The 113362-nt window shown below is 64.4% G+C and carries 104 protein-coding genes, 3 tRNA genes and 2 pseudogenes (2 of these 109 only partly in view); 68 read left to right on the top strand and 41 right to left on the bottom strand.

Annotated features, from left to right (window positions below; genetic code table 11):
- Window positions 1–662, bottom strand: partial view of an FAD-dependent monooxygenase gene (locus tag I6F12_RS18155; RefSeq protein ID WP_225156952.1) — the 5' portion only. The gene continues 535 nt to the left of window position 1, outside the view; the window shows 662 of its 1197 coding nt (coding positions 1–662); it begins with the start codon at window positions 660–662; its stop codon lies beyond the left edge, outside the window.
- A gap of 147 nt (window positions 663–809) precedes the next feature.
- Between I6F12_RS18155 and I6F12_RS18150 the strand changes: the two genes are divergently transcribed.
- Window positions 810–1286 carry a MarR family transcriptional regulator gene (locus I6F12_RS18150; protein WP_050995948.1) on the top strand — a complete coding sequence of 159 codons (477 nt, stop codon included), beginning with the start codon at window positions 810–812 and terminating at the stop codon, window positions 1284–1286.
- Here the strand turns inward: I6F12_RS18150 and I6F12_RS18145 are convergent.
- The 3 genes from I6F12_RS18145 to I6F12_RS18135 all read right to left on the bottom strand — a co-directional run bounded on the left by I6F12_RS18145 (window position 1255) and on the right by I6F12_RS18135 (window position 5469).
- Entirely contained in the window at window positions 1255–2511 is a 1257-nt protein-coding gene (locus I6F12_RS18145) for an O-antigen ligase family protein (RefSeq protein ID WP_225156951.1), read from the bottom strand. The genes I6F12_RS18150 and I6F12_RS18145 overlap by 32 nt on opposite strands.
- Window positions 2512–2666: 155 nt before the next feature.
- Window positions 2667–4217 (bottom strand): undecaprenyl-phosphate glucose phosphotransferase, encoded by a 1551-nt coding sequence (locus I6F12_RS18140; RefSeq protein ID WP_225156950.1) that lies wholly within the window; start codon window positions 4215–4217, stop codon window positions 2667–2669.
- Window positions 4218–4335: 118 nt separating this feature from the next.
- A complete protein-coding gene (locus I6F12_RS18135) occupies window positions 4336–5469 on the bottom strand; it encodes a glycosyltransferase family 4 protein (RefSeq protein WP_036025444.1) in 1134 nt (377 codons plus the stop codon).
- A gap of 201 nt (window positions 5470–5670) precedes the next feature.
- Here I6F12_RS18135 and I6F12_RS18130 point away from each other — a divergent pair, with 201 nt between their 5' ends.
- The gene (locus I6F12_RS18130; protein ID WP_225156949.1) at window positions 5671–8004 is read left to right on the top strand and encodes an exopolysaccharide transport family protein; all 2334 of its coding nucleotides are present in this window, start codon (window positions 5671–5673) and stop codon (window positions 8002–8004) included.
- Between the two features lie 186 nt (window positions 8005–8190).
- On the opposite strand, the gene I6F12_RS18125 is transcribed toward I6F12_RS18130, so the two are convergent.
- Window positions 8191–9372 carry a GNAT family N-acetyltransferase gene (locus I6F12_RS18125; protein WP_225156948.1) on the bottom strand — a complete coding sequence of 394 codons (1182 nt, stop codon included), beginning with the start codon at window positions 9370–9372 and terminating at the stop codon, window positions 8191–8193.
- Between the two features lie 128 nt (window positions 9373–9500).
- Between I6F12_RS18125 and I6F12_RS18120 the strand changes: the two genes are divergently transcribed.
- Window positions 9501–10547, top strand: coding sequence for a polysaccharide deacetylase family protein (locus tag I6F12_RS18120; protein ID WP_225156947.1), 1047 nt, complete (start codon window positions 9501–9503; stop codon window positions 10545–10547).
- Here the strand turns inward: I6F12_RS18120 and I6F12_RS18115 are convergent.
- A complete protein-coding gene (locus I6F12_RS18115; protein WP_225156946.1) occupies window positions 10531–10752 on the bottom strand; it encodes a DUF2842 domain-containing protein in 222 nt (73 codons plus the stop codon). The genes I6F12_RS18120 and I6F12_RS18115 overlap by 17 nt on opposite strands.
- 110 nt (window positions 10753–10862) lie before the next feature.
- Between I6F12_RS18115 and I6F12_RS18110 the strand changes: the two genes are divergently transcribed.
- Entirely contained in the window at window positions 10863–11945 is a 1083-nt protein-coding gene (locus tag I6F12_RS18110; RefSeq protein ID WP_109143558.1) for a COX15/CtaA family protein, read from the top strand.
- A 19-nt stretch (window positions 11946–11964) separates the two neighbouring features.
- On the opposite strand, the gene I6F12_RS18105 is transcribed toward I6F12_RS18110, so the two are convergent.
- The 4 genes from I6F12_RS18105 to I6F12_RS18090 form a co-directional block, all read right to left on the bottom strand.
- A complete protein-coding gene (locus I6F12_RS18105) occupies window positions 11965–12309 on the bottom strand; it encodes a hypothetical protein (protein ID WP_036025406.1) in 345 nt (114 codons plus the stop codon).
- Window positions 12310–12415: 106 nt separating this feature from the next.
- The gene (locus I6F12_RS18100) at window positions 12416–13696 is read right to left on the bottom strand and encodes an O-acetylhomoserine aminocarboxypropyltransferase (RefSeq protein ID WP_225125144.1); all 1281 of its coding nucleotides are present in this window, start codon (window positions 13694–13696) and stop codon (window positions 12416–12418) included.
- Window positions 13697–13846: 150 nt separating this feature from the next.
- Window positions 13847–14431, bottom strand: a complete 585-nt coding sequence (locus I6F12_RS18095) for a CoA-binding protein (protein WP_036010322.1) — start codon at window positions 14429–14431, stop codon at window positions 13847–13849.
- A 26-nt stretch (window positions 14432–14457) separates the two neighbouring features.
- Window positions 14458–15282, bottom strand: coding sequence for an enoyl-CoA hydratase (locus I6F12_RS18090; RefSeq protein WP_036010319.1), 825 nt, complete (start codon window positions 15280–15282; stop codon window positions 14458–14460).
- An 85-nt stretch (window positions 15283–15367) separates the two neighbouring features.
- Here I6F12_RS18090 and I6F12_RS18085 point away from each other — a divergent pair, with 85 nt between their 5' ends.
- The 6 genes from I6F12_RS18085 to I6F12_RS18060 all read left to right on the top strand — a co-directional run bounded on the left by I6F12_RS18085 (window position 15368) and on the right by I6F12_RS18060 (window position 19045).
- On the top strand, window positions 15368–15796 hold the full coding sequence (locus I6F12_RS18085) for a PaaI family thioesterase (protein ID WP_024341189.1): 429 nt from the start codon (window positions 15368–15370) through the stop codon (window positions 15794–15796).
- A gap of 158 nt (window positions 15797–15954) precedes the next feature.
- The gene (gene rplM / locus I6F12_RS18080; protein WP_018642440.1) at window positions 15955–16419 is read left to right on the top strand and encodes a 50S ribosomal protein L13; all 465 of its coding nucleotides are present in this window, start codon (window positions 15955–15957) and stop codon (window positions 16417–16419) included.
- A gap of 1 nt (window position 16420) precedes the next feature.
- Window positions 16421–16900 (top strand): 30S ribosomal protein S9, encoded by a 480-nt coding sequence (rpsI, locus tag I6F12_RS18075; protein ID WP_018642439.1) that lies wholly within the window; start codon window positions 16421–16423, stop codon window positions 16898–16900.
- Window positions 16901–17129: 229 nt separating this feature from the next.
- The gene (locus tag I6F12_RS18070) at window positions 17130–18350 is read left to right on the top strand and encodes a GGDEF domain-containing protein (RefSeq protein WP_036010314.1); all 1221 of its coding nucleotides are present in this window, start codon (window positions 17130–17132) and stop codon (window positions 18348–18350) included.
- Between the two features lie 60 nt (window positions 18351–18410).
- Window positions 18411–18647, top strand: coding sequence for a hypothetical protein (locus tag I6F12_RS18065; protein ID WP_225156945.1), 237 nt, complete (start codon window positions 18411–18413; stop codon window positions 18645–18647).
- Window positions 18648–18748: 101 nt separating this feature from the next.
- Window positions 18749–19045 (top strand): antibiotic biosynthesis monooxygenase family protein, encoded by a 297-nt coding sequence (locus tag I6F12_RS18060; protein ID WP_025036647.1) that lies wholly within the window; start codon window positions 18749–18751, stop codon window positions 19043–19045.
- Window positions 19046–19127: 82 nt separating this feature from the next.
- Here the strand turns inward: I6F12_RS18060 and I6F12_RS18055 are convergent, their stop codons facing one another.
- Window positions 19128–20279 carry an AI-2E family transporter gene (locus I6F12_RS18055; protein ID WP_225143271.1) on the bottom strand — a complete coding sequence of 384 codons (1152 nt, stop codon included), beginning with the start codon at window positions 20277–20279 and terminating at the stop codon, window positions 19128–19130.
- Window positions 20280–20629: 350 nt separating this feature from the next.
- Here I6F12_RS18055 and I6F12_RS18050 point away from each other — a divergent pair, with 350 nt between their 5' ends.
- The 3 genes and pseudogenes from I6F12_RS18050 to I6F12_RS18040 all read left to right on the top strand — a co-directional run bounded on the left by I6F12_RS18050 (window position 20630) and on the right by I6F12_RS18040 (window position 22884).
- Window positions 20630–21334 carry a hypothetical protein gene (locus tag I6F12_RS18050; RefSeq protein ID WP_225156944.1) on the top strand — a complete coding sequence of 235 codons (705 nt, stop codon included), beginning with the start codon at window positions 20630–20632 and terminating at the stop codon, window positions 21332–21334.
- A 90-nt stretch (window positions 21335–21424) separates the two neighbouring features.
- Window positions 21425–22198: a gamma-glutamyl-gamma-aminobutyrate hydrolase family protein gene (locus I6F12_RS18045; RefSeq protein ID WP_036025392.1), complete on the top strand. Its 774-nt coding sequence runs from the start codon at window positions 21425–21427 to the stop codon at window positions 22196–22198.
- Window positions 22199–22350: 152 nt separating this feature from the next.
- A pseudogene (locus tag I6F12_RS18040) lies at window positions 22351–22884 on the top strand (transposase).
- 234 nt (window positions 22885–23118) lie between these two features.
- Here I6F12_RS18040 and I6F12_RS18035 read toward each other — a convergent pair.
- Window positions 23119–23349: a hypothetical protein gene (locus tag I6F12_RS18035; protein ID WP_249786998.1), complete on the bottom strand. Its 231-nt coding sequence runs from the start codon at window positions 23347–23349 to the stop codon at window positions 23119–23121.
- A 191-nt stretch (window positions 23350–23540) separates the two neighbouring features.
- Between I6F12_RS18035 and I6F12_RS18030 the strand changes: the two genes are divergently transcribed.
- Both I6F12_RS18030 and I6F12_RS18025 read left to right on the top strand, forming a co-directional pair.
- The gene (locus I6F12_RS18030) at window positions 23541–24923 is read left to right on the top strand and encodes a nodulation protein NfeD (protein WP_225156943.1); all 1383 of its coding nucleotides are present in this window, start codon (window positions 23541–23543) and stop codon (window positions 24921–24923) included.
- Window positions 24920–25681, top strand: a complete 762-nt coding sequence (locus I6F12_RS18025) for a slipin family protein (RefSeq protein WP_225156942.1) — start codon at window positions 24920–24922, stop codon at window positions 25679–25681. Before I6F12_RS18030 ends, I6F12_RS18025 begins: the two co-directional genes overlap by 4 nt.
- A gap of 156 nt (window positions 25682–25837) precedes the next feature.
- On the opposite strand, the gene glnA is transcribed toward I6F12_RS18025, so the two are convergent.
- Window positions 25838–27247, bottom strand: coding sequence for a type I glutamate--ammonia ligase (glnA, locus tag I6F12_RS18020; protein ID WP_036010292.1), 1410 nt, complete (start codon window positions 27245–27247; stop codon window positions 25838–25840).
- 153 nt (window positions 27248–27400) lie between these two features.
- The gene (locus I6F12_RS18015; protein ID WP_007603495.1) at window positions 27401–27739 is read right to left on the bottom strand and encodes a P-II family nitrogen regulator; all 339 of its coding nucleotides are present in this window, start codon (window positions 27737–27739) and stop codon (window positions 27401–27403) included.
- Window positions 27740–28120: 381 nt separating this feature from the next.
- Here I6F12_RS18015 and I6F12_RS18010 point away from each other — a divergent pair, with 381 nt between their 5' ends.
- Window positions 28121–29620 carry an NAD(P)H-hydrate dehydratase gene (locus tag I6F12_RS18010; RefSeq protein WP_225156941.1) on the top strand — a complete coding sequence of 500 codons (1500 nt, stop codon included), beginning with the start codon at window positions 28121–28123 and terminating at the stop codon, window positions 29618–29620.
- 4 nt (window positions 29621–29624) lie between these two features.
- On the opposite strand, the gene I6F12_RS18005 is transcribed toward I6F12_RS18010, so the two are convergent.
- Window positions 29625–30926, bottom strand: coding sequence for a multicopper oxidase domain-containing protein (locus I6F12_RS18005; RefSeq protein WP_225156940.1), 1302 nt, complete (start codon window positions 30924–30926; stop codon window positions 29625–29627).
- 154 nt (window positions 30927–31080) lie between these two features.
- Here I6F12_RS18005 and I6F12_RS18000 point away from each other — a divergent pair.
- The 3 genes from I6F12_RS18000 (at window position 31081) to I6F12_RS17990 (ending at window position 33619) form a co-directional block, all read left to right on the top strand.
- Window positions 31081–31165: transfer RNA gene (locus tag I6F12_RS18000), tRNA-Leu, on the top strand.
- A 175-nt stretch (window positions 31166–31340) separates the two neighbouring features.
- Window positions 31341–32702 (top strand): trigger factor, encoded by a 1362-nt coding sequence (gene tig, locus I6F12_RS17995; RefSeq protein WP_036025380.1) that lies wholly within the window; start codon window positions 31341–31343, stop codon window positions 32700–32702.
- A 281-nt stretch (window positions 32703–32983) separates the two neighbouring features.
- Window positions 32984–33619, top strand: a complete 636-nt coding sequence (locus tag I6F12_RS17990) for an ATP-dependent Clp protease proteolytic subunit (RefSeq protein WP_025036638.1) — start codon at window positions 32984–32986, stop codon at window positions 33617–33619.
- A gap of 62 nt (window positions 33620–33681) precedes the next feature.
- On the opposite strand, the gene I6F12_RS17985 is transcribed toward I6F12_RS17990, so the two are convergent.
- The gene (locus I6F12_RS17985; RefSeq protein ID WP_128265601.1) at window positions 33682–33888 is read right to left on the bottom strand and encodes a hypothetical protein; all 207 of its coding nucleotides are present in this window, start codon (window positions 33886–33888) and stop codon (window positions 33682–33684) included.
- Window positions 33889–34070: 182 nt separating this feature from the next.
- Between I6F12_RS17985 and clpX the strand changes: the two genes are divergently transcribed.
- The 3 genes from clpX (at window position 34071) to I6F12_RS17970 (ending at window position 38563) form a co-directional block, all read left to right on the top strand.
- Entirely contained in the window at window positions 34071–35342 is a 1272-nt protein-coding gene (gene clpX, locus I6F12_RS17980; RefSeq protein WP_008547851.1) for an ATP-dependent Clp protease ATP-binding subunit ClpX, read from the top strand.
- Between the two features lie 320 nt (window positions 35343–35662).
- On the top strand, window positions 35663–38086 hold the full coding sequence (gene lon / locus I6F12_RS17975) for an endopeptidase La (RefSeq protein WP_036010279.1): 2424 nt from the start codon (window positions 35663–35665) through the stop codon (window positions 38084–38086).
- Window positions 38087–38158: 72 nt separating this feature from the next.
- Complete coding sequence (locus tag I6F12_RS17970; RefSeq protein ID WP_225156939.1) at window positions 38159–38563, top strand: GFA family protein; 405 nt, start codon at window positions 38159–38161, stop codon at window positions 38561–38563.
- Between the two features lie 120 nt (window positions 38564–38683).
- Here I6F12_RS17970 and I6F12_RS17965 read toward each other — a convergent pair.
- From I6F12_RS17965 to I6F12_RS17955, 3 genes are all read right to left on the bottom strand, one after another.
- Window positions 38684–38760, bottom strand: a tRNA-Val gene (locus I6F12_RS17965).
- Between the two features lie 193 nt (window positions 38761–38953).
- Complete coding sequence (locus I6F12_RS17960) at window positions 38954–39316, bottom strand: hypothetical protein (protein WP_225156938.1); 363 nt, start codon at window positions 39314–39316, stop codon at window positions 38954–38956.
- A 234-nt stretch (window positions 39317–39550) separates the two neighbouring features.
- Window positions 39551–41065, bottom strand: coding sequence for an autotransporter domain-containing protein (locus I6F12_RS17955; RefSeq protein WP_225156937.1), 1515 nt, complete (start codon window positions 41063–41065; stop codon window positions 39551–39553).
- Between the two features lie 494 nt (window positions 41066–41559).
- Here I6F12_RS17955 and I6F12_RS17950 point away from each other — a divergent pair, with 494 nt between their 5' ends.
- Complete coding sequence (locus tag I6F12_RS17950; protein WP_225125153.1) at window positions 41560–42420, top strand: methyltransferase domain-containing protein; 861 nt, start codon at window positions 41560–41562, stop codon at window positions 42418–42420.
- 123 nt (window positions 42421–42543) lie between these two features.
- Here I6F12_RS17950 and I6F12_RS17945 read toward each other — a convergent pair whose 3' ends face one another.
- The 6 genes from I6F12_RS17945 to I6F12_RS17920 all read right to left on the bottom strand — a co-directional run bounded on the left by I6F12_RS17945 (window position 42544) and on the right by I6F12_RS17920 (window position 49764).
- Entirely contained in the window at window positions 42544–43524 is a 981-nt protein-coding gene (locus I6F12_RS17945; protein WP_225156936.1) for a cation diffusion facilitator family transporter, read from the bottom strand.
- 2 nt (window positions 43525–43526) lie between these two features.
- Window positions 43527–46745 carry a CusA/CzcA family heavy metal efflux RND transporter gene (locus I6F12_RS17940; protein ID WP_225156935.1) on the bottom strand — a complete coding sequence of 1073 codons (3219 nt, stop codon included), beginning with the start codon at window positions 46743–46745 and terminating at the stop codon, window positions 43527–43529.
- Window positions 46738–47724 carry a divalent metal ion exporter adaptor subunit IhpB gene (gene ihpB, locus I6F12_RS17935; protein ID WP_225156934.1) on the bottom strand — a complete coding sequence of 329 codons (987 nt, stop codon included), beginning with the start codon at window positions 47722–47724 and terminating at the stop codon, window positions 46738–46740. The genes I6F12_RS17940 and ihpB overlap by 8 nt, the downstream gene beginning before the upstream one ends.
- Window positions 47721–48995 carry a divalent metal ion exporter subunit IhpA gene (gene ihpA, locus I6F12_RS17930; RefSeq protein ID WP_036010223.1) on the bottom strand — a complete coding sequence of 425 codons (1275 nt, stop codon included), beginning with the start codon at window positions 48993–48995 and terminating at the stop codon, window positions 47721–47723. The genes ihpB and ihpA overlap by 4 nt, the downstream gene beginning before the upstream one ends.
- A gap of 55 nt (window positions 48996–49050) precedes the next feature.
- Window positions 49051–49413, bottom strand: coding sequence for a hypothetical protein (locus tag I6F12_RS17925; protein ID WP_225156933.1), 363 nt, complete (start codon window positions 49411–49413; stop codon window positions 49051–49053).
- Between the two features lie 120 nt (window positions 49414–49533).
- Window positions 49534–49764, bottom strand: a complete 231-nt coding sequence (locus tag I6F12_RS17920) for a hypothetical protein (protein WP_225156932.1) — start codon at window positions 49762–49764, stop codon at window positions 49534–49536.
- Between the two features lie 359 nt (window positions 49765–50123).
- Here I6F12_RS17920 and I6F12_RS17915 point away from each other — a divergent pair, with 359 nt between their 5' ends.
- A complete protein-coding gene (locus I6F12_RS17915; RefSeq protein ID WP_036010217.1) occupies window positions 50124–51014 on the top strand; it encodes a hypothetical protein in 891 nt (296 codons plus the stop codon).
- A gap of 64 nt (window positions 51015–51078) precedes the next feature.
- On the opposite strand, the gene pepT is transcribed toward I6F12_RS17915, so the two are convergent.
- Both pepT and I6F12_RS17905 read right to left on the bottom strand, forming a co-directional pair.
- A complete protein-coding gene (pepT, locus tag I6F12_RS17910) occupies window positions 51079–52329 on the bottom strand; it encodes a peptidase T (RefSeq protein ID WP_225156931.1) in 1251 nt (416 codons plus the stop codon).
- 97 nt (window positions 52330–52426) lie between these two features.
- Window positions 52427–52756, bottom strand: coding sequence for an HU family DNA-binding protein (locus I6F12_RS17905; protein WP_036010212.1), 330 nt, complete (start codon window positions 52754–52756; stop codon window positions 52427–52429).
- Window positions 52757–52990: 234 nt separating this feature from the next.
- Between I6F12_RS17905 and I6F12_RS17900 the strand changes: the two genes are divergently transcribed.
- A tRNA-Asp gene (locus I6F12_RS17900) sits at window positions 52991–53067 on the top strand.
- Between the two features lie 95 nt (window positions 53068–53162).
- Here the strand turns inward: I6F12_RS17900 and I6F12_RS17895 are convergent.
- Window positions 53163–54662 carry a caspase family protein gene (locus tag I6F12_RS17895; RefSeq protein WP_225156930.1) on the bottom strand — a complete coding sequence of 500 codons (1500 nt, stop codon included), beginning with the start codon at window positions 54660–54662 and terminating at the stop codon, window positions 53163–53165.
- Window positions 54663–54678: 16 nt separating this feature from the next.
- Complete coding sequence (locus I6F12_RS17890; RefSeq protein WP_225156929.1) at window positions 54679–56769, bottom strand: caspase family protein; 2091 nt, start codon at window positions 56767–56769, stop codon at window positions 54679–54681.
- A gap of 343 nt (window positions 56770–57112) precedes the next feature.
- On the opposite strand from I6F12_RS17890, the gene I6F12_RS17885 reads away from it, so the two are divergent.
- Window positions 57113–57364 carry a hypothetical protein gene (locus I6F12_RS17885; protein WP_225113098.1) on the top strand — a complete coding sequence of 84 codons (252 nt, stop codon included), beginning with the start codon at window positions 57113–57115 and terminating at the stop codon, window positions 57362–57364.
- Window positions 57365–57616: 252 nt separating this feature from the next.
- Window positions 57617–58723, top strand: coding sequence for an autotransporter outer membrane beta-barrel domain-containing protein (locus tag I6F12_RS17880; RefSeq protein WP_225156928.1), 1107 nt, complete (start codon window positions 57617–57619; stop codon window positions 58721–58723).
- Window positions 58724–58889: 166 nt separating this feature from the next.
- On the opposite strand, the gene I6F12_RS17875 is transcribed toward I6F12_RS17880, so the two are convergent.
- Window positions 58890–59093: a hypothetical protein gene (locus I6F12_RS17875; protein WP_036010204.1), complete on the bottom strand. Its 204-nt coding sequence runs from the start codon at window positions 59091–59093 to the stop codon at window positions 58890–58892.
- 379 nt (window positions 59094–59472) lie between these two features.
- On the opposite strand from I6F12_RS17875, the gene I6F12_RS17870 reads away from it, so the two are divergent.
- The 22 genes from I6F12_RS17870 to I6F12_RS17765 all read left to right on the top strand — a co-directional run bounded on the left by I6F12_RS17870 (window position 59473) and on the right by I6F12_RS17765 (window position 81630).
- Window positions 59473–61728, top strand: a complete 2256-nt coding sequence (locus I6F12_RS17870; protein WP_225157013.1) for a TonB-dependent siderophore receptor — start codon at window positions 59473–59475, stop codon at window positions 61726–61728.
- Between the two features lie 666 nt (window positions 61729–62394).
- Window positions 62395–62760 carry an NADH-quinone oxidoreductase subunit A gene (locus I6F12_RS17865; protein WP_225156927.1) on the top strand — a complete coding sequence of 122 codons (366 nt, stop codon included), beginning with the start codon at window positions 62395–62397 and terminating at the stop codon, window positions 62758–62760.
- The gene (locus I6F12_RS17860) at window positions 62757–63341 is read left to right on the top strand and encodes an NADH-quinone oxidoreductase subunit B (RefSeq protein ID WP_225157012.1); all 585 of its coding nucleotides are present in this window, start codon (window positions 62757–62759) and stop codon (window positions 63339–63341) included. The genes I6F12_RS17865 and I6F12_RS17860 overlap by 4 nt, the downstream gene beginning before the upstream one ends.
- An 11-nt stretch (window positions 63342–63352) precedes the next feature.
- Window positions 63353–63967, top strand: a complete 615-nt coding sequence (locus tag I6F12_RS17855; protein WP_109143579.1) for an NADH-quinone oxidoreductase subunit C — start codon at window positions 63353–63355, stop codon at window positions 63965–63967.
- 2 nt (window positions 63968–63969) lie between these two features.
- Window positions 63970–65166 carry an NADH-quinone oxidoreductase subunit D gene (locus I6F12_RS17850; protein ID WP_225156926.1) on the top strand — a complete coding sequence of 399 codons (1197 nt, stop codon included), beginning with the start codon at window positions 63970–63972 and terminating at the stop codon, window positions 65164–65166.
- Window positions 65166–66158 carry an FkbM family methyltransferase gene (locus tag I6F12_RS17845; RefSeq protein WP_225157011.1) on the top strand — a complete coding sequence of 331 codons (993 nt, stop codon included), beginning with the start codon at window positions 65166–65168 and terminating at the stop codon, window positions 66156–66158. Before I6F12_RS17850 ends, I6F12_RS17845 begins: the two co-directional genes overlap by 1 nt.
- Before the next feature lie 12 nt (window positions 66159–66170).
- On the top strand, window positions 66171–66782 hold the full coding sequence (gene nuoE / locus I6F12_RS17840) for an NADH-quinone oxidoreductase subunit NuoE (RefSeq protein ID WP_035704001.1): 612 nt from the start codon (window positions 66171–66173) through the stop codon (window positions 66780–66782).
- Window positions 66782–66982: a hypothetical protein gene (locus I6F12_RS17835; protein WP_050991808.1), complete on the top strand. Its 201-nt coding sequence runs from the start codon at window positions 66782–66784 to the stop codon at window positions 66980–66982. Before nuoE ends, I6F12_RS17835 begins: the two co-directional genes overlap by 1 nt.
- Before the next feature lie 15 nt (window positions 66983–66997).
- On the top strand, window positions 66998–68323 hold the full coding sequence (nuoF, locus tag I6F12_RS17830; protein WP_225156925.1) for an NADH-quinone oxidoreductase subunit NuoF: 1326 nt from the start codon (window positions 66998–67000) through the stop codon (window positions 68321–68323).
- 5 nt (window positions 68324–68328) lie between these two features.
- On the top strand, window positions 68329–70404 hold the full coding sequence (nuoG, locus tag I6F12_RS17825; RefSeq protein WP_036025342.1) for an NADH-quinone oxidoreductase subunit NuoG: 2076 nt from the start codon (window positions 68329–68331) through the stop codon (window positions 70402–70404).
- 10 nt (window positions 70405–70414) lie between these two features.
- A complete protein-coding gene (gene nuoH / locus I6F12_RS17820) occupies window positions 70415–71482 on the top strand; it encodes an NADH-quinone oxidoreductase subunit NuoH (protein WP_085969087.1) in 1068 nt (355 codons plus the stop codon).
- Between the two features lie 14 nt (window positions 71483–71496).
- A complete protein-coding gene (gene nuoI, locus I6F12_RS17815; RefSeq protein WP_027550624.1) occupies window positions 71497–71985 on the top strand; it encodes an NADH-quinone oxidoreductase subunit NuoI in 489 nt (162 codons plus the stop codon).
- A 9-nt stretch (window positions 71986–71994) separates the two neighbouring features.
- On the top strand, window positions 71995–72633 hold the full coding sequence (locus tag I6F12_RS17810; protein ID WP_036010173.1) for an NADH-quinone oxidoreductase subunit J: 639 nt from the start codon (window positions 71995–71997) through the stop codon (window positions 72631–72633).
- On the top strand, window positions 72630–72938 hold the full coding sequence (gene nuoK, locus I6F12_RS17805; protein ID WP_036010170.1) for an NADH-quinone oxidoreductase subunit NuoK: 309 nt from the start codon (window positions 72630–72632) through the stop codon (window positions 72936–72938). The genes I6F12_RS17810 and nuoK overlap by 4 nt, the downstream gene beginning before the upstream one ends.
- A 61-nt stretch (window positions 72939–72999) precedes the next feature.
- Window positions 73000–75099, top strand: coding sequence for an NADH-quinone oxidoreductase subunit L (gene nuoL, locus I6F12_RS17800; RefSeq protein ID WP_225125166.1), 2100 nt, complete (start codon window positions 73000–73002; stop codon window positions 75097–75099).
- Window positions 75100–76608: an NADH-quinone oxidoreductase subunit M gene (locus tag I6F12_RS17795; RefSeq protein WP_036025336.1), complete on the top strand. Its 1509-nt coding sequence runs from the start codon at window positions 75100–75102 to the stop codon at window positions 76606–76608.
- 22 nt (window positions 76609–76630) lie between these two features.
- A complete protein-coding gene (gene nuoN, locus I6F12_RS17790; RefSeq protein WP_225113103.1) occupies window positions 76631–78067 on the top strand; it encodes an NADH-quinone oxidoreductase subunit NuoN in 1437 nt (478 codons plus the stop codon).
- 1 nt (window position 78068) lies between these two features.
- Window positions 78069–78875 carry a biotin--[acetyl-CoA-carboxylase] ligase gene (locus I6F12_RS17785; protein ID WP_225125167.1) on the top strand — a complete coding sequence of 269 codons (807 nt, stop codon included), beginning with the start codon at window positions 78069–78071 and terminating at the stop codon, window positions 78873–78875.
- Complete coding sequence (locus tag I6F12_RS17780; RefSeq protein ID WP_157283559.1) at window positions 78875–80545, top strand: ribonuclease J; 1671 nt, start codon at window positions 78875–78877, stop codon at window positions 80543–80545. Before I6F12_RS17785 ends, I6F12_RS17780 begins: the two co-directional genes overlap by 1 nt.
- A 10-nt stretch (window positions 80546–80555) precedes the next feature.
- Entirely contained in the window at window positions 80556–80960 is a 405-nt protein-coding gene (gene mce, locus I6F12_RS17775) for a methylmalonyl-CoA epimerase (protein WP_036010154.1), read from the top strand.
- Window positions 80961–80969: 9 nt separating this feature from the next.
- A complete protein-coding gene (locus tag I6F12_RS17770) occupies window positions 80970–81245 on the top strand; it encodes a DUF1467 family protein (protein ID WP_025036606.1) in 276 nt (91 codons plus the stop codon).
- 31 nt (window positions 81246–81276) lie between these two features.
- A complete protein-coding gene (locus I6F12_RS17765) occupies window positions 81277–81630 on the top strand; it encodes a hypothetical protein (protein WP_036025327.1) in 354 nt (117 codons plus the stop codon).
- Here the strand turns inward: I6F12_RS17765 and I6F12_RS17760 are convergent, their stop codons facing one another.
- Entirely contained in the window at window positions 81631–81894 is a 264-nt protein-coding gene (locus tag I6F12_RS17760) for a GlsB/YeaQ/YmgE family stress response membrane protein (RefSeq protein WP_024341246.1), read from the bottom strand.
- 31 nt (window positions 81895–81925) lie between these two features.
- Window positions 81926–82375, bottom strand: coding sequence for a YidB family protein (locus I6F12_RS17755; protein ID WP_225156924.1), 450 nt, complete (start codon window positions 82373–82375; stop codon window positions 81926–81928).
- A gap of 230 nt (window positions 82376–82605) precedes the next feature.
- On the opposite strand from I6F12_RS17755, the gene mtnK reads away from it, so the two are divergent.
- Window positions 82606–83895, top strand: coding sequence for an S-methyl-5-thioribose kinase (gene mtnK / locus I6F12_RS17750; protein ID WP_225125168.1), 1290 nt, complete (start codon window positions 82606–82608; stop codon window positions 83893–83895).
- A gap of 64 nt (window positions 83896–83959) precedes the next feature.
- Here mtnK and I6F12_RS17745 read toward each other — a convergent pair whose 3' ends face one another.
- Entirely contained in the window at window positions 83960–84844 is an 885-nt protein-coding gene (locus I6F12_RS17745) for a hypothetical protein (protein ID WP_225156923.1), read from the bottom strand.
- Window positions 84845–85070: 226 nt separating this feature from the next.
- On the opposite strand from I6F12_RS17745, the gene I6F12_RS17740 reads away from it, so the two are divergent.
- The 6 genes and pseudogenes from I6F12_RS17740 to I6F12_RS17715 all read left to right on the top strand — a co-directional run bounded on the left by I6F12_RS17740 (window position 85071) and on the right by I6F12_RS17715 (window position 91812).
- Window positions 85071–86657, top strand: coding sequence for an ABC transporter substrate-binding protein (locus I6F12_RS17740; RefSeq protein ID WP_225157010.1), 1587 nt, complete (start codon window positions 85071–85073; stop codon window positions 86655–86657).
- A gap of 55 nt (window positions 86658–86712) precedes the next feature.
- Window positions 86713–87636 (top strand): ABC transporter permease, encoded by a 924-nt coding sequence (locus tag I6F12_RS17735; RefSeq protein WP_057029432.1) that lies wholly within the window; start codon window positions 86713–86715, stop codon window positions 87634–87636.
- On the top strand, window positions 87633–88454 hold the full coding sequence (locus I6F12_RS17730; RefSeq protein ID WP_036010134.1) for an ABC transporter permease: 822 nt from the start codon (window positions 87633–87635) through the stop codon (window positions 88452–88454). Before I6F12_RS17735 ends, I6F12_RS17730 begins: the two co-directional genes overlap by 4 nt.
- A complete protein-coding gene (locus tag I6F12_RS17725) occupies window positions 88451–89431 on the top strand; it encodes an ABC transporter ATP-binding protein (RefSeq protein WP_225143311.1) in 981 nt (326 codons plus the stop codon). The genes I6F12_RS17730 and I6F12_RS17725 overlap by 4 nt, the downstream gene beginning before the upstream one ends.
- Entirely contained in the window at window positions 89424–90452 is a 1029-nt protein-coding gene (locus I6F12_RS17720) for an oligopeptide/dipeptide ABC transporter ATP-binding protein (protein WP_225113109.1), read from the top strand. Before I6F12_RS17725 ends, I6F12_RS17720 begins: the two co-directional genes overlap by 8 nt.
- Before the next feature lie 79 nt (window positions 90453–90531).
- Window positions 90532–91812, top strand: a pseudogene (locus I6F12_RS17715) (lipoprotein-releasing ABC transporter permease subunit).
- Between the two features lie 58 nt (window positions 91813–91870).
- Here I6F12_RS17715 and I6F12_RS17710 read toward each other — a convergent pair.
- The 3 genes from I6F12_RS17710 to I6F12_RS17700 all read right to left on the bottom strand — a co-directional run bounded on the left by I6F12_RS17710 (window position 91871) and on the right by I6F12_RS17700 (window position 94106).
- Window positions 91871–92215, bottom strand: coding sequence for a response regulator (locus tag I6F12_RS17710; protein WP_249786997.1), 345 nt, complete (start codon window positions 92213–92215; stop codon window positions 91871–91873).
- A 38-nt stretch (window positions 92216–92253) separates the two neighbouring features.
- Window positions 92254–93243 (bottom strand): HWE histidine kinase domain-containing protein, encoded by a 990-nt coding sequence (locus tag I6F12_RS17705; protein WP_225143325.1) that lies wholly within the window; start codon window positions 93241–93243, stop codon window positions 92254–92256.
- A 236-nt stretch (window positions 93244–93479) separates the two neighbouring features.
- Complete coding sequence (locus I6F12_RS17700) at window positions 93480–94106, bottom strand: LysR family transcriptional regulator (protein ID WP_225143327.1); 627 nt, start codon at window positions 94104–94106, stop codon at window positions 93480–93482.
- Window positions 94107–94237: 131 nt separating this feature from the next.
- On the opposite strand from I6F12_RS17700, the gene I6F12_RS17695 reads away from it, so the two are divergent.
- Together I6F12_RS17695 and I6F12_RS17690 are read left to right on the top strand one after the other, a co-directional pair.
- Complete coding sequence (locus tag I6F12_RS17695; protein WP_225156922.1) at window positions 94238–94630, top strand: RidA family protein; 393 nt, start codon at window positions 94238–94240, stop codon at window positions 94628–94630.
- Between the two features lie 44 nt (window positions 94631–94674).
- Window positions 94675–95376 (top strand): L-2-amino-thiazoline-4-carboxylic acid hydrolase, encoded by a 702-nt coding sequence (locus I6F12_RS17690; RefSeq protein ID WP_225143331.1) that lies wholly within the window; start codon window positions 94675–94677, stop codon window positions 95374–95376.
- A gap of 286 nt (window positions 95377–95662) precedes the next feature.
- On the opposite strand, the gene I6F12_RS17685 is transcribed toward I6F12_RS17690, so the two are convergent.
- The 4 genes from I6F12_RS17685 to I6F12_RS17670 form a co-directional block, all read right to left on the bottom strand.
- Window positions 95663–96688 carry an ABC transporter permease gene (locus I6F12_RS17685; protein ID WP_225156921.1) on the bottom strand — a complete coding sequence of 342 codons (1026 nt, stop codon included), beginning with the start codon at window positions 96686–96688 and terminating at the stop codon, window positions 95663–95665.
- Between the two features lie 11 nt (window positions 96689–96699).
- On the bottom strand, window positions 96700–98202 hold the full coding sequence (locus tag I6F12_RS17680; protein ID WP_225125180.1) for a sugar ABC transporter ATP-binding protein: 1503 nt from the start codon (window positions 98200–98202) through the stop codon (window positions 96700–96702).
- Window positions 98203–98217: 15 nt separating this feature from the next.
- Window positions 98218–99237 (bottom strand): sugar ABC transporter substrate-binding protein, encoded by a 1020-nt coding sequence (locus tag I6F12_RS17675; protein ID WP_036010114.1) that lies wholly within the window; start codon window positions 99235–99237, stop codon window positions 98218–98220.
- A gap of 142 nt (window positions 99238–99379) precedes the next feature.
- The gene (locus I6F12_RS17670; protein WP_225143333.1) at window positions 99380–99784 is read right to left on the bottom strand and encodes a globin; all 405 of its coding nucleotides are present in this window, start codon (window positions 99782–99784) and stop codon (window positions 99380–99382) included.
- Between the two features lie 482 nt (window positions 99785–100266).
- Here I6F12_RS17670 and I6F12_RS17665 point away from each other — a divergent pair, with 482 nt between their 5' ends.
- The 8 genes from I6F12_RS17665 to I6F12_RS17630 all read left to right on the top strand — a co-directional run bounded on the left by I6F12_RS17665 (window position 100267) and on the right by I6F12_RS17630 (window position 109207).
- Window positions 100267–100641 (top strand): DUF2946 family protein, encoded by a 375-nt coding sequence (locus I6F12_RS17665; protein ID WP_225156920.1) that lies wholly within the window; start codon window positions 100267–100269, stop codon window positions 100639–100641.
- Window positions 100642–100726: 85 nt separating this feature from the next.
- Window positions 100727–102934: a TonB-dependent receptor gene (locus I6F12_RS17660; protein WP_225156919.1), complete on the top strand. Its 2208-nt coding sequence runs from the start codon at window positions 100727–100729 to the stop codon at window positions 102932–102934.
- A gap of 62 nt (window positions 102935–102996) precedes the next feature.
- Window positions 102997–103530 (top strand): copper chaperone PCu(A)C, encoded by a 534-nt coding sequence (locus I6F12_RS17655; RefSeq protein WP_225156918.1) that lies wholly within the window; start codon window positions 102997–102999, stop codon window positions 103528–103530.
- A 29-nt stretch (window positions 103531–103559) separates the two neighbouring features.
- Complete coding sequence (locus tag I6F12_RS17650; protein WP_225113116.1) at window positions 103560–104078, top strand: YcnI family protein; 519 nt, start codon at window positions 103560–103562, stop codon at window positions 104076–104078.
- A complete protein-coding gene (locus I6F12_RS17645; RefSeq protein WP_225156917.1) occupies window positions 104078–105640 on the top strand; it encodes a CopD family protein in 1563 nt (520 codons plus the stop codon). The genes I6F12_RS17650 and I6F12_RS17645 overlap by 1 nt, the downstream gene beginning before the upstream one ends.
- 164 nt (window positions 105641–105804) lie before the next feature.
- Complete coding sequence (gene proS / locus I6F12_RS17640) at window positions 105805–107124, top strand: proline--tRNA ligase (RefSeq protein WP_225143337.1); 1320 nt, start codon at window positions 105805–105807, stop codon at window positions 107122–107124.
- Window positions 107125–107214: 90 nt separating this feature from the next.
- On the top strand, window positions 107215–108495 hold the full coding sequence (locus I6F12_RS17635) for a lipoprotein-releasing ABC transporter permease subunit (protein WP_036010095.1): 1281 nt from the start codon (window positions 107215–107217) through the stop codon (window positions 108493–108495).
- Between the two features lie 7 nt (window positions 108496–108502).
- Window positions 108503–109207 (top strand): ABC transporter ATP-binding protein, encoded by a 705-nt coding sequence (locus tag I6F12_RS17630; protein WP_036010093.1) that lies wholly within the window; start codon window positions 108503–108505, stop codon window positions 109205–109207.
- 92 nt (window positions 109208–109299) lie between these two features.
- Here the strand turns inward: I6F12_RS17630 and I6F12_RS17625 are convergent, their stop codons facing one another.
- Entirely contained in the window at window positions 109300–110379 is a 1080-nt protein-coding gene (locus I6F12_RS17625) for a zinc-binding alcohol dehydrogenase family protein (RefSeq protein ID WP_225156916.1), read from the bottom strand.
- Window positions 110380–110490: 111 nt separating this feature from the next.
- Between I6F12_RS17625 and I6F12_RS17620 the strand changes: the two genes are divergently transcribed.
- Both I6F12_RS17620 and I6F12_RS17615 read left to right on the top strand, forming a co-directional pair.
- A complete protein-coding gene (locus I6F12_RS17620; RefSeq protein WP_225156915.1) occupies window positions 110491–111264 on the top strand; it encodes a helix-turn-helix transcriptional regulator in 774 nt (257 codons plus the stop codon).
- A gap of 171 nt (window positions 111265–111435) precedes the next feature.
- Window positions 111436–113362 carry the 5' portion of a GAF domain-containing protein gene (locus I6F12_RS17615; protein ID WP_225156914.1) on the top strand. 1223 nt of this gene lie beyond the right edge of the window, so 1927 of the gene's 3150 nt are visible here — the first part of the coding sequence; the start codon lies at window positions 111436–111438; its stop codon lies beyond the right edge, outside the window.

The raw sequence follows: 113362 nt of genomic DNA, 5'->3' as shown, positions 1-113362 counted from the left end.
TCGGAGCTGCAATAGCCGTAGCCGAAGAAGCCGCTCTGTCCGAAGGTCGTTTCGACGTGCTGGCCGCTGGATCTGCCGTCGAGCACGGCATGCGGCACGAAGCCGCCGAAGCCGATCAGGCCGGTGTCGAACGGCTGCGGGCCGTCAGGCACCACCTGGCGGCGCACGACCGAGTGCACGCCGTCGGCGCCGATCAGGAAGTCGCCTTCGGCGGTGGTGCCGTCGGCGAAGTAGGCGATAATCGGCTGGTCGCCGCGATCCTCGATCTTGATCAGGCGTTTCTCGAAATAGAGCGAGACAGAGGCGCACCAGGCCTTGTCGATCAGGATCTCCTTCAGCGTGGCGCGCGCGATGTTGACGGCCGGCTGGCCGAAGCGCCGCGCCAGGTCGCGGTTGATCGAGCCGAGCTTCTCGCCGCCCTGCGAATAGAAGTCGAAGGCTTCCGCGACCGAGCCGCGGTCGATCAGCTGCTTCGCCAGCCCGATCTCGTCCAGGACATGCATGCCGTTCGGTGCGATCTGCAGGCCGCCGCCGGTCCCTTTCGAATAGGGCCAGGCCTCGTAGATCGCGGATTCGATGCCGGCGCGGCGCAGCAGGATCGCGGCGACGGGGCCGGCGATGCCGGCGCCGATGATCAGCGCCTTGCGGGGACGGTGGGCCATGGCTTGCTCCCGACGTTTCCGTGGTGCTAGGAGAAATTACGGTCACTAATTATCTTAGTGAATAAGATATATATTGCCTAAGAGATGAGGTGGGCCTTGTCAAGGACGAAGGCGCGCGCTGCGCTGCTGCAGGAACTCGAGGACGCCATGCGCAGGTCCTCCGCGCAGGGCGTGCTCTACGGACAGACCGTTGCCAACGTTGCCGGAATTGCCAATTCCGATCTCGAATGCATGGACATCCTGTATCTCGAAGGCCGCGTCACGGCAGGGCGGCTCGCCGAGGTCACCGGCCTGACCACCGGTGCCATCACCGGTGTTGTCGACCGGCTCGAAAAGGCGGGCCTGGTGCGGCGCGAAAGAGACGAGAAGGATCGTCGCAAGGTCTTCATCACGGTCGTGCCGGAGGCGATCGCCGGCCTCGGCCAGTATTACGTGCCGATGCAGCAGGCGATGGAGAACGTCTGCAACGGCTATTCCGACGAGGAATTGCGGCTGCTGCTTCGCTTCTCCAATGAAGCATACAAGGGCACGCTCGCGGCGACCGAGGCACTGAAAGGTCTGCTCGATACGCCGCCGGAAAAGCGGCCGGATCTCAAGCTGAAGAAGCGTCCTCGCCGGACCTGAGCTTGTAGGCTTGCGCGGCTGCGATCATCCCCCACACTGCGCCCAGCATCATCCAGAAGTGCCGCCAGTGGTCGGTGTCGATCACGAAGCTTTCGCCCACGGTGCCGAGGAAGGCGGAAAAGACCGCGAGGTAAGCGCGCTGCCACGGCACACGGATGAAGACGTGGCGGAAGCCCATGATCACCGTGGTGAAGACCAGCGCGGGATAGCATACACCTGACAGCCAGCCGCCGGACATGAAGGCGTTGAGGTAGGAGTTGTGGGTGTCCTCGGGGAAGTAGCGGTTGAATTGCAGTGGACCGATGCCGAACGGCAGATCGAGCGCCATCTCCGCACCCAGGATGTGCCGGCCGAACCGGCCGAAGCGGCCTTCGTCATAGCTCTGGCCAAAGCTCGCGCGCTGCTTGAACATCTCCGCCGTGGAATCGAGCGACAGCAGCACGGCGATCAGCGCGAGGCCGAGCACCGCGGCGACGATCGCCATGATGACGATGCGCGAGCGTTGCGCATTGGTGCGGCTGGTCAGCACCATCAGCGCCAGCATGAAGGCGGAGGTCAGCACCAGGCCGCCCCAGGCCGCACGCGAGAAGGCGAGCAGGATCGCCAGAGACATGATGCCGAAGGCGATGACGTTGCGGAATGCCTTGGCCAATTTATCGGAGACCACGCTCTGAAGCGCGAACAGCGCCGGCAGGATCAAGTAGGCGCCGAGCACGTTCGGGTCCTTGAAGGTGCCGCGCGCACGGCCGTAGAGCGTCAAGAGGTCGTTGCCGCCGGGAATCAGGTGGAAGTAGCCGGCAACTGCCAGCAGCGAGGCAATCATCGCACCGACCACGAGGCCGCGGCGCAGCATGTCGAGCCGGGCCTCGGTGTCCTCGGAGATGACCATGGCGAAGAGCACCACGGTCACCGCCATGTACCAGGAGGTCGCGATCCAGCTCACCACCTCCGTCTGCTCGTACAGCGGAATAGCGCTGATGGTGTAGCCGACATTGAGCAGGATCAGCATCAACACCAGCGGCATCAGCACGAGCCGCAGCCGCAGGCCGGTGGCGAAAAAGGTGACGGTCGCGAGCAGCGTCGCGATCTCGTAGGGGCTCGGCTCGATGAAGACGATGGCGCCAGAGGCGCCGACCAGCCACACCAGCGCGCGCTGCAACGCCAGCACGCCGGGCGCGGCCGTTGCGGCTGCGTTCACTCCACCGGCTGTCGCCGCATACGCCATCACACGCTCATACGCTTACGCAACTCATGCGCCACAACACAGCCGTCATCGCCCGGCTTGACCGGGCGATCCAGTACTCCGCGGCGCCTATCGTGGAAACCACTGGCGCTACGGAGTACTGGATGCCCCGCCTACGCGGGGCATGACAGAGAAACTCAATACGCGTTCTCGTTCTTGGTCAGCAGCGAGACCGGCGTCTTCAGGAGAATGACGAAGTCGAACAGCACCGACCAGTTCTCGATGTAATAGAGGTCGAACTCTACGCGCTTCTGGATCTTCTCTTCGTTGTCGATCTCGCCGCGCCAGCCGTTGATCTGGGCCCAACCGGTGATGCCCGGCTTGACGCGGTGGCGGGCGAAATAGCCGTCCACGGCTTCGTCGAACAGCCGGCTCTGCAGCTTGCCCTGCACCGCATGCGGGCGCGGGCCGACCAGCGACAGATTGCCTGAAAACACCACGTTGAAGAGCTGCGGCAGTTCGTCCAGGCTGGTCTTGCGGATGAAGCGGCCGACGCGGGTGACGCGCGGATCGTTCTTGGTCACCACCTTCGAGGCGGTCGGGTCGGCCTGATGGTGGTACATCGAGCGGAACTTGTAGACGTCGATGCGCTCGTTGTTGAAGCCGAACCGCTTCTGTCGGAACAGCACCGGGCCGGGGCTGTCGAGCTTCACCGCGAGCGCAACCAACGCCATCACCGGCAGGGCTGCGAGCAGCGCAAGGCTGCCGACAATACGGTCGAACAGCCATTTCATCACCAGGTCCCAATCGGTGATCGGCGCCTCGAACACGTCGAGCGTCGGCACCTCGCCGAGATAGGAATAGGAGCGAGGCCGGAAGCGCAGCTTGTTGGTGTGCGCGGAGAGGCGTATATCGACCGGCAGCACCCAGAGCTTCTTCAGCATCTCCAGGATGCGGGTCTCCGCCGAGATCGGCAGCGCGAACAGCACGAGGTCGACGCGGGTGCGGCGGGCGAACTCGACGATGTCGTCGACCTTGCCGAGCTTGCGCGCGCCGGCGCAGGTGTCGAGCGCGCGGCTGTCGTTGCGATCGTCGAACACGCCGAGCACGTGGATGTCGGAATCCTCCTGCGCCTTCAGCGCCTCGACCAGCTGCTCGCCGTTGCTGTCGGAGCCGACAATGATGGTGCGGCGGTCGAGCCGGCCCTGGCGCGCCCAGGCGCGGACCAGCGCGCGCAGCACCAGGCGCTCGGCAATCAACGCGGCGAGTCCGAGGAAGTAGAAGGCGGCGAGCCACAGCCGCGAGATTTCGCTGCCGAACTTGGCGAAGAAGGAGATGCCGATGAAGAGCAGGAAGACGAACGACCAGGACGAGATCATCCGCGTCATCTGCCGGAGCTGACCACGGAACAGCTGCACCTGGTAGATGTCGGCAGCCTGGAAGCAGACCACGGCGGCGATGGCGACGGCGATGACCTCGGCTGGATAGATCCAGCTGAACGCCCCCGCGAGCGGCATGACGTAGCCGAGATAGATTGCGATGCCGACGAGGCTCAGCAGCGCGAAATCGGCAAGGCGCACGAAGCCGGCGATCACGATCGGCGAATAGGCGCGGGCGACCTTCTGGTTGACGACGTCGAGCGCGGCAGGCGAGAGCCGGCGACGGCGCTCCACGAAGGGCTGGTCAGCAGGCTTTGCCGCAGCGCTGGCCGCGGCATCGAGCATCGAGCGTGCGTTGAGCGGTTCCACGGGCGTTCACGTCCATTCCAGAACCCGCGGCACGGCATTGCGCGCCCGGGCAAGCATACCCTGGCGCTTCGATTATCGAACAAATCGGAAGATTCTCTAAAGCTGGACTTAAGGATGGTTAATGATTGGCAAATGCGTCGCGATAGCCGGCGAGCACGCCCTCGACCATCGCGGCTTGCGAGAAGTGCGCCGAGATGCGCTCGCGCAAGGAAAGTGCACGTTGCGCGGTGGTTTGCGGATCGTCCAGCGCTGAGGCGATCGCCTCCGCCATGGCCTCGGGATCGCTCGGGCCGAACAGTGCGGGGCTGTCGACGCCCAGGATCTCGGGAATGCCGCCGATCTTGGATGCGATCATCGGAATGCCCGCGGCCCCGGCCTCGATCACGACATAAGGCATGGAATCGCCGCGCGAGGGGACGACGAGCAGCCGCCCCTTGGAGAAGCCGTAGCGCGCCTTGACGTGACCGATGAAGCGGATGGCGTTCGCCAGGCCGAGCCGCTCGACCTGCGCCTTCAGCGCGGCCGTCTCCTCGCCGTCGCCGCCGAGCGTGAGCGTGACCTTCTTGCCGCCCTCGTGCAGGCGCGCCACGGCATCGACCAGCAGGTCGGCGCCCTTGATGTGCCTGAACTCGCCGACATAGCACAGGTCGGTCGCATCCTCGGCGGTGATGACCGGCTCGAATTCCTCCGGCGTCACGCCGTTGAAGACGCAATGCACCACGCCCTTGGGCGTACCGACGATACGCTGATAGGTGTCGCGCGCAAAGGCACTCTCGAACAGGAACAGGTCCGTGGAGTCCATCAGCGCGCGTTCGAGCCGCGCGTAGAACTCGCCTTTGAAGGTGTTGAGCGGATAATGCAGCGAGCCGCCATGCGGGGTGTAGATCCGGATCGTGTCGTCAGAGCGCCGCCGCATGCGGATGAAGGCACCGGCCTTGGCGCCGTGGCCGTGCAGCACGTCGGGCTTGAGCGTGGCGATGAGCCGCCGCATTCGGAGCCATACCAGGACGTCATCGGGCGACGGCTCGCGGCGGATCGCCATGCGGTGGACGCCGAGCTTCAGGCGCGGCGCAAGCTCGGTCAGCGCCTTGTCGGCGCGCTCGCCGCCGGTGAGGCTGTCGGCGAGGATGCCGACATGATGGCCGCGGTCGACCTGGCCGTTGGCGACGTCGAGGATGTGGCGGAAGATGCCGCCGACCGGAGCGCGCACGGCGTGAAGGATGCGAAGCGGCCGGTCGGGAGAGGGGGGCATGATCAAAACCAGCTCGACGGCGACTTGCCGAACAATTCTCGTGAAAAATCGAGATGGATTAAGGGGCCTCGTGGTTAACAAACGGTGACGGGTCGACGTGCACAAGGCGCGGGTCGTCACGATTAACCCAGCGGCAACCTTAATGGAGTGTAATCGCCCCGGTTGAGGTAGAGTCGCAGCATTGCCCTGCGGGAGTGTTCGATGCGTTTAGCGTTCTGGCGTGCCGGCAAGGACAAGGCTGTGATCGCGCGGGCCGTCGCGAAGTCCAAAGGCGAAGCTGCGCCGAAGAGCGAAACGAAGGCTGAAAAGCGCGAAGCGGAAGCCGAAAAGATCGAAGCCAAGGTTGAGACCAAGATCGAAGCGAAGCCCGCGCCTGTCATCGCCAAGCCTGGGCAGGTCGAATCCGGCGACATCGACCTGCACGCGCTCGGTGCGGCCCTGGCGCGCAAGCGCGGCTGGGTCATCGTGCCGACGGTGCTGGCGCTCGTTGCCTCGCTCGCCATCGTCAATCTCGTCACGCCGCGCTACAAATCTGAAACCCGGATTCTGATCGACGGCCGCGAGAACGTGTTCCTGCGTCCGAACAGCGACCGCACCGAGGAGCGGCAGGCGCTCGATGCCGAGGCCGTCACCAGCCAGGTGCAACTGGTGCTGTCGCGCGATCTGGCGCGCGAGATCATCAAGAAGAACAAGCTCGCCGAGCGCCCCGAATTCGACCCGGTGTTGCAGGGCATCTCGCCGCTGAAGTCGCTTGCCGCGCTCGTCGGTATCGTCCGCGATCCGTTCGCGATGACGCCGGAAGAGCGCGTGCTCGATTCCTATTACGAGCGACTTTCGGCCTACGCCGTCGACAAGTCGCGCGTGATCGTGGTCGAATTCCAGTCCGCCGATCCCGAGCTCGCCGCGCGCGTCGCCAACTCGATCGCCGACGGCTATCTCGTGCTGCAGCAGGCCGCGCGCCAGGAGCAGGCCAAGAACGCCAGCCAATGGCTGGCCGGCGAGATCGAGAGTTTGCGCAAGAAGGTCTCGGACGCCGAGGCGCGGGTCGAGGACTTCCGTTCCAAGTCCAGCCTGTTCGTCGGAACCAACAACACCACGCTGTCGAACCAGCAGATGGGCGAGGTCAATACCCAGCTCAACAATGCGCGCTCGATGAAGGCGGATGCGGAATCCAAGGCACGGCTGATCAAGGAGATGCTCCAGAGCGGCAAGCCGATCGAGGCGTCCGAGGTCGTGAACTCCGAATTGATGCGCCGGCTGTCGGAGCAGAGGGTGACGCTGCGGGCGCAGCTCGCCGAGCAATCGTCGACGCTGCTCGGCAATCATCCCCGGATCAAGGAGCTGAAGGCGCAGCTCGGCGACCTCGACAATCAGATTCGAGACGAAGCCGCCAAGATATCGCGCTCGCTCGAGAACGACGCCCGGATCGCCAGCGGTCGGGTCGATGGCCTCACCGTGAGCCTCGAGCAGCTCAAGAAGCAGGCGGCCTCCACCAACGGCCAGGACGTCCAGCTCCGTGCGCTGGAGCGCGAGGCCAAGGCGCAGCGCGATCTGCTCGAGACCTATCTCGCCAAGTACCGCGAGGCCAACACCCGCGAGACCATCGACACGGCGCCGACCGACGGCCGCATCATCTCGCGCGCCATTGTCTCGAACACGCCGGCCTATCCGAAGAAGCTGCCGATCGTGCTGATCGCAACGATCGCAACGCTGCTGCTCTCGTCCGGCGTCGTCGTCACCGGCGAGCTGCTGCGCCAGACCGCGCCGGGCGCGGCAATGGGCTCCGCGCAGACGCCGGTGCGGGAGGAGCCGCTGGTCGTTGAGCGGGCCATCGAGCCCGTGGTCGACAGGGGCGGCGAACCAATGCTCGATCCGGTGTTGGCGGAGCCCGCGCCGCTGCAGCCGGAGATGGCGGCCGATTTGGATACGAGTGAATTCGCCGAGATCGAGCGTCTGGCCGACGATCTGCGTGCCGCGGGCGCTGCGGCCAAGAAGGTTACGGTGCTCGGCACGGCGCCGGGCGACGCCATCACGCTGTCGACGCTGACGCTGGCGCGGAACCTGGCGCGCGATGCACGCGTCGTCGTGGTCGATCTCGCCGCCTCCTCGCCGACCATTGCCGCAGTCTCCGCCGATGCGCAGGCTCCCGGCCTTGCCGAGCTGATGCAGGGCGAGGCCTCGTTCGCGCAAGTCATCACCCGGGACAAGCTGTCGCGGCTGCATCTGGTGATGGCCGGCCGTCCCGGCTTCGACCGCAGCCTGCTGCAGTCGCCGCGCGTCGCACTCGCGATCGACGCGCTGCTGCGAGCTTACGATCACGTGCTGATCGACGCCGGCAGCGCCTCGGACCTGCCGGCCGACCTGTTGACGGCCCATGCCCGCGCCGTCGTGGTGCCCGATGCGTCGATGGCGGCGGATGCGCGCGCGCAGATGTGCGAGCAGCTTAGAGCCGTCGGCTTCAGCGCGGTGGCGATGCTGAGCAAGCCGGTGCAGCCGTCCGATGCCGCCGAGACGCCGCGCGTGGTGGCGGCGTAGGCTTTCTTACCCTCTCCCCTTGTGGGAGAGGGTGGCTCGCCGCGTTAGCGGCGAGACGGGTGAGGGGTATCTCTCCGCGAGTTCACCTTTCCATTCGAGCTCGCGGAGGCATACCCCTCATCCGGCGCTTCGCGCCACCTTCTCCCACAAGGGGAGAAGGGAAGACAGCCGTGCAAGTGGAAAGAGCTACCCGAACGCCTGCCGTAGCCGGCGGGCCATGTCGAACAGCATCTGGTTCTGCTTCACCAGCCGCTTGCCGTGGCTGAGCGAGGACATCGCCATGGCCGCGAGCTTGCCGCGCGAGGTCAGGGGGACGAAGCTGTCGAAGATCGCCTCGTCGTCCTTGCAGAACATCCGCTTGTAATCGTCCGAGCCGATGCCGAGGTCGAGCGAGCGGTAGCCGCGTTCGCCGTAGCGGTCGATGATGTAGCGCATCAGGATCAGGCCGGGGCTGTAGCGGGCGTGCTCGGACATCGTGTAGGTGTTGAACATCATCGAGAAGCGCTCGCCATCGGCGACGCCGGCGAAGATCGCGATCACCTCCTCGTCGCATTCCAGCGCATGGATGTCGATGACATGACCTTCGCCGCGCGGCGCGAGGCAGGCGCTGCGGACGAACTGCTCGACGCCGGGTTCGGCGAAGACGTTCGGCAGCTTCTGCTCCGCCATCCGCGCCGGCTTGACACGGAAGAACCAGTCGAGCAGGCGGATGATGTCTGCGTCCGACGTCGCCAGGTGATAGCGGTAGCCGGCGAGGGACTGAAGCTTCTTCTCCTTGCTCTTGAGGCGGCGGCGGAGGGAATTGCTGATCCGCGAGGCCGGCGGGCCGCCCGGCTCCATCACCAGTCGCGGGCAACCGTTGATCGGGCGCTGCCGCGGCAGGGCTGCAAACGGGTTTTGCTGGTCGTGCCAGCGCTCGGGCTGCTGTGTCAGTGCGAGCACGTCGGCGTGCTCGCCGAGCGGCGCAAGCAGTGCATCGAGATCGGCGCTGGCGGCCTCTGCTGCGAACTCGGCGTTCCACAGGCCCATGTTGAAGGTGGTGTGCTTGCCGCCCATGAAGCCGGCGGTGCGCACGCCGTGGCCCTGCCGCAGCGAGAGCGGCAGCAGCAGGAGCGGGCGCCGATCGGCGTCGCGGGCGATCACAATGAACGGCCGGGCACCTTCACGGGCGCCGACCAGCCGCTGCCAGGGGTCGAGCAGGTCGAAGCGCTGGTAGGGCGTGAAAAGATGGCCACTGGCCTCGAAGCCGCGCCAGACCGCCTCGACCTCGGCGAGATCGGTGACGATGTCGACCTGTGCGATACGGCTCGCTTTCGACCGCGCTGGCGCTTCTGCCGTCCGGCTTTGCATCGCCGCAGCCATGGTCATTCGCGAAACCTGTCGAGAAATCGAAAATACGTATTTCGGCCCGTGGCCGACCTTTGCAAACAAAGGTCAACAAAGGGTAATGACTGGGGCGAGGGAACTGACCGCCGGCGCGCGCGAAGGGTGGGATTTTGGCTTCCGACGACAGATGGTTGGAACGGCTGCGCCTCGAGCTGGCCTGGTTCACCGGCCAGGCCATGCTGCGCAGTCGCGGTGCCGGCGCCATCCTGCGCTTCCGCTACGTGCGGCCTCGGCGGCGCGGATTTCAGCCGCTGCGCGAGCACGAGATTACGCCGCAATTCCTCGATCGCGCCATCCGCGCGCTGAAGCGGTGGAACTACGATTTTCTCGGCATGGACGAGGTCTGCCGGCGCGCGGTGATGCTGCCGGAGAAGCGTCGCTTCGTGGCGCTGACCTTCGATGGCGCCGGCAAGGATCTCATCACCTTCGCCTATCCGGTGCTGGCGCGTCACGCCGTGCCTTTTACGATCTATGTGCCGACCGCTTTTCCCGACGGTGTCGGCGAGGCCTGGTGGCTCGGGCTGGAGCAGGTGATCGCGCGCGAGAGCCGCATCGACCTGATGATGGGCGACAAGGAGCAGCGCTTCACGGTCGCCGACAAGGCCGGGAAGCAGGCGCTGTTCTCGCATCTGGAGAGCTGGCTGCGCTCGCTGCCGCCGGCGGATCTGTCGGCCGCGATCGCCGATCTCTGCACCCGCTACCGGATCGACCTCGCCGCGCTCTCGCGCGAGGCGTCGATGAATTGGGAAGACCTCGCCAGGCTCGCCGCCGATCCGCTCGTGACGATCGGCAGCGCAACGGTGAACTATCCGATGCTGGCCAACATGAAGGACGCGGCCGCACTGCGCGAGATGACGATGGGCAAGGCCGTGGCGGAATCGGCTTTCAACCGCGAGATCAGGCATTTCGCCTATCCGTTCGGCGACCGCGCTTCGTTCCGGCGCAGCCACGTCGTGATGGCGGAGCAGGCGGGCTTCGCCAGCGCGGCCTCGACGATCCCAGGCATCGTGGAGGCGGAGGGACGGACGAACTTGCGCGCACTGCCGCGCATCTCCTGGGACGGGCGGGTGCGCTCGCTGCGGATGCTGCGCGTGCTGGTGTCGGGCGCCGCTTTTGCGCCGGTGCGGCCGACCGGGAGCGCTACGAGCCAGACCTGAGGCGATCGGGCCGCTGCATCCAGCTCACGATCGGCATCGCCGGCAGCACCCAGCCCATGCCGACCACGACGTAGTAGATCGCCTGCCGCCAGCCGGATTCGGCGATCCACGGCATCTGCGCCACCGCCATGCCGAGCAGGGCCCAAACGGTGGCCAGCACCAGGAGCAGGATGGCGCCGAGGAACTTGCGGGTGCGGATCGTCATGGCGGGAACTTTAAGGCTATCGCGTTACTTGCGCTGCGGGAGCGGGGGACTATAAGGGGCACTCAACCGGGTTCAAGTCTCTTCGCCCCAGGCTTGGTTTTGTCCTTGAAATGACGACGAATTCCGCCCCATCCGAGCCGCATCGCGCCGTGCGCTGGTGGCTGATCTGTGTGGCCGCGCTGATCGCACTGATGGTGCTGGTTGGCGGTGCGACACGGCTGACGGAATCGGGCCTATCGATCGTCGAATGGAAGCCGGTCACGGGCAGTGTTCCGCCGCTGTCGGAAGCGGCATGGGCCGAGGCGTTCGAGGCCTACAAGAAGATCCCGCAATATCGCGAGCTGAATTCAGGCATGAGCCTGTCCGAGTTCAAGACGATCTTCTGGTGGGAGTGGAGCCACCGGCTGCTCGGCCGCTTCATCGGCGTCGCCTATCTGCTGCCGTTCCTGTTCTTCCTCTGGCGCGGCGGACTGTCGGGTGAGCTGAAGCGCAGGCTGTGGCTGCTGTTTGCGCTCGGCGGCCTCCAGGGGGCGGTCGGCTGGTGGATGGTGGCCTCGGGCCTGACGGAACGCACCGAGGTGTCGCAATATCGGCTGGCGACGCATCTTTCGCTCGCGCTCCTGATTTTCGCGGGGATCGTCTGGACGGTGCGGCGGCTCGAGCAGCGGCCGCAGATCGCGGCGCCGGCTCGGCTGCGGTTCACGAGCGCGGTGCTGCTCGCGGTGACCTTCGTGCAGATCTATTTCGGTGCGCTGGTCGCGGGCTTGCGTGCCGGGCGGGCCTACAACACCTGGCCTGAGATCGATGGGGCGCTCATCCCCTCGGCGGAACGGCTGTGGTTCGAGACGCCGTGGTGGCGCAACATGTTCGACAATGTGCTGACGGTGCAGTTCGAGCACCGCATGACCGCCTACGTGTTGATCGTGCTGGCGCTGCTGCATGCGATCGACGCGGTGCGCTCGCGTGCAGGTGCGGCCGCGAGCGGCGCGTTGTGGCTGTTCGCGGCGGTGAGCGTGCAGGCGGTGCTCGGCATCCTCACGCTGCTCAACCAGGTGCCGATCGATCTCGCGCTGACCCACCAGGCGGTTGCGATCGTGGTGTTGACGCTGGCAGTGATGCAGGTGGAGCGGCTGGCGTCACGGCAGTCTGTGCAGGCGCAGCCGCGCGCGGTCCCCGTGGGTCAGCCCGGCTGATCACCATCAGCCCGGCTGATCAGCAATAGCCGTAGACGCCGCACGCATAGGGCAGGCGCCAGAAATAATCGACCTGTTTCCCGCCGTAATAGGCGCCCTGATAATCGTAGCTCCAGGGGCGGCCGTAATAGCCAGGCAAGGTGTGGGAGCCCGGCAGCAGCGGCGTGCCCGGCAGGTTGCGGATGTAGCTGCCGATGCCGTAGGCCGGCGAGATCAGCGCATCCGGATCGGTTTCGACATAGACCTGAGGTGGGTCCTGCGGCGGCCCGGCCGCGCGCCGCTTCGGCGTCGCCGGCAGATCGGCGGCAATGGCCGCCGAGGCCGTTAGCATCACAGCCAGAGCGGGCACCATCCAGCGCAGCATCGTCGGCTCCGAATCAAAGGGGCGATCCAAGCACGATGTATGAGGCAGATATGGTTAATGAGGATTAACCGACGGCGGCCAAAACGGCCGCCGTCGTTCCCAGGCGCTACGCCCCCAGCGCCTGTTCCAGATCCGCGATCAGGTCTTCCTTGTCCTCGATACCGACCGAGATCCGGACCACGTTCGGGCCGGCGCCGGACTTGATCTTGGCGGCGTCGTCGAGCTGGCTGTGCGTGGTCGAGGCCGGATGGATCACCAGCGAGCGGGTGTCGCCGACATTGGCGAGGTGCGAGAACAGCTGCAGCTTCGACACCAGGCTGACTCCGGCGTCATAGCCGCCCTTCAGGCTGAAGGTGAACACCGCGCCGGCGCCCTTTGGTGCGTATTTGCGCGCGAGCTGATTGTACTTGTCGCTCGGCAGCCCGGCATAGCTCACCGAGGCCACCGCCGGATGTCCCGCGAGGTATTCGGCAACGGCTTTGGCATTGTCGCAGTGCTTCTGCATGCGCAGCGGCAGAGTCTCGATGCCGGTCAGGATCATGAAGGCGTTGAACGGCGACAACGCCGGGCCGAGGTCGCGCAGGCCGAGCACGCGGCAGGCGATCGCGAAGGCGAAATTGCCGAAGGTCTCCTGCAGCCGGATGCCGTGATATTCCGGGCGCGGCTCCGAGAGCATGGGGTACTTGCCGCCCGTGGACCAGTCGAAGGTGCCGGCATCGACGATGATGCCGCCGAGCGAGTTGCCGTGGCCGCCCAGGAATTTCGTCAGCGAGTGCACGACGATGTCAGCGCCGTGGTCGATCGGACGGATCAGATAGGGCGAGGCTAGCGTGTTGTCGACAATCAGCGGCACGCCCGCCTTGCGCGCCACGGTCGAGATCGCCTCGATGTCGGTGATGCTGCCGGCGGGGTTGGCGATGGACTCGATGAAGATCGCTTTCGTGCGCGGCGTCACCGCACGCTCGAAGCTCGCGATATCGTCGGGATCGGCCCACACCACGTTCCAGCCAAAGCTCTTGAAGGCGTGCGTGAACTGGTTGATCGAGCCGCCATAGAGCTTTCGCGCGGCGATGAATTCGTCGCCGGGCTGAAGCAGCTGCTGCAGCACCACGACCTGCGCGGCATGGCCGGAAGCGACCGCGAGCGCGGCCGTGCCGCCTTCGAGTGCGGCGACGCGCTCTTCCAGCACCGCATTGGTGGGATTGCCGATGCGGGTATAGATATTGCCGAACGCCTGCAGGCCGAACAGCGAGGCGGCGTGATCGGCATCGTTGAAGACGAAAGAGGTCGTTTGATAAATCGGAGTCGCGCGCGCGCCGGTGGTGGGGTCGGGCTGTGCACCGGCATGCACGGCGAGCGTTGAAAATCCCGGAAGGCGATCGCTCATTTGGGCGTCCTGTTCTTGTGGCCTGAAATTCGTGCGGCATGCTGATCGGCGCCGTGCCCGCCGTCAAGGCGCGGCGTCACATCGGAATCATTTTGGGAACGATCGTGCTGCGCATTGTCGCGTTTGCGAAACGAAGCCTTCGCAATCGCGTCAGCTTTGCTCGCTCTTGTTCTTCGCAGCGCGATCCGATGCGGCGGTGTCGCCACCGCCGACACTCATCCGATTGAGGGACAGCCTCATGCCCTGCGTCGGCGCCGGCGCGCGCTTGGAGCTGAGCGTGCGCGAATTCACGCCCATCCAGGAGATTTCTGACGACAGGCGGCCATATTCGATCTTGGGGCAGCGGTTCATGACCACCTTGATCCCGACTGATTCCGCTTTCGCGGCTGCCGCATCGTCGCGCGCGCCGAGCTGCATCCAGATCACCTTCGGCAGCGGGTCGAGCGTGAGCGCCTCCTCGACGACGGGCATGATGTGGCTGGAGTTGCGGAAGATGTCGACCATGTCGACGGGGCGGCCGATGTCCGACAGTGATGCGACGAACGGCTTGCCGAGCAGCTCCTTGCCGACATGGCCGGGATTGACCGGGATCATGTCATAGCCGCGCTGCATCAGGTATTTGAACGCGAAATAGCTCGGCCGCACATTGACCGGCGAGGCCCCGACCATCGCGATCGATTTCACGCTGTTGAGGATGCCGCGGATGTAATTGTCGGGATAGGCGTCGTGGTTCATCACTTATCTTTTCTTGTTGGCGGGGGTCATTCATCCCGCCATGTCGGCGTGCGCTTCTCGATGAAGGCGCCGATGCCTTCCTCGGCGTCGCGCGCCATCATGTTCTCGGTCATCACCTCTGCGGCATAGCGATAGGCGTCTGCAAGGCTCATCTCGGCCTGGCGGTAGAAGGCCTCCTTGCCGAGCTTGATCGTGTAGGCGGATTTCAACGCGACCTGTTGCGCGAGCTCGATCGCGGCGCCGAGTTCGGTGCCGGCGGGAACGACGCGGTTGACGAGCCCGATGTCGCGGGCGCGCTCGGCCGTGACAGGCTCGCCCGTCAGCAGCATCTCCATGGCCTGTTTGCGCGGCACGTTGCGCGACAGCGCCACCATCGGGGTCGAGCAGAACAGGCCGATATCGACGCCGGGTGTGGCGAACTTCGCCTCGTGCGATGCGATCGCAAGATCGCAGCTGGCGACGAGCTGGCAGCCGGCGGCGGTTGCGATGCCCTGGACGGCCGCGACCACGGGCTTCGGCAGATGCACGACCGCCTGCATCATCGCGCTGCAGGCCGTCATGATCTGCGCAAAATAAGCCCGACCCCGATCCGGATCGGTGCGGCGCGCGGTCAGTTCCTTTATGTCGTGGCCGGCGGAAAAAGCGGGGCCGTTGGCCGCGATGACGGCCGCGCGGATGTGCTTGTCTTCCGCGATTGCGTTGAGGCTCGCATGCAGCTGTCCGATCATCGCCTCGGAAAGGCTGTTGCGCGCGGCTGGTCGGTTCAGCGTGAGCACGGCGACGCTGCCGACGATCTCGCGCAGCAGGATCGGCGGTTGCGGGGTGGGGGCGCGGGCGGCCTGAACGGACATTGACGCGACTTCCGCTAGATGATTGCAATTGGATCACACCGATAACTTAATGTAACAGGGCAGGCGAAGCGAGGGTGGGGACGGCATGGCGTTAGCGAAAATGAGCGTGGCGGAGCTCGAGCGGTTCCTCCGTGACGAGTTTCCCCAGGCCTTCAGCGGTGACGACATCACGATCGAGAGTGCGGACGGCCAGACCAGCCTCTTGCGCCAGCGCTACAGCGAACGGATGTTGCGGCCCGGCGGAACCGTGTCCGGGCCGACGCTGATGGCGCTCGCGGATTTCGCGATGTACGTGGTGCTGCTGTCCGCGATCGGGCCGATCGGGCTCGCCGTCACCACCAATCTCAACATCAACTTCCTGCGCAAGGGCCAGCCCGGGCAGGACGTGCTGGCCGAGGCCCGGCTGCTCAAGCTCGGCAAGCGCCTTGCGGTCGGGGAGGTGAACCTCTTGTCCGGGACCTCACCCGATCCGATCGCCCATGTCACCTCGACCTATTCCATTCCAAACGTTTGAGCTTTTTACAGGTAATATCGCACCATATTTTTAAGTTATTGAGTTTGCTTAGTTATTTTCGGCTCTGAGGCATTGACCGTTGCGCCGCTCTTCTCTAGAACCGCGCGCAGTCTGGTGCGGTGTTCGCGCCGATATCTCCCGTCCACGGAAACTCCGACATGAAAACCTTTTCGGCAAAGCCGGCTGAGGTGACGAAGAAGTGGGTGCTGATCGACGCCAAGGGTCTGGTCGTCGGCCGCCTCGCCACCATCGTCGCCATGCGCCTGCGCGGCAAGCACCTCCCGACCTACACCCCGCACGTCGATTGCGGCGACAACGTCATCATCATCAACGCGCAGCATGCGGTCCTCACCGGTCGCAAGCGCGAGCAGAAGACCTACTACAAGCACACCGGCTATGTCGGCCATGTCAAGGAGCGCACCGCGCGCCAGATCCTCGAGGGTCGTCATCCCGAGCGCGTGCTCGAGAAGGCCGTCGAGCGCATGATCCCGCGTGGTCCGCTCGGCCGCGTGCAGATGGGTAACCTCCGTGTCTACGGCGGCGCCGATCATCCGCACGAGGCGCAGCAGCCCGAGAAGATCGATATCGCCAAGTTGAACCGCAAGAACACGAGGGCCGCATAACATGGCCGAATCCATTCAGTCGCTCGACCAGCTCTCGCAGCTCAAGACGGCGGCCGCGCCCGAGGCGCCCAAGCACGAGAAGAAGGTCGACAAGTTCAACCGCGCTTACGCCACCGGCAAGCGCAAGGACGCGGTCGCCCGCGTCTGGATCAAGCCGGGCGCCGGCAAGGTCACCGTCAACTCGCGCGAGGTCGAGGTCTATTTCGCCCGTCCCGTGCTGCGCATGATGATCGAGCAGCCGTTCTCCGTGGCCCAGCGTTCGGGCCAGTACGACGTGATCTGCACCGTCGCCGGCGGCGGCCTGTCCGGCCAGGCCGGCGCGGTCCGTCACGGCATCTCCAAGGCGCTCACCTATTTCGAGCCGGAGCTGCGCTCCGTGCTCAAGAAGGGCGGCTTCCTCACCCGCGACTCGCGCGTGGTCGAGCGCAAGAAGTACGGCAAGGCCAAGGCCCGCCGGTCCTTCCAGTTCTCGAAGCGTTAATCGCTTTTGTCGCATTCGCCGCGAAAGCGGCTTCAATGAGATGCAAAAGGGCGCTGATTTCAGCGCCCTTTTTGTTGTTCGTTTGTATGCAAATTGATGGCGTGTTTCCTGAAAACTTAGGGACCGGCGAAAACCTGAATGGAACCCGCGAGACCTAGCGTCGCCTTCGGAAGGGCGCGCAAATCGGCTGGGCCGATCGCGTAACTGCTATGTTCTAGAGGGGGCCGACATGATGTCGCTCGATAGCATCACGCTCTATTTGGTCGCCACCATGGTCGCCGCACTGCTCGGCGCCATGATGGTGTTTTTCGGCAAGCAGGAGAACAGCCCGGCGCTGAAATGGTGGGGCACCGCCTATCTGCTCGGTGCCGCATCCGTCGCACTATGGACCGCGGCGGGCGACAGGCTGGGGCCGCACATTTACCTCGCACTGAACGCGGTCGGTTTCGTCGCCTGCGGCATGGTCTGGAACGCAGCGCGCGTCTTCCACGGCCGCAACCCGAACTGGCCGGGGCTCGTGCTCGGCGCGCTCGCCTGGGTCGCGGCTGCGACGCTGCTCGATCCCGCTTCATCGATGCTGCGCATGCTCGTCGGTGCCGGCATCGTCTCGGTGTACGCGGCCCTGACGGCGAGCGAGCTCTGGACCGAACGGCGCAAGAGCGTGCAACGGCGCTGGCCCGCCTTCGTGATGCCGGTGATGCACGGCTGCGTGTTGATGCTGCCGATCCTGATCGGCAGCTTCCTGCGCCCGCATGATGCCGGCTTCTCCTCGAGCATCTGGGTCACCGTGTTCGCGGTCGAGCTCATACTCTATGCCGTCGGTACCGTGTTCGTGATCTTCATGCTGGTGTCGGAACGCACCGTCACCGCGCACCGGACGGCGGCATCGACCGATCCCTTGACCGGCATGCTCAACCGGCGCGGCTTCTCGGAGGCTTGTGCGCGCGTGATCGAGCGCGAGGCCAAGGCCGGGCGGCCGGTGACCGTGATGATCTTCGACATCGACCATTTCAAATCGATCAACGACCGCTTCGGCCATCCCGCCGGCGACGAGATGCTGAAGCTGTTCTCCACCGTCGTGGTCAGCAATTTGCGCATCTCCGACCTGTCGGGCCGCATCGGCGGCGAGGAGTTCGCCGCGCTATTGCCATGCTCACTGGAGGAGGGCGTGCTGGTCGCCGAGCGCGTGCGCGAGGCGTTCGAGACCTCCGGCGTCGTGGTCGACGAAGGTCCGGTCGATACCACCGTCAGCATCGGCGTTGCCGGAGGTCCGGCCGGCACCGAGCTGGAGGTGCTGCTGGCCTCGGCGGACACCGCGCTCTACCAGGCCAAGCGCGGCGGCCGCAACCGCGTCGAGGCGGCCGAGGAGCTGCCGCTGTCGCTGGAGAACTGGCGCCGCCAGAGCGCGGCGCGGACCGGCGCATCGCAGGCGCGTCCGGTCACCGCGTGAGCATGCAGGGCGGGCTTGCGGTAAATCTCTGTTTACCATTCGATCCCTACCATCGTGGTCATGGAATCGATCCGTCGACGGAATCCGCAAGCCGCCCTGATGTCGCTCGAAGCCGAAGCTGCCTCGGCCCGCGGCGGTTTCGCCTGTCTGTTCTCCACTGCGGACGAATACGAGAGCGCGCTGATCACCGAGCGTCGTGCGCAAGGCCGCTACACGCAGCAACGCAGCTACTGGCCGTTCGTGTTGTTCGCGGGTTGTGCGCTGATGGTCGCGGGCACGGTCCTGCTGTTCGCCTGACAGGCCTGCATTTCCAGACCGGGCAGGGCGCCGCTTCAGCGCCTTTTTCTTTGTCGCCATCTGCGGTAGACACGGCCATCAACAAAAAGGGTGGAAAGCCGATGATCACCGAGATCGCGCAAATTGACGTCAAGCCGGGCAGCGAGAAGGATTTTGAGGCCGCCGTTGCCAAGGCCAAGGCCGCTTTCGGCCGCTCCAAGGGCTTTCACGGCTTCGAGCTGCACAAGTCGATCGAGAAGCCGCAGCGTTACCGGCTGATGGTGAAATGGGCGACGCTGGAGAACCACACTGTGGACTTCCGCGGCTCGGAGAATTTCACGGAATGGCGCGGCCTGGTCGGCCAGTATTTTGCCGCGCCTCCCGAGGTCGAGCACACCGAGACCGTGCTGACGACCTGAGGCTTTATCTCGGGAGCATGATCTTATCGGAAAACCGCTCCACACTTTCCGCTAACGCGGTCCTCCGGGTCCGGATCATGCTCTAGGCCGCCTCCGCGAGAGGCGACGCCTCGTAGGTCTTGACATGGTCGATCATGACCTTGGCGATCGCGACCAGCGGGAGCGCCAGCGCCAGGCCCCAGATGCCGAACACGACGCCCAGCAGGATCTGGAACGCGAACAGCGTGGCCGGCGGGATGTCGAGTGCCTGGCGCTGCAGGATCGGCGTCAGCACGTAGCTTTCCATGGCGTGCACGCCCATGAACAGCAGAAATGCCGACAAAGCGGGGATCCAGCCGGAGGCGAGGCTCGCCAACACCACGATGACGCCGGCGATGATGGCTCCCACCGTGGGGATGAAGGCGAGCAGGCCCGCCTGGATTCCTAGGATGAACGCGCCGGGGATGCCGATGACGGCAAGTCCGATCCAGGTTACGACACCGACCGCGATCATGACGATGATCTGGGCGATCAGCCAGCGCTCGAGCGTTTCAGCGATACGGTCGATGACGATGGCGAAACGGGTACAGTGCCGCGCCGGTGCCAGGAACAGCAGGCCGTCATGATAGACGCTGGGCTGGGCGGCGAAGGCCAGGCCCAGGAACAGCACGATGAAGATGTTGCCGACGCCGTGAATGGTGCCGAGCAGCAGCTTGAGGGTCTGGCTCACGATCGCCCCGCCGCTGGAGGCGAGCGTGCCGGCACTGGGCAGCGGAGCGCGCGAAGGCGTTGCCGGCGCGGGCGTTGCCTCCGAGGAGGTGTTGGCGGCGGGGTCCGAGGCAGCGTTGCCGAGGTCGAAGAAGCTGGTGTCGATGCCGTGGCTCTCGAGCAGGGACCTGACATTGGTGATCTGCGACTTGATGGTCTTGCTCAGCAGCGAGGCCTGTTCGGCAATGGTGGCGCCGCCGAGATAGGCGACGCCCGCGAGCAGCAAAGCGAGCGCAACGCAGACGATTGCAAGCCGGATCGTGTGAGGCAGCTGGACCCGGCGGCCGAGCGCATTGACCAGAGCGTTGAGACCGAGGCCGAGCAGCATGCCGGTGAAGATCAGCAGCAGGGTGGCGGCAAAATACCAGGTGAAGGCGAGCAGCGCGGTGAACAGAACGACGCCGATGCCTCCGGCCGCGATCGCCCAGGCCTGATCCCGCGCGAGGTCGGCACGGGAGCGAGATCGTTCATCTGCGGGAAAGGTCACATCGTATCCTGTCTTTGGTGGCTGCAATGGGAGCACTCTTTCGACAAACACGCTTCCGATCAAGAGCAGGGCTATCGCAGATCACTTTTGGCGGAGGCCTGCGCGCACGCCTCGTCCTTCGAGACGGCGCTTACGCGCCTCCTCAGGATGAGGCTAATCTGGATCAGTGCCTGTTGAAACTGTAGCCACGCACTCCGCCCTCATCCTGAGGAGCCCGCCTAAAGCGGGCGTCTCGAAGGATGACTGCAGGGAAAAGCCCCGATAGCCCCGCGATCAAGAGCGGCAACGCGCCGGTTTGACGCTGCCGCGCGAACGGTGCAGAGCGGTGGCGAAAAGGAAGTGAGGAGCGCTTGGGCGTTATCAGCAAGTGGGCCGGTCTGCTCGGGCTGTTGGCTTTGCTCGTCGGCGGCGACCAGATCCGGATCAACCGGCCGGACCACAAATACCGCCTAACGGTCGAGGTGACGACGCCCGCCGGGATCAAGACCGGGTCGGCCATTCTCGCTGTCGTGCCCGATCGCAACTATAACCGCAGCGGCCGCACCACGACGCGCGGGGAGGCCGTGTTCGTCGATCTCGGCCAAGGCAAGAACATCGTGGTCTTGCTGGCGCACCAGCAGGGCGCCAAGCTCGACCTCGACGACATCAACTATGTGGCGCTCCGCGCCTATGGCGCCGCGCGCGGCAACCGGGTGTCGTTCAAGGACATGAGCCGGCAGTCCGGCGTTGTCCCGGTGCAAGGGGAGCTCATCCCCGTGCTCGTGAGCTTTGGCGATCTCGGGGATCCCAACACCGCGCGCCTTGTCGCCAGCGACAAGGCAGAGGCAATCCTGGGCGAGGGCTATGCGATCCGCGGCTTCTCCGCCGAGGTGGTGCCCAACGGGTTCTGGCCGATCGACTTCGGAGGCGTGCTCGGGGAGCCCGTGACGCGCGGAATCGAGGCCAAGCTTCCCTGGCTGACCGCGCCGGGCGAGACAGCGGCAATTGCGCTGAGGGCCGCGGGTCTGCCCGTGGAGGGCGGGTTGGACGCCCGGGAGGCATTTGCGCGAAAATAGCATTGCCGTCCCGCGATCCCCTCTGTTGAATTTGTTCCATCGGAGGGGCATCTTTGGGGAATCTTCTTATCGGGAGGCGCGGAACGACAGATGAGAAAGCCGGTCGTCGGCGTGATCGGAAATTCCTATCGCGTCGAGAATCGATTTCAGGTCCAGATGGTTGGCGAGCGAAACCTGCGCGCCGTGGCCGAAGTCTCCGGCGGCTTGCCGTTGATGTTCGCTGGAGCCCCCGACATCACGGATATCCCGGCGCTGCTCGATACCGTCGACGGCATCATCCTGACCGGGGCCCGGGCCAACGTTCACCCAACCCGCTTCAACGTCGATCCCTGCGAGAAGCACGAACCCTACGACATCCACCGCGACGAAGTTGCGCTGGCCCTGTCGGTCGCCTGCGTCGCCCGCGGCATTCCGCTGTTCGGCATTTGCCGCGGCCTGCAGGAGATGAACGTCGCCTTCGGCGGCTCGCTGCATCCCGAGATCCGCGAGATCCCCGGCCGCATGAACCACCGCATGCCCCGGCTCGAGAACGGCGAGATCCATCCCGATCCGACCGTGGTGTTCGCCGACCGCCACGACGTCGAGCTGACGCCCGGCGGCGCCTTCGCCACGATTCTCGGCTGCGAGAAGATCCGGGTCAATTCGCTGCACGGACAGGGCATTCTCGATCCCGGCAAGCGCGTGCTGATCGAAGGCATCGCCGAGGACGGCACCATCGAGGCGATCCGCATCGCGGAAGCCCCGAGCTTTGCCCTCGGCGTGCAATGGCACGCGGAGTACGACCCGCAGCACAATCCGATCAACCGCAAGCTGTTCGAGGCCTTTGGCGAGGCGCTGGTGACAAGGCAGAAGGCGGAGGCGTAGCCGCGGTCGTGTCCCGGACCAGCTGCAACGCGGAGCGTTGCGGCGCAGAGCCGGGAATCCAGCTTCTGCCACGTTGCGCACTCGGCTTGGACTGAGTAGGGCGGATTAGCCGAAGGCGTAATCCGCCATCTTTAGTTCATGGGGCAGCTGCAATGCCGAACTACCGCCGTGCATTTGTTCCAGGTGGCTGCTGATTCTTCACGGTCAATCTTCATGATCGTAGGCAGCGGCTGCTCGTCGAGCACATCGCAGCGCTGCGCGCGGCCGTTGCAGCGACCCGTCGGGACTATTCGTTCACTATCGATGCGTTTGTCGTGCTTACGGACCACCTTCATGCGGTCTGGACGCTTCCCCGCGGCGATGCCGACTTTTCGATGCGGTGGAGATTGATCAAAATGCGCTTCGCGAAGTCCCTGCCGAAGACAGAGCCTTTAACCGCTGTACAGATCGCAAGACGGGAGCGTGGCGTATGGCAGAACCGGTTCTGGGAGCACCTCATCCGCGACGAAACCGACTATGCACGCCATATCGAGTATTGCTACATCAACCCAGTCAAGCACGGATATGTGACCCGCGTGTTGGATTGGCCGCATTCGTCATTTCACCGAGATGTCGAGGCCGGACTGTTTCCGGCGGATTGGGCAGGAGATAGCAACGCGGATGGTAACTTTGGCGAACGTGCGTGAGCGTCGCACGCAGTAGGCGGATTACGCCTTCGGCTAATCCGCCCTACGAGGACTGTTTATCCAAGGTGCATCCCGAATTTCCGACGGAGTAAACCAATCAGTAGGAATTGCTCCGTCCTGGTTTTTGCGGCTCTGATTTGTTCTTTGAGAACGAATTGGAGTCAGATGCAGAACGAAAGCTGATGGCCGCTCCGTGGCGCAGGATTTCTCTACCGTGTTAAATCGTAGATGCGCTCAGGCTGTGCCCAGCGAGAGCGCCGCGACCGGACTGCGTCCATCGGTCATGCCACCGGCACCAGCCTCACACCGCCCGCTCCATCCGTCGCGCGCGATAGGATTGCGTGACATCAGTGTCAGCTTGCGGAAGCTGCTCTCATCCTCATAGCCGGCAGCGCGCGCGATGGTCTTCATCGGCTGCGTCGTCGATTCCAGCAGGGTGCGCGCGTGCTCGACACGGCTGCGCATGATGAAGGATTGCGGCGGCTCGTGCGTGAGTCCTGGAATTTTCGGTTCAACGTACGCTCGCCGAGGCCGAGCGCCTCGGCAATCCTGCATGGGCATTCCCATTGCGTTGCACAATCGCAATGTTGATCTCCAAGCGCAGCATTGAGGTTCATGAGAAGAATTACCATATGCTCTGCAAGGGAGCCCGTGCCGTGCAGACCATGAAGGCGGCCCTCGTTGCGGCGATCACCGTCGTGGCTTTGAGCTGCTGCCTCCTTCCCAGCTCAGCGGAGGAGAGCAAGCGCGTAGCCCTTGTTGTTTCGATCGACGGGGCGATTGGCCCGGCGTCAGCCAGCTACGTCCGGGAGGCTTTGGCCATGGCGAGCGAACGGCGCGCCGAGGTCGTGCTTCTGAGGATGAACACGCCCGGCGGGCTCAATTCCAGCATGCGCGAGATCATCGCGGATGTGCTCGCCTCGCCCGTCCCTGTCATTGGCTACGTCGCTCCCTCCGGCGCCCACGCGGCGAGTGCGGGGACCTATATCCTTTACGCGACCCACATCGCGGCGATGGCACCAGGTACCAACATCGGTGCAGCGACGCCGGTCCAGATTGGCGGGCCGCTGCCGGGCCTGCCGAGCGGCACACCCGACAAGGATGGCAAAGACAAGAAGGATGAGCCGAAGGACGCGATGACGGCGAAGGCCACGAACGATGCCGTCGCCTTCATTCGAAGCCTCGCCGAGCTGCGCAACCGCAATGCGGAGTGGGCGGAGAGGGCGGTCCGCGAGGCCGCAACACTCTCCGCCAACGGCGCGCTGGAGGCACATGCCATCGATCTCGTCGCGCGCGATCAGGCTGAATTGCTGCGGCAGGTTGATGGCCGTGTGGTGGAGCTCGCAGGCGGCAGGACGCAACGCCTCGCAACAAAGGATGCTGTCATTGAAGCCATCGAGCCCGGACGGATATCCCGGTTCCTGGCGGTCATCACCAACCCGAACGTGGCGTTCATTCTCCTGATGGTCGGCATCTACGGCCTGATCTTCGAGTTCATGTCTCCCGGAGCCGTCGCCCCCGGAGTTATCGGCGCGATCTGCCTGCTGATCGGCCTCTACGCGCTCAATTTGCTGCCGATCAACTATGCCGGCCTCGCCCTGATGCTGGTGGGACTCGTGCTTCTCACCGTCGAAGCTTTCAACCCGACCGTGGTGGTCGGCTTCGGCGGGATCATCGCTTTCGTGCTGGGAGCAATGATGCTCTTCAGGAGCGAGGCGCCTGGATACCAACTGTCCTGGTGGGTGATCGGCACCACTGCGGTCGTGTTCAGCGGCTTTGCTTTGATCGTGCTTGGCTCACTTCGGCGCGCCCGCAAAGCTCCTGCGCTGGTCGGCGCACAGGCCATGCGCGGCTTACCCGCCGAGGTTCTCGACTGGAACGGGAACGAAGGTCATGTCTTCGCCCATGGTGAGCGTTGGCAGGCGCGCGGCGCCGAAACCTTCAAGCCCGGAGAGACGGTGGAGGTCGCCAATGTCGTCGACCTGACGCTGCTGATACGCCGCACACCCGCCAGGACAGGCGAGGGAGGTACATCATGACGCTGGAATATCTGACGTATGCGGCGCTTGCGCTGCTTGTCATCGTGTTTCTATCCCAGGCCATTCGAATCCTGCGCGAATACGAGCGCGGCGTCGTCTTCACGCTCGGCCGCTTTACCGGTGTGAAGGGCCCGGGCCTGATACTCCTCATCCCGATCGTGCAGCAACTCGTCAAGGTCGATCTGCGGGTGATGGTGCAGGTGGTGCCGCCGCAGGACGTGATTTCGCGGGACAACGTCTCCGTCAAGGTCAACGCCGTCCTGTACTTCCGCATCGTCGATCCCGAAGGCGCCATCATCAAGGTCGGCGACTACATGGCGGCGACCAGCCAGCTCGCCCAGACCACGTTGCGTTCGGTGCTCGGCAAGCATGAGCTCGACGAGATGCTTGCCGAGCGCGACAGGTTGAACGCCGATATCCAGGAGATTCTCGACAAGCAGACTGACGTCTGGGGCATCAAGGTCACCGGCATAGAGATCAAGGACGTCGATATCAACGAAACCATGGTTCGCGCGATCGCCAAACAGGCTGAGGCGGAGCGCTTGCGGCGAGCCAAGGTGATCAATGCGATGGGCGAGCAGCAGGCCGCCGAAAAGCTCGTCGAAGCCGGCCGGATCCTGGCGCAGGAGCCTCAGGCAATGCAGCTGCGTTACTTCGCGGCTCTGCACGACATCGCCGGTGAACGCTCGTCAACCGTGGTGTTTCCGCTCCCCACCGGCCTGCTCGACCATTTGATGCCGCGACCAAACAACCCGTAACAGAAGGCGGCGAGGTGCTGATCGCGAGCGGGCGCCACGGCTCCGACCGAGCTGCAGCGGGCGTTCACGGCGACGTGGTAGCTGTCGAGCCTCCTCAAACGAAAAGGCGCCTCCTTCCGGAAGCGCCTTTTGCTTGTCGCGGATAGTTCGGACCGCTTAGCCCGAATAGTACATGTCGAACTCGACCGGGTGCGGGGTCATCTCGAAGCGCTCGACCTCGGTCATCTTCAGCTCGATATAGGCGTCGATGAAGTCGTCGTCGAACACGCCGCCGGCCTTGAGGAAGGCGCGGTCCTTGTCGAGGTTTTCGAGCGCCTCGCGAAGCGAGCCGCACACGGTCGGGATCTGCTTCAGCTCTTCCTTCGGCAAATCGTAGAGGTCCTTGTCCATCGCCGGACCCGGATCCATCTTGTTCTTGATGCCGTCGAGGCCGGCCATCAGCATCGCGGCGAAGCCGAGATAGGGATTGGCGAGCGGATCGGGGAAGCGCACCTCGACGCGCTTGGCCTTCGGCGAGGCGGTGTAGGGGATGCGGCACGACGCCGAGCGGTTGCGCGCGGAATAGGCGAGCAGCACGGGGGCCTCATAGCCCGGGACCAGACGCTTGTAGGAGTTGGTCGACGGGTTAGTGAAGGCGTTGATCGCCTTGGCGTGCTTGATGATGCCGCCGATATAGTGGAGGCAGGTCTCCGACAGGTCGGCGTACTTGTTGCCGGCAAACACCGGCTTGCCGTCCTTCCAGATCGACTGGTGCACGTGCATGCCCGAGCCGTTGTCTCCGTAGACCGGCTTCGGCATGAAGGTGGCGGTCTTGCCGTAGATGTGCGCGACCTGGTGGATGCAGTATTTGTAGATCTGGATGTGGTCGGCCATCAGCGTCAGCGTGTCGAACTTCATGCCGAGCTCGTGCTGGGCGGAAGCGACCTCGTGGTGATGCTTCTCGACCTTGACGCCCATCTTGGCCATGGCGCCCAGCATCTCCGAGCGCATGTCCTGCACCGAGTCCTGCGGCGGCACCGGGAAATAGCCGCCCTTGGTGCGGACGCGGTGGCCGAGATTGCCGCCTTCATATTCGGTGTCGGAGTTGGTCGGCAGCTCCGAGGAGTCGAGGCGGAAACCGGTGTTGTAGGGGGTGGAGGAGAAGCGCACGTCGTCGAACACGAAGAACTCGGCTTCGGGGCCGACGAACACGGCGTCGCCCACGCCCATCGACTTCACCATCGCCTCGGCCTTCTTGGCGATGCCGCGGGGGTCGCGGTTGTAGGGCTCGCCGGTGGTCGGCTCGAGCACGTCGCAGGTGATGACCATGGTGGTCTCGGCGAAGAACGGGTCGATCGTCGCGGTCACCGGATCGGGCATCAGGCACATGTCGGACTCGTTGATCGCCTTCCAGCCGGCAATCGAGGAGCCGTCGAACATCGTCCCTTCGGCGAAGATGTCTTCATCGATCATGCTGACGTCGAACGTGACGTGCTGCCACTTGCCGCGCGGATCGGTGAAGCGCAGGTCGACGTACTTCACGTCGTTGTCCTTGATCGATTTCAGGACGTCTTTGGCGGTCTTCATGCATACCCCTTATGGCTCTGCGGGTCGGTTTCCAGGTGAGCAAGATTGTTCTCGCTTTTGGCGAGTTCGCGCGCGACCGCACAAACGAAATCAGGCCGCCGAAGCAGCCTTATTTCTTGTCAGAGTGTCGCAAAATGCGGGATAGCACCCGGTTCAGATAGCGTCCAGCCCGGATTCGCCGGTTCGGATGCGGATCGCCTCTTCGATGTTGGAGACGAAAATCTTGCCGTCGCCGATGCGGCCGGTCTGCGCGGCGCGGCGGATCGCGTCGATGGCGCGCTCGACCAGATCGTCGCCGATCACGATCTCGATTTTGACCTTCGGCAGGAAGTCGACGATGTATTCTGCGCCGCGGTAAAGTTCGGCGTGACCCTTCTGCCGGCCAAAGCCCTTGGCCTCGGTGACGGTGATGCCCTGCAGACCGACTTCTTGAAGCGCTTCCTTCACCTCGTCGAGCTTGAATGGCTTGATGATGGCTTCGATTTTCTTCACTGCGCGACTCCCGGCCTTTCGATCCAATAGCAACGTCTTCGTCAGGACGCGCATTTCTCAACGCACGATCTTGTCTTCTCTGTGCCGGGATCCCTGACCCGTCCGGCAACAACGGCCGGCCACGCCCTTCAAGATGTCAGTGAGCACGACGAACCGAAGCGGCTTCCTCGAAAGCAGGGTCTATGCCAAGTTGCAAATGCCCTGATTATCGGAGCGTTATCAGCCTTTTAACGAGCATCTCTGAGTGATGGTGCCGACCTGCACAAAATACCGAAGACCGCAAAATAGGCAAACGGTTCAATATATGTGCATTTCGACGTTCCCACCGCCGGATCGGCGCAAAAGATGCCTGTTCAAGAGGCGTTTGTACTAGGAAGTGGCATGGAAGTTCTGACCAACGCCGAAATGCAGCGCGCCGACCAGCTTGCCATCGCGGCCGGCACGCCCGGTTTCAAGCTGATGCTCAGCGCCGGCCAGGCGGTCGCCGAGGCCGCCCATGCGCTGGTGGAGGAGGGGCCGATCCTGATCGTCGCCGGCCCCGGCAACAATGGCGGGGACGGTTTCGTGGCCGCGGCCGAGCTCGCCGCGCAGGGGCGCGAGGTTTCGGTGATCCTGATGTGCGAGCGGGACCAGCTCCAGGGCGATGCCGCCTCGGCCGCGCGCGGCTGGAAGCACCCGGTGCTGCCGTTCAACCCGCAGGCGATCGGCAGGCCTGCGCTGATCATCGATGCGCTGTTCGGCGCCGGCCTCAGCCGCACCGTGGATGGCGAAGCGCGCGCCATGATCGAGGCGATCAACGCCAACGGTGCCCCGGTGCTGGCGGTCGACCTGCCGAGCGGCATCAACGGCACCAGCGCGGCCGTGATGGGCGTGGCGGTGAACGCCACCGAGACCGTCACCTTCTTCCGAAAGAAGCCGGCACATCTGCTGTTGCCCGGGCGCATGCATTGCGGCCGCGTGCGCGTTGCCGACATCGGCATCGATGCGCAGGTGCTGGAGGAGATCGCGCCGCAGACCTTCGAGAACGATCCGGATCTCTGGGGCGCGGCCTTTCCGGTGCCGCGCATCGATGGCCACAAATATGCGCGCGGTCACGTGCTCGCGGTCTCGGGCGATGCAGCCGCGACCGGCGCGGCACGGCTCGCCGCGCGCGGCGCGCTGCGCGCCGGCGCGGGCCTCGTGACGCTGGCGAGCCCGCGCGATGCGCTCGCAATCAATGCTGCCGCGCTCACCGCGGTGATGGTTCGCCCCGTCGACAGCGCGATCGAGTTCGGCGAGCTGCTCGGCGACAAACGCTACAACACCTGCATCATCGGCCCCGGTGCGGGCATCGGTGAGCGCACCTGCGATCTCGTCCACACCGCTCTTACCGCGCAGCGGCATCTGGTGCTCGATGCGGATGCGCTGACCAGCTTTGCCGCAACCCCCGAGCGCCTGTTCGAATCGATCAAGTCCTCGCAGGACAATGCGGTGGTGCTGACCCCGCACGAAGGCGAGTTTCCGCGCCTGTTCTCCGACCTCAGCAACAAGCATCCCGGCCGCTCCAAGCTCGAGCGCGTCCGCGCCGCCGCCGAGCGCTGCGGCGCCGTCGTGCTGCTGAAGGGCCCGGACACCACAATCGCCGCCCCCGACGGCCGCGCCACCATCGCCGCCAATGCGCCGCCCTGGCTCGCCACGGCCGGCGCCGGCGACGTGCTGTCCGGGATCATCGCCGGGCTCCTGGCGCAAGGCGTGCCGGCGTTCGAGGCCGCCAGCATCGGCGTCTGGATGCATGGCGAGGCGGGAAGCGAAGCTGGGCCGGGCCTGATCGCGGAGGATCTGACCGAGACGCTGCCGGCCGTGCACCGGCGGATCTATGACGCGCTGGGCATCGAATACTGAACGTTCACTCCACCCCGTACCAGCGCACCAGCCGCGGCGCGGCCCAGTCGGTCACGACGGATTCGATCAGCCAGCGTCCGGGCGAGGTCGCGGCGAACGCGATGCGCTGGGTCTGGCCAGGCTCGATCGCGAGCGTGTCGAGCCAATAGGGCTTCCAGCCGTCGTCGAGCTTGTCGAGCAGCCGGAAATGGTGGCCGTGCAGGTGAAACACGGTGGTGACCGGGGCGGGGTTCTGCAGCGCCAGCACCACGGTGCGGTCGGTCTTGGCGCGGAAGGCAGGGGCGGAGGCGGTGGAGAAGGTCGCGGGCCGTGCCCAGCCGGCATCGGCCGTACCGAGCGCGACATCGAACCGCAGGGCGGCTCGTAGATCGAGCTTCTCGGGCAGATCATTCGGCGGGAGCGGCTGCGGCGGCGGCAGCGGAGCGCGCTCCAGCTTCCCGGAGACAGTCAGGTGTCCGACCTGGCGCACCGCCTTGCCGTCATGCAGCATAAACGGGGCCGAACTGGCCGCATCCACGAAAGCGTCGGTCCGCGCACCCGGGGCCAGCACCAACGCGCCGTTGCGCGCGGGGAACGGCTCGGCCGGCTGGCCGTCGAGGGCCATCACACGGACTTCGTGGTTTTCCAATTTGATTGCGAGAACAGAGCGTTGCGAGCCGTTGATGAAGCGTAGCCGCAGCCGCTCGCCCGCCGAAGCTGAGAGTTCGAATGAAGTCTTGCCGTTGATTGTGTAAAGCGGCGTCGTGTCCTTCGGGTCCTGGCCCGGCGGGACCGCGGTGCCATCCGGCCGCAGGCGCCATTCCTGGATCAGCAGGAGCTCATCACGATCGACGGCGACCGGGCCGGTTTCGGCCACGATGATCGGAAGCGCGCGTGCGGGCTGCTGCAGGCGGTGCTCGAAGAGGCGGAAGTCGGCCAGCAGGGTGCCTGCATTAGGCACTGAAATAATTGATGTTTCTGTCGCATCCGGCGCTGCCGGGGCGCGGCCGCGGAGCGGGTCGGCGGCCATCGGCGCGTGGAGGCTGTACCAGACTGGCGCAATCGGCACAGGGAGGTTGTTGCTGAAGACCACCTGGCAGCGGTCGAAACGCTTGAGACGCACGTCTCTGAGGTGGCTTACGGTGGCCAGCTCCCAGATTGGTGTAGCCGGCTGACCCGGTCTCAAAGCCAGCGTTGCCGGTCTCGCCTGCAGCGCGAGCTGGGCCGTGACGGATGGGCCTGCACCGCCCACGATCAGCCCGGCTGCCGAGGCCCCTAAGCCGGCCAAAACCTCGCGCCGATGGGGAGCATGGATCCGCGTTGTCATGGCACGATCCGGACCACGCCGTGCTGGATAAGTCCAGCCGCAGTGCCTACTTGAAGCTTGCCTCCATCAGGCCATTTTTTTGCTGCGAACAGTCAGGCACATGCTATAAGCCCGGCCGCCCGCGGCATCGCGGCCGGTCTTGATGCGAATTCACGCGGGCGTGGCGGAACTGGTAGACGCGCTGGATTTAGGTTCCAGTGACGAAAGTTGTGGGGGTTCGAGTCCCTCCGCCCGCACCAAGCGCTTATCGCGTTTGCACGGATTACGAGGCCTGCTTCCGCGCGGATGATCGTCCGTCAGGAAGCGGGTCCGATGAACCACCGGCGTGGAGGCGTTTGCCTCGCGCCGGATCGATTAACGACAGCGTCCCGACGCGCGACGTGCCGGGGCCGAACGAAAAGAAGATTGGACGCCATGCAGGTCACAGAAACCCTCTCGGAAGGTTTGAAGCACGAGTTCAAGATCAGCGTTCCCGCGTCTGATCTCGACGCCAAGGCCGGCGCCAAGCTCGTCGACCTCAAGGACAAGGTCCGTATCAACGGCTTCCGTCCGGGCAAGGTGCCGGTCGCGCACCTGAAGAAGGTCTATGGTCGCTCGGTCATGGCCGAGACCATCGACCAGACCATCCGCGACACCAACACGCAGCTGTTCTCCGAGCGCGGCTTTCGCCTTGCGACCGAGCCGAAAATCACCATGCCGAGCGAACAGGCCGAGGTCGAGGAACTGCTGAGCGGCAAGACGGATTTGACCTACACGGTCGCCATCGAAGTAGTGCCGGCGATCGCGCTCGCCGACTTCAAGAGCTTCCAGGTCGAGAAGCCAGTTGCTGATGTCACCGACGCCGATGTCGACGAGGCGATCAAGCGCATTGCCGATTCCAACCGCACCTATGCCGCCAAGGGCGAGGGCACCAAGGCTGAGTCGGGCGACCGCGTTACCATCAACTTCACGGGCCGCATCAACGGCGAAATCTTCGAAGGCGGCACCGGCGAGGGCATCCAGGTCCTGATCGGCTCCAACACCTTCATTCCGGGCTTCGAGGAGCAGCTCATCGGCATCGGCGCAGGCGAGACGCGCACGCTGAAGGTGTCGTTCCCGAAGAACTACATGAACGACAAGCTCGCCGGGCAGCCGGCCGAGTTCGAGACCACCGCGACCCTGATCGAGGCGCCGCAGGACCTTGCGATCGACGACGAGTTCGCCAAGTCGCTCGGCCTGGAATCGCTGGACAAGCTCAAAGAGGCCGCGCGCGAGCGCCTCGTTGCCGAGTTCGCCACCGCCACGCGCCAGCGCGTCAAGCGCGCGCTGCTCGACCGCCTCGACGAGGCGCATCGCTTCGAGGCGCCGCCCTCGCTGGTGGACGAGGAGTTCAGCCTGATGTGGAACTCGGTCAAGGCCGAGATGGACTCCGCCGGCAAGACCTTTGCCGACGAGGACACCACCGAGGACAAGGCAAAGGAGGAGTATCGCAAGATCGCCGATCGCCGCGTGCGGCTTGGCCTGGTGCTCTCCGAGATCGGCGAGAAGAACAAGATCACCGTGACCGACGACGAGGTCGGCCGCGCCGTGATCGAGCGCGCGCGCTCGATGCCCGGCCGCGAAAAGGAGGTCTGGGACTTCTACCGCAACAATGCCCAGGCGTTGGCCCAGCTTCGTGCGCCGATCTACGAGGACAAGGTGGTCGACTTCATTCTCGAGCTCGCCAACGTGACCGAGAAGAAGGTTTCGCGCGAGGACCTCTACAAGGACGACGACGCGGAAAAGACCGCGGCCTGAAGGGTTTGAGATAGCCCGCTATTAAGGATGATGAGCGAAGAGGCCCAGCTAGCCAGGTGGCCGGCTGGGCCTCTTTGTGCGAATCAGCTTCAACTGCCCCACGGATTAAGCCTTAATGCGCTGCGCACTTGTCAGAAGCGAAATGGGCTATATCTGTCGCTACGCCTTTCTGCTTCTTACCCAAGTTCCTGCATCACAGGACGTCCATTCGCCTTCCGGCAAATCCAGCCAAGCTGGCAAGCCAGCCCGGCGATGTCCGTCTCCGAAACCCTAGGTGACTCATGCGCGATCCGGTTGAAACCTACATGAACCTCGTGCCCATGGTGGTCGAGCAGACCAACCGTGGCGAGCGCGCCTACGACATTTTCTCGCGCCTCTTGAAGGAGCGCATTATCTTCGTGACCGGCCCGGTCGAGGACGGCATGTCGACGCTGATCGTCGCGCAGCTCTTGTTCCTCGAGGCGGAAAATCCGAAGAAGGAAATCTCGATGTACATCAACTCGCCGGGCGGCGTGGTGACGTCGGGCCTTGCGATCTACGACACCATGCAGTTCATCCGCCCGCCGGTCTCGACCCTGTGCACCGGTCAGGCGGCTTCGATGGGCTCGCTGCTGCTTTGCGCCGGCGAGAAGGACATGCGCTTCTCGCTGCCGAACGCGCGCATCATGGTGCACCAGCCCTCCGGCGGCTTCCAGGGCCAGGCAACCGACATCATGCTGCACGCCCAGGAGATCCTGAACCTGAAAAAGCGGCTCAACGAGATCTACGTCAAGCACACCGGCCAGACCTACAAGTCGATCGAGGATGCGCTGGAACGCGATAAGTTCCTCACTGCGAACGATGCCAAGGAGTTCGGCCTGGTCGACAAGGTGATCGACAAGCGCGCCGAGGAGCCGGCGCCGGCGAAGGCCCCGTAGCACTACTGAGGCGTCACGACGAGCCCTCGGTTTGCCGTGGACCCGTCAGGGCAGCGTTCACGTTAGGTGCGCGTGCGCGCGGCGCAAAACGCGGTTTTGCGCCCTGCGACAAGCAGAAAGTTCCGCTTTCGTGCTTGTTTTTCGTGGCAATCCAGCAACGCCGGGGTGTTTTCCATCACTTCGCCCGTGCCAAGACCGGAAATCACGGTATTGTCACGGGTAGCCGGCGACCCCCGATTAGCGAATTCTTGATAGTCGGGTGACAGCATGGTTGGCTACGATCGATCGGCTATGATCGCGGGAGAATCGAGCCACCGTGATTCGCACGGAATGTAGTAAAGCGTAGGGTCTTTTTTGGTACGGAATTTGCTCTACTTAAGCTTCATGCCGACCATCGTGTCGGAATGGAGCGATCGAGCGGAACGGGATCGAACCGCGGACGGAGACATGAATGAGTAAGGTCGGCACGAGCGACTCCAAGAACACGCTATATTGCTCGTTCTGCGGCAAGAGCCAGCACGAAGTCCGCAAACTGATCGCGGGTCCCACGGTCTTCATCTGCGACGAGTGCGTCGAGCTCTGCATGGACATCATCCGCGAGGAGAACAAATCCTCGCTGGTCAAGTCGCGCGACGGTATTCCGACGCCGAAGGAAATCTGCAAGGTGCTGGACGATTACGTCATCGGCCAGAGCCATGCGAAGAAGGTCCTGTCGGTCGCGGTGCACAACCACTACAAGCGCCTCAACCATCAGACCAAGCACAACGACGTCGAGCTCGCGAAGTCGAACATCCTGCTGATCGGTCCGACCGGCTCGGGCAAGACGCTGCTCGCGCAGACGCTCGCCCGCATCCTGGACGTGCCGTTCACGATGGCCGATGCGACGACGCTGACCGAAGCCGGCTATGTCGGCGAGGACGTCGAGAACATCATCCTGAAGCTGCTCCAGGCCGCCGACTACAACGTCGAGCGCGCCCAGCGCGGCATCGTCTACATCGACGAAATCGACAAGATCAGCCGCAAGTCCGACAACCCCTCGATCACGCGCGACGTGTCGGGTGAGGGCGTGCAGCAGGCGCTGCTCAAGATCATGGAAGGCACGGTGGCTTCGGTCCCGCCGCAGGGCGGCCGCAAGCATCCGCAGCAGGAGTTCCTGCAGGTGGATACCACCAACATCCTGTTCATCTGCGGCGGCGCCTTTGCCGGCCTCGAGAAGATCATCTCGGCGCGCGGTCGGTCGACCTCGATCGGCTTCGGCGCCCAGGTGCTCGCGCCGGAGGATCGCCGGACCGGCGAGATCTTCCGTCACGTCGAGCCTGAGGACCTCCTGAAGTACGGCCTCATCCCCGAGTTCGTCGGTCGTCTGCCGGTCGTGGCGACGCTCGAGGATCTCGACGAGACCTCGCTGAAGAAGATCCTGACGGAGCCGAAGAACGCGCTGGTGAAACAGTACCAGCGGCTGTTCGAGATGGAGAACATCGAGCTGACCTTCGCCGACGAGGCGCTTGGCGCGGTCGCCCGCAAGGCGATCGAGCGCAAGACCGGCGCGCGAGGCCTGCGTTCGATCCTCGAGGCGATCCTGCTCGAGACCATGTTCGACCTGCCGGGCCTGGAAGGTGTGGAAGAAGTCGTGATTTCCCGCGAAGTCGTGGAAGGCACGGCGCGTCCGCTCTACATCTATGCCGATCGGTCCGATCGCGCGGTCGAGAACGCCAGCGCCTGATCTGACGGCGCTGGAAAGCTCCAATCGTCTCCTCGAGTTGGCTGCGGAGCCGTGGTTCCGCAGCCGGCGTTGCGTCGCTTGCCGCGTTGCGTAAGCGCCTGATGGCGCGCGTTTTTCAATGACTTGACACCCCCCGGGTCGATAGCCACCTAATGTCGGCGGCGAGCGAAAATTCTCTTCAAGATTCGCCTCAGTTCCGTTCCGGCGAGCCGGTCCAACTTGTAGAGGACCGACCGGTTCTGCGGATCACCTCGGCACCTTGTGGCGGTTGCGCATGATCGCGGGCTGCGTGCAAGGGGGCAAAGCAAAAGGAAAAGGCCATGACCAATCCAAAACCCCGGCCAACAATCGTTCATGGCGAAGCACACGCCTATCCCGTGCTGCCGCTGCGCGACATCGTCGTCTTCCCGCACATGATCGTTCCGCTCTTCGTCGGTCGCGAGAAGTCGATCCGCGCACTCGAAGAGGTGATGAAGAACGACGCGCTGATCATGCTCGCGACGCAGAAGAACGCGTCCGACGATGATCCGGCGCCTGATGCGATTTACGAGACCGGTACGCTTGCCAGCGTGCTGCAGCTCCTGAAGCTTCCCGATGGCACCGTGAAGGTGCTGGTCGAAGGGCTCGAGCGTGCGCGCGTGGCGAAGTACACCGACCGCGCCGACTATTATGAGGCGACCGCCGTCGCGCTTGCGGACACCGACGCGAAATCGGTCGAGGCGGAAGCGCTGGCGCGCTCGGTCGTGTCCGACTTCGAGAGCTATGTGAAGCTCAACAAGAAGATCTCGGCCGAGGTCGTCGGCGTCGTGCAGGCGATCACCGATTTCGCCAAGCTCGCCGATACGGTCGCCTCGCATCTCGCGGTCAAGATCGCAGATCGCCAGGGCATACTGGAGACGCTGTCGGTCACCACGCGCCTGGAGAAGGTGCTGGGTCTGATGGAGAGCGAGATCTCGGTGCTGCAGGTCGAAAAGCGCATCCGGTCCCGCGTCAAGCGCCAGATGGAGAAGACCCAGCGCGAGTACTATCTCAACGAGCAGATGAAGGCGATCCAGAAGGAACTCGGCGACGACGACGGTCGCGACGAGCTCGCCGATCTCGAAGAGAAGATCTCGAAGACCAAGCTCTCCAAGGAAGCGCGCGAGAAGGCGCAGCATGAATTGAAGAAGCTGCGCCAGATGTCGCCGATGTCCGCGGAAGCGACCGTCGTGCGCAACTATCTGGATTGGCTGCTGTCGATCCCGTGGAACAAGAAGTCCAAGGTGAAGAAGGACCTGGAGCAGGCGCAAGCCATCCTGGACTCCGATCACTATGGGCTGGAGAAGGTCAAGGAGCGTATCGTCGAGTACCTCGCGGTGCAGTCGCGCGCCAACAAGCTGACGGGGCCGATCCTGTGCCTGGTCGGGCCTCCCGGCGTCGGCAAGACCTCGCTCGGCAAGTCGATCGCGAAGGCGACGGGGCGCGAGTTCGTGCGCGTCTCGCTCGGCGGCGTGCGCGACGAGGCCGAGATCCGCGGTCACCGCCGCACCTATATCGGCTCGATGCCCGGCAAGATCATCCAGTCGATGCGCAAGGCGAAGTCGTCCAATCCGCTGTTCCTCTTGGACGAGATCGACAAGATGGGCGCCGATTTCCGCGGCGATCCGTCCTCGGCGCTGCTCGAGGTTCTCGACCCCGAGCAGAACGGGACCTTCAACGACCACTATCTCGAGGTCGACTACGATCTGTCCAACGTAATGTTCATCACCACCGCGAATACGCTCAATATTCCGGGGCCCCTGATGGACCGCATGGAGATCATCCGGATCGCGGGCTACACCGAGAACGAGAAGGTCGAGATCTCGCGCAAGCACCTGATCCCGAACGCGGTGTCCAAGCATGGCCTGGACTCCAAGGAGTTCTCGATCGACGACGAGGCGCTGCTGCTTCTGATCCGCCGCTACACCCGCGAAGCGGGCGTGCGTAACCTGGAGCGTGAGCTCTCTACACTGGCCCGCAAGGCGGTGAAGGAGCTGATGATCTCCAAGAAGAAGTCGGTCAAGGTCACCGAGAAGACTCTGGAAGAGTTGCTCGGCGTGCCGAAGTACCGCTTCGGCGAGATCGAGAGCGAGCCGCAGGTCGGTATCGTCACCGGCCTTGCCTGGACCGATGTCGGCGGCGAGCTGCTGACGATCGAAGGCGTCATGATGCCCGGCAAGGGCAAGATGACGGTCACGGGCAATCTGCGCGACGTCATGAAGGAGTCGATCTCCGCGGCGGCGTCCTACGTCCGCTCGCGAGCGATCAACTACGGCGTCGAGCCGCCGCTGTTCGACAAGCGCGACATCCACGTGCACGTGCCGGAAGGGGCGACGCCGAAGGATGGCCCGTCCGCAGGTGTTGCGATGGCCACCGCGATCATCTCGGTCATGACCGGCATCCCGGTCCGCCATGATGTCGCGATGACCGGCGAGATCACGCTGCGCGGCCGCGTGCTGCCGATCGGCGGCCTCAAGGAGAAGCTGCTGGCTGCGGCCCGCGGCGGCATCAAGACGGTGCTGATCCCCGAGGACAACGCCAAGGATCTCACGGAGATTTCCGATGCGATCAAGGGCGGCATGGAGATCATCCCGGTCTCGCGCCTCGATGACGTCGTCGCCAAGGCGCTGGTGAAGAAGCCTACGCCGATCGTCTGGGAAGAGGACACCAAGGTGACGGTAAAGCCGGACGGCGATGAAGCCGCCGGCGGCCTGACCGCTCACTGAGATCGCAGCTCGAAAATGATGATAAAACGGCGCCTTCGGGCGCCGTTTTTGTTTGGGGAAGGGGAGGAGGCAATGCACGTCGATGGGCAATGCCATTGCGGGAAGGTCGCGTTCGAGGCCGAGGTCGATCCGGAGGCAGTCTCGGTCTGTCACTGCACCGATTGCCAGACGCTGACCGGCTCGCCGTTCCGCGTGACGGCCATCTGCACCAAGGCCGATGTCCGCCTGACCCGTGGCTCGCCCAAAATCTACGGCAAGCGCGGCGACAACGGCCGGATACGCTTTCAGCATTTCTGTGCCGATTGCGGTTCCCCGCTGTTCACCAGCGGCGAGGGCGACCAGGCCGACGATTGGGGCATCCGCTGGGGCTCGATCCGCCAGCGCCATGCGCTGCGGCCGGTGAGGCAGATCTGGTGCCAATCGGCAGCGGTGTGGATCGACGCCGTGCCGCTGCTGCCGGGGCGGCCGCAGGATTGAAGTTGGCTGGCCGAGCCCGCCTTCGCCGTTGGGCTTCGGCGCGGCAACCTTCGATCGCTTCGCGCTTACGACCTTGCTGTGCTGGCTTGCCGAGCCGTAGCTCGCGAAGCGAGCGAAGGCTGGTGGGCGGTCACGGATTCGAACCGCGGACCCTCTCGGTGTAAACGAGATGCTCTAACCAGCTGAGCTAACCGCCCAATGGCGCCTCTTTAGCGCCCCGGCGGGGGCCGAAGCAAGGGCCGAGCGCGCCCGACCCGGCTGCAATTGCCGGCCCGGTGAGAGCTTTCATGCCGGACACGGCCAACCCTGCAGCAGGTCCGCTGCAGGGCAATCTTTCTCGCAGCGCGATCTCGACGTAAGGCCGAGGAGCCAGCGATCATGCTGCGGGTGTCAGGCTGTCTTGGTGAACATGGTCAGGACACCGTCCACGATGTTGATCGCGACGACTTGTGCCGAGCTCAAGCCCTTGGCCTTGAGCACGGAGGCGGCCTGCGGTGTGGCGTCGATGGACTGCCGAAGCGACTGGATGTCCGTCTCGCTCGTATGCGCCACGAGTTCATCGACCTTCGCGCGCACGGCCGGCTGCAGTTCCTTGACGTCCACAACCTGTATGCTCCGGATCACCGTGCTGGATTGCGTCGACGATTGCTCCGTGTCGGATTGCGATGATGCGCCCTGTGCCTGCACCAGGGCAGGTGTTCCCAGCGAGAGAGCTGCAACGATGACGGATGCCGTGAAGCTGCGCATGGTCATGCCTTTTCCAGTTTGAGGAAGCGCGAACCTAGCGCGGAAATCTGGTTGGCATCTGATTCCGATGTGGCCGTTCGGTGAAACAATGCGGCCGCAATGCGCGCGGATGAGACGCTTGCGTCGGGTCCGGAGCCCAAAGCGCAACTCTGTTCCAGACTTTCATATTGACCGAATGCAGAAAGCAAAAGCCCCGGACGAACCGGAGCTTTGCCTTAGCGACGACCAGCAGTGGGGTGATCAGTACTTCGCCACGACGGGGCCGCCGCCCCAGTTGAAGCGATAGACCAGCTGGCTGCGAACGGCATGAACCCATTTCTCGGAATCGATCGACGCTCCAACGGACAGACCCGTTGCCGTGTCGCGGACGGCGTTCGTTGCGGTGTCGAATTCAGAGAACCGATATTCGGTCTTCCAGAACAAGCCCGGCACGATCTTCAGCGCGTGTTCTTCGCCGGCGCCGATGAACCAGCCCCTGTAGGTACGCTTGTCCATGAACACGCCGCTTGGTCTTCCGAACGGCGCAGCGTTGAGGGTGAAATCGGTACGGTCAAAGCTGGCTTCGGTATAGCCGACTGAGAAATAGGTCAGGAGGCTCGGGGTCGCCAGCCAGCCGAGCCGGCCGCCGCCCGCCCAGGCCGAGCTCATCTTCTCTTCACCCACGATCCCGAAGCGAGGCGGGCTGAGCTGGCCCTTGAGGCTGCCGATATCGTAGTCGCCGAATGCGCCGACGACGAAGGCCGCGCCCGCTGCCGCAAACTGGTAGTCGCAGCCGCCCTGCACAGTCCCGAAGAAGCCGCGGCCTCCGGTTGTTGCTGTATCGCTGAAGCGGGTTCTGGTGGGCCCATCGATGTAGGTCGTGCTGTCCTGATTCCAGAGCCCATAGCCTCCGCCGCCGCCGACGTGGCAGCCGGTCCAATTCGTGAGCGGCGTGGGGGCCGGAGGCGCCTTCAGATAGGCAGGGGACGTCACATCGGCGGCGGGGCCGCTCGAATTGAAGCGGTAGACCAACTCGCTGCGGACAGTGTGGACGTACTTCTTCGAATCCTCGGAAAAGCCGATCGGCAATCCGCTCGCCGTATCCCGGATCGGATTTGTGCCGACATTGAAGTCGGAGAAGCGGTATTCCGTTTTCCAGAAGAGACCCGGCAGGAAGCCCAGCGCATATTCGGCGCCGGAGCCGATGAACCAGCCATCGTAGGTTCGCTTGTCCTGATAGAGGCCGGCCGCAACTCCGAAGGGCGGAAAGTTCAGATTGAAGTTCGTGCGGTCGAAAGTCGCTTCGGTGTAACCCGCCGAGACATAGGTCAGCAGGCTAGGCGTCGCCAGCCAGCCGAGCCGGCCGCCGACCGCCCAGGCCGAGCTCATTTTCTCGTCGCCAACCATCGAGAAGCCGGAGGGAGTGAGCCGCCCGGTTAGACTGGCGAAATCATAATCACCGAAGGCGCCGATCACGAAGCGCTCGCTGGCCGCCGCAAACTGATAGTCGCATCCCGCCTGTACCGTCCCGAAGTACCCGCGGCCACCGGTGGTGATCGTATCGGCATTCTGAAAGCGGGGCGGACCGTCGACAAAAGTCGAATTTTCCTGATTCCACATGCCGTAGCCGCCGCCGCCCGCGACATAGCAGCCGGTCCAGTTGACGAAAGCTGCGGCGACAGCCGGTGGCTTGGCGTATTTGCGCGGAAGGTCGGCTGCCAATGCTGATCCGGAAAACGTCACCAATGCCACGAGAGCGGGCGCAACCTGCTTCATTCCAAACATTCCCATTCCACCAGACCGCGGCCAAGCGACCCCTCGCCAAGCCACAATCGACTCCTCGGACAAACATACGAAGTTTGATTCAGAATGCTATTGCAGGAAGGCTACAATCGCGGAAAGTGTGCGGCTCGCCTGTGCATATCCAGCCGCGAGCCGGGCTTTTCGCGACACCGCGTTTCTGGTGTCGGTCTCGTGGGAGCAGAGGGTGCGAGCCTTGGCCCTTCGAAGGGACCGGATGGCGTCCAGCAGAACCTCTTTGCTAGCAGAGGGTTCTGACGTTCGACGCGTGCAGTCCAGGGCTGCGGACATCGACAGCTTTCCGAAAGTCAGTCTCTGATCGGACGCGGCCCGGACGGGCCGGTACGCGCCGACGCGGCAATCCGTCGCGCGACCTCCAAGGCGCTCTCACACGTGCCTGACGTTAGGGCGCCCGCTTTTCGACCGAACAAGCTTCTATGATAGAGCAAGAATAGATGATGGAGCCTTGAATGGAACGACCCGCCGGGCACGCAGAGAACGCTGACCAGATCGCCTATTGGAACGGGCCGAGCGGGCAGCGCTGGGCCGATCGCCACGCGGCGCAGGAGAAGCTGCTCGGCCCTATTGCCGACGTGTTGATCGACCGCGCCAAGCCGAAGCCGGGCGAGCGCGTTCTGGATGTCGGCTGTGGCTCCGGCGCGACGACGTTTGCCTTCGCAAAGGCGGTGGCGCCCGATGGCTTCGCGCTCGGCCTCGACGTCTCCGAGCCGATGCTGGCGCAGGCGCGGGCGCTCGCGCCGAAGGGCCTGCCGCTCGACTTCGTGCTGGCGGATGCGACCGTTTATCCGTTCGAACCGGCGAGCTTCGATCTGCTCGCTTCACGCTTCGGCGTGATGTTCTTTGCCGATCCGATCGCGTCCTTCGCCAATCTGCGTCGCGCGCTGAAGCCGGCCGGCCGGCTCGCCTTCGCCTGCTGGCGGGAGCCGAAGGAAAATCCGTGGGCGATGGCGCCGCTGATGGCGGTCTACAAGCACGTGCCCAAGATGCCGCCGGTTGGGCCGGAGGAGCCGGGCCCGTTCGCCTTTGCTTCGGAAGAGCGCGTCATGCGCATCCTGAAAGGCGCAGGATTCGCGGACGTCGCGATGGAGCCGCACAATCTGGCGATGGACATTGCTATCGGCGGCGGGCTCGAGGCCGCCGTCGACGGCTCGCTCCAGATCGGTCCCGCCAGCCGTGCACTCCAGGGCCATCCGCCCGAGACTTATGAAGCTGCCAAGGCTTCGATCCGCGAGGCGCTCGCGCCGTTCCTGAAGGAGCAGAGCGTGGCGCTCCAGGGCGCGATCTGGATCGTGACGGCGAAGGCGGGGTAGGGCGCAGCGCTCTCCACCGTCATTGCGAGCGAAGCGAAGCAATCCAGAATCCCTCCGCGGAGACAATCTAGATTGCTTCGTCGCAACGGCTCCTCGCAATGACGATGCGGAGGCAGAGTCGCCTCACACCACATCATCCGGCGCGAGCGCGCAGCCGTTGTCGGGATGCGTCTCGACCTGGAGCGTGGTGTGGCCGATGCGGAAGGATGTCTTGAGGAGCTCCGTCGTCTGCATCAGGAATGCGTCGTCGCTGCCTGCGGGCATCACGAGATGGCAGGTCAGCGCCGTCTCGGTGGTCGAGATCGGCCAGACGTGGAGATCGTGAATCCCCGACACACCCGGTCGCGCCAGCAGGAACACCCTGATTGCGGCGAGGTCGGTACCCTTGGGCGCGGCCGCCATCGACATGTCGATGGAGCCGCGCAAGAGGCTGGTCGTGCTCCAGAGGATGGTGGCGCAGATGATGAGGCTGGTGATGGGATCGAGCCAGAGCCAGCCGGTCCAGATGATCAGCGCGGCCGAGACCACGACGCCGAGCGAGACCGCGGCGTCGGCGGCCATGTGCAGATACGCGCCTTCGATGTTGATGTCGTCCTTGCGTCCGCCAGCGAACAGCAGGGCGGTGAAACCGTTGATGAGGATGCCGATGCCGGCGACCACCATCACGGTGACGCCTGCGACCGGCTCCGGCTCGCGCAGGCGCAGGATCGCCTCCCAGCCGATCGCGCCGGTCGCGACCAGCAGGAACACCGCATTGGCCAGCGCCGCCAGGATGGTGGAGGCGCGAAAGCCGTAGGTGAAGCGGCCTTTGGGCGCGCGGCGGGCTGCGATCGAGGCGCCCCAGGCGATGACGAGGCCGAGCACGTCCGACAGGTTATGGCCGGCATCGGCGAGCAGGGCGGTGGAGTTGCCGACATAGCCGTAAACCGCCTCGGCGACGACGAGCGCGATGTTGAGCGTAATGCCGAGCGCGAACGCCTTGCCGAAATTGGCGGGTGCATGGACATGGCCGTGTCCATGACCATGATCGTGTGTATGGCCATGCGCATGCGAGTGGCCCGCATGATCATGGTCGTGATGACCGTGGTGGTCGTGGCTGCCCAAATCTAGCGCTCCGCAGACGCCGCCAAATCAGGGGCCATTGTAGGCGTTTCCTTCGCCACGTCACGGCGGAACAGCACGTAGAGCGCCGGCAGCACCAGCAGCGTCAGGACGGTCGAGGAGAGAATGCCGCCGATCACCACGGTTGCGAGCGGCCGCTGCACCTCGGCCCCGGCGCCGGTGGCGAGCGCCATCGGCACGAAGCCGAGCGAGGCGACGAGCGCCGTCATCAACACCGGGCGCAGCCGTGTCAGCGCGCCTTCGCGCACGGCCTCCGCGACCGAGCGTCCCTCGCTGCGCAGACGCTCGATGAAGGCGATGATGACGAGGCCATTGAGAACGGCAACGCCGGATAGCGCGATGAAGCCGACGCCGGCGCTGATGGATAGCGGAATGTCGCGCAGCAGCAGCGCCGCGACGCCGCCGGTCAGCGCCAGCGGCACGCCGGAGAACACCAGCGCCGCATCCGCCGCCGATCCCATGCCCATGAACAGCAGCAGGAACACCAAGAGCAGCGCCACCGGAACCACGATCGTCAGCCGCTTGGTGGCCGAGACCAACTGCTCGAACTGGCCGCCCCAGCCGATCCAGTAACCCGGCGGCAGCTTGACTTTCTCGGCAACGGCCGCCTCGGCCTCCGCGACGAAAGAGCCGAGGTCGCGCGCACGGACATTGGCCGTGACGACGATGCGCCGCTTGCCGTTCTCGCGGCTGATCTGGTTCGGCCCCGGCGTCGCATCGACGGTGGCGACCGACGACAACGGCACGTAGCGCATCTGGGCGAGGGGCGAGCTGGCCAGCGCCGTTCGAACGGCGCTGCCGGTTGCCGCCTCCTCGGCGGGCGGCAGCGGGATCGGGATCGCCCGGATCGCCTCGAGATTGCCGCGCAGGTGCTCCGGCAGGCGCACCACGATGTCGAAGCGGCGATCGCCTTCGAACAGCTTGCCGGCCGACTTGCCGCCGACCGCGATCTCGACGATGCCCTGCACCTCGGCGACGCTGAGGCCGTAGCGGGCAAGCGCCTGGCGATCGAGGCGGACGGTGAGGATCGGCAAGCCGGAGACCTGCTCGATCTTGACGTCGCTGGCGCCGCGGATGCCGCGGATCGCGGCCTCCACCTGCTTGGCGGCGCCTTGCAGGATGTCGAGATCGTCGCCGAAGATCTTGACGCCGACATCGGTGCGGACGCCGGAGATCAGCTCGTTGACGCGGAACTGGATCGGCTGGGAGATTTCGTAGGCGCTGCCGGGAATCTCGTCTGCAGCATGCTCGATGGCCTCGACCACCTCCGATTTCGACTTGCCCGGATCGGGCCATTCGGCGCGCGGCTTCAGCATGACGTAGCCATCGGTCTGCGCCGGCGACATCGGGTCGGTGGCGATCTCCGCGGTGCCGATGCGGGTGAAGAACTCCTTCACCTCCGGAATCTGCATGATGCGCTTTTCCAGCGCCTTCTGCAGGTCCAGCGACTGCGTGAGGCTGGTACCTGGAATCCGGATCGAGGCCAGCGCGACGTCGCCTTCGTCGAGACTCGGAATGAACTCGCCGCCCATGCGCGAGGCGGCGATGCCGCTCGCGGTCACGATGAGCACGGCGGACAGGGCGACGGCGAGCCGGTTATCGATGGCAAAGCGGAGCAGGGGGAGGTAGGCGCGCTTCGCCGCGCGCATGAACAGGTTTTCGTGCTCGGACACCTTCCCGGTGACGAAGATGGCGACGGCCGCCGGCACGAAGGTGATGGAGAACAGCACGGCCGCGCCCAGCGCCATCAGCACCGTCAGCGCCATCGGCGTGAACATCTTGCCCTCGACGCCGGTCAGCGTCAGCACGGGCAAATAGACCACGGCGATGATCAGCGTTCCGAACAGGCTCGGCTTGATCACCTCGCTCGACCCGCGCAGGATCGCGCGCAGCCGTTCGGGCGTCGTCAGCAGCCCGCCTTTCTCGCGCTGAGCCACCGCCAGCATGCGCAGGCAGTTCTCGACGATGATCACGGCGCCGTCGACGATGATGCCGAAGTCGATCGCCCCCAAGCTCATCAGGTTGGCGCTGACCTTGGTCTCGACCATGCCGGTGATCGTCAACGCCATGGACAGCGGAATGACGCAGGCCGTGACCAGCGCGGCGCGGAAGTTGCCGAGGATCAGGAACAGCACGGCGACCACCAGCGCCGCGCCTTCCAGCAGGTTGTTCCGGACGGTGCGGATGGTGGCTTCGACGAGATCGGTGCGGTCGTAGACGGTCCGCGTCACGACGCCCTCGGGCAGCGATTTGGCGATGTCCTCCAGACGGGCTGCGACGCGGCGGGCCACGGTCCGGCTGTTCTCGCCGATCAGCAGCATGGCGGTGCCGAGCACGGTCTCCTCGCCGTTCCAGGTCGCAGCGCCCGTGCGCAAATCGCGCCCCTCGGTGACAGCAGCGACGTCCCTGATCCTGACCGGATTGCCGCCGCGCGAGCCGATGACGATGTCCTGGATTTCGCTGACAGTGCCGACCTGGCCCGGCGAGCGAACCAAATATTGCTCGCCGTTGCGCTCGATATAGCCGGCCCCGACATTGGCGTTGTTGGCGGCGAGCGCGGTCATCACGTCGCGGAAGCCGAGCCGGTAGGCCATCAGCTTGCCGGGATCCGGCAGCACGTGGAATTGCCGCTCGAAGCCGCCGATCGTGTTGACTTCGATCACGCCCGGCACGTTGCGAAGCTGCGGTCGGATGATCCAGTCCTGCACGGTGCGCAAGTCGGTCAGCGAATAGTCGCGGTCGCCCTGCGTCTTCGCGCCCGCCTTGGCCTCGACGGTGTACATGAAGATTTCGCCGAGGCCGGTCGAGATGGGACTCATCGCGACCTCGACACCCGCCGGCAGCTGGTCTTTCACCTGCTGGATGCGCTCGCCGACGAGCTGCCGGGCGAAGTAGATGTCGGTGCCGTCCTTGAAGACGACCGTGACCTGGCTGAGTCCGTAGCGCGACAACGAGCGGGTGTAGTCGAGCTTTGGCAAGCCGCCCATCGCAGTCTCGACCGGGAAGGTGATGCGTTGCTCGGTCTCGAGCGGCGAATAGCCGGGAGCGCGGGTGTTGATCTGGACCTGGACGTTGGTGATATCAGGCACGGCGTCGATCGGCAGGCGCTGGAAATTCCAGGCGCCAAAGGCGACGGCGCCGAGCGCGAGGACGAGGACCAGCCAGCGCTGCTGCAGCGAGACGGCGATGAGACGCTCAATCATGCTCGGCCTCGCCCTTGCCCATCTCCGCCTTCACCACGAAGCTGTTCTCCGCGACGTAATGCTCGCCTGCCGAAAGGCCGGCCTTGATCTCGACATGGCGCGGATCGGAATCGCCTGTTTCGACCGGGCGCGCCTCGATCTTGTCGCCGTCCTCGCGCACGAACACGATGGTCTTGTTCTCCAGCGTCTGGATCGCGCTGCGGCGCACGGCAACCGCGACATTGCGCGCTGCGAGGATCAGCCGCGCCGTGACGAACAGGCCGGGCCGCAGCCGTCCGTCCGGATTTGGCAGCACCACGCGCGCCAGCGCGGTCTGGGTCTCGCTTGAGCCGATCGGTGCCATGTAGGAGATCGTGCCCTTGATCTCGTCGCGGCCGTCGTCGGGATCGATCAGGACCTCGTCGTTGAGGCGGACGCGGCGGAGGTCCTGGCGGTAGATCGACAGGTCGACCCAGATGGTGGAGAGGTCGGCGACCACGAAGGCCGGCTTCTGCTCGGAGGCGTATTCGCCGAGCGAGATCTGCCGCTCGATGATGGTGCCGGCAATCGGCGCCTTCAGCTCGTAGACGGTGAGGCTCTGGTTGCTCTCGATCGCGGCGAGCAGGTCGTCCTTGCCGACCTTGTCGCCGATCCGCTTCTGGATGGATTTGGCGAGGCCCGGAAAGCGCGGCGTCACCTGCACCACGGCTTCCTGGTTGGCGCGCAGGATGCCGTTGAAGGCGAGCGTGTCGGTCAGCGTGGCGCTGGCGGCTTCCGCCAGCGTGACGCCCGCGGCCGCCAGCTTGACGTCGGAGATGCGGATGCGGTCGGCGCCGTGCTCGTCCTGCTCGACATGGTCGCTCGGCTTCTTGTGTTCGGAATGCTCGGCGTGCTCGCCATGATCGGTGTGTGCGAGCTTGTCCGCTGCGAGCAGGGAATAGCCGTAAGCGCCTAGCGCGGCGGCGACGATGGCTACAAGGATGGTGGAGGACGTCTTCATCGCGCGCTCTCCCGGGCCAGCGTAAAGGGATTGCCGACAAGGCCTTCGATGATGGCCACGCCGGCGTGGAAATTCTGCAGCGCCTCCTGCTCGCGCAGCCGCGCCTGGGTGACGCTGGCCTGCGCGTCCAGCACTTCGAGCAGGGTGAAGCGGCCCTGGCCATAGCCTTGCGAAATCGCCTCGGACGCTTCGACGGCCTTGGGAATTGCGGTCTCGCGCAGCACCGCGAGCTCGCGCAGCGAGCCTTGCAGCGAGTCATAGGCGCGGCCGGCGATCACGATCAGCGCGTTGCGGTTGGCCTCGCGCTCGGCTTTGGTCTTTGCGAGGCTTTCCTGGGCCGAGAGGATGTTGCCCTGGTTCTGGTCGAACACGGGGATCGGCACGGAGACGGTCAGCCGCGCCGCATCGTCGCCCGTTTCGTTGAAGTGGCGCCAGCCGGCCGCGATCCGCACGTCCGGATAGGGCCTGAGCCGCGCCAGTAGCAGCTCGGCATTGCGCTGGGCGTAGACTGCGGTCCAGCGCACCAGCTGCGGATTGGCGTCGATGGCGGCAACCACGGCCTGGAACGCCGGCGGCCGCCCGGTGGTGTCGAGCCGGCCGGACACCTCGCCGAATTTGGCGGCGGGATCGCCCATCAACACCGCAAGCTCGCGCCGGGCGCTCGCCAGCGTCGCCTTGAAGCGCTCGCGGTCCGCCTTCACCAGGGCGGAGGCGACCTCGGCGCGGCCGGTCTCGGCCGGCGAGGAGGCACCGGCCTCGACACGGCGGCGCAGAAGCGGCGTCAGGCGGTCGATCGCGGCGATCTGCTCGTCGAGGATCTGGATGCGCCGCTGCGCGCCGAGCACGCTGAGAAAGGCGATCGCGGTCTCCGACAGCACCTCCAGCCTGATCGCCTTGCGCTGGATCGCGGCGACCTCGACGCCGGCTGCGCCTGCGGCAATCCGCGCCTCGCGCTTGCCGAACAGCTCGAAGGCCTGGCTGATCTGGAGCGTGGTCTCCGCCGAGCGCGTTCCGCGATATCTGCCGGAGCCGAATGAATCGTCCTGTTCGTAGGACAGTTCCGGATTGAGCAGGGCGCCCGCCTGGATACGCTGGCCCGTGGCGATGCCGACGTCGCGCTCGGCTGCCGTCAGGCGCGGGCTCGCCGCCAGCGCGCGCGACAGCGCGCTTCGCATCGTTAAAGTCTGGGCGTGAGCCGGTGCAAGCGCCGATGCTGCAATCAGACACGCTGCCGCGCACGCGAGGCGCGCGGCCATTCCCCTGCAAAACATAAAATCGACCTGTGAAGGATGAACCTAATGGGCGCGCCGCGCCCGACCAATCCGTTCAGGCAATAGGTCTGGGAGGGGGAGAGTCGGTATCGGGCACAATTCCGGCGAGGCGGGGGGCCTGTTGCGGGCTCGGTGCCGACACGAGCGCGATCGCCGCGGTCGATGGTGCCGGCTGTGCCACGGTCAGCGAAAAGCAGCCGTGGCAATGATGTCCGCCGATGGTCTTGTGGTCGCCATAGCCGGTAGCGCCATCGAGGACCGCGGCGATCTCCGAACCGCCGCGGGGCGTGGTGACGTCGATGTCGTGCGCGCCGTGCAGAGCGCCCGCGAGCAGATAGACCGCCGCGATCAGCACGGACAGCAGCCCGCGCGGAAAACGCGAGCGGCGGGATCCTGAGGGCTGACGGTTTGCGAGCACGAGTTCACTCTGGTTGCGGTCTGTGCCCGGCCTAGCATGGGTGCGGGAACAGTGTCGACCCGCAACATTGTTACGTCCCTGGAACAATTGCCGCAGCAGTGCATGCGCTGCCAGCGCCTCTCACTGGCGGATAATGACGCGCCGATGCGGCGCCATGGTTTCGAACGCGGGGGCCGGAGCGTCGCTGCCATTGTCACCTTCCATGGTGATGACCGCCCGACAGCTCGCTTCCATAGCCCGTTCCAGCCATTTGATGGCTTCGTCGATCCATTGGTCGCGGTGCTCGGGATCGGCGAGGGCCTTCTCCCGGAATGCATTCGCCTGATGCAGGCACGCCGTTCTGCGGTCCACGCGCCTCTCCTGATCCGGAGGTTCCGCCCCGATCGCATCATTGATGATCCCGGATCCGGCGTCGTTAACATACGACAGGAGGAAACCTGCCGGCCGCAACGCGGAAAGGCCCCAGCCGGACGAGCCGGCTGAGGCCTCATGTGCTCACAATCTCTATCCCTAGGACTTGGACAGACAACCCGCATCCTCCAAGTTCGTTCCATACGATCTGTCCAATTTGGAACGTTCCTCATACCTCGCGATTAGCGAGAGAAGAAACTGAGGAGGACGGACAATGGACGGACTGATTTATCTGATCGGCTTGATCGTCGTCATCATGGCGATCCTGTCGTTCTTCGGCCTGCGCTGAGAGCGCCGCGATGACGGTCGAGACTCTGATGCGGGAAGAGGTCATGGAAGGCGGCTTGGCAGTTGAGGCGCCTCGAACCATCCAGTGGAGCTCGGTGTTCGCGGGCGCGCTTGCTGCGAGTGCAATGTCGTTCATCCTGATCGGTTTTGGTGTCGCGGTCGGCCTCGGTGTCAGTTCGGCCTCGCCGAGCTGGCGCGATGCGTCGGCGGCGCTGGCGCTACTCTCCGGGCTCTATCTGATCATCCAGGCGATCGTCAGTTTTGGATTTGGCGGTTACGTCGCCGGCCGGACCACCCGGTCCGAGCCCGCGCTCGCAACGATCGAGGATGACGGCGAGCGGCGGGACGGGCTTCACGGGTTGACCGCCTGGGCGCTGGCAGTCCTGGCCGGCGCCGCGCTGCTGGCCCTTCTCGGCGCTGCCGCGATCGACCGTTCCCCGATGCGCAGCTCGGCGAGCAACACCTCGGCCGCCGAGCCCCTGTTGAGCTATGAGCTCGACAAGCTGTTCCGCGCGCCGCGCCGCGCTCCGAACACCGACCTAAGGGAAGCGCGCGCCGAAGCCGGACGTATCCTGATGACGTCGTCCAGCCACAGCGGCGTCGCCGCCGATGACCGGACGTACCTCGTGCAGCAGGTCGCCGCGGTCACGGGACTGGCGGCCCCCGACGCCGAAAAGCGCGTTGACGCCCTGATCGCAGACGCGAAGACGGCGATCAACCGCGCGCGGCGCAACTCGATCATCGTGGCGTTCTCGGTCGCAGCCGCGACCCTGATCGGCGCCGCAGTGGCCTGGGCCGCGGCGGTTGCCGGCGGACGCCATCGCGATGGAGAGCCGTTGCCGAACTGGATGGCGAGCGCCAACCGCTTCCACCGCAACCCGCGCGCAATGCCGGTGCCGTAGGCCCCTCAACCAAATGGAAATGGCCGGGCGCAAGCCCGGCCATATTCGACGTCTTCAGGAAGCGTCAGGCCTTCTCTTCCCAGATCATCGCCAGATGTACGATGGTCTGCACCGCCTTCTCCATGTCCTGCCGGCTGACCCATTCGAGCCGCGAATGGAACGCGTGCTCGCCGGCAAAGATGTTGGGGCAGGGCAGGCCCATGAAGGACAGGCGCGAGCCGTCGGTGCCGCCGCGGATCGCGGTGCGCATCGGGCGCAGGCCGGCGCGGCGGATCGCGTCGATGGCGTATTCGAGCACGTGCGGGTGACGATCGATCACCTGCTTCATGTTGCGGTACTGCTCCTTGACCTCGAACGTGTAGGTCGAGCGCGGGTAGTCCTTCATCACGTCCTTGACGATGCCCTCGAGCAGCGCCTCCTTTTCCTTCAGCCCTTCCTCGGTGAAGTCGCGGACGATGAAGGAGAGCGTCGCCTGTTCGAGCGCGCCGTCGATGCCGATCGGATGCAGAAAACCCTGCTTGCCCGAGGTGGTCTCGGGCGAGCAGCCCTCCTTCGGCAGACGCTCGACGATGGCCGCGGCGATCTTGATGGCGTGCTCCATTTTGCCCTTGGCGTAGCCGGGATGGGCGCTGACGCCGTTGATGGTGATGGTGGCGCCGTCGGCCGAGAAGGTCTCGTCCTCGACGCAGCCGGCGCTCTCGCCGTCCATGGTGTAACCGAAATCGGCGCCAAGCTTGTTCAGGTCGACATTATCGACGCCGCGGCCGATCTCCTCGTCCGGCGTGAACAGGATCTTGATGGTGCCGTGCTTCACGTCGGGATTGTTGATGAAGAAATGCGCGGCATCCATGATCTCGGCGACGCCGGCCTTGTTGTCGGCGCCTAATAGCGTCGTGCCGTCGGTGGTGATGATGTCGTTGCCGATCTGGTTCTTCAGCGCAGGGTGCTCATTGAAGCGGATCACCTGGCTGGTGTCGCCGGGCAGGACGATGTCGCCGCCGCGATAGTTCTTCACGATTTGCGGCTTGACGTCCTTGCCGGTGACGTCGGGCGAGGTGTCCATGTGCGAGCAGAAGCAGATCACCGGCACCTTCTTGTCGGTGTTGGCCGGGATCGTTCCGTAGACGTAGCCGTAATCGTCGAGATGCGCGTCCACAACGCCCATGGCCTTCAGCTCGGCAGCGAGCACGCGGCCGAGATCCTTCTGCTTCTCGGTCGACGGCGAGCTGGGGGATGCCGGATCGGACTGGGTGTCGATGGTGACGTAGCGCAGGAAGCGCTCGGTCACGGTATGCGAAAAGGAGAGGGAGGACATTCTGGTCAAACCGCCGGGTGTTCTTGAAGCTGGCGGTATATCAGAAAAGCGGGCCGTGATGCGGCCGCAACGGGCTCGGGGTCTGGCTTTAGCGGCCTCAGATCGCTTCCTTCAGTTCCTTCACCGGGCGGAACGCGACCTTCCTGGTGGCCTTGATGTGGATCGCTTCGCCGGTGGAAGGATTACGGCCGGTGCGGGCGGCGCGCTTGCGGACCTGGAGGATGCCGAGGCCGACGATGCGGACCCGGTCGCCCTTCTTGAGGTGCTTGGTGATCAGATCGACCATGTCGGTCAGCACGGCCTCGGCATGCTTTTTGGAGACATCCTGGCGCTCGGCAATGTCGGCGGCGAGGTGCTTGAGCGTGATCGTGGCGGGCGCGGCTGCCTTCTTCGCAGAATCCTTCTTAGCCGGATCCTTCTTAGCCATGTCTGGCCTCCTCGATCTTGCAGGTCGTCCAGAAGGGAGATGGCCCCTGACCCGCAAGTTCCCGGAGGCGTAGACGATTCGGGACCGGACTGACTACGCCCCCGGCGTTACCGAGGGCCGCGTTCGTGTGTGCCAGCAGTGGAATCCGCTGGTTTGAGCTGTGGATGCAACATCCTTGACTTCACCAGATCGGGCCTTTAAGTCCCCCCTCGTTCCGCAGACATTGCGTGTCACGCGGGAGTAGCTCAGTTGGTTAGAGCGCCGGCCTGTCACGCCGGAGGTCGCGGGTTCGAGCCCCGTCTCTCGCGCCATTTTTGGCAAATAGATCAAATAGTTGCTGTCGCGGCCAAAAGCGCCGCTTGGACTGCCGTTTCATCCCGATCGCTTCCTCCCCGCCAGAATTCGTCTATTTCGGCTTGGACTCCTCGATATGCGCGAGGATGCGCCGTGCGTCGGTGCTGCCGGCCTGCGCTGCCTTGGCCAGGAGCCGCCTGGCCGCGGCAAGGTCCCGTCGGCCGCCGATTCCGTTGGCGTTGCACCGGGCGAGATTGACCAGAGCTTCGAGTCCGCCCATCGCGGCGCCCCTCTGGTACAGCGCCCGAGCCAATTTCAGGTCTCGCCTGGCTCCCAGTCCCTTCTCGGCAAGCTCCCCCATCCTGTTGATGGCCGTCGCATCGCCGAGCTCGGCGGCCCGCTGGTACAACGCATAGGCCTTTGCGGGATCGCTGGCCGCGCCGATTCCACGCTCCTGCTGTAGGCCGAGGCTGACGAGTGCTGGCGCAATCTTCTTCTCGGCGGCCATCTCATAGTAGAAGCGCGAGCGGGCGGGATCTTTCTCGACGCCGTTGCCGTTCTCGTACATCAATCCGAGCTCGTAGAGCGCGCGTGCGTTGCCGAGCTCGGATGCCGCCTTGTAGCTCGCCACCGCTCCTCCGTAATCGCGCATGGCGAACAATGAACGCCCGAGCTGGTAGTGCAGGCGGTCCGCCCCTGGCCACCGCTTGACCGCCTCCGCGCACGCCGCAACCGCGCTCGCCGCCTTTAGATTGTCGCGCGTCTCGCCTTGGTCGGCGCCGGCTGCCCTCAAATCCGCGAGCCCGGCAACGGCGTTGTCGCAGTGCTGCATGACGGCGGTATCGTCCTGGACGACTTGCTTGACGGGATGGAGATAGATCTTGTCCTTGGAAAGCTGACCATACATGTAGGGCGTCTGCTTCCGGTGCGTTGCCTGCCGAACCTCGTCGCGAACGTTGCGAAACACGAAGTTGATCTCGAGGTCGGCCTGCCGGAGGTATTTCAGCAGCGCCGCAGCGAAAGGGCTGTTGCGGCCTTCGCCTTCTTCCGCGGTCCGCCCCGGCTCCGCTGGAAAGAACACGAGCGTGTTGCGGATCGGTGTGCTTCCGGCTGAGGTCAGGGAAGAGCTGCTGCTGCGGCCATTCGGTATCGCAGGGAACGGGTTCTCCCGCATGGCATCCAGGATCACCAGACCCAGCCTGCGAGCCCGCCCTGCGGCAGCGGTCACCGCAGCCAGGGGAACGGTCTCTGCGTTGGCCGACTCAGGTGTCGCAAGATGCGCATCCACGGGGATCAGGTAACTGCCGACACCGGCAGCTGCACTGTATCCGGCAAAATAGAAGACCGCGATGTCCGCAGCGGCGGACTTCTCGGTGAAGGCGACGAGCCCCACGTGCAGATCGTCGATGGTCGTGTTCTTGCGCAGATCGACATCGAAGCCGAGGCCGGCGAGACCCGCGGCAATGTCCTCGGCATCATTGACGGGAGAGCCGAGCGGCGGCGCGTTCGCGTAGCTCGCGTTTCCAATGACCAAGGCGACACGGCGGTTGGAAGCTTCTGCTTCGGCGTCGAAGAGAAGCCCGATGGCAATGAACAGTGCCAGCCAGCGCAAGTTGGAGTCGCGTCCCTTAGTCGATGCCCGAACGGAGCTGCCGCCTCATCCAGTCGCGGTCGGTGAGAAAATCGAGGCCGAGCAGACCATAGTCGACGCGCAGAAACCCGTCCACTCCAGACGACACCGCCGCGGGAGTCTGCCGCGCGACCTCCTGCGCCATCACGCCGACATAGAACCTCGCATCGCCCTTGTATCGATAGCGATAGAGGCGGAGGCCAGTATCGGTCCAGCCGAGTGCCGTAATGTCCTCCTTGAGGCGGATGTCCGATGGAATGGTGACGCGGCTCGCGGCATTCGAAGCGGCAGTCGAGGCCGCTCTGCTGGCCGCGCTTGATGCAGCGCTCGAGGCTGATCGGCTGGCAGCGTTCGACGCTGCGGCTGATGCCGCCTGCGATGCCGCCCGGCTTGCTGCGCTCGACGCGGCATTGCTGACCGCAGTCGAAACGGCATTGCTGACCACGTTGCCGACGACGTTGCTGACGACGCCGCTGACCACATTGCCGACATTCTGGTTCACGCGTGCAACCACTCGCCGATATTCGCGATTGCGAACCTTTTCCTCTTCCGAGCGGGTGTAGGCGGAAACCAGCAGCCCGCGCCGGCGCGCCTCGGTCACCGCGTTGATCATGCATCCCTTGGGATTGCCCTTGGACCGGCAAAGCTGGAATTGAAGCTGGACGTAGTCGGGGTATTTTTTGATGGATCTGGCGCACGCCCCGGAATCGCCGTCGAAGCAGGCGTTCACGTCGCTGTCGTGCGCTGATTGCAGCATCAGCTCGGTGGAATTGACCGGTCGCAGGGCAAGGTCGCTGCCCGGCGGCAGGCGGTTATGGCGCGAGCTCGGATAGCGCTCGGCAAACCGGCCAACCACGCTCTTGTCGCGTGATTCCTTCAGGACATCCCATGCCTTCTCGACTGCCTCCGAATTGCCGGTGGTCGTCTCGGCCGAGGCGAGCTGATAGCTCGCCGGTGGCGGACCGGGCATGTCGATCTGCCCGGTGGCTTGGCCCGGCTTAGCCGACTTCTCGAGCGAAGCCAGCGCGACCCGGGCGCTCTCGACATGCTCGCCAAACGGATAGAGATCCAAATAGGCGCGGTAGGCCGCGAGCGACTTCTGTCGCTCGACGATCTTCCAGGCGTTCGTTTCAGCCGTCTGCAACTGCGCAATGCGCTGGTCGATTTCGGCCGTATGCGCGCTCGCCGGGAATTGCTGGGCGAAACGGCGCAAGGTCGCGATCTCGTTGGTCGAGCGGACGAACTCCCAGGCGAGCTGCTCGGCATCTGCTCCACCATCGCCGTTTGCGACGGCAGCGTCGCCGTTGAGATAGATGTCGCCCTTCGGCAGCGTCCCGTAGATTGCCGGCTCTTGTGTCCCGGTCTCCTTCCAGACTTCGTCGTGCACGATCCGGAAGAGATAGTTGATCTCGAGTTGCGGCGTTTCGACATGGCGCAGGAGCGAGCCGGAGTAGGGGCTATTCCGCCCGGCCCCGTCGCTCGCCGTCGTGCCGGCAGCGGCCGCAAAGGCAACGAGCACGTTGTCGCTCACCTCGACAGGGGCAAGACCGCGCGTGTCGGCCGCGAAAGGCGTCGGGGAACGGGGTGTGCCGGACACTGGCGCGGCCGCCTTGGATGGCCGCGACGACAGCGCGCGTCCCGCGGCGGCGACCTTCGTCGTTTCGAACGGGTCGTTGCGGCAGGCGTCGAGAACCACGAGGCCGATGATCTTCGGCATCACGGAGATATCGATCAGGGTCTCGAGATTGATCGCCTCGGCATAGACATCGATCTCGGACTTGATTTCGGCATCGACCGGAATCAGCCAGTTCTTTCCGTCCATTTCGACGCCATGGCCTGCGAAGAAGATCACCGCCTTGTCGGCCGTCTTCGCCGCATTGCCGAATTCGATGAGGGCCTGCCGGAAATGATTGTAGTCGAGGTCGGCGAGGTGTCTGACGGAATATCCCAGACGACCCAGCGACGTCGCCATGTCGGCGGCGTCGTTGGCCGGGTTGATGAGTTTTGGGACCTTGCGATAGTTGCTGTTGCCGACAACGAGCGCGATCCTGTCTCCGGCGGTCGCCTGCAGTATTGTCGAAACGAGCATCGACAATGCTACGCAGCTGAGAACGGCGATCCGGCGTGCCAGATCCTGCAACATGAAGACGGGACGCGAGCTTGCGAGAACGAAAATCCCGAAATGGGCAGGCATCGGCAGAAACTCAGAAAATGAAAAATCGCAGAAACGGGCTAAGGCGGCTTGTTCGTGGATTCTACATCAAGGGATGCTGGATGACGACATCAAAGGCCTCCGTGTTCAGGATTTCGTGAACCGGGAGTGGCGATGCTTCGACCAAGAGGCTGCACATCGCGAGCGGTGAAACCAGTCGCGCTGCGCTGGTGTTGATGGCGCAGGCGGCCGAGGCCGGCGACATCTTCGGAGACTGCGGATGACCAGGACAGTCAAGTTCGCCCGTGCGCCGATTCTGGCCCTGCCGCTGCTCGTCGCTTTGTGCAGCGTGGCCCGCTGCAATGATCCGGCCGAGTCGTCACGCGACTCCATCATCCAGAACGTTCGAGAGGACGTGCGGCGGCACATCCGGGCACGGGAAGCAGGCAAGCCTAAGAAAAGTCCGGAGCTGAGCCAGACGGCAACGCAGCGTGGTGCCACGAAGAAGCGAAACCGCTCGACGGTGGAGTAGTGGGATATCGGCGCGCGCCCTGCGTTGGGTTGCTTCTCGTATCCAGGCGTGTTGCTCGGCGTGCAGCGCGGCCTGGGAAAGTGTTGCAAATGAGCATCAGCTGGGCGCGCTTGATGGAGCCGAACCCCCAATTCAGCCAATCAGGTGAAGACGCCGCGGGTGCTTTGCAAATAAATTCGGCGCCTGAAGCTTGCGGGAATTTACCTCCCGCCAAGGCTCGGGGCTGAACCAGCAGGGGGCTGATCGAATACCATGAGGGCAGGAATTTTCCGCCGCAGCTTTGTCGTGGCCGTACCTTTTTTGCTTAGTCTGTTTGCGACGCGACCGGTCTCCGCACAGGAGGTCAATGTTCCGCAGCAAGTCATCAACAACACCGTTCAGAACATCATCCAGAACGTCCGCGACCAGATTCAGCATCGCAGGGTCGTTACTCCTCCTGGAATGCTGCGCTTCAGCGGCGAGGAGTCTGATTTCGACCGCCGTGATCCGTTCGCCGCAAGGGGTGTCAGCAATCCGTTCGGTGCCCTGGCCTACGCCAAGGCTCCGGCACTTGCAGCGCCGCCCCCGGCGGTCTGGCTTTACGGCGCGAACCTCGTCGGCAGTGGCGACAGTGCGCAATCGAGCGGGGTCCAGGTCAGCGTTGCGACGGTGACCGGCGCAGTCGATGTGACCAAGATCGGTATCTTCACTGCAACCGACGCGCTGACCTTCATCGGGACTGGCTCCCATTCGTGGGCGCACACCTTCACGAATGGCGGACTGACGACCGATGGTTCAATTCCATCGACTTCCGGCACCCTGTCGTATCTCAACGGCGGTTTCTCGACTGACTTCACCGCGCTTGCGAGCTGGACTCGCACCACATCCAATCTTCCCCTTGCCGCGACCGCGGACGGCACCGGCATCGCCTATACCTGGAACGGCCAATACCGGTTCGACTTCCCCTACACCGTGTGGTTCGAGCCCACGGTCGGCGTAACCTATTCGGAGGGCTATACCGCCAATTTCGGCAGCAAGACGGGCGATTCAACCGAATTTCACGGTGGCATCCGTGCCGGCTTCGAGACGGACTGGCTGGGCTTTAAGATCCAGCCGTCGATCTCGGGTCAGTACTACAGGATCGTTGACGCGAGCGGCGCCGGCGCCGTTGGAGGTGCGGTCCCCGTTGCGGCCGGCGTGATCGGTACTAATGGTCTTCGCGGTTCCGCAAAGGTCAACGTGCTCTGGACGCCGCAGCTGTCGTCCTACCTCGAAGTTCATGGCAGCAGCATCACCTTGCCGGACCCCCTGCTGCCTGGGGTTGGCGGATTCGGAACCTCGATCGCGGGTACTCAGGCCGGCCTTCGCTATACCTGGTAGAGTGATCTCGAAGACGGATGCCCGCCGTGCCCGGCGGGCATCTTCTTGCGCTCCTCTCGCGCCTGGCGGAGGCAACATCCCCCGCGGCGCCGTCGCATGGGTGAAACCGAATGAAAAGGCCGCCTGAAGGCGGCCGTTTGGTATCAAACCGGACCTTTTCGGTTGTTCAGCGAATCTCGGACGTGCCCGCGCTGGTCACCACCACCGGCTTGCCGGCCTTGATGACCTGGGTGGACTGGGCGGTCTGGCTGTAATCGGCATGGGTGCGGGCCGCAATCCCGAAGCCGGCCACGGCAATGCCGGCCACCAGCGCCACCACCACGATCTTCAGGTGGGTCGCACGATCAGCAGAATGAATTGAGTGGTTCATCTGAGCCTCCCGACGGGCTTTGCCGTCGTCTACGGGCTCATCTTCTAAGCGCCGTCTGTTTCCGGATGGTTTCGCGGGTTCCGCAAAATGGTTTCATCTCGCCCGGCCGGCAAGTTTCATTCGGACGGCCGCGCTGGGCTGGTCTGGGGCGCCGTTTGGCCGCCCGATCGTCTTTCGGTGATCGCCGCCGAAGCCCGCTGATGTTGCAGCAACATACGGAAATATTGGAGCATTTCTAAGAGTCCTTCTAAGAAGCATTCAATTAGGGAATTCCCGCGCCCTCACATAAGCGTCATCGCGAGCGCATGCCGTTCCGGGGACAGGCGGCATGACGCATCGAAACATGCAGCTTTGGGGTGGCGCGTTGAACAGTCTTGGAATGCTGCGGTCGGCCGTGTTGGCGACCGCATCCGCTTGGGTTTTGATGCCTCCGGCATCGCTTGCACAATCTTCCGCGCAGAGTGGCGCGCAGAACATTCCGCCGGTGACGGTCACGGCGCCGGAAGCGCGCCGCCGCACCGCGGCGACGCCTCAGCGCCGCGCGACGCGGATCTCGGCGCAGACCCCTGCCTCGAACAGGCCGCAGCCACGGCGCGACGTCGGCTTCGTCGAGACGCCGCGCGGGCCGGTGAATGGCTATGTCGCCGGCCGCAGCTCGTCGGGCACCAAGACCAACACGCCGATCATGGAGACGCCGCAGGCGGTGTCCGTCATCGGTGCCGAGCAGATCCGCGACCAGAAGCCGAACAAGCTCGACGAGGTTCTGCGCTACACCGCCGGCGTGCGGGCAGGGACTTTCGGTACGGACACGCGCAACGATTGGTGGCTGATCCGCGGCTTCAAGTCCGAGGACATTGGGCTGTTCCTCGACGGCATGCAGCTGTTCTACACGTCCTATGCGAGCTGGAAGCTGCAGACGCCCAACATGGAGCGTGTCGAGGTGCTGCGCGGTCCGTCGGCGGTGCTGTATGGCGGATCGAGCCCGAGCGGCATCGTCAACGTCATCAGCAAGATGCCGCCGGCCGAACCGATCCGTTACATCGAGACCGGCGTCAACAACTTCGGCAACGCCTATGTCAGCTTCGACATGGGCGGTCCGGTTGCGACCAGTCCTGATAACGGCAAGCTGTTCGCGCGCGTGGTCGGCCAGGTCCAGAACGGCGGTACGCAGGTCAACTTCACACCTGACAACAACTACTTCATCGCGCCGTCGGTCACGTGGAAGCCCGATGCCGACACGACCTTCACGGTGCTGGCGTCGGCCTCGAAGCAGGATACCCGCGGCATCAACTTCCTGCCCTATCAGGGCACGGTGACCAGCGCGCCGTTCGGCAAGATCCCGACCAGCTTCTTCGTCGGCGATCCCAGTGTCGATAAGTTCACGCGCGAGCAGGAGATGCTCGGCTACCAGTTCGAGCGTCATCTCACCGACGATGTGACGTTCCGTCAGAACGCGCGCTTTGCGCATGTCGACATCACCTATCGCGGCTATGTCGGCAACGGCTGGGACAACATCAACACGGCGACGATGGGCCGCTATAACTGGTATGCGAAAAACACCGCGAATCAGGCCAATCTCGACAACCAGCTGGAGTATCGTTTCAACACCGGCGCCGTCAGGCACACGATGCTGTTCGGTGTCGATCTGCGGGGCTATCAAATCGACGATTACCAGGCCTTCGGGTTCGGTGTGCCCTCGATCAACGTCTTCAATCCGGCCTACGGAGGAGCTGAGGTTCCGCTACCCGGCTCGCCGTTCCGCAACTTCCTCATCACGCAGAAACAGGCTGGTACTTACGTTCAGGACCAGATGAAGCTCGGCAATTTCACGCTGGTGCTGAGCGGCCGCAATGACTGGGTCGAGACGACGCAGGAAGCCCGGGACACCGGCGCCACCGTCGCCAGCCGCGACGACAGCAGGTTCAGCGGCCGCGCCGGGTTGATCTACAATTTCGACAACGGCATCTCACCTTACGTCTCCTATTCAACGAGCTACAATCCAATCATCGGCCTTAATGCGTCGAACCAGCTTTTCCTGCCGGAGACCGGTAAGCAGGCCGAAATCGGCGTGAAGGTCGCGCCGGTCGGATTCGACGGCTATTTCACCGTTTCGGCGTTCGACCTTGTCCGTCAGAATGTCCCGACAACGGTGCCGGGCAGCGTTCCGCTCCTGCAGAACCAGACTGGCGAGGTGACCTCGCGCGGCATCGAGCTCGAGGCGGTGGCCAATGCCACGAAGGAGCTGAAGTTCATCGGTGCCTTCACGGCCTATAATCTCTTTGTGAGCAAGGATCTCGATCCGACGCTCGTCGGCAAGACGCCGACCAACACGCCCGAACTCCTGGTGTCCGGCTGGGCCGACTACACCTTCAAGGACGGACCGCTCGCGGGCTTCGGCTTCGGCGGCGGCGTACGTTACATCGGCTCGTCCTGGGCCGATACCGCCAACACGCTCGAGGTTCCCGCGGTCGTGCTCGGCGATCTCGCGCTCCACTATGAATGGCAGAACTGGCGGACGGCGCTGAACGTGATCAACCTGACCGATAAGATCTATGTCGCAAGCTGCGCGTCGTCCACGTCCTGCTTCTACGGCGACCGTCGGCGCGTCACCGCCAGCGTCTCCTACAAATGGTGAGGACAGGCGAGGGCAGGGCCGGAAGGCTCTGGGACGAAGCGCAACCGATCGTGACGTTCGCTCGGCTCCACCTGGGCGTCCGCTGATCTGCGGTTACGATGAGCTCGCGGGCCATGCCCCCCGGCCCAAAGCTCATCCGGGCGCGGCGCGAGCGACCGGCAGGTCGCCGCCGCGCCCGCGACCGGCTTGGAGCCAATCGCGGGCACATTCGCCGGACGAGCCCTGGTCCTGTGATGACGCATGGCTCCTCCGATTACTCTGAGCTGTGGACAGGTCTTTCCTGCACCTGAGGCGGCGGCACCAGCATTGTTGGTCCTGACCGCGCCGATCGGCAAATCTGTCGCCGCGACAACGGGGGAATTGCCCCTGCGGCGCTGCATCAAAGCCCGAGCATTTGGTCGGTCAGCGCGCAGCGATAGCTGCCTCGGCCCGAGTGCCGCAATCTCAGAACGGCTGACCTGCGAGACCGTGGCAGCCCTTGCTGGGTGGGGCGATCTGCTCCATACCAGCCGCGGGGTGATTCCGGGATTTTCACCGTTCTGGGGGCGGCAAAGGGCCCGAAAAGAGCGTGTCTTGCGCCCATTGGTGCACTGCGCTAAGGCTCAGAATAATTCCAAATCGGACGAATCCGTGGCTGTCCCGAGGCTGCGGGAAAAGGGCTCGCCAATGAGCGGCATTCTGCAGAACTATCTTCCACTCGTCGTCTTTATAGGGGTAGCGGGCCTGATCGGCCTCGTGCTGCTGATCGCGCCGTTCATCGTGGCGTTCCAGCAGCCGGATCCCGAAAAGCTGTCGGCCTACGAGTGCGGCTTCAACGCCTTCGACGACGCCCGCGTGAAGTTCGACGTCCGCTTCTATCTCGTCGCCATCCTCTTCATCATCTTCGATCTCGAGGTGGCGTTTCTGTTTCCCTGGGCGGTGGCGTTCGGCAAGCTTGGCGCGACCGGCTTCTGGTCCATGGTGGTGTTCCTCGCCGTGCTGACGGTCGGGTTCGCCTATGAATGGAAGAAAGGGGCCCTCGAATGGGATTGAACCCGTCTACACAGTCCGCAGGTCCGGTGATCGCACCGGCCCCGAAGGGCATTCTGGATCCTTCGACCGGCAAGCCGGTCGGGGCCAATGATCCGTTCTTCCTCGAGGTCAATTCCGAGCTGTCCGACAAGGGCTTCTTGGTGGCCGCGACCGACGACCTCATCACCTGGGCGCGTACCGGCTCTTTGATGTGGATGACCTTCGGTCTCGCCTGCTGCGCGGTCGAGATGATGCAGGTCTCGATGCCGCGCTACGACGTCGAGCGCTTCGGCTTCGCCCCGCGTGCCTCGCCGCGTCAGTCCGACGTGATGATCGTGGCGGGAACGCTGACCAACAAGATGGCGCCGGCGCTGCGCAAGGTCTACGACCAGATGCCCGAGCCGCGCTACGTCATCTCGATGGGCTCCTGCGCCAATGGCGGCGGCTACTATCACTATTCCTACTCGGTCGTGCGCGGCTGCGACCGCATCGTGCCGATCGACATCTACGTGCCGGGCTGCCCGCCCACGGCGGAGGCGCTGCTCTACGGCGTGCTGCTGCTGCAGAAGAAGATCCGGCGCACCGGCACCATCGAACGCTAAGGTTTTACGTCATGGACGACGCCAAGCTCGACGCCCTGGGGCAGACGATCGTTAGCGCGCTTCCGGGCGCCGCGACCGGTCACTCGGTGGCCTTCAGCCAGCTCACCGTTGACGTCGAGGCCGCCAGGATCGTCGAGGTGGTCAAGTACCTCCGCGATGACCCGAACTGCCGGTTCGTCAACATCACCGACATCACGGCGGTGGACTATCCGGATCGCGAGAAGCGCTTCGACGTCATCTATCACTTCCTGTCGCCGACCTTGAACGCGCGCATCCGGCTCAAGGCGCAAGCCGACGAGACCACGCAGGTGCCCTCGCTGATCGACGTCTTCCCGGGCGCCGACTGGTTCGAGCGCGAAGCCTACGACCTCTACGGCGTGTTCTTCGTCGGCCATCCCGACATGCGCCGCATCCTCACCGACTACGGCTTCGAGGGCCATCCGCTGCGCAAGGATTTCCCGCTCACCGGCTTCGTCGAGGTCCGCTACGACGATCAGGAGAAGCGGGTGGTGTACGAGCCGGTCCGGCTCAACCAGGAATTCCGCAAGTTCGACTTTTTGTCTCCTTGGGAAGGTGCCGACTATCCGGTGCTTCCGGGCGATGAAAAAGCGGGGCCGAAGGTCTGATCATGAACGAGCAACCGCAGAATCTTCGTAACTTCACGATCAACTTTGGTCCGCAGCATCCTGCGGCGCACGGCGTGCTGCGCCTCGTGCTGGAGCTGGACGGCGAAGTGGTAGAGCGCGTCGATCCGCATATCGGCCTGCTTCACCGCGGCACCGAGAAGCTGATCGAGCAGAAGACGTACTTGCAGGCGATCCCTTATTTCGACCGGCTCGACTACGTCGCGCCGATGAATCAGGAGCACGCCTTCTGCCTCGCCGCCGAAAAGCTGCTCGGCATCGAGGTGCCGCGCCGCGGCCAGCTGATCCGCGTGCTCTATTGCGAGATCGGCCGCATCCTCTCGCATCTGCTCAACGTCACCACGCAGGCGATGGACGTCGGCGCGCTGACTCCGCCGCTGTGGGGCTTCGAAGAGCGCGAGAAGTTGATGGTGTTCTATGAGCGCGCCTCGGGCAGCCGCATGCATGCGGCCTATTTCCGTATCGGCGGCGTGCATCAGGACCTGCCGCAGAAGCTGGTCGACGACATCGAGGCCTGGTGCGATCCGTTCCTCAAGGTCGTCGCCGATCTCGACCGTCTGCTCACCGCCAATCGCATCTTCAAGCAGCGCAACGTCGACATCGGCGTGGTGCCGCTCAAGGAAGCCTGGGAATGGGGTTTCTCGGGTGTGATGGTGCGCGGCTCGGGCGCGGCCTGGGACTTGCGCAAGTCGCAGCCCTATGAGTGCTACGCCGAGATGGATTTCGACATTCCGATCGGCAAGAACGGCGACTGCTACGACCGCTACCTGATCCGCATGGAAGAGATGCGCCAGTCCGTGCGCATCATGAAACAGTGCATCCAGAAGCTGAACGCGCCTGACGGCAAGGGCCCCGTCGTCGTCGAAGACAACAAGGTCGCGCCGCCGCGCCGTGGCGAGATGAAGCGCTCGATGGAAGCGCTGATCCACCACTTCAAGCTCTACACCGAAGGCGTCCACGTGCCGGCCGGCGAGGTCTATGCTGCGGTCGAGGCGCCCAAGGGCGAGTTCGGCGTCTATCTCGTCGCCGACGGCACCAACAAGCCCTACAAGTGCAAGATCCGCGCGCCGGGCTTCGCGCATCTCCAGGCGATGGATCACATCTGCCGCGGCCATCTGCTCGCCGACGTCTCGGCGATCCTCGGCTCGCTCGACATCGTGTTCGGAGAGGTCGATCGGTGATGGCGCAGGCGCCGATCCAGTTTGACCGTGCCTCGGGGGCTCTTGAAGGGGCCAACCTGTGGGAGCGGACGGCTGCCTTGGCGCTGGTGACGGGATCGAAGATCTCCTCGCACTTCTCGCATATGGGCTACATCGCCTGCGCGAATTTGCTGCGCAAGACGCTGCCCGAGCGCAACATCGCGATCAGGCTCAATCCCGACGCGGTGTTCGAATTCCCCTACGGCGACGGCTATTGGAGCAAGCTGCTCAACCGCTCCTACATTTACGAGGACGAGCTCGAGCTCTTGTTCGCCAATTCCATCGACGTCGACTACACGCTGCTCGATTGCGGCGCCAATTACGGCTATTGGTCGGTGCTGGTGTCGAGCAAGCCGTTCGGCGCGCACAAGGCGATCGCGATCGAGCCGTCGGGCCTGAACTATTCGAAGCTCGCCAACAATGCGCGCATCAACGCTGGCCGCTTCGAGACCATGAAATGCGCCATCGGCGCGGCGCGCGGCACCGCGCGTCTGTCGGGCACCAAGCACGAGGCCTTCAGCATCGCCGGCGATCAGTCGGCGGGCGGCGAGGAGGTCCCGGTGATCGCGCTCGACAATTTGATCGAGGACGGCAAGGTCGCGGCCACCGGCAAATACCTGATCAAGCTCGACGTCGAAGGCGTCGAGATCGAGGCGATCAAGGGCGGCGTCCGCCTGCTGCAGACCGACAGCGTGATCATGTGCGAGGAGCACGGCAGCGACCGTTCTCACGCCGTGTCGCGCTTCATCCTCGAGCAGACCCCGCTGAAGCTGATCGTGTTCGATCCGCGCAGCAACCGCATGGAGACCGTGACCGAGCTGTCGATCCTCGACCGCATCAAGGTCTCGACCCACGTCGGCTACAACGTTTTCGGCACCGCAAGCGCATTCTGGCAGGACAGGATCGAGGCCATGAACGCCAAGAACCTGGATACCAAAAATCTGAATGCCAAGTCCGCGCGCCGCATGCAGTGAGAGATTGAAGAGATGTCCGTTCGCCGATTAGCACCGAAGGAAGTCCAGCCCGCGAGCTTTGCGTTCACGGAGGAGAACCTCGCATTCGCCCGGCAGCAGATCGCGAAATATCCCGCCGGCCGCCAGGCCTCCGCCGTCATCGCCATCCTCTGGCGCGCGCAGGAGCAGAACGAGGGCTGGGTGTCGGAGGCCGCGATCCGCGTCATCGCCGACATGCTCGACATGCCCTATATCCGCGTGCTGGAAGTCGCGACCTTCTACACCATGTTCCAGCTCGCCCCCGTCGGCAAGAAGGCCCACGTCCAGGTCTGCGGCACCACGCCGTGCCGGCTGCGCGGCGCCGAGGATCTGATCCACGTCTGCGAGCACCGCATCCATCACGAGCCCTTCCATCTCTCCAAGGACGGCAATTTCAGCTGGGAGGAGGTGGAGTGCCTGGGGGCCTGCGTGAACGCGCCGATGGTGCTGATCGGCAAGGACACCTATGAGGACCTGACCAAGGAAAGCTTCGGCAAGGTGCTCGATGGCTTCGCTTCGGGCAATCCGCCCAAGCCCGGTCCGCAGAACGGCCGCCAATTCTCGGCGCCGATATCAGGACCGACCACGCTCAAGGAGATCACCTGATGCGTGATCTCGTCGTAACCGGAGGGACCGCGGCCGTGAAGAAATGGGGCTTCGTCGCCATGCACGCCGCGATCGCGGCTGCCTTCATGTTCCTGCTGCAGCGTTACTTCATGAACGCGTCGCAGGAGACCAGTCTGCTCTGGGCGCTGTTCTTCGCCGTCTGCGCCGCCGGACTTGCCTACAAGCAGTCCATTCGTTGATCGGAAAGCACTGATATGCTCGAGGACAAGGACCGCATCTTCAAGAACCTCTACGGCCTCTATGATTGGGGGCTCGAGGGTGCGCGGCGCCGCGGCGCCTGGGACGGCACCAAGAACATCATCGACAAGGGCCGCGACTGGATCATCAACGAGATGAAGGCCTCAGGGCTGCGCGGCCGCGGCGGCGCCGGCTTCCCCACCGGTCTCAAGTGGTCCTTCATGCCGAAGGAATCGACCGACGGCCGTCCCAGCTATCTCGTCGTCAACGCCGACGAATCCGAGCCCGGCACCTGCAAGGACCGCGAGATCATGCGGCATGATCCGCATCTGTTGGTCGAGGGCTGCCTGATCGCGAGCTTCGCGATGAACGCGCATGCCTGCTACATCTATGTCCGCGGCGAGTTCATCCGCGAGCGCGAGCGCCTTCAGGCCGCGATCGACCAGGCCTATGAAGCCAAGCTGATCGGCAAGGACAATCTCAACGGCTGGCCGTTCGACCTCTACGTCGCCCACGGCGCCGGCGCCTATATCTGCGGCGAGGAGACTGCGCTGCTCGAAAGCCTCGAGGGCAAGAAGGGTCAGCCGCGGCTGAAGCCGCCGTTCCCGGCGAATGTCGGTCTGTTCGGCTGCCCGACCACCGTCAACAACGTCGAATCCATCGCCGTTGCGCCCGATATCCTGCGCCGCGGCGCGGCGTGGTTCGCCGGCATCGGCCGCCCGAACAATGTCGGCACCAAGCTGTTCTGCATCTCCGGCCATGTCGAGCGGCCCTGCAACGTCGAAGAGGCTATGGGCATCCCGTTCCGTGAGCTGATCGAGAAGCATTGCGGCGGCATTCGCGGCGGCTGGGACAACCTCAAGGCCGTGATCCCCGGCGGCTCGTCGGTGCGCATGGTGCCGGCCGAGCAGATCATCGACACCCCGATGGATTTCGATAGCCTGAGCAAGCTGCGCTCGGGCCTCGGCACCGCCGCCGTGATCGTGATGGACAAGTCGACCGACCTGATCCGTGCGATCGCCCGCATCTCCTATTTCTACAAGCACGAGAGCTGCGGCCAGTGCACGCCGTGCCGCGAGGGCACGGGCTGGATGTGGCGCGTCCTGACCCGCATGGCCGAAGGCCGTGCCCACAAGCGCGAGATCGACATGCTGCTCGAGGTCACCAAGCAGGTCGAAGGCCACACCATCTGCGCGCTCGGCGACGCCGCGGCCTGGCCGATCCAGGGCCTGATCACGCACTTCCGCCACGAGATCGAAGCGCGCATCGACCAATATTCGCACAAGGCCGATGTCGATGACATCGGGGTCCGCGATCCCGTGAACATGGTCGCGGCGGAGTAAGAGACATGACCAAGCTCATCATCGACGGCAAAGAGATCGATGTCCCCGCCGAGTACACGCTGCTTCAGGCGTGCGAGGCGGCCGGCGCCGAGATTCCGCGCTTCTGCTATCACGAGCGGCTGTCGATCGCCGGCAATTGCCGGATGTGCCTCGTCGAGGTGAAGGGCGGTCCGAAGCCGGTCGCGAGCTGCGCCTGGGGCGTGCGCGATTGCCGTCCGGGCCCCAAGGGCGAGCCGCCCGAGATTTCGACGCGTTCGCCGATGGTGAAGAAGGCACGCGAAGGCGTGATGGAATTCCTTCTGATCAACCATCCGCTGGATTGCCCGATCTGCGACCAGGGCGGCGAGTGCGACCTGCAGGACCAGGCGATGGGCTATGGTGTCGACACCAGCCGCTTCGCCGAGAACAAGCGCGCGGTCGAGGACAAATATCTCGGCGCGCTGGTCAAGACCTCCATGAACCGCTGCATCCAGTGCACGCGCTGCGTCCGCTTTTCGGCGGAAGTCGCCGGCGCGCCCGAGATGGGCGCTACCGGCCGCGGCGAGGACATGGAGATCACGACCTATCTCGAGCACGCGCTGACCTCGGAATTGCAGGGCAACCTCGTCGACATCTGCCCGGTCGGCGCGCTGACCTCGAAACCCTATGCCTTCGCGGCGCGCCCGTGGGAGCTCGGCAAGACCCAGTCGATCGACGTCATGGACGGCGTCGGCTCTGCGATCCGCGTCGACACCCGCGGCCGCGAGGTGATGCGGATCCTGCCGCGCATCAACGAGGCCGTGAACGAGGAGTGGATCTCGGACAAGACCCGGCACGTCGTCGACGGCCTGCGCACCCAGCGTCTCGACCGGCCCTATATCCGCGAAGCCGGCAAGCTGCGCGCAGCGAGCTGGACCGAAGCCTTCGCTGCGATCGCCGCCAAGGCGGCGCGCACCGACGGCAAGCGCATCGGCGCGATCGCAGGCGATCTCGCCGGCGTCGAGGAGATGTTCGCGCTGAAGGACCTGCTCGGCAAATACGGCTCGGGCAATCTGGCGGTGCAGGGCGGCGACGCCTTCGATCCGGCGCTCGGCCGCGGCTCCTACATCTTCAATCCGACGCTCGCCGGCGTCGAGCAGGCCGACGCGCTGCTCATCATCGGCGCGAACCCGCGGAAAGAGGCGGCCGTGTTCAACGCCCGCATCCGCAAGCGTTGGCGCGCCGGCGGCTTCAAGGTCGGCGTGATCGGTGCCAAGGCCGACCTGACCTATGATTTCGACCACCTCGGTGCCGGTACCGAGACGCTGGCCGAGCTCGCGGCCGGCAAGCATTCCTTCATGGACGTGCTGAAGAACGCTGAGAATCCGATCATCCTGGTCGGTGCGGGCGCGGCCGCCCGTCACGACGGCGCCGCCATTCTCGCCGCCAGCGCCAAGCTCGCGCTCGATGTCGGCGCAGTCAAGGACGGCTGGAACGGTTTTGGCGTGCTGCACGAGACCGCCTCGCGCGTCGGCGCGCTCGACATCGGCTTTGCCGCAACCAGCGGCGGCCTCAATGCTGCGCAGATGACGACCTTCGGCACGCTCGACTTGCTGTTCCTGCTCGGCGCCGACGAGATCAAGGCGCCTGACGGCACCTTCGTCGTCTATATCGGCACCCATGGTGATCGCGGCGCGCACCGCGCCGACGTCATCCTGCCGGCGGCCGCCTACACCGAGAAGTCCGCGATCTACGTCAACACCGAAGGCCGCGTGCAGATGACGGGCCGCGCCGCGTTCCCGCCGGGCGAGGCCCGCGAGGACTGGGCGATCATCCGCGCACTGTCGGAAGCACTCGGCAAGAAGCTCGGCTATGACTCGCTTCAAGCCCTGCGCCAAGCGGTGTTCAAGGCCGTGCCGCATCTGATCCGTCTCGACCAGATCGAGGCCGGCTCGGCCGACCAGATCAAGAAGCTGGCGGGCAAGGGCGGCTCGCCCGAGAAGGCGCCGTTCAAGCCTCTGGTCGAGGACTTCTATTTGACCAACCCAATCGCGCGTGCGTCCGCCGTGATGGCGGAATGCTCGCGCCTCGCCTCCGGGCAGATGCTGACCGCAGCGGAGTGAGCGTGATCTGATGGAATTCTTCGAAAGCGCATTCTGGACCGGGTTCCTCTGGCCGCTGATCATCATGGTCGCGCAGAGCGTCCTCGTGCTCGTCGTCCTGCTGGTCGCGATCGCCTACATCCTGCTCGCCGACCGCAAGATCTGGGCGGCGGTGCAGATCCGCCGCGGCCCGAACGTCGTCGGCCCGTGGGGCCTGCTGCAATCCTTCGCCGACCTGCTGAAGTTCGTGCTGAAGGAGCCGATCATTCCGGCCGGCGCCAACAAGGGCGTGTTTCTTCTTGCTCCCTTGGTCTCATGCGTGCTCGCGCTCGCCGCCTGGGCCGTGATCCCGACCAATCTCGGCTGGGTGATCGCCGACATCAATGTCGGCGTCCTCTTCATCTTCGCGATCTCGTCGCTGTCGATCTACGGCATCATCATGGCCGGCTGGTCGTCGAACTCGAAATACCCCTTCCTCGCCGCGCTGCGCTCGGCGGCGCAGATGGTGTCGTACGAAGTCTCGATCGGCTTCGTCATCATCACCGTGCTGCTCTGCGCCGGCACGCTGAACCTGACGGCGGTGGTCGAGGCCCAGCACGCGCGCGGTCTCGCCAGCCTGATCGGGCTGCCGCAGCTGACGATCCTGAATTGGTACGTCTGGCCGTTGTTCCCGATGTTCGTGGTGTTCTACGTCTCGGCGCTGGCGGAAACCAACCGTCCGCCCTTCGACCTCGTCGAAGCCGAATCCGAGCTCGTCGCCGGCTTCATGGTCGAGTACGGCTCGACGCCGTACCTCTTGTTCATGCTCGGTGAGTATGTCGCAATCGTCACGATGTGCGCGCTGGCGACGATCCTGTTCCTCGGAGGCTGGCTGCCGCCGGTGGACCTGCCGCCCTTCAACTGGGTGCCGGGGATCATCTGGTTCTCGCTGAAACTGTTCTTCATGTTCTTCCTGTTCGCGATGGCGAAGGCGATCGTGCCGCGCTACCGCTACGATCAATTGATGCGCCTCGGCTGGAAGGTGTTCCTGCCGCTGTCGCTGGCGATGGTGATCGTGGTGGCCGGCGTGCTGCATTTCGCCGGCATCGCGCCGAAGTGAGGGCCGTCATGGGTATCAACGTCAACGCCACTGCACGCTCGCTTCTGCTGTCGGAATTCGTCTCGGCGTTCTTCCTCGCCATGCGTTATTTCTTTCAGCCGAAGCCGACGCTGAACTATCCGTTCGAGAAGGGCCCGATCTCGCCCCGCTTCCGCGGCGAGCACGCGCTGCGCCGCTATCCGAACGGCGAAGAGCGCTGCATTGCCTGCAAGCTGTGCGAGGCGGTCTGCCCGGCGCAGGCCATCACCATCGAGGCCGGCCCGCGCCGCAACGACGGCACCCGCCGCACCGTGCGCTACGACATCGACATGGTGAAGTGCATCTATTGCGGCCTCTGCCAGGAGGCCTGTCCGGTCGATGCCATCGTTGAAGGCCCGAACTTCGAGTTCGCGACCGAGACCCGCGAGGAGCTCTATTATGACAAGGCCAAGCTGCTCGCCAACGGCGACCGCTGGGAACGCGAGATCGCCAAGGCGATCGAGCTCGACGCGCCGTACCGGTGAGGTGAGGGCATGATCCTTCCCGCACTGTTCTTTTATCTCTTCGCCGGCGTCTGCGTCGCCTCGGCCGTGATGGTGATTGTCTCGCGCAATCCCGTGCACTCCGTGCTGTACCTGATCCTGGCCTTCGTCAACGCCTCCGGCCTGTTCGTGCTGATGGGCGCCGAGTTCCTCGGCATGATGCTGATCGTCGTCTATGTCGGCGCGGTCGCGGTGCTGTTCCTGTTCGTGATCATGATGCTCGATGTCGACTTCCTCGAGCTGCGCGAGGGCTTCATCGAGTACCTGCCGGTCGGCCTCGTGATCGGCGGCATCTTCATGTTCGAGTTGCTGCTCACCGTCGGCTTCTGGGTCATCAATCCCGGCGTCTCCAAGACGATCACGGCAGCGATCCCGGCCAACGTCAGCAACACCGAGGCGCTCGGTCTCGTGCTCTATACGAAGTACATCCACTACTTCCAGCTCTCGGGCATGGTGCTCCTGGTCGCCATGATCGGCGCCATCGTGCTGACGCTGCGCCACAAGGAGAAGGTCAAGCGGCAGGACATCAACGTTCAGAACGCGCGCACGCCCGACATCGCGATGGCGGTGCGCAAGGTGGCGCCGGGGCAGGGGCTCTCGGACGCGGATGCGGCGGAGTGGGTGAAATGACGATCGGGCTCGGACACTATCTGGCGGTCGGCGCGATCCTGTTCACGCTCGGCATCCTCGGCATCTTCCTGAACCGCAAGAACATCATCGTCATCCTGATGTCGATCGAGCTGATCCTGCTCTCGGTCAACATCAACCTCGTGGCGTTCTCGAGCTTCCTCGGCGACATCGTCGGCCAGGTCTTCGCGCTGCTGGTGCTGACGGTCGCGGCTGCCGAAGCTGCGATCGGTCTCGCCATCCTGGTGGTCTATTTCCGCAATCGCGGCTCGATCGCGGTTGAGGACGTCAATCTGATGAAGGGCTGAGCGCATGATCCGGAAAAGTGGGTACCGGTTTTCCGACCAGATCATGCGGAAAGAGTAAGTCATGGTTCAGGCAATTGTCTTTCTGCCTCTGCTGGGCGCCATTCTGGCTGGCCTGATCGCGCTGTTCGGCGCGCATGCCCGCAACCCCTCGGGCGACGAGCTCGATCATCACGGCGGCCACGGCCATGGCGCGCATGCCCATGCGTCCGACAAGATCAACGAGGATGCCTCCGTCATCCACGAGAGCCATCACGACGACGCTCACGATGATCACGGCCATGGCCCGACCGAGCCGCCGGCGGCGGGCTCGCGCGCGGCCGAGCTGATCACCACCGGGCTGCTGTTCGTCTCGGCAGCCTTGTCCTGGATGACGCTGGTCGACGTCGGCTTCATGCATCACGACTACAGGATCCAGTTGCTGCCCTGGATCTTCTCCGGCGATCTCCAGGTCTGGTGGACGCTGCGCGTCGATACGCTCACCGCCGTAATGCTGGTGGTGGTGACGACCGTGTCCTCGCTCGTGCACCTCTATTCCATCGGCTACATGGACGAGGACCCGAACCGGCCGCGCTTCTTCGGGTATCTCTCGCTGTTCACCTTCGCCATGCTGATGCTGGTGACGGCCGACAATCTGGTGCAGCTGTTCTTCGGCTGGGAAGGCGTGGGTCTCGCCAGCTATCTGCTGATCGGCTTCTGGTACCAGAAGCCCTCGGCCAACGCTGCCGCCATCAAGGCCTTCGTGGTCAACCGCGTCGGCGACTTCGGCTTCGCGCTCGGTATCTTCGCGGTCTTCATGCTGGTCGGCTCGACCGATTTCGAGACCATCTTCCACGCCGCGCCCGGCCTCACCGGCAAGACAATCAACTTCCTCGGCTGGCATGCCGACGCGCTGACCCTGACCTGTCTGCTGCTGTTCATGGGCGCGATGGGCAAGTCGGCGCAGTTCCTGCTGCACACCTGGTTGCCGGACGCAATGGAAGGTCCGACCCCGGTCTCGGCGCTGATCCACGCCGCGACCATGGTCACTGCCGGCGTCTTCATGGTGGCGCGCCTGTCGCCGCTGTTCGAGCTCGCCCCGAACGCGCAGGCCGTCGTGATGTTCTTCGGCGCCACCACCGCGTTTTTCGCGGCGACCATCGGCCTCGTCCAGAACGACATCAAGCGCATCGTCGCCTATTCGACCTGTTCGCAGCTCGGCTACATGTTCGTGGCGATGGGAGCAGGCGCCTATTCGGTCGGCATGTTCCATTTGTTCACGCATGCCTTCTTCAAGGCGCTGCTGTTCTTGGGCTCCGGCTCGGTGATCTACGCGATGCACCACGAGCAGGACATCCGCAACATGGGCGGCCTCTGGAAGAAGATTCCCTACACCTATGCGGTGATGGTGGTCGGCACGCTGGCGCTGACCGGCTTCCCGCTCACCGCCGGCTACTTCTCCAAGGACGCGATCATCGAGTCCGCCTACGCCTCCCACAATCCGTTCGCCGTGTACGGCTTCCTGATGACGATCGTCGCCGCCGGCCTGACCTCGTTCTACTCCTGGCGCCTGATCTTCAAGACCTTCCACGGCGAGCCGCATGACGAGCATCATTACGAGGCCGCGCATGAGGCTCCGCTCTGGATCCTGATCCCGATCGGCGTGCTCGCGGTCGGCTCGTTCGTCGCGGGCCTGCCGTTCAAGGAGCTGTTCGCCGGCCACGGGGTCGAGGAGTTCTTCCGCGAGTCCGTGAAGATGAACCCGCACATCATCGAGGAGATGCACCACATCCCTCAGACCATCGCCTTCCTGCCGACGGTGATGATGGTGCTGGGCTTCCTCGTCTCGTACCTGTTCTACATCCGCCGGCCCTACCTGCCGGTCGAGCTCGCGAACACGCAGCCGATGCTGTACCAGTTCCTGCTCAACAAATGGTACTTCGACGAGCTGTACGACATCATCTTCGTCCGTCCGGCGAAGTGGATCGGCTACCAGCTCTGGAAGAAGGGCGACGGCTTCATCATCGACGGCTTCGGCCCCGACGGCGTCTCGGCCCGCGTGCTGGACGTCACCCGCAACGTCGTCAAGATCCAGACCGGCTATCTCTATCACTATGCATTCGCCATGCTGATCGGCGCTGCCGGCCTGATCACCTGGTTCATGTTCGGCTTTGGAGGCCAGTAAATGACAACCTGGCCCATTCTTTCGGTCACGACGTTCCTGCCCCTGGTCGGCGCGCTGATCGTCTATCTGAGCCGCGGTGACGACGAGGCGGCGCGGCGCAATTCGCGCTGGATCGCGCTCTGGACCACGCTGATCACCTTCGCGGTGTCGGTGATCCTGGTCATGCGCTTCGACCCCAGCAACCCCGACTTCCAGTTCGTCGAGAAGGCGAACTGGCTCGCCACCGGCATCACCTACCACATGGGCGTCGACGGCATCTCGCTGCCGCTCGTGATCCTCACCACCGCCGTGATGCCGTTCTGCATCGTCGCGAGCTGGAAGGCGATCACCAACCGCGTCCGCGAATACATGATGGCGTTCCTGATTCTGGAAACGCTCATGATCGGCACCTTCTCGGCGCTCGATCTCGTGCTGTTCTACCTGTTCTTCGAGGGCGGCCTGATCCCGATGTTCCTGATCATCGGCGTCTGGGGCGGTCCGCGCCGGGTCTATGCCTCGTTCAAGTTCTTCCTCTACACGCTGCTCGGCTCGGTCCTGATGCTGCTCGCCATCATGGCGCTGTATTGGAACGGCGGCACCACCGACATCCCGACCCTGATGCACACCGCCGTGCCGCGGTCGTTGCAGACCTGGGCGTGGCTCGCCTTCTTCGCCTCCTTTGCGGTGAAGATGCCGATGTGGCCGGTGCACACCTGGCTTCCGGACGCGCACGTCGAAGCGCCGACTGCGGGCTCCGTGGTCCTGGCCGCGATCCTCCTGAAGATGGGCGGCTACGGCTTCCTGCGCTTCTCGCTGCCGATGTTCCCGCTGGCCTCGCACGACTTCGCGCCGCTGGTGTTCACGCTCTCGGCCATCGCCATCATCTACACCTCGCTGGTGGCGCTGATGCAGGAGGACATGAAGAAGCTGATCGCGTACTCCTCGGTCGCGCATATGGGCTTCGTCACCATGGGCATCTTCGCCGGCACCATGCAGGGCGTCGCCGGCGGCGTGTTCCAGATGATCTCGCACGGCATCGTCTCCGGCGCGCTGTTCCTCTGCGTCGGCGTCGTCTACGACCGCCTGCACACCCGCGAGATCGCGGCCTATGGCGGCCTCGTCAACCGGATGCCGCTCTATGCGATGACCTTCATGGTGTTCACCATGGCCAATGTCGGTCTGCCCGGCACGAGCGGCTTCGTCGGCGAGTTCATGACGCTGCTCGGCACCTTCAAGGTCTCGATCCCGACCGCGTTCTTCGCCAGCTTCGGCGTGATCCTCTCGGCGGCCTATGCACTATGGCTCTATCGCAAGGTCGTGTTCGGAGCGCTGGTCAAGCCGCAGCTGGCGAGCATGAAGGATCTCACCTTGCGGGAGTGCGTCATTCTATTCCCGATGATCGCGCTGACGATCCTGTTCGGCGTCTATCCGAAGCCGGTGCTCGACATGTCGGCCGCCTCGGTCCAGCAACTCGTTAACAATTACAACACCGCCGTGACGGCCGTGAAGGCCGCCGCACTGCTCCAGTGATCGGGCAGGTCAGGATATCGCCATGAGCTTTTCGACTGCAGGTTATCAACTGGCGCCGGTGCTGCCCGAGCTCGTGCTCGCGGTCGGCGCTATGGCGCTTCTGATGCTCGGCGCCTATCGCGGGCAGGAGACGACTAGGACCGTGACGTCGCTGGCGGTGGTGCTTCTGATCGTGGTCGGTGCGCTCGTCTACATGCAGCCCGCCGGCAAGCAGGTGACGTTCGGCGGCAGCTTCATCGTCGACGACTTCGCCCGTTTCATGAAGATCCTGGCCCTGATCGGCTCGGCCGTGACGCTCGTCCTGTCGACCGAGTTCCTGTCCGACCCGTCGCGCCGGATTTTCGAATACGCCATCCTCGTGCTGCTCTCGACGCTCGGCATGATGGTGCTGATCTCGGCCGGCGACCTGATCTCGCTCTATCTCGGCCTCGAATTGATGTCGCTGGCGCTCTACGTCGTGGCAGCCTCGAACCGCGACAACGCCAAGTCGACCGAAGCCGGCCTGAAGTACTTCGTGCTCGGCGCGCTGTCCTCGGGCATGCTGCTGTACGGCGCCTCGCTGGTCTACGGCTTCACCGGCACGGTGAGCTTCACCGGCATCGCCGCGGCCGCGACGGTTTCGAATGTCGGCCTCGTGTTTGGCCTCGTCTTCCTGCTCGTCGGCCTCTGCTTCAAGGTCTCGGCCGTGCCGTTCCACATGTGGACGCCTGACGTCTACGAGGGCGCGCCGACCCCGGTCACCGCCTTCTTCGCGTCGGCGCCGAAGGTCGCCGCGCTCGCAGTCTTCACCCGCGTGACGCTCACCGCATTCCCCGGCATCGTCTCGCAATGGCAGCAGATCCTGGTGTTCGTGTCGATCGCCTCGATGGCGCTCGGCTCCTTCGCCGCGATCGGCCAGAGCAACATCAAGCGCCTGATGGCCTATTCCTCGATCGGCCACATGGGCTTTGCGCTGGTCGGCCTTGCCTCCGGCACGGTGGAAGGCGCGCAGGGCGTCCTGATGTACATCGTGATCTATGTCGCGATGACGCTGGGCTCGTTCTCCATCATCCTCGCGATGAAGCGCAACGGCCAGGCTGTGGAGCAGATCAGCGATTTCGCCGGCCTGTCGCGCACCAATCCGCTGCTCGCCTTCATGTTCGCGATGCTGCTGTTCTCGCTCGCCGGCATTCCGCCGCTCGCCGGCTTCTTCGCCAAATGGTACGTCTTCGTCGCCGCCATCAAGGCGAACCTGTTCACGCTCGCCGTCATCGGCGTGCTGACCAGCGTGGTCGGCGCCTACTATTATCTCGCCATCGTCAAGACGATGTATTTCGACGAGCCGGCCGGCCGGGTCGATCCGGTCCGCATCGAAGTGCGGACGGTGCTGGCGGTCGCTGGCCTGTTCAACCTGCTGTTTGCGCTGTTCGCGGGGCCCGTGGTGAGCGTCGCCTCGGCCGCGGCAAAGTCGTTGTTCTAGGATGGCCTTCGCGCTCGGTCCTCGCGCATCGGCTGCGGGCTACAGGCTCGCGGCGTTCGAACGGACCGGCTCGACCAATAGCGAGGCGATCGAACACGCCAGGGCCGGCGAGCGCGGCCCGATGTGGTTCGTCACGTCCGAGCAGACCGCCGGCCGCGGCCGGCGTCAGCGCGCCTGGATCGCGCCGCGCGGCAATCTCGCCGCCAGCATCCTCGAAGTCATGGACGTCGCCCCCGCCGTCGCCGCCACGCTCGGCTTTGCCGCAGGGCTGGCCGAGGAGGCGGCACTGGAGAAGGTGAGCCTCGAGGCCGCGCTCCGTCTCGGCGAAGGCCGGCCCCGCTACGCGCTGAAATGGCCGAATGACGTGCTCGCCAGCGGCAAGAAGCTGGTCGGCATTGGCCTTGAGGCCGAGGCCGTCGGTGGCGGCCTTGCCGTCGTGGTGGGCATCGGGACCAATGTGGTCGCCGCGCCCGAGGGCACCCCGACGCCCGCGGTGTCGCTGGCCGCCCTCGGCGTCCAGATCAGCGCCGAGGAGCTATTCATGGCGCTGTCGGATGCCTGGGTCGAGTTCCGCGGCATCTGGGACAATGGCCGCGGCTTTGCCGAGATCCGCAGGCTCTGGCTGGAGCGCGCCGCCGGCCTCGGCGAAAAGGTTGCCATCCACACGGGAACCATGACGCTGGAAGGTATTTTCGACACGATCGACGACACCGGCTGCCTGATCGTCCGCACCGCGGAGGGCCGCCTCGTTCCGGTGGCGGCCGGCGAGGTGTTCTTCGGGCCCGTCGCCTCGGTGGGAGCAGCGTGATGGCAAGGCCGGACGAATTGGTGTTTGCGCCGCTCGGCGGCGTCGGCGAGATCGGCATGAACCTGTCGATCTACGGCCTCGGCAACCGTCACCAGCGCGCCTGGCTTGCGGTCGATCTCGGCGTCTCCTTCGGCGATGAGGAGCATCTGCCCGGCATCGACCTGATCATGCCCGACATCTCCTTCCTGGAGAAGGAGCGCAAGAACCTGATGGGCCTCGTGCTGACCCACGCCCATGAGGATCATTTCGGCGCCATCATCGACCTCTGGCCGAAGCTGAAATGCCCGATCTACGCAACCAGGTTCAGCGCCGCGCTGTTCGAGGCCAAATGCGCCGCCGAGCGCAACGCGCCCGAGATTCCGGTCACCGTGGTGCCTTCAGGCGGCCGTGTCGATATCGGTCCGTTCAACGTCGAGTTCATTCCGGTCGCGCATTCGATTCCGGAAGCGCATGCGCTGGCGATCCACACCGACGCCGGCATCGTGCTGCACACCGGCGACTGGAAGATCGACCCGACCCCGACGCTTGGAGCCGCGACCGACGAGAAGCGGCTGCGGGAATTGGGCGAAGAGGGCGTGCTCGCCTTGATCGGCGATTCCACCAATGCCGTGCGGGACGGCCGTTCGCCCTCCGAGGCCGAGGTCGCCCGAACCATCATCGACCTCGTCAAATCCGCCAAGGGCCGCGTCGCGGTGACGACGTTCGCCTCCAACGTCGCCCGCGTCAAAGCGGTGGCTGACGCGGCGAGGGCCGCGGACCGCGAGGTCGTCGTGGTCGGCCGGGCCATGGAGCGCGTGGTGCAGGTTGCACGCGAGACCGGCTATCTCGAGGGCGTGCAGAACTTCCGCTCGCCCGAGGTCTATGGCCACCTGCCGCAGGACAAGGTGCTGGCGTTGTGCACGGGCAGCCAGGGCGAGCCGCGCGCCGCGCTGGCCCGCATCGCCAATGACGACCATCCTGAAATCACGCTGAACCGCGGCGACAGCGTCATCTTCTCCTCGCGCACCATTCCCGGCAACGAGAAGGCGGTCGGCTCGATCATCAACAATCTGGTGCTGCAGGGCGTCGAGGTCATCACCGACCGCGACGCGCTGGTCCACGTCTCCGGCCATCCCCGCCGTGACGAGCTGCGCGATATGATCTCCTGGGTGAAGCCGCAGATCCTGATCCCGGTCCACGGCGAGGCGCTGCACCTGCACGAGCACGCCAAGCTCGCTCGCGCCGCCGGCGTGCCGCGCGTGCTGGTCTGCCGCAATGGCGACCTCGTCAAGCTCGGCCCCGGCGATCCCGGCATCGTCGGCGAGGTGCCATCGGGGCGTCTCTACAAGGACGGCACGATCCTGGAAGACTCCAAGTCCCGTGCCGTCGTGGAGCGGCGCCGCATGGGCTTTTCCGGCTGCGCCTTCGTCGCCATCGCCATGACCGCGCAGGGTGAGCTCGCCGGTGATCCCGAGCTCGATCTGGTCGGCATCCCCGAGAAGAACAGGGCGGGCGAGGCCTTCGATGACATCGTCTTCGATGCCGTGATGTCGACCATCGAAGGCCTGCCGAGGGCGCGCCGGCGCGATCCGGACGCCTTGGCCGAGTCGGTGCGACGCGCTGTCCGGGCCGTGATCAACGAACATTGGGGCAAAAAGCCCCCCTGTCTGGTACATGTACTGACGGTATAGGGAGGGGAACATGTTGGGCCGGCTCAACCATGTCGCGATCGCGACCAAGGATGCGGTCAAGGCCGCGAAGATCTACGGTGCGGCCTTCGGCGCCCAGATTTCCGAGGCCGTGCCGCTGCCCGAGCACGGCGTCACCACCGTGTTCGCGACCCTGCCCAACACCAAGATCGAGTTCATCGAGCCGCTCGGCGAGGCCTCGCCGATCGCGAAGTTCATCGAGCGCAATCCCGACGGCGGCATCCATCACGTCTGCTACGAGGTCGTCGACATCATCGCCTCGCGCGACACGCTGGTGAAGGAGGGCGCGAGGGTGCTCGGCGACGGCGTGCCGAAGATCGGCGCCCACGGCAAGCCGGTGCTGTTCCTGCACCCGAAGGATTTTTCCGGCGCCCTCGTCGAGATCGAGCAGGCATAGGGCCGCGTCATGGCCATCCAGATTTCAACCTGGCTCGCGATCTATTTCGTGCTCTGGTGGGTCATGCTGTTCGTGACGCTGCCGTTCGGCGTGCGCAGCCAGCACGAGGACGGTGTTGGCGCGCCCGGCACCGATCCCGGTGCTCCCATCCTCACCCGCATGGGGCACAAGCTGATCTGGACCACGATCATCTCGGCAATCGTGTTCGGCATTGGCCTTGCGGCCTATCATGCCGGCTATCTCTCGATCGAGCGCCTGTCGAAGATGATGGGAATGCCGTTTTAAGTTTTGATTGGCGTTGTTATGGGGGTCACAAATGACATTTCAGCGTATCGTCATTGCGCTTCTGGTGCTGATCGTCGCAGGGCTCGGTGCCATCGGCTATTTCGAATGGCGGATGGCGGTGCAGGTGCGCACCCTGAAGGCGTTCGTCGAGGGCTATGTCTTCAACGAGGCCGTGCTGGCCTGCGAGCAGGCCAAAAGCTCGACGCCGTTCAAATGGAACGGCGGCAAGAGCACCTCGGTGATCGGCCTGAACTCGGTCAAGACGGACAAATACACGGTCAGCGCCAGCTACACGCTGGTCGCGGACAGCGTCTATTGCGACTACGATCCGATCAAGAGAAAGGCCGACATCGGCTCCAGCTTCCTGGAGCGGGAGACTTTCTAGCTAGATCGCGCGGCGCTGCCGGCCGGCGAAGAGACCGTAAACGAACAGCACGATGATCGCGCCGACCACGGCACCGATCAGGCCCGCACCCTCGCCAGGGCGATACCAGCCCAGCGCTTGCCCAAGATACGACGCGACGAAGGCGCCGACGATGCCGAGGATGGTCGTCAGGATGAACCCTGAAGGTTCGTTGTCGCCCGGCATGATGAACTTGGCGATCACGCCGGCGAGAAAGCCAATGATGATGGTCCAGAGAATGCTCATGAGTACACCTTTTCGAGTTGAGCCGCTGCTTCTATGCGTCGGGCAGGCGTCCATCTGGCGTGTATTTGTCGATTGCGGAAGGAAGCTCGCGGGTTAGCCGTGAGACGATCTCCTCCTGGGAAAGCCCGGTCTGCTGTGCGAGCTTTTCCAGGACATCGCTGCCGATGGCTTGCTTCAGCTCCGGCGGGGAGATCTCCTTGTTGGGGCCCGGCTTCACCCATGAATCGGCGATCTCGCCCTGCCCATTCTGGTTGAATCTCTCCAGGAGCTCGCCAATCCCGCCGTTCAGCAGGCCCCCGATTCCGCCAGCGCCGAGCATGCCGCCGAGATTGCCGAGCATGCCTCCGAGCGGTTGCTGGCCGCTGGTGGACGAGCCGGCGCCGGCGCCTTTCAGCAACTCCGCCAGCTTGTCGCGGTTCTGATATCCGGCGATGGCCAGCATCGCCAGCAGGGCAGTCATGGAAGGCATTCCGCGGCTCATCGCTAGCTCCTTTTAGAAGGTCAGAAACCCAAAACCGTCTCAGGCTGCTTGGGTTCCTCAATCGACCAATCGGAGCTCGCGACCAAGCGTCCCAGCTTGGCCGCCACCAAAGCACCGGGTGGCAGACAACGTACATTGTGGCTACGATCCGATGAAAAGAATGGCCGGATCGGCTCGAGCTTGCCAGCGTCGGGAGTAGCGATCCGGCCCAGACATGGGATGGGATCGCAATGACCGGGGACCGGGCAGGGGACTATCGGATTTTGCACGAGGCGGACTTGCGGGACTATCTCGCGGGCTTGCCTGATATCGCCGCGCTCCTTGGCGGCGAGGCGTCCTCCTGGGCGATCACCGAGGTGGGCGACGGCAACCTCAACCTCGTCTTCATCGTCAAGGGCGCGCGCGGCGGCATCGCCGTGAAGCAGGCGCTGCCTTACGTCCGCCTCGTCGGCGAGAGCTGGCCCCTGCCGCTGTCGCGCGCCCATTACGAATATCTGGCGCTGTCGCGCCAGGCCCAGCTCGCGCCCGGCCTGGTGCCGGCCGTGCTGCATCACAACGAGGCGCTGGCGCTGACGGTGATGGAGCTGCTCGAGCCCCACATCATCATGCGAAAGGGCCTGGTCGCGGCAACGCGCTATCCGCGTTTCGTCGACGATATCACCACCTTCATGGCGCAGACGCTGTTCTTCACCTCCGACCTCGCGCTGTCAGCGGCCGAGAAGAAGGAGGCCATCGCGGCCTTTGCCTGCAACCATGCGCTCTGCAAGATCACCGAGGACCTGATCTTCACCGATCCCTACCGCATCGCCGAGCAGAACCGCTGGACCGCGCCCCATCTCGACGGCCTCGCCGCGAACCTGCGCGAGGACTTGGAGCTGCATGTCGCGGTCTCCCGGCTGAAGCTGAAATTCATGGCGAGCCCGGAAGCGCTGATCCATGGCGACCTCCACACCGGCTCGATCATGGTCACGGACGGCCAGACCCGGGTGATCGATCCGGAATTCGCATTCTATGGTCCGATGGGCTTCGACATCGGCGCCGTGCTGGCCAATCTCCTGATGGCCTATTTCGCTTCCGCCGGCCACGAGCGCGCGCCGGGCGAACGGGCGGCATTCGAGGCCTGGGTGCTGGAGACGGTCGAGCAGGTCTGGACCGAGTTCGCCCGAAAGTTCCTCGATCTCTGGCGGGCGGGAGGCACCGGCGATGCCTATCCGGTCTCGCTTTTCGCCGGCGAGCAGGGTGCCGTGCGGCTGGAAGCCGAGCGAAAAAGTTACGTGCAACGCCTGTTCGCCGACGCTGTCGGCTTCGCAGCCGCAAAAATCATCCGCCGCATCTTCGGCCTCGCCCACAACATCGATTTCGAGCTGATCGAGGACCCGCGCACGCGGGCGGTCAGCGAAGCCCGTGCCGTGCGGCTGGCGAGGGCGATGATGGTGGAGACGGCGTCGTTCCGGACCATCGCGGATGTGACGAATGCCGCGCGAAAACTGCGGGACTGGATGCCGGAATTGTCGGGCTGAACCGGCCTCATGAGGAGCCCGCCCACGCTCCGTGATTGCGAGATGAGAGATCGTCCCCGGAACGTTAGTAAAGCCGCATCGGCAGCAGGACGCCGTCCGCGCCGGCCAGCAAACCCCAGGTCTCGTTGGCCGCGACCTCGAACTCCCGGCTCGCTGCCGCTCCGCCGTCCACCTTGAGGGTGACCTTGTACCTGCCGGGCGGCAGATCGAGCTTCTGGCTGTCCGGCAATTCGCCTGCGGCACCGTCAGAGTTCGCCAGTTCTTCGCCGGCGTGCGCCGCCAGATTGACGGCCTGGTCGGCGACGGTGATCACCGCCGCTTCATCCGTCTTGTTGCCGAGCATCAGCCTCACTTGCCCGGGCTTCGGCAGGAGGCCGACGGTCGCCGAGGCGAGCTTGCGCCTCGACAGCTCGGCAATTGTCTTGTCGTCCTGACGTGAGAGCCGGAGCAGGACCGGTCCCTCTCTCGTCAGGAACGTGATCACGGCCCGGTCCGGCTCTTCGACGGCACCTTCTTTCTCCGTCCAGCCACGCTTGCCGAGTGCGTCGCGATAGAAGCCGAGCACAGAAGCGAAATCGCGCGGCGTCTCGGCGTAGATCGACTGGATCTGCGGCGAATCCTTCGCCGTCGTGAGGGCCCAGCCTTCGGGCAGCGGCAGGCCGGTATGCTCGGAGAGCTTGGCTTCGAAACGTGCTCCCGCACCGCGCGCCATCATCCCGACGGGAATGCTGAGCAGTCGTTCGACGAAATTGTCCAGAGTGTCATGGCTCCGGACCGCCCACCAGGTCTGGTCGACATTGTCGTTCGCGCCGGAGGTGCGACTCCAGCCGAACTGGATAGCGTCTGTCACGCTCTCTCCACCCAGGCCGGCCGCGACCGGGCGCGCCAGCACGGCCGTCGCGGCGACCAGACCGGCCGCGAGCAGGGCAGCTAGCGTTCGGCGATTCATTTTTTTCCAGATCCCTTGGGGCTCAGATAATGATCCTGAGCTTGGTCGCGTTGATCAGGAAAAATGTTCATCAATCCTTCTCGCCCGATGACGCACCGCGTCAATGCCCCCGCCGAAGGACTGCCTCAGGAACCGGCATCATTTGCCGTCAAAACGAAGCTTGCTTTCGGCAGGCGACGAATGATCAAATCACTTATCGGAATACGCCTGCGTCGGGGGACACATGATGTTCAAGACCATCGCGATCGTTGCCGGTTTGGGACTGGCGCTCGCCGCCACAGCCGAGGCGCAGACACCGCGCAAGGGCGGAACCATCCGCATGACGGCGCCCTACGGCTCGAGCTTCACCAGCCTCGACATTCACACCACGCAGCGCGCCCAGGATGAGATCTACGCCAAGGCCCTGCACCGTTCGCTGTACATCTGGAATTCGGCGGAAGGAAAGCCGGTGCTCGAGCTCGCCAAGGAGGATGTGGTCTCGGGCGGAGGCCTCGTTCACACCTTCAAGCTGCGCGACGACGCCTATTTCCACAGCGGCCGCAAGATGACAGCCGACGACATCATCTGGTCCTACAACCGTATCATGGACGGCAGCAAGGCCTATCCCGGCGCGCGTTACGTCCGTGTCATCGAGGGCGCAGCCGCAGTCGAGAAGGGCCAGGCCAAGGAAATCTCCGGCCTGAAGAAGATCGACGACTTCACCATCGAGATGAAGCTGACGGAGAAGGTCGATCCCGGCTTCTACTTCTTCACCGCGCTGACCTCGATCTATCCCGCCGACGAGGCCGCCAAGGAGAGCTTCATCCAGAAGCCGATCGGTCTCGGTCCGTTCAAGTTCGTCGAGCATGTGCCGGGATCGCGCATCGTCCTGGAGCGCTGGGACCGGTTCTACAAGCCCGGCAAGCCCTATGCCGACAAGATCGTGGTGTCGGTCATGGGCGAAGCCGCGGCGCGCGACGTCGCCTTCCGCAACAAGGAGATCGACACCTCGGTGCTGGGACCTGCGCAGTACGTCGCCTACCAATCCGACGCCGACCTCAAGGGCACCATCGTCGAGATCGCCGAGGTGTTCACGCGCTACATGGGCATGAATCCCGCGGTCAAGCCGTTCTCCGACAAGCGCGTGAGGCAGGCGATCAATTACGCCATCGATACCGATTTGATCATCAACAAGCTGGTCAAGGGCAAGGCCTACCGCGCCACCAGCTGGCTGCCGCTGACCTCGCCGGCCTACGACAAGGCGATGAAGCCTTACCCCTTCGATCCCGCCAAGGCCAAGCAATTGCTCACCGAGGCCGGCTACGCATCCGGCTTCGAGTTCGAATGGACCACCAGCCAGAATGAAAGCTGGGGTCTGCCGATCGTCTCGGCCGTCATTCCGATGCTGGACAAGGTCGGCATCAAGGCCAAGGTCAAGCAGGTCGAGACCGCGGTGCTGGCCGAGGTGGTTCGCACCGGCGACTATCAGGCCTTCATCTATTCCCAGGCGAGCGGCCCCGATCCTCAGGCCGCGCTCAAATGCTTCCATTCGGCGACGCCGCAGGCGGCCTGTAACTACACGACCTACAAAAATCCCGACTTCGACAAGATCCTCGATGAAGCCGGACAGGCCGACGATCCCACAAAGCGCATCCAGCTGATGCAGAAGGCCAATGCGCTGCTCTACGAGGAGGCGCCGGTCTGGTTCTTCAACTACAACAAGGCGGTCATGGCGGTGCAGCCCTGGCTGAAGGGAATTCAGCTCAACGCGACCGAGCTGACCCACCAGAACGTCGAGGACCTCTGGGTCGACGAGACCTCGCCCGCGAAGTGACACGCGCGCTCCCGCCTAGCGCGACGGGCGAGGGAGGGAGCGGGGAAAAGTTGAGATGCTCGCGTTCCTGATCCGCCGCGTCCTGCAGACCATCCCGACCGTGCTCGCCGTGGTGCTGCTGGTGTTTGTGCTGTTCAGCGTCGTTCCCGGCAGCATCGTCTCGAGCATGAGCGATGACAGCGATCCGCAGGTCGAGCTGCGCATGAAGAAGCAGCTCGGCCTCGATCAGCCCGTCTATATGCGTTTCGGCACCTACATCGCCGGGCTCGCGACCGGCGATTTCGGAACCTCGTTCCGGACCCGTGAGCCTGTCACGACCATGATCGCCAAGCGGGCCTGGCCGACGCTGCAGCTGATCTTCGCATCCATGGCGTTTGCGATACTGCTCGGCGTGCCGCTCGGCTTCGTCGCGGCCTTGCGACCGGGCAGCCTCGTCGACACCGTCTCGATGATGCTGGCGGTGTCGGGCCTGTCATTGGCCAAGTTCTGGCTCGGACTGCTCTTGATGTACCTGTTCGCGCTCAAGCTCGGCTGGCTGCCGAGTTTCGGCTACGGTGACGGTGGCCTCAAATACCTGATCCTGCCCGCCGTGACGCTTGGCGTCTCGCCGATGGCGCTGCTGGCGCGGACGACGCGCGCCGCGGTGCTCGAGATCATGACCGCGGATTTCGTCCGCACCGCGCGCTCGAAGGGCATGAGCGAGACCAGGGTCGTCAAGTGGCACGTGATGCGCAACGCGCTCGTCCTCATCCTCACGACCATGGGCCTGCAGTTCGGCGCACTGATGGGGCAGGCGGTCGTGGTCGAGAAACTGTTCTCCTGGCCGGGCATCGGCTCGCTGCTGGTCGACAGCGTGCTCCAGCGCGACATTCCCGCCGTCCAGGGCTCCATCCTCGTCGTGGTGATGTTCTTTCTCGCGATCAATCTGTTGATCGACATGCTCTACGGCGTGATCGATCCCAGGATCAGATACGCATGAAGCTGCGCGCCAATCTCGTCATCGGCGGGTCGTTGTTCGCGCTGGCGATCGTCGTCGGCCTGCTCGCGCCATGGCTGGCACATACCGATCCCGTGATGGACGCCAACCTCATGAATGCGGAGGAGCCGCCGAGTTGGACCTGGTGGTTCGGCACCGACGCGCAGGGCCGCGACATCTATTCCCGTGTCCTCTACGGCGCGCGCGTCTCGCTGACGGTCGGCATCGTCTCCCAGCTCATCAACAGCGTCATCGGCGTGGCGCTCGGCCTCAGCGCCGGCTATTTCGGCGGCTGGTGGGACGATGTCGTCAACGCCCTGACCAATCTCATGCTCGCGATCCCCTCGCTGATTTTCGCGCTCGCCATCATGGCGGTGCTCGGTCCCGGCCTGACCAGCCTCTTGATCGCGCTCGGGCTGACCAACTGGTCGTTCACCTGCCGGCTCGCACGGGCCTCGGCGCTGTCGCTGCGGAGCCAGGGCTATGTGCAGGCGGCAACCGTGCTCGGCTACGGTGATATCCGCATCATGATCACGCAGCTCCTGCCGAACATGCTGGGGCCGATCGTCGTCATCGGCACGCTGGGCATGGGCAGCGCGGTCCTGTCCGAAGCCGCATTGTCGTTCCTCGGCCTCGGCGTCCGCCCGCCCTTTCCGAGCTGGGGCAGCATGCTGTCGGAAGCGCGCGAGCAGATCACGACGGCGCCGTGGCTTTCGATTTTTCCCGGCCTTGCCATCTTCCTGACCGTGCTCGGCCTCAATCTGCTCGGCGATGGCCTGCGCGACATCCTCGATCCGCAATCGCGGAGCCGGCGCACATGACAGGCAGCCCGCTGCTCGAGGTCGAGGATCTCCGCATCGATCTCGATGACGGATCAAGACGCGTTGCGGCAGCCGAAGGCATTTCATTCCGCATCGATCGCGGCGAGACCTTCGGCCTCGTCGGCGAATCCGGTTGCGGCAAGAGCATCACGGCGCTCGCTTTGATCGGCCTGCTGCGGCCGCCCTTGTCGATCGGCGGCGGCGTCATCCGGTTCCAGGGCCAGGAGATCCAGCACCTGTCCGCCGCCAGGCAACGGCAGCTGCGCGGCAATCGCATCGCCATGATCTTCCAGGAGCCGATGACGGCGCTGAACCCGGTCTCGCCGGTGGGGCGGCAGATCGCCGAGATGTTCGTGCTGCACAAGGGCAAGAGCTGGCGGGAGGCCAACCAGCTGGCTGTCGAGGCGCTCGCGAGCGTCCGCGTCCCCGCGCCGGAGCGGCGCGTGAAGGACTATCCGCACCAGCTGTCCGGCGGGATGCGCCAGCGCGTGATGATCGCGATTGCGCTCGCCTGCGGTCCGGACCTCTTGATCGCCGACGAGCCGACCACGGCGCTCGACGTTACCGTGCAGGCGGAGATCATCGAGCTGATGCGCAATCTGTGCGCCGAGCGCGGAACGGCGATCCTGATGATCAGTCACGATCTCGGCCTTGTTGCCAATGTCTGCCGCCGCGTCGCCGTCATGTATGCCGGCCGCATCGTCGAGGAGCGCGGCTCGGCCGACATCTTCCGAGCGCCCTCCCATCCCTATACGCAGGGCCTCGTCGACTCCCTGCCGCGTCTCGGCAGCCGTGCTGCGCTCGGCCGCAGCAGGCTGAAGGAGATCGCGGGCGTCGTGCCGGCGATCACGCGCTTCCCCGATGGCTGCCGGTTCAATCCGCGTTGCGCGCAGGCGACGGATATTTGCCGAACCACCGCGCCTCAGACGGAAGGGCTGGAGGCGGGCGGTTTCGTCCGGTGTCACCACCATGCATGAGCCAAAGGGGAGAGCGGATGACGATGTGATCCTCAGCGTGGAGGATCTCGCCGTTCATTTTCCGCTTGGAGGCGGCCTGCTGGGCCGCGGCCGTCGGCTGCTCCGCGCCGTCGACGGCGTCGACCTCAGGCTGAAGCGCGGCGAATGCCTCGGCCTCGTCGGCGAATCCGGCTCCGGCAAGTCGACGGTCGCATTGTCCATTCTGGGCCTGCTGACGCCGACGCGCGGCCGCATCGTGCTGGACGGGCAGGTCGTCACGAACCGGCAATCCGGAGACCGGAAAGCGCTCGCCCGCATCGTGCAGATCGTGTTCCAGGATCCCTACGCCTCGCTCAATCCGCGCCAGACCGTGCGCCGCACGCTCGAAGATCCCCTGCGCGTGCACGGCGTGACTGCGAAAAGCGAGATCGAGGACCGCCTCGCGACGATGCTCAGGCACGTCGGCCTGCGCCCCGAGCAGGCCGACCGCTATCCGCATGAGTTCTCCGGCGGCCAGCGCCAGCGCATAGGGATCGCCCGCGCCCTGATCCTCAACCCGAAGATCGTCATCTGCGACGAGCCCGTCTCGGCGCTCGACGTCTCGATCCGCGCCCAGATCATCAACCTGCTGCTGGAGCTGAAGGAGACGCTCGGCCTGTCCTACATCATGATCAGCCATGACCTCGGCGTCGTCGAGCACATGAGCGACCGCGTCGCCGTGATGTATCTCGGCCGCATCGTCGAGAACGGCCATTGGCGCGAGATTTTCGAGCGCCCCGCGCACCCCTACACGCAGGCCCTGATAGCGGCCATCCCCGATCCGCTGCGCCATGCTCCGCTGGCAACGACCGGCGGCGACCTGCCGAACCCGCTCAACCCGCCGAACGGCTGCGCCTTCAGCCCGCGCTGCCGTTACGCCGAGGCGGTGTGCCGGAGCGAGCCGGGACCGGCGCTGGGGACGCGGGCGGATGGGCATGCGGTGCGGTGCTGGCGGAGTGAGGAGATTGCGGGGCGGATGGCGTTAGTCTCGACCGAGGGCTGATGCGCCGAAGGCGCGTCTGGGCACACGCAAGGTAGCCAATCCGATCATAACAGAACAGAATGCCGGACCTCATCGGATGATGGACGAGACCGTGATGGATTCGCCGCAAGCAGGACCCTTTGCGCCGTTCGAATGGATGCTCGCTGCACGCTATCTACGTGCCCGTCGCAAAGAGGGGTTTGTCTCAGTCATCGCGGGGTTTTCGTTTCTGGGAATCTTGCTCGGGGTCGCCACGCTGATCATCGTCATGGCGGTGATGAACGGTTTTCGCACCGAACTTTTGGGCAAGATCCTCGGGTTCAACGGGCATATTGTGGCGCAGCCACTGGAGACCCCTCTGACGGACTGGAAAGATGTCGCCGAACGCATCGGCCAGGTGCAGGGTGTTCGGTTGGTGGTACCGGTTGTTGACGGCCCGGCACTGGCATCGTCGTCAAACGCTTCCGGCGTTTTGGTGCGCGGCATTCGGGCGGCGGATCTCGTTCAGCTTCCCTCGATAGCCAATGACATCAAGGAGGGCTCACTTGAACATTTTGACGAGAGCCAGGGCGTCGCCATCGGCCAGGGTCTTGCCGATCAACTCTCGGTCCATGCCGGTGACCATATCACGCTCGTTGCGCAACGCGGCGCAGTCACGCCCATGGGCATGATGCCGCGCGTCAAGAAATATCGAGTCGCGGCTGTCTTCGAGATTGGGATGTCCGAATACGACGCGGGCGTCATCTTCAGGCCGCTCGCAGAAGCGCAGGCCTTTTTCAACCGCAATCAGGACGTGACCGCGATCGAGGTTTTCACGGCCAATCCCGATCGGATCGACCTGTTTCGCAAGACGGTAGCGGAAGCGGCTGGTCGACCAATCTTCCTCGTTGACTGGTGACAGCGCAATACGACGTTCTTCAACGCGCTCGAGGTCCAACGAAATGTGATGTTCCTCATCCTCAGCCTGATCGTTTTGGTGGCCGCGCTGAACATCGTGTCCGGTCTGATCATGCTGGTGACGGACAAGGGCAGCGACATCGCGATCCTCAGGACCATGGGCGCCTCACGGGGCGCGATCATGCGGACGTTCATGATCACCGGCGCTTCGATCGGCGTGGCCGGAACGCTGGTCGGCTTCGGCGTCGGGCTTCTCGTCTGCAGGAATATCGAAGCGGTCCGGCAATTGATGTCCTGGCTGACGCGTACCGAGTTGTTCCCGCCAAAGCTTTATTTTCTGTCAGAACTGCCGGCGGAGATCGATCCCGTGGAATCCGCAGCGGTCGTGATCATGGCGCTGACCCTGTCATTCCTCGCAACGCTCTATCCATCGTGGCGAGCTGCGCGGCTCGACCCCGTCGAGGCTCTGCGACAGCGGGGCTAGTCACGGCAACGACGCGCGGAGGCTATACTAGTGACTGCGAGAGCCCCGAGCGAGTTCCTTACTTCCCCTCTAGGACGCTCCGAAGGGCCTTGAGGAGATAATCGGGCCTCCACGATTTTCCGACATTGACGGCGTCGCGCAATACTGGAGCGCGTTGGAGATCGGCGGCAACGTAGCCGCTGGCAAGAATGAACGGTACGGACATCGCCTGGAGCGCTTGCGCGACGGGGGTGACCCATTCGCCAGCGAGGTTGACGTCGAGGATGGCCGCGTCGGGCCGGTCAGCCTTGAGCAGCTTCAAAGCGCCATCAATGTCTGGGACGGGACCGATCACCTGGTATCCGGCAGCCCTCAACTGGGTGTCGAGCTCCAATGCGATGAGGTACTCATCTTCGACGACCAAGATTCGGGGAGCATCGTGCACAATGTGTCCCCGGGGGTTCAAGACTCCACAGGCGCGGTGATGTGAACCCTTAAACCGGTTGGCTCATACTTCAGTTCCACGGCGCCGCGTAAGCCCTGCACGGCGCTGAGCTCGATCAGCCTGGAGCCGAATCCGGAGCGAGTTGGCGAAGTAGCGGGTGGGCCGTTTTCCTCTCGCCAGTCGATGTGCAGGAAGGTCTTGCCCTGCTCTTCCGACGTGCGCCAGCTCAGGTGGACGAGCCCTCCAGAGTTGGAGAACGCTCCATATTTCAAAGCATTGGTGGCGAGTTCATGCAGAATGAGGCTCATCGGCACGACTTGCCGTGGGCTGAGGCGAACTGCTGGCCCGGCGATCAGCCGGTATCGCTCCGGACCGGCGGCCTTCAACGACTGCTCCACCAGAACACCCAGATCGGCTTCGGCGCTGCCGGCCAGGGCGAGGGTCTCGGCTTCGGCCACAGCTTGGAGCCGCCCCAAGAAGGCATCGCGGTACTCCTTGGCTGACCGGCCTTCCACATCGGTCTGATTGGCAAGAGAGCGAATGATCCCGAGGAGGTTCTTCATCCGATGGCGCGTTTCGGCGAGAAGAATGTCTTTTTGCGCCTCGCTGTGGCGCCTGTCGGTCACGTCCTCGAACAGGATCAAGATGCTGGTGCTGTTATTGTCGGGGTGAACGAGGCGACGCGCACTGACCAGCATTGTGCGCGGACCGATGGTCGGGAAGTCGGCTTTTACCTCGTATCCGACGACGGCGGTAGAACGGGGGATGATCTCGCCAACAAGGCGCCTGAGTTCGGGTATGTCCCACTGACCGTCGCCAAGGTTGAACAGGCTGCGCCCGACTGTGTCATCCCGAGCCACCCTGAAGGTTTCGTAGAACCCGCGATTGGCCGTAAGGACACAACCGCTCTGGTCAAGCACCAGCAACGGCTCCTCCAGGGTATCAACGATCCCTTGCGCCTGGACATGCTCGCTGCGCAGAAGCCGGTACAAGTCTTCGAGGTTCATTTCGGCCCTCACCCGAGGAGGTTTCGACTAGGCTAATATGGCGTGCGGTCGTTCACAACGGAATTGGGTTGGTCTGCTGGTGCCAGATGCTAATCTAAGGCACCCACCGAGTTCCCGCCGTTGCGGGGCGGGTTTATGAGTACGCGCCCTAGACGGTCATCGCGATTTTTCTCTTTACGGGTAGGGCGTTGAGTTGAACGGAAGTCCCGGGCCTCGGCACGCAACCTTCGGCTCCGTCAACTCCCGACGCCGCCGACCAGACGCGGGCGGTGATTTGCGAGCGGTTTCGCCGCGGGCAGGGCGCGTAGCCACACGCGAAAACTGACCACCTCCGGACAATCTGCCGTGCCTTCTGGCGCAACCAGCCAATCACCCGCGCCTGATCCCTCATCGATCCGTTCACAGCGATAGCCGGGATGGTGGCTCACGCCGCGACCGATCAAGAGGTCCACCTTTCCCTCGACGAGCTCATGCAGGCCGGCGGGCTGCAGCACGCTCAAGCCGATCTCCGCATGTGCGCTGCGAAACGCCGCAAGCTGGAGGCGGCGCAGGTCGTGACTTCCGTGCACCCCCACTTGCAGCAGCACCGTGCCTGACGGCTTCAATTGCGAGGTCGCCTCCGCAATGTGGCGAAAGCCTTCCGAGATCCCGGGCAGATACGCCCGGCCGGCCTCGGTGAGGATGAGCTGCTTATGCAGCCGCTCGAACAGCTGCACGCCGAGGCGCGCCTCCAGCGCTTTCACCTGCTGCCCCACGGCCGCGGGCGTGACGTGCAGCTCGTGCGCGGCCAGCTTGAAGCTGAGATGGCGCGCGGCGGCCTCGAAGGCGCGGAGCGCGTTGAGCGGGGGAAGGGCGTAGGTCATCGCAATTGCACTTTGACACCGATAGGCCGCGTCCTTGCAATAGATTTTCTTGCGCTGAACCGCAGCAATGATGCTTTGCGCTAGCGTGATGCCGCCGGATACGCTTGACGCGCAAAATCTGGAGAAACGTCATGTCGCCAGCTCACATCGTCAGCCACAATCCCGCAACGGTTCACCCGCCCGCCGGCGGCTACTGCATGGGCCTGGAGCTGAAGCAGCATCGCCGACTGCTGTTCATCAGCGGCCAGGTCCCTCAAAATTCCGACGGCACCGTGCCCGACGGCTTCGAGGCGCAATGCGAGCAGGCCTGGCGCAATGTCAGGGAGGTGCTGGCCGCGGCAGGTCTCGGAGTCGAGCACCTGGTCAAGGTCACCACGTTCCTGACGGACCGCAGTCAAGTCGTCGCCAACCGCGCCATTCGCCGCGCGGTGCTCGGGGAGCATCAGCCGGCGCTGACGGTCGTGGTGGTCGAGACCGTCGACAGCAAATGGCTGCTGGAGATCGAGGCGATCGCCGCGGAATGAAGCGGTCGTCGATGTTGCAATGAGCCAATCATATCAGGTGTCCAATGGCTGAGATTCATCCGTTCTACCAGACGCATCGCCGCGCGATGGAGGCCGCCATGCGCGAGCGAATAGACCTTGCCGAACCGATGCTCCGCGAGCGCGCGCATCTCTCCGATATCGACGCAATCAGGCAGCAAGTGATGGACGAATTCGAGATCGTCCTCACCCAGATGCCCTATGTCGGCGGCGCGGGAAGCCGCATGAGCGATTTCTTCATGCGCCTGACCGGCTTCATGGCCATCAGTCGTGTGCTGCGGCGCCACGGCGTCCCGGTGCCCGTGATCGGCGAGATCGAGCGAGAAACCTATAAGGCGCAGCTGTTGACGGCACCCGAAGCCGAGCGTCTCGCCGCGGGGCGTCAGTTCATGTCGCCGGAGAACCAGGCCTTGATGCGCGAGCAGGCGGCAAGGAGCGTTACAGAGGCTCACCAAGCCGAGTTTCCGGAAGATTTCGTCTACGATTTCGTCGAGCCGGGTCCGCAGGACAGCTTCGAATTCGGCATCGACTACAAGGCCTGCGGCTTCTGCAAGCTCGCGGCGCGCCGCGGCGACACCGAGATCCTGCCGACCATCTGCGGCCTCGACTTCGTCGCCTACGCCACGCGAGGCATCCGCCTGGAACGGACCCAGACGCTGGCCGGCGGCGCCAGCCACTGCAATTTCCGCTTCTCGCGATTGCCATCAAACGCGAAGGCCGAGTGCTAGGCCGTATTCCTTCTGCCGCTACATCGTCATTGCGAGCGCAGCGAAGCAATCCAGAAATGCAGCCGCGGAAAGACTCTGGATTGCTTCGCTGCGCTCGCAGTGACGGGGGTGCACCGGCCTTTCGAAGCCGGCTGCCGATGATGACATCATACCCCTGTTTTGCCCGACGGAGCAAATCGGCTTCGTAAAATCCGCAAGTTTACGACGCCCGTCGGCAAGTCATTGATTCCGTTGGCGCCGGCTACTGTGCATGGGGTTGTTTTCGCACTTTTGTCTTGCCGGCCGTCTATTCCGCCGCTTTCTCCCTCAAGCGCTGCGCATAGACGTTGATGACCAGCGCCGCCAGGAGGATCAGGCCGCGGATCAGGATCTTCAGGAAGCTGTCGATGTTGATGTGGTCGAGGCCGTTATTGAGCACACCGAGGACGAAAAGCCCGACGATGGTGTTGCCAATGCCGCCGCGGCCGCCGAAGAGGCTGGTGCCGCCGACCACGACCGCGGCGATGGAATCGAGCAGGTAGGTGTCGAACTCGTTCTGCTGCGCACTGCCGAAATGGGCGACGCCGAGCATGCCGCCGAGGCCCGAGCACACCGCCGAGATCACCATGACCGCACCGAGGATCAGCTTGACGTTGAGGCCCGAATATTCGGCCGCCTCGCGATTGCCCCCGACCATGTAGACGTAGCGGCCGAAGCGCGTGTAGGTCAGCACCAGATGGCCGCCGAGCAGCATGATGGCGGCGACGATGACGATCCAGGGGATGCCGCCGATCGAGCCGGAGCCGAGCGTCGTGATCAGGCTCGGCACCTTGTAGGCGATCTGGCCGCGCACCAGCAGCGCGGAGATGCCGGCGGCGATCTGCATCATCGCCAGCGTCATGATGAAGGAGGGGATGCCGATCACGGTCAGCCCCACCGCGTTGACGAGACCGAGCAGGGCGCAGAGCAGGAGCGACAGGATGATCGCGACGGCGCCGGGCAGGGGGATGTTGGCGATGTTGACGTAGGATTCCTGCAGCGTGAAGTAGGCGACCGCAATGCCCGTGACGTTGGCGATGCTGGCGACCGACAGGTCGATTTCGGCGCAGAGGATCACGAAGGTGAGGCCGACGGCGATGATGCCCGTCACCGACACCTGGGTCAGGATGTTGCCGAGATTGTCGAGCGTCGCGAAGGAGGGGCTGGCGAAGGCGAAGAAGGCGGTGAGGAAGATCAGCGTCAGGAACGGGGCGATGTTGCGCATCTGCGAGCGCAGGAAGGGCGCAAGGCCCCGTGCCCGTTGTCCTGTCGCCAAAGCCGTCTCGCTGCTCATGTGCTTCTCCGTCACGCCGCTTCCAGCAGGCGGTCCTTGCTGACCGGCTCGTTCTTGAATTCACGCACCAATGCGCCGCGCTTGAGCACGAGGATGCGGTCGGCCAGCGACAGCACCGTTTCCGGCTCGGTCGACAGCACGATGATCGCGAGCCCCTTCGTTCTGAGGTCGCGCACGATGTTGATGACGTCGTTCTTGGCGCCGACATCCATGCCGCGGGTCGGCTCGCACAGCACCAGCAGCTTGGGCGGATAGGTCAGCCATTTCGCCAGCGCGACCTTCTGCTGGTTGCCGCCCGAGAGCATGCCGAGATCGAGACCGACCACTGGCGGCCTGATCTGCAGCTGCTCGACCTGGCGCTTGGCGATGTCGCGCTCCTGCGCCGGCTTGAGCAGCAGCGAGGAGATGCGGTCGAGAATGCTGATCGAGATGTTCTTGTAGACCGGCTCCTGGTGGAACAGCATGTCGCGCCGGCTCTCCGGCACCAGCGCCACGCCGGCGCGGCGCGCCGCCGCCGTGCTGGCGAACGTTTTCGTCACGCCTTCGACTGCAAGCGTCCCGCCGTCCGGCTTCAGCTTGCCGAACAGGACGCGCGACAGCTCCTGCTGGCCGCAACCCATGAAGCCATAGATGCCGAGCACCTCGCCGGCGCGGGCCTCGAACGAGACGTCCTGAAGGCTGCGGGACAGCGACAGCTGATCGACCCTAAGAATCACCTTGCTGTCGCTCGGTTGCGGCAGCATCAGGTCGTCGGTGTAGCTGTGCTCGAGCGCCTCGCCGCCGCGGCCGATCATGGCCTCGATCAGCGCGCACTTGCTGGTCGCGGCGCTCGCCGTCTCCGCAACCTTGCGGCCGTTGCGGAACACGGTCACCGTGTCGGACACCAGCAGGATGTCCTCGATGAAATGCGAGATGAAGACGATCGCAGTACCTTGCTCGCGCAGCCGCCGGAGCGCTTTGAACAGGCGCTCGACCTCGGGCGGGGAGAGGGCGGAGGTCGGCTCGTCCAGGATGACGATGCGCGCGCCGGAGAACAGCACGCGCGCGATCTCGATCAACTGCTGCAGCCCGATCGGAAGGTCGCCGAGCCGCGCCATCGGATCGACGTCGATGCCGAAGCGGGCGAGCTGCTCGCCCGCCTCGCGCGCCATCCGCCGCCATTGCACGAGGCCGAGGGCGTTGGTCGGCTGGTTGCCGAGAAAGACGTTCTCCGCGACCGTCAGGTCGGGCGCGACGCTGAGCTCCTGGTGCACCATGGCGATGCCGGCGGCATGCGCATCGCGCGCCGAGCGAAAATGCATCTCCTGGCCGTCGACCAGGAAGCGGCCGGAGAACTCGGTGTGCACGCCGGCGATGATCTTCATCAGCGTGCTCTTGCCGGCGCCGTTCTCGCCGACGAGACCGTGGATCTCGCCGGGATAAAGCGCAAAGTCGACACCACGAAGCGCTTCGACGCCGCCGAAGCTCTTCGTGATGCCCTGCAGTTCCAGGATGGGCTGTTGTCCCACGCTCATGAAAGATCTGGACGCTCAGATCAGGAAGTGATCCTGCATCCACTGCATCCCGGCCGCGTTCGCCTTGGTCACGACCGGACCGTCGGTGACGACGTTCTTCGGGATGCCCTGTCCGCTCTTCTCGCCGCCGACCACGGCGGAGACGCCCGCGACGATCGCGCCGCCATGGATGCGGCAGGACGGATTGCGGACGGTCGCGAACATGCGGCCTTCGCTGACCGCCTGGATCGCCGGCGGCATGGCGTCGACCCCGCCGATCAGGATGTTGGTGCGATTGCGCGCCTTCATGATGTTGGCGGCGGCCAGCGCCATGTCGTCATTGTGGAAGAAGGCCGCATCGATCTGCGGGTATTTGGTCAGATAGGTCTCCCAGAGACGGGCGGTCTTCGAGACGTCCCAATCGGCCGGCTGGGTGTCCAGCACTTCGATGCCCGGGAATTGCTTGACGACCGAGTTGAAGCCCTTGGCGCGGCCCTGCGCACCGGTGTGGCCGAGCGCGCCCTGCGTCATGATGATCTTGCCCTTGCCGCCCATGGCGTTGCACAGCGCCTGTGTCACCGAAGCGCCCATGAACTCGTTGTCGGGAGCGAGGAAGGAATGGACGTTGATCTGATCGAGCGGCGCGATCAGCGTGTCCATGTCGATCACAGGCGTGCCGGCATCGATCATCTTCTGCACCGGCTGGGTGAGGGTGCCGATGCCGAAGGCCTGGATCGCGACGAAGTCCCATTTCTGCGAGGCCATGTTGTCGATCGCCGCGCGCTGCTTCACCGCATCGAGCTGCCCGTCGAACCAGGTCACCTCGACATTGAACAGCTTGCCCCAGAATTCCGCCGCCTGCTTGCCTTGCGCGCACCAGGTGGCCTGGAGGCCGGCGTTGGAGAACGCCGCCTTCAACGGCTTCTCGCTGCGTCCGACTGCGGCCAGTGCGGGGTTTATGCCCATGCTGCCGAGGATGGCAGCTCCGGCGCCGGCGGCCGCAGCCGCCTGAAGAAGATCGCGCCTGGTCGTCGAGAAATCTTTCGTCCCGGACATCGCTCGCTCCCATATATTTTGTCGTCGGCGCGTCATTGGTAGCGCTACCGATCTCCGAAAGTCTCTCACAAGAGTTGTTCGCACTCAATCTGCATTCAGCCGCAGCGTCGTCGCAGCCCGTGCGTTGGTGCAGCGCAAAGCGTCAGGTGGCCGCGGCGGCGAATGCGTCGATCTCGGCGAGCAATGTATCCCAGGACTGCGCGATCTCGGGCGTCCATTCATCGCCGAGCAGATCGCGGAGCGCATCCCTGATGACGGCGAAGAACGCGATGAACAGCTCGCGCGGCGCGCCATAGGCGTCGTGCGAGGCGACCTCGCACGCGATTAGCCGGAAATGCCCGCGGCGCTCGCCGGCGAAGTCGAGAATCGCCTCGATCGTCAGCGCCAGCATCGACCCCTTCACGAGGTCACCGCCGTCCGTGCGGAACATCGCCTGCGTTTCCGGATGGAGATCGAACAGACGTCGATAGACGAACGGCGTGAGGTCGGCGCAGCGCGAGGCCGCACGTTCGAAGCTGTCGTGGATGGGATGAAAGGCCGCGTTCATCGACGGTTCAGCGCCGCGGGCAAAAAAAGAGCGGGGCCCTGGCCCCGCTCAAAAATTGTGTCGACCCTATTATCCCCGATCTTAAGATTTGATCTTGATTGACGGGGCGACGCTGCGTTTTGCGCGCCAGGGGCTCCTCCCGAGACTTGGACCACCAGGCCTCGACCTCGCGGTCAGCGCCTGAGCAAGAGGGATGCTAGATCAACTTTTCTCACTTGTCATCATTTTCGGCAACGAATGTTCAAAATAGGAGCAGCTGACGAAACGATCGGGCGTCTGCCTACCTAAACATATGACAGATATAAGAAATTTGTGGATGGCCGGGCAGGTTTCCCTGCCTCAGATACCGGCCGGGCTCGGGCGTAGGGCGGTCCCGGCCACAGCTTTCGAGCAGTTTGCGCAGGGCCCAACAGGCGGTGGAACTGGCCTCGACTCGGCTGCGCCCGAGTGATTAGTTAGCGCACGAACGAATGGTCCGGCGGATGCGCGCACGCCTGCAAAAATTTCTGCCTCTGGTCCTGCTCGCCCTGGTGATGCAGGTGCTGGCGCCGATCGCCGCCTGTCTCGCGGCCGGCCAGGCTGCGGCCGATCCGTTCTCTGCAGGCGTCATCTGCCATAGCACAAGTGAGCAGGGCGGCCCGGTTGATGAGACCGGGACACCGGCCGCAAAAGCTGGCGCATGTGCGCTTTGTTGCCTGGCGCACGCTGACGCTTCGCTTGACGCGCCGCCCCATGCGGCGTTCTCAACTCCCGTCCGCCCCATCGCCCGCATCGTCTGGCACGTGGCGAACGCGCCCGTCCTCGCCGCCATCGACGGTTCGAGCGCTTGGGCGCGCGCTCCCCCTCGCATTTCCTGATCTGCGAAACCTTCAGCTCCGCGCCGGCTTCGGCCGCGCCGGGATCGCAATGCGCCGGCTCTCTGCCGGCATCAGGAATGACCTCATGCCTCGTACAGGCTTCTTTCGACTGCTTTCCGCACGCAAAATTCTGCTTGCCTCAGCTTCTGCCCTCGTTGTGCCATCCAACGCAATCGCGGAGGAAAACCGACGCGAGCTTCCTCCCGTCACAGTCGACGCGCCGCGGGAGAAACGGGCCTCTCCAGCCCGCGCACAGAGAACCGCCGCGCGATCAACGCGGGCCCGCGCTCCCGCAACTGCGCGTCCGCAACCGACGGCAGCTTCCGAAGGGGGCCTCGGTCCTGGTGCCCTGACGGTTCTCACCGCCCAGCAGGCACTGAGCGAGATCAACCAGACGCCGGGCGGCGTAGCGCTGGTCGCAGCGGAGGCCTACCGGAATTCGACTCCCGCCAGCACGATCAAGGATGTCCTGGACTACGTTCCCGGCGTGTTTGCGCAGCCGAAATGGGGCGACGACACCCGGCTTTCGATCCGCGGATCCGGCCTGTCGCGCAATTTCCATCTGCGCGGCGTGCAGCTTTACATGGACGGCATCCCGATCAATACGGCGGACGGCTACGGCGATTTCCAGGAGATCGACCCGACCGCCTACAAATACGTCGCGGTGTACAAGGGCGGGAATGCGCTGCAGTTCGGAGCCAATTCGCTGGGAGGCGCCGTCAACTTCGTGACGCCATCGGGACGCGACCGATTTCCGAATCGAGTCTCGCTCGACGTGGGAGCCTTCGGCTTCAGGCGACTGCAGGCCAATGCAGGAGGCGCCAACGGGCCGTGGGATGGTTTCGTCACCGCATCAACGCAGGCCACGGACGGCTTCCGCGCTCACAGCTTCGGCTCGGGCAACCGCGTGAGCGGCAATGTTGGCTACCAGTTCTCGCCGGATTTCGAGACGCGATTCTATCTTAACGCCAACGAGGTGCGGCAGCGCATTCCAGGAACCGTCACCAAGGCGTCTGCCTTGACCAATCCGGAGGCCGCGGCTCCGGCGAACGTTGCGCTGGACCAGCAGCGCAACATCGACACGATCAGGCTGGCAAACAAGACGACGATCCGATTCGACGACACCAGGTTGGAGTTCGGCGCTTTCGGCGTCGACCGGCACCTCATGCATCCGATCTTCCAGTGGCTCGATTATCGCTACAAGGATTATGGCGGCTTCGCGAAGGTTACGGACGACCGCATCATCGGCGGTTACCGCAACAGGCTGGTTGCGGGCGTCAACCTGTTGAACGGCAGCATCGACAACCAGCAGTTCGCCAACATTGCCGGACAGAAGGGGGCATTGCTGTCGTCGTCGATCGATCGCTCGGAGAACACCTCGGTTTACGTGGAGGACAGCTTCTACTTTCTGCCGAATGTCGCCGCGATCGCCGGCACGCAATTCCTGCATGCGACCCGCAATCGGCAGGACCGGTTTCTCAGCGACGGCGACCAGTCGGGAGCAACCCGCTTTGATCTGTGGTCGCCGAAGGCGGGCCTGCTGTGGCAGATCGACCCGACGTGGCAGGCCTTCGCCAATGTTTCGCGGAGCGCCGAAGTGCCGAGCTTCGGCGAGAGCGCGCGCGGTCCTGGCATTCCGACGATTCCGTTCACCAGCATCCGCCCGCAGATTGCGACGACCTACGAGATCGGGACCCGCATGCGACGGCCCGACTATTCGTGGGAGTTGACCGCCTATCGCGCCGATATCCGCGATGAGCTGCTGTGCCTGTACAGCGCGTTCGGCAATTGCAACGTGACCAATGCCGACCGAACCTTCCACCAGGGCGTCGAGGCTGGGGCAGGGGCAGCAATCTTCCGCCACCTCTTCGTGAGAGGCGCGCCCGACAAGGTGTGGCTCAACCTCGCCTATACTTACAACGATTTTCGCTTCGACAGCGATACGGAGTTCGGCAACAACCAGCTGCCCGGCGCGCCGCGTCACTATTTGCGCGCCGAGTTGCTCTACAAGCATCCGACCGGGTTCTATGCTGGTCCGAACGTCGAATGGGTGCCGCAGGCCTATTTCGTCGACAGTATGAACACGTTGACGACGGAGCCGTATGCACTGCTCGGATTGAAAGCGGGCTTCGACAATGGCGGACCGTTCTCCGCCTATATCGAGGGTCGAAACCTCACCAACAGGACCTACATTGCCAGCGCCAGTATCATCGATCGCGCCACGGCGACGTCGGCGTTGTTCGAGCCAGGCGCCGGCCGGGCGGTCTACACCGGAATGAGATATCGATGGTAAGCGCACTGGGGCTGCCGAGACCACCACGACCGATCCAATCAGATCAAAACCGAGGGAACCTAATGAACAGGATCAAGCTATCACTTCTGGCGGCCGCCATGCTGCTCGGCACCAGCGCGGCAGTCGCAGCCGACGACGTCAAGGCCGGCGATCTCGTCATCTCGCAGGCCTGGAGCCGGGCGACGCCGGGCGGCGCCAAGGTCGCCGGCGGCTATCTGACCATCGAAAACAAGGGGAGCGCCGCCGACAGGTTGGTCAGCGTGTCCGCCGATATCGCAGGCAAGGCCGAGATTCACGAGATGGCCATGGACAACGGCGTGATGAAGATGCGCGCGCTCGACAAGGGATTGGCGATCGAGCCCGGCAAGACCGTGAAGCTCGCCCCCGGCGGCAATCATTTGATGCTTCAGGAGCTGAAGCGGCCGTTCAAGCAGGGCGACAAGGTGCCGGTGACGCTTCAGTTCGAGAAGGCCGGCAAGATCACTGTTGCCCTCGACGTCCAGGGCGTCGGCGCGCAAGCACCGGGCGGCGGGGGGCACTCGGGTCACATGGACATGAAGAAAATGCCGGATCATTCGGGAATGAAGATGAAATGAGACTGTTCTGGACTCTCGGGAGACCGAATATGTCGAAGCGATCCTGCCTGATTCTGATTGCCGCGGTCGCCGCATCACCAGTGGCGGCGCATGTCTCTCTCGAGACCAAGCAAGCCACAATCGGCGCGTCCTACAAGGCGGTGTTCACCGTGCCGCATGGCTGCGCGGGCTCGCCGACGGTGAAGCTCCGCGTGCAGATTCCGGAAGGGGTCATCGCGGTGAAGCCGATGCCGAAGGCCGGCTGGACCATCGACGTCGTCGAGGGCAAATATGCGGGGGAATACGACTATCACGGCAACAAGCTCTCGTCCGGCGTCAAGGAGGTGGCGTGGTCCGGCGGCAAGCTGCCGGACAAGAACTATGACGAGTTCATCATGCAGACGGTGCTGACCGACAAGCTCAAGGCGAACACGACCTTGTACTTCCCAGTGGTTCAAGAATGCGAGACCGGCGTCAGACGCTGGATCGAGATCCCAACCGAGGGGTCAAGCCATTCGCATGAGGGCAAGTCGCCGGCCCCTGGCGTCAAGCTCCTGCCGAAACCCTGATGCGCCTCCTCGCCGCGCTCGCGACGCTGCTCTTCGCTGCGGGCTTCGCGAGCGGTGCGCTCGCGCATGCGGCGCTGATCTCGGTCGAGCCGGCGAATGGCAGCACGCTCGCGACCGCGCCCAAGATGGTCGAGCTGCGGTTCAACGAACCGGTAACGCCGGGCGCGATCCGGCTGATCGACGGGACGGGCAGGGCGCGGGACGAGACGCGCGTCAGTGCGTCCGGCGACACGATTTTGATCCAGATGCCAGCGGATCTGCCTGAGGGGACGGCGGTCGTCAGCTATCGCGTGGTCTCGCAGGATGGCCATCCGATCGTGGGATCGGTGATGTTTTCAGTCGGCATGCCGTCGGAGACGAAGCCGTCCGCGAGTACGGACCATTGGTTGGCCGCGCTGATCTGGCTGGCGCGCGTTGGCCTCTATCTCGGTCTGTTCGTAGGCGTCGGCGGTGTGTGGTTTGCGCGCTGGATATCATGGTCTCTGGCCGGCATGACCGTGCCGCGCATGGCGCTCGCGGTCGGCCTTTCCAGCGCGGTGGTGTCGCTCGGTGCGCTGGGTCTCGATCTCCTCGGCCTGCCGCCGGCGGCGCTCGCGACGGCCGCGCCTTGGAAGGTCGCGGTCGCAACCAGTGCCGGCCGCGCGTTTCTAGTTGCTGCCGCCGCGATGCTGTTCGCCTTGCTGGCGCTCCGCAGCGCATGGTCTTCGCGGGCTCTTGCGATCATTGCCATGGTCGGCGTGGGCCTGTCGCTCGCCATGAGCGGGCATGCCGCAACGGCGCCGCCTCGAATGATGATGCGCCCGGCGATGTTTCTTCACGGCCTGTGCGTTGCGCTATGGATCGGCGCTCTTGCTCCGCTCGCGGCTTTGCTGTCGAAGCCGACGCCGGCAACACTCGCCGTCGTGAAGCGCTTCTCGGGCATCGCCATGCCGGCGGTCGGCGTGCTGGCATTGACGGGCCTCGCCCTTGCGATTGTTCAGCTCGAAAAAGTTTCGGCGTTGGTCGAGACCCGCTATGGCCTCATCCTCTCGATCAAGCTCGGCCTGGTTCTCATGCTGCTCGCACTTGCGGCGCTCAACCGCTTCCGCCTCACTCCGGCACTCGCCCGCGATCGTGGAGCCCAGACCATCCTCAAGCGCTCGATCCTCCTCGAATGCGTGATCGCCCTCGCCATCTTTGCCGTCGTCGCCGGCTGGCGCTTCACGCCGCCGCCGCGAACGATCATTCCGGAGACGCCGTTGGCGATCCACATCCACGGCGACAAGGCGATGTTCCAGGTGCTGGTGTCACCTGGAAAGGTCGGCAAGGACGATTTCGTGCTCCAGCTCATGACCGGCGAGGGGACGCCCCTGGCGGCCAAAGAGGTGACGTTGACCCTCAGTCTGCCCGAGCGTGGCATCGAGCCGATGGAACGGGTCGCCTTGCTCGGGCCGGATGGCTACTGGCACGTGCGCAGGGTCGAGCTGCCCTTCGCCGGCCGCTGGCGTGTGCGGATCGAGGCGCTTGTGAGCGATTTCGAGAAGATCACGCTGGCGGATGAACTCGAGGTGCCGCCGCCCTAGGCTCACCGGCTTTGCTGAGCACGGTGCTCCTGAAGTCAAACCTGAAGGCAACGGAAAAATGACAGCTATTTCGCCGCGTTAGCGGCTTTTCCTCATTCCCGTCTTGTGTTTTCGCTCCCAATCCGGTTTCACTGCAGGCGATCACTGATTCCCAGAGTATTACCATGCGGTTGTCGCGGTTCTTTCTGCCCATCCTGAAGGAAAATCCGAAAGAGGCGGAGATCGTCTCGCATCGGCTGATGCTGCGTGCCGGCATGATCCGGCAGGAGGCGGCGGGCATCTATGCCTGGCTGCCGCTCGGCTTTCGCGTGCTGAAGAAGATCGAGCAGATTGTGCGCGAGGAGCAGAATCGCTCCGGCGCGATCGAGGTCTTGATGCCGACGCTCCAGCTCGCCGACCTCTGGCGCGAGAGCGGCCGCTACGACGCCTACGGCCCGGAGATGCTGCGCATCGCCGACCGCCACAAGCGCGAGCTGCTGTACGGACCGACCAACGAGGAAATGATCACCGAGATCTTCCGCGCCTATGTGAAGTCCTACAAGAACCTGCCGCTCAATCTCTATCATATCCAATGGAAATTCCGCGACGAGCAGCGTCCGCGCTTCGGCGTGATGCGCGGCCGCGAGTTCCTGATGAAGGACGCCTATTCCTTCGACCTCAACGAGGCCGCGGCGCGTGTCGCCTACAACAAGATGTTCGTCGCATACTTGCGCACCTTCGCGCGGATGGGGCTGAAGGCGATCCCGATGCGCGCCGAGACCGGCCCGATCGGCGGCGATCTCAGCCACGAGTTCATCGTGCTCGCCGAGACCGGCGAATCCGGCGTGTTCATCAATCGCGACGTGCTGGACCTGCCGGTGCCGGGCGAGGACGTGGATTATGAGAGCGACCTGACGCCGATCATCAAGCAATGGACTTCGCTCTATGCGGCGACCGAAGACGTCCACGATGCCGCGCGGTTCGAGCAGGAGGTGCCCGTGGACAAGCGGGTGAACACCCGCGGCATCGAGGTCGGCCAGATCTTCTATTTCGGCACCAAATATTCCGAGCCGATGAAGGCGCTCGTGGCGGGGCCTGATGGTGTCGACGTGCCGATCCATGGCGGCTCGTACGGTGTCGGCGTCTCGCGCCTGCTGGGTGCCATCATCGAGGCTTGCCATGACGATGCCGGCATCAAATGGCCGGAAGCGGTGGCACCGTTCCGCGTCTCGATCCTCAACCTGAAGCAGGGCGATGCGGCCGTCGATGCGGCCTGCGAGAAGCTCTATGCCGAGCTCACGGCCAAGGGCATCGACGTGCTCTATGACGACACCGATCAACGCGCCGGTGCCAAATTCGCCGCCGCCGACCTGATCGGCATCCCCTGGCAGATCATGATCGGGCCGAAGGGGCTCGCCGACGGCAAGGTCGAGATCAAGCGGCGCAGCGACGGCGCGCGCGAGACCATGTCGCCTGCCGACGCGGTTGCAAGACTTGTGGGCTGAGAAGGCTGATCGGCTGAATATTGTTCATCGCGCGATATCGCGGCCGCCAATCCGGCCACAATTGACCCCGAATCATGGGATTATCGAGCGATGGATGAGACCATGACCGAAACCGTGCAAACCGCGCCTTTCGCGCCCTTCGAGTGGATGCTGTCGGCGCGCTATTTGCGGGCGCGGCGGAAAGAGGGATTCATCTCGGTCATCGCCGGGTTCTCCTTTCTCGGCATCATGCTCGGCGTTGCGACGCTGATCATCGTCATGGCCGTGATGAACGGCTTCCGCAAGGAACTGCTCGACAAGATCCTGGGCCTCAACGGCCACATCCTGGTCCAGCCCCTGGAATCGCCGCTGACCGACTGGAAGGACGTTGCCGACCGCCTCAGCCAGGTCGAGGGTATCCGGCTCGCGGCGCCGGTGGTTGACGGTCAGGCGCTGGCGTCATCGCCTTGGAACGCCTCGGGCGTCCTGGTGCGCGGCATCCGCTCCGACGATCTCAACAACCTCACCTCGATCGCCAAGAACATCAAGCAGGGCTCCCTCGAGGGCTTTGACGAAGGGCAGGGCGTTGCGATCGGCCGGCGCCTCGCCGATCAGCTTTCGCTGCATGCCGGCGACAGCATCACGCTGGTGGCGCCGAAGGGCGCAGTGACGCCCATGGGAACGACGCCGCGCATAAAACCGTACAAGATCGTCGCGGTGTTCGAGATCGGTATGTCCGAATACGATCTCGGCTTCGTGTTCATGCCGCTTGCCGAGGCGCAGGCCTATTTCAACCGCAGCAACGACGTCACCTCGATCGAGGTGTTCACGACCAACCCCGACAGGATCGACGCCTTCCGCAAGGCGGTGACGGAGGCGGCGGGCCGGCCGATCTTCCTGGTCGATTGGCGGCAGCGCAACTCGACCTTCTTCAACGCGCTCCAGGTCGAACGCAACGTGATGTTCCTGATCCTGACCATGATCGTGCTGGTTGCCGCGCTCAACATCGTCTCCGGCCTGATCATGCTGGTGAAGGACAAGGGCAGCGACATCGCGATCCTGCGCACCATGGGCGCCTCGCAGGGATCGATCATGCGGATATTCCTGATCACGGGCGCTTCGATCGGCGTGGTCGGCACGCTGGTCGGCTTCTGCGTCGGCCTCGTGATCTGCGTCAACATCGAATCGATCCGGCAATTCCTCTCCTGGCTGACCTCGACCGAGCTGTTCTCGCCGGAGCTCTACTTCCTGTCGAAACTGCCCGCCGAGATCGACGTCGGCGAGACCACGGCCGTCGTCATCATGGCGCTGACGCTGTCGTTCCTGGCGACGCTCTATCCGTCGTGGCGCGCCGCGCGCCTCGATCCCGTCGAAGCGCTCCGGTACGAGTGAGGGACTGATGGAGCAGCAGCAGGGGGCAGAAGATGTACCGGTCATTTATCTCCACGAGATAAAGCGGCAGTACTTGCAGGGCGAGGTGCCGCTGACGATCCTCGACGGCGCCAAGCTGGCGCTGTGGGCCGGTCAGTCGGTCGCGCTGGTGGCGCCGTCGGGCTCGGGCAAGTCGACGCTGCTGCACATCGCTGGGCTGCTGGAAGCCCCCGATTCCGGCGAGGTCTATGTCTCGGGCGCACCGACCTCGCAACTGCCCGACATCGAGCGCACCCAGCTGCGCCGCACCGATATCGGCTTCGTCTACCAGTCGCATCGGCTGCTGCCGGAGTTCTCGGCGCTCGAGAACGTCATGCTGCCGCAGATGATCCGCGGCCTGAAGAAGTCCGAGACCGTCAAGCGTGCCAAGGAGATCCTCGGCTATCTCGGCCTCGGCGACCGCATCACCCATCGCCCCGCCGAGCTGTCGGGCGGCGAGCAGCAGCGTGTCGCCATCGCCCGTGCGGTCGCCAACGCGCCGCGCGTGCTGTTTGCGGACGAGCCGACCGGCAATCTCGATCCTGGTACCGCCGAGCACGTGTTCCAGGCCCTGATGCAGCTGGTCAAGGCGACGCATGTGTCGATGCTGATCGCAACCCACAACATGGAGCTCGCCGGCCGCATGGACCGGCGGGTCTCGCTGTCGAACGGCCAGGTGGTCGAGCTCGACTAAAGAGCTCGAAAACAACCCCATGCACAGTAGCCAAGTGCTTGGTGAGACTTCCGAAAAAAATCGAAGACGGCGGTCCGTCGCCGCCTCACGATTCAGGGCCTGATCACCGTCAATTTGAACGGTCCGCCATTGGCGGCAGCATGCGCCACGGCCTCGTTGGCGTGGTCGAGATCGAAGGTCTCTGTCTCGTACTCTTCCAGCCGCAGCAGCCCGGCACGCACCAGTGCGATCAGGCGGCTGGCCGCATCGGGCGGATACATCCAGACGCCGTGGATGCTGATGCAGTTGCGCATGATCCAGGGGTAGGGCAGCTCGAGGCCCGGCCCGCCCGCCATGCCGACGCCACCCATCAGCACGACGCGTCCGTAAGCGCGGACCGTCATGACTGCCGCGCGCACGACAGTCGGGCTCACCGAGGGCGGCATGATGTCGAAGACGCAGTCGATCGGCCCCGGTGCGGCGCGCTTCATCGTCTCACGGTCGTCGTCCTCGTCACCCGAGAGCTTGACCGGCTTCACCCGCGCCCCGAAGCGGCGGACGAGGTCGGCGAGGATCCGTTCGTTGCGGCCCGGCGCGACCACGCAGGCTGCGCCCATCGCCAGCGCGACGGAGACGGCGGCGCTGCCGAAATTGCCGGTGGCGCCGCTCACCAGCACGGTCTCGCCCGGGCGAAGGTTTGCCGCAAGGAAGCCGCCATAGGGCACCAGCAGCGTGCCCAGCGCGCACCATTGTATCGCCTGCTCGGACGTGATCGGGCCGAGGGGTTTGACGTTCTCGGTCGGCACCCGCATCTGCTCGGCGAAGGAGCCGTGGCGAAAGTGCTGTTGCAGGCGCATGCCGCCGGGTCCCGCGGCGGTCAGGCCCTGCAGGGCCATATCCGGCGCCGCGGCGTCATCGCGCGAGCGCACTGTCGGATCGCAGAACACCCAGTCGCCGACGGCAAGCCTGGTCGCGTCCGGCCCGATCGCGCGCACGCGGCCGATGCCGCCCGGGCCTGGAATGATTGGCAGGTCGAGCGCGTAGTTGCGCGTCCCGTCGAAGACCTCGTTCATGTAGGACAGCACGCGCGTCGCGACGACGTCGACGATGACCTCGCCGGTGCCGAGCACCGGTTCGGGGACAGTCTCGATCGCCAGCGGCGAGCCGAAGGATTTGAGTACGGCAGCTTTCATGATGTTCACCTCGACGTCGGGTGAGGTCCGTATGCGCTGCCCTGGCGGAAGTCAGGAAGGCCTGGTATTATCCTAGTATTCCATAGGCCCTCTATCGCAGGGACATTCGTCATGGCCGATCCACGCCGCGTTGAATTCGGGGACTTCCTGAGGTCCCGCCGCGAAAAGCTGTCGCCGAAGGCGGTCGGGCTTCCGGTGGGCCGGCGCCGGCGCACCGCGGGGCTGCGCCGCGAGGAGGTTGCGCAGCTCGCCGGCATCGGCGTCGACTGGTACATCCGTCTCGAGCAGGGCCGCACGGTCAGCCCGTCCGTGACCACCGTGGATGCGCTGGCCCGGGCCCTCCGTCTCAGCAAGGCCGAGCACGCCCACCTCAAGGCGCTGGCGCGCGAGCCCGCAAGGAGCCCCTTCACCCGCGAGATCGTGCCTCCGCCCATTCGTCGCATGATCGAGAGCCTGCATCAGCCGGCCTACATCATCGGCCGGCGCTGGGACGTGCTGGCCTGGAACGATGCGGCCGAGGAGGTGTTCGGGTTCGGGCGATTGCCGGAGCAGGATCGCAACACGCTGCTTCTTATGTTGACGAACAAGCAGACGCGAAAATCCTATGGCGCCGGCTGGACCGACGTAGCCAAGGCGATGGTGGCGATGTTTCGCGCCAATCACGACGTCTGGGCCGGCGATCCCGCCTTCACGGAGCTGCTGACGCGGCTGCGCGAGAGCAGTCCGGAATTCGTCAAATGGTGGGAGGCGCACGACGTTCGCAGCACCATCTCGGGCCGCAAGACCATGAACCATCCGACCAAGGGCGTGCTGCACTTCGAGCACACCAGCTTCCAGGCCAACGACGATCCCGCGCTGAAGCTCGTGATCTATACGCCGCTCTAAGCCCGCCGTTGTTGAAGACACTTGACCACCTGCATCGCGCGCTGGGCCGAGCAGGACCCGAGAGGCGTCTTGATGCTGAGCCGCCCCTCGCGCCGGGAACCGAAGGCCCCACCTACAGTTACTGTCTCATCATTGTGCAGGTGGAGCGAGGGACGTGTTCGGGGTTGACCGATGACGACAGCGACCGGGGGATCCTCGGCCGACCGCAACGCCGTCTTGGCCACCCTCGGCGATCATATTCGAGAGATCGGCAGCCCCGACGATCTCGCCTATGCGGCGGCCGAGCTGCTTGGCCGCAGCCTCAATGTCAGCCGGGCAGGTTACGGCACCGTCGACACCTCCGCCGAGACCATCACGATCGCGCGCGACTGGAATGCGCCTGGGATCTCGAGCCTGGCCGGCGTGCTGCGCTTTCGCGACTATGGCAGCTATATCGAAGACTTGAAGCGGGGCGAGACGGTCGTCTGCGCCGATGCCGAAAAGGACGCTCGCGTCGGCGACCGCGCCCGAGCTCTCGAGGCGATCTCGGCGCGCGCATTCGTCAACATGCCGATCTCCGAGCCCGATGGGGTCGTGGCGCTGCTCTACCTCAACAATGCCACGCCGCGCGAATGGACCCCGGCGGAGCTCGAGCTCATCCGAGAGGTTGCCGAACGCACCCGCACCGCCGTCGAACGTCGCCGTGCCGAGAGCGCGGTGCGCGAGAACGAAGCGCGACTCCTCTTCCTGGACGCTCTCAACAAGGAAACGGCCAAGACGCGCGATGCAGACGGCGTCATGGCAGTGACGACGCGAATGGTCGGTGAGTATCTCGGCGTCTCCAACTGCGCCTATGCCGACATGGATCCTGATCAGGACGGCTTCACCATCCGCGGGGATTGGGCTGCCCCCGGTGCGATGCACATAGTGGGGCACTACAGCCTTGCCGACTTCGGCGAGAAGGCGGTGCGAGAGCTGGGCGCCGGCCGCCCCCTCATCATCAACGACAATCTGAAGGAGATCGCCCCCGAGGAAGCCGCCACCTTCCAGCGCATCGGCATCGGTTCGACGATCTGCATGCCCTTGGTGAAGGAGGGGCGCCTGACCGCCTTGATGGCCATTCATCACCGTGGCCCGCATCTTTGGACGCCGCGCGAACTTGCCTTGCTCACCGAGGTGACGGAGCGATCATGGGCGCACATCGAGCGCGTCCGATCGGAGCAGGCGGCGCGCGAAGCTGCCGAGCGGCTCGTCCTCGCCAACAAGGCCGCCGGAATCGGCACCTGGGACTACGATCCGGTCAACGACATTCTTCGATGGGATAACCGCTGCAAGGAGGTGTTCGGTCTCTCACCGGATGCCGAGGTCAGCTACGAGGGCTCATTCCTGAAGGGCATCCATCCCGACGACAGGCAGCGCGCCCATGAGGCCGTCTCGACCGCGTTACAGCCCAATTCTCCGGGAAGCTACAACATCGAATACCGCACCGTCGGCATCGAGGATGGTGTCGAGCGCTGGATCGCCGCAACGGGTCACGCGATCTTTTCTGACGGCCACGCCACGCGATTCATCGGGACCGTGCTGGATATATCCGCGCAAAAGAAGACCGAGCGTCATCTGAGGATCCTCAACGACACGGGAGCATCGGTTGCCCGCGAACGCGATCTCGAGAGGATCGTGCAGATCGTGACGGATGCCGGCGTCGAGCTGACGGGCGCCCAGTTCGGAGCCTTCTTCTACAACGTCCTGGCCGCGGACGGCGGCAGCTACATGCTGTATTCGCTGTCCGGCGTGCCGCGATCCGCTTTCGAAAACTTCCCGATGCCGCGCGCCACCGCCGTGTTCGAGCCGACCTTCAAGGGCACGGGCGTGGTGAGGTCGGACGACATCCTGCAAGACCCGCGCTATGGCAAGAATGCGCCGCGGAAAGGCATGCCCGAGGGCCATCTCCCGGTCCGGTCATACCTTGCGGTCCCCGTGATCTCGCGCAGCGGCGAGGTGCTCGGTGGGCTTTTCTTCGGTCATGCGGAGGTCGGTCGATTCCACGAGGAGCACGAATCCGCATTGCTCGGCATTGCCGGCCATGCCGCGACGGCCATTGACAATGCCCAACTGCTGA

Source organism: Bradyrhizobium sp. IC4059 (genome assembly GCF_020193615.1).
GTDB lineage: Bacteria > Pseudomonadota > Alphaproteobacteria > Rhizobiales > Xanthobacteraceae > Bradyrhizobium > Bradyrhizobium yuanmingense.
This window is presented reverse-complemented; position numbering and strand designations above follow the sequence as displayed.

Bases quoted from the DNA above. Each gene is read 5' to 3' on its own strand.
- I6F12_RS18150 (WP_050995948.1), top strand. From the start codon at position 810: ATGCGCAGGTCCTCCGCGCAGGGCGTGCTCTACGGACAGACCGTTGCC.
- I6F12_RS18145 (WP_225156951.1), bottom strand. From the start codon at position 2,511: ATGGCGTATGCGGCGACAGCCGGTGGAGTGAACGCAGCCGCAACGGCC.
- I6F12_RS18135 (WP_036025444.1), bottom strand. From the start codon at position 5,469: ATGCCCCCCTCTCCCGACCGGCCGCTTCGCATCCTTCACGCCGTGCGC.
- I6F12_RS18130 (WP_225156949.1), top strand. From the start codon at position 5,671: ATGCGTTTAGCGTTCTGGCGTGCCGGCAAGGACAAGGCTGTGATCGCG.
- I6F12_RS18125 (WP_225156948.1), bottom strand. From the start codon at position 9,372: ATGACCATGGCTGCGGCGATGCAAAGCCGGACGGCAGAAGCGCCAGCG.
- I6F12_RS18115 (WP_225156946.1), bottom strand. From the start codon at position 10,752: ATGACGATCCGCACCCGCAAGTTCCTCGGCGCCATCCTGCTCCTGGTG.
- I6F12_RS18110 (WP_109143558.1), top strand. From the start codon at position 10,863: ATGACGACGAATTCCGCCCCATCCGAGCCGCATCGCGCCGTGCGCTGG.
- I6F12_RS18105 (WP_036025406.1), bottom strand. From the start codon at position 12,309: ATGCTGCGCTGGATGGTGCCCGCTCTGGCTGTGATGCTAACGGCCTCG.
- I6F12_RS18100 (WP_225125144.1), bottom strand. From the start codon at position 13,696: ATGAGCGATCGCCTTCCGGGATTTTCAACGCTCGCCGTGCATGCCGGT.
- I6F12_RS18095 (WP_036010322.1), bottom strand. From the start codon at position 14,431: ATGAACCACGACGCCTATCCCGACAATTACATCCGCGGCATCCTCAAC.
- I6F12_RS18090 (WP_036010319.1), bottom strand. From the start codon at position 15,282: ATGTCCGTTCAGGCCGCCCGCGCCCCCACCCCGCAACCGCCGATCCTG.
- I6F12_RS18085 (WP_024341189.1), top strand. From the start codon at position 15,368: ATGGCGTTAGCGAAAATGAGCGTGGCGGAGCTCGAGCGGTTCCTCCGT.
- rplM (WP_018642440.1), top strand. From the start codon at position 15,955: ATGAAAACCTTTTCGGCAAAGCCGGCTGAGGTGACGAAGAAGTGGGTG.
- rpsI (WP_018642439.1), top strand. From the start codon at position 16,421: ATGGCCGAATCCATTCAGTCGCTCGACCAGCTCTCGCAGCTCAAGACG.
- I6F12_RS18070 (WP_036010314.1), top strand. From the start codon at position 17,130: ATGATGTCGCTCGATAGCATCACGCTCTATTTGGTCGCCACCATGGTC.
- I6F12_RS18065 (WP_225156945.1), top strand. From the start codon at position 18,411: ATGGAATCGATCCGTCGACGGAATCCGCAAGCCGCCCTGATGTCGCTC.
- I6F12_RS18060 (WP_025036647.1), top strand. From the start codon at position 18,749: ATGATCACCGAGATCGCGCAAATTGACGTCAAGCCGGGCAGCGAGAAG.
- I6F12_RS18045 (WP_036025392.1), top strand. From the start codon at position 21,425: ATGAGAAAGCCGGTCGTCGGCGTGATCGGAAATTCCTATCGCGTCGAG.
- I6F12_RS18035 (WP_249786998.1), bottom strand. From the start codon at position 23,349: ATGCGCAGCCGTGTCGAGCACGCGCGCACCCTGCTGGAATCGACGACG.
- I6F12_RS18025 (WP_225156942.1), top strand. From the start codon at position 24,920: ATGACGCTGGAATATCTGACGTATGCGGCGCTTGCGCTGCTTGTCATC.
- glnA (WP_036010292.1), bottom strand. From the start codon at position 27,247: ATGAAGACCGCCAAAGACGTCCTGAAATCGATCAAGGACAACGACGTG.
- I6F12_RS18010 (WP_225156941.1), top strand. From the start codon at position 28,121: ATGGAAGTTCTGACCAACGCCGAAATGCAGCGCGCCGACCAGCTTGCC.
- I6F12_RS18005 (WP_225156940.1), bottom strand. From the start codon at position 30,926: ATGACAACGCGGATCCATGCTCCCCATCGGCGCGAGGTTTTGGCCGGC.
- tig (WP_036025380.1), top strand. From the start codon at position 31,341: ATGCAGGTCACAGAAACCCTCTCGGAAGGTTTGAAGCACGAGTTCAAG.
- I6F12_RS17990 (WP_025036638.1), top strand. From the start codon at position 32,984: ATGCGCGATCCGGTTGAAACCTACATGAACCTCGTGCCCATGGTGGTC.
- I6F12_RS17985 (WP_128265601.1), bottom strand. From the start codon at position 33,888: ATGCTGTCACCCGACTATCAAGAATTCGCTAATCGGGGGTCGCCGGCT.
- clpX (WP_008547851.1), top strand. From the start codon at position 34,071: ATGAGTAAGGTCGGCACGAGCGACTCCAAGAACACGCTATATTGCTCG.
- lon (WP_036010279.1), top strand. From the start codon at position 35,663: ATGACCAATCCAAAACCCCGGCCAACAATCGTTCATGGCGAAGCACAC.
- I6F12_RS17970 (WP_225156939.1), top strand. From the start codon at position 38,159: ATGCACGTCGATGGGCAATGCCATTGCGGGAAGGTCGCGTTCGAGGCC.
- I6F12_RS17960 (WP_225156938.1), bottom strand. From the start codon at position 39,316: ATGACCATGCGCAGCTTCACGGCATCCGTCATCGTTGCAGCTCTCTCG.
- I6F12_RS17955 (WP_225156937.1), bottom strand. From the start codon at position 41,065: ATGAAGCAGGTTGCGCCCGCTCTCGTGGCATTGGTGACGTTTTCCGGA.
- I6F12_RS17950 (WP_225125153.1), top strand. From the start codon at position 41,560: ATGGAACGACCCGCCGGGCACGCAGAGAACGCTGACCAGATCGCCTAT.
- I6F12_RS17940 (WP_225156935.1), bottom strand. From the start codon at position 46,745: ATGATTGAGCGTCTCATCGCCGTCTCGCTGCAGCAGCGCTGGCTGGTC.
- ihpB (WP_225156934.1), bottom strand. From the start codon at position 47,724: ATGAAGACGTCCTCCACCATCCTTGTAGCCATCGTCGCCGCCGCGCTA.
- ihpA (WP_036010223.1), bottom strand. From the start codon at position 48,995: ATGTTTTGCAGGGGAATGGCCGCGCGCCTCGCGTGCGCGGCAGCGTGT.
- I6F12_RS17915 (WP_036010217.1), top strand. From the start codon at position 50,124: ATGACGGTCGAGACTCTGATGCGGGAAGAGGTCATGGAAGGCGGCTTG.
- pepT (WP_225156931.1), bottom strand. From the start codon at position 52,329: ATGTCCTCCCTCTCCTTTTCGCATACCGTGACCGAGCGCTTCCTGCGC.
- I6F12_RS17905 (WP_036010212.1), bottom strand. From the start codon at position 52,756: ATGGCTAAGAAGGATCCGGCTAAGAAGGATTCTGCGAAGAAGGCAGCC.
- I6F12_RS17890 (WP_225156929.1), bottom strand. From the start codon at position 56,769: ATGCTCGTTTCGACAATACTGCAGGCGACCGCCGGAGACAGGATCGCG.
- I6F12_RS17885 (WP_225113098.1), top strand. From the start codon at position 57,113: ATGACCAGGACAGTCAAGTTCGCCCGTGCGCCGATTCTGGCCCTGCCG.
- I6F12_RS17880 (WP_225156928.1), top strand. From the start codon at position 57,617: ATGAGGGCAGGAATTTTCCGCCGCAGCTTTGTCGTGGCCGTACCTTTT.
- I6F12_RS17875 (WP_036010204.1), bottom strand. From the start codon at position 59,093: ATGAACCACTCAATTCATTCTGCTGATCGTGCGACCCACCTGAAGATC.
- I6F12_RS17870 (WP_225157013.1), top strand. From the start codon at position 59,473: ATGCTGCGGTCGGCCGTGTTGGCGACCGCATCCGCTTGGGTTTTGATG.
- I6F12_RS17865 (WP_225156927.1), top strand. From the start codon at position 62,395: ATGAGCGGCATTCTGCAGAACTATCTTCCACTCGTCGTCTTTATAGGG.
- I6F12_RS17855 (WP_109143579.1), top strand. From the start codon at position 63,353: ATGGACGACGCCAAGCTCGACGCCCTGGGGCAGACGATCGTTAGCGCG.
- I6F12_RS17850 (WP_225156926.1), top strand. From the start codon at position 63,970: ATGAACGAGCAACCGCAGAATCTTCGTAACTTCACGATCAACTTTGGT.
- I6F12_RS17845 (WP_225157011.1), top strand. From the start codon at position 65,166: ATGGCGCAGGCGCCGATCCAGTTTGACCGTGCCTCGGGGGCTCTTGAA.
- nuoE (WP_035704001.1), top strand. From the start codon at position 66,171: ATGTCCGTTCGCCGATTAGCACCGAAGGAAGTCCAGCCCGCGAGCTTT.
- I6F12_RS17835 (WP_050991808.1), top strand. From the start codon at position 66,782: ATGCGTGATCTCGTCGTAACCGGAGGGACCGCGGCCGTGAAGAAATGG.
- nuoF (WP_225156925.1), top strand. From the start codon at position 66,998: ATGCTCGAGGACAAGGACCGCATCTTCAAGAACCTCTACGGCCTCTAT.
- nuoG (WP_036025342.1), top strand. From the start codon at position 68,329: ATGACCAAGCTCATCATCGACGGCAAAGAGATCGATGTCCCCGCCGAG.
- nuoH (WP_085969087.1), top strand. From the start codon at position 70,415: ATGGAATTCTTCGAAAGCGCATTCTGGACCGGGTTCCTCTGGCCGCTG.
- I6F12_RS17810 (WP_036010173.1), top strand. From the start codon at position 71,995: ATGATCCTTCCCGCACTGTTCTTTTATCTCTTCGCCGGCGTCTGCGTC.
- nuoK (WP_036010170.1), top strand. From the start codon at position 72,630: ATGACGATCGGGCTCGGACACTATCTGGCGGTCGGCGCGATCCTGTTC.
- nuoL (WP_225125166.1), top strand. From the start codon at position 73,000: ATGGTTCAGGCAATTGTCTTTCTGCCTCTGCTGGGCGCCATTCTGGCT.
- I6F12_RS17795 (WP_036025336.1), top strand. From the start codon at position 75,100: ATGACAACCTGGCCCATTCTTTCGGTCACGACGTTCCTGCCCCTGGTC.
- nuoN (WP_225113103.1), top strand. From the start codon at position 76,631: ATGAGCTTTTCGACTGCAGGTTATCAACTGGCGCCGGTGCTGCCCGAG.
- I6F12_RS17785 (WP_225125167.1), top strand. From the start codon at position 78,069: ATGGCCTTCGCGCTCGGTCCTCGCGCATCGGCTGCGGGCTACAGGCTC.
- I6F12_RS17780 (WP_157283559.1), top strand. From the start codon at position 78,875: ATGGCAAGGCCGGACGAATTGGTGTTTGCGCCGCTCGGCGGCGTCGGC.
- mce (WP_036010154.1), top strand. From the start codon at position 80,556: ATGTTGGGCCGGCTCAACCATGTCGCGATCGCGACCAAGGATGCGGTC.
- I6F12_RS17770 (WP_025036606.1), top strand. From the start codon at position 80,970: ATGGCCATCCAGATTTCAACCTGGCTCGCGATCTATTTCGTGCTCTGG.
- I6F12_RS17765 (WP_036025327.1), top strand. From the start codon at position 81,277: ATGACATTTCAGCGTATCGTCATTGCGCTTCTGGTGCTGATCGTCGCA.
- I6F12_RS17760 (WP_024341246.1), bottom strand. From the start codon at position 81,894: ATGAGCATTCTCTGGACCATCATCATTGGCTTTCTCGCCGGCGTGATC.
- I6F12_RS17755 (WP_225156924.1), bottom strand. From the start codon at position 82,375: ATGAGCCGCGGAATGCCTTCCATGACTGCCCTGCTGGCGATGCTGGCC.
- mtnK (WP_225125168.1), top strand. From the start codon at position 82,606: ATGACCGGGGACCGGGCAGGGGACTATCGGATTTTGCACGAGGCGGAC.
- I6F12_RS17745 (WP_225156923.1), bottom strand. From the start codon at position 84,844: ATGAATCGCCGAACGCTAGCTGCCCTGCTCGCGGCCGGTCTGGTCGCC.
- I6F12_RS17740 (WP_225157010.1), top strand. From the start codon at position 85,071: ATGTTCAAGACCATCGCGATCGTTGCCGGTTTGGGACTGGCGCTCGCC.
- I6F12_RS17735 (WP_057029432.1), top strand. From the start codon at position 86,713: ATGCTCGCGTTCCTGATCCGCCGCGTCCTGCAGACCATCCCGACCGTG.
- I6F12_RS17730 (WP_036010134.1), top strand. From the start codon at position 87,633: ATGAAGCTGCGCGCCAATCTCGTCATCGGCGGGTCGTTGTTCGCGCTG.
- I6F12_RS17725 (WP_225143311.1), top strand. From the start codon at position 88,451: ATGACAGGCAGCCCGCTGCTCGAGGTCGAGGATCTCCGCATCGATCTC.
- I6F12_RS17720 (WP_225113109.1), top strand. From the start codon at position 89,424: ATGCATGAGCCAAAGGGGAGAGCGGATGACGATGTGATCCTCAGCGTG.
- I6F12_RS17705 (WP_225143325.1), bottom strand. From the start codon at position 93,243: ATGAACCTCGAAGACTTGTACCGGCTTCTGCGCAGCGAGCATGTCCAG.
- I6F12_RS17700 (WP_225143327.1), bottom strand. From the start codon at position 94,106: ATGACCTACGCCCTTCCCCCGCTCAACGCGCTCCGCGCCTTCGAGGCC.
- I6F12_RS17695 (WP_225156922.1), top strand. From the start codon at position 94,238: ATGTCGCCAGCTCACATCGTCAGCCACAATCCCGCAACGGTTCACCCG.
- I6F12_RS17690 (WP_225143331.1), top strand. From the start codon at position 94,675: ATGGCTGAGATTCATCCGTTCTACCAGACGCATCGCCGCGCGATGGAG.
- I6F12_RS17685 (WP_225156921.1), bottom strand. From the start codon at position 96,688: ATGAGCAGCGAGACGGCTTTGGCGACAGGACAACGGGCACGGGGCCTT.
- I6F12_RS17680 (WP_225125180.1), bottom strand. From the start codon at position 98,202: ATGAGCGTGGGACAACAGCCCATCCTGGAACTGCAGGGCATCACGAAG.
- I6F12_RS17675 (WP_036010114.1), bottom strand. From the start codon at position 99,237: ATGTCCGGGACGAAAGATTTCTCGACGACCAGGCGCGATCTTCTTCAG.
- I6F12_RS17670 (WP_225143333.1), bottom strand. From the start codon at position 99,784: ATGAACGCGGCCTTTCATCCCATCCACGACAGCTTCGAACGTGCGGCC.
- I6F12_RS17665 (WP_225156920.1), top strand. From the start codon at position 100,267: ATGCGCGCACGCCTGCAAAAATTTCTGCCTCTGGTCCTGCTCGCCCTG.
- I6F12_RS17660 (WP_225156919.1), top strand. From the start codon at position 100,727: ATGCCTCGTACAGGCTTCTTTCGACTGCTTTCCGCACGCAAAATTCTG.
- I6F12_RS17655 (WP_225156918.1), top strand. From the start codon at position 102,997: ATGAACAGGATCAAGCTATCACTTCTGGCGGCCGCCATGCTGCTCGGC.
- I6F12_RS17650 (WP_225113116.1), top strand. From the start codon at position 103,560: ATGTCGAAGCGATCCTGCCTGATTCTGATTGCCGCGGTCGCCGCATCA.
- I6F12_RS17645 (WP_225156917.1), top strand. From the start codon at position 104,078: ATGCGCCTCCTCGCCGCGCTCGCGACGCTGCTCTTCGCTGCGGGCTTC.
- proS (WP_225143337.1), top strand. From the start codon at position 105,805: ATGCGGTTGTCGCGGTTCTTTCTGCCCATCCTGAAGGAAAATCCGAAA.
- I6F12_RS17635 (WP_036010095.1), top strand. From the start codon at position 107,215: ATGGATGAGACCATGACCGAAACCGTGCAAACCGCGCCTTTCGCGCCC.
- I6F12_RS17630 (WP_036010093.1), top strand. From the start codon at position 108,503: ATGGAGCAGCAGCAGGGGGCAGAAGATGTACCGGTCATTTATCTCCAC.
- I6F12_RS17625 (WP_225156916.1), bottom strand. From the start codon at position 110,379: ATGAAAGCTGCCGTACTCAAATCCTTCGGCTCGCCGCTGGCGATCGAG.
- I6F12_RS17620 (WP_225156915.1), top strand. From the start codon at position 110,491: ATGGCCGATCCACGCCGCGTTGAATTCGGGGACTTCCTGAGGTCCCGC.